The organism is Reyranella sp. GW821-FHT14A01 (assembly GCF_058803965.1).
In genome coordinates, this window is sequence record NZ_JBXAPM010000004.1 from 228,196 (window position 1) to 340,832 (window position 112,637).

Sequence of the window (112,637 nt, forward strand, 5' to 3'; positions counted from 1 at the left end):
CCCGCCGGATCGGAGCCCGCCGAGTAGGCGTTGAACTTCCCCTTGCCGAGCTGTTCGAGGATCGCCTCGGCCATCAGCGAGCGGGCGGAATTGTGCGTGCACAGAAACAGGACGTTGAAGGCGGGAGTCATGTGAACCTCGGGTTGATCCTCGGGGAGGAGTCGCGCCAGGTCGCCACAGAGGTCCGGTCGTCCGCCACAGCACGTCTCCGTCAGGTAGCTGAAGAGCGCGCGCAAACCGGCAAAGCGCACCGCATAGATGATGTGGCGGCCCTGCCGGGTGGACTGGACGAGACCGGCTTGCTCCAGGGCAGCCAGATGGAAAGACAGCGTCGATGGGACTTGCCCCAGCGCGCTGGCGAGTTCGCCGGCCGCCATGCCGGACGCCCCCTTGCTTGCCAGAAGCCGCATCAAATTGAGGCGGGTCTCTTGCGAAAGGGCAGCAAATCCGGCAGCTACGTCCGATGATTCCATAGTTCTCGAATAGTCCAATTATATGACGTGCGTATTACCCGTCCGGCCGGCAGGTGTCGACGGGCAAATCAGCGGATCGGGGAGCGGGAGACGGCAAAATGTCCCTTTTTGAGCGTTACCTGACTCTCTGGGTCGCGGCCTGCATCGTCGTGGGCATCGCGCTAGGGCACTTCTTCCCCGCCGTCTTTCACGCGGTGGGCGCGGCCGAAGTCGCCCACGTGAACCTGCCGGTGGCGGCCCTGATCTGGCTGATGATCATTCCGATGCTCATCAAGGTCGACTTCGCCGCCATCGTCGAGGTGCGCCGGCACTGGCGCGGGATCGGGGTGACGCTGTTCATCAACTGGGTGGTGAAACCCTTTTCGATGGCAGCACTCGGCTGGCTGTTCATCGGTTACCTGTTCAGGCCGTGGCTGCCGGCCGACCAGATCGACAGCTACATCGCCGGCCTGATCCTGCTGGCGGCAGCGCCTTGCACCGCGATGGTGTTCGTGTGGAGCAATCTCTCCGATGGCGAGCCCGACTTCACGCTGACGCAGGTGGCGTTGAACGACGCGATCATGCTCTTCGCCTTCGCGCCGATCGTCGGGTTGCTGCTCGGCCTGTCGGCCATCGTGGTGCCCTGGCAGACGCTGCTGCTGTCGGTCGCCCTCTACATCCTCGTGCCGGTGGTATTGGCGCAATTCATACGCCGCGCGGCGCTCGCGCAGGGCGGCCGGGAAGGCCTCGCGCGTCTTCTGGCGCGCCTGCAGCCGGCCTCGCTCGTCGCCTTGTTGGCGACACTTGTACTGCTGTTCGGCTTCCAGGGTGAGCAGATCATCGCGGAGCCGCTGATCATCGCACTGTTGGCTGTGCCGATCCTGATACAGGTCTACTTCAATTCCGGCCTAGCCTATCTCCTGAACCGAGCCGCCGGCGAGCAGCATTGCGTCGCTGCGCCTTCCGCGCTGATCGGTGCCAGCAACTTCTTCGAACTCGCGGTGGCGGCGGCGATCAGCATCTTTGGATTCTCTTCCGGTGCAGCGCTGGCCACCGTCGTCGGCGTCCTCATCGAGGTGCCGGTCATGCTGTCGGTCGTGAAGATCGTTAACGTAAGCAAGGGTTGGTACGAGAAAGGTGCGTCGATCTCTCGTCGTCCCTAGAGATCGTCTCGCAGCACAACCGAAACAAACGAAATATACGAAACAAACGAAACGGACAGGCCCTCCCCCGCCTGGGAGCGATTCTCAGGGGTTGCGGAGGCCTGGCGCTCGAACCCGTCGCTCTCAGCCGCGCCCCATCGCATAGAACTCGGCGTTCGGGCGCATGCTGGTGACGTTGGCCATGCGGTTCGACAGGCCGAAGAAGGACGCGATGGCGGCGATGTCCCAGGCATCCTCCTCGTCGAAGCCGTGTGCCTTCAGCGTCTCGATGTCGGCGTCGCCGACGAGATGCGCGGACTGGCTCACCAGTACGGCGAAGTCGAGCATCGCCTTCTGGCGCGGCGAGATGTCGGCCTTGCGGTAGTTGATCGCGACCTGGTCGGCGATCAGCGGGTCCTTGGCGCGGATGCGCAGGATCGCACCATGGGCGATCACGCAATACTGGCACTGGTTGAGGTTCGAGGTCGCCACCACGATCATCTCGCGCTCGGCCTTGCTGAGGTTGCCCGGCTTGTCCATCAGCGCGTCGTGATAGGCGAAGAAGGCGCGGAACTCGTCGGGCCGATGCGCCAGCACGAGGAAGACGTTGGGAATGAAGCCCGACTTCTCTTGCACCTTCTCGATACGCTCGCGGATGTCGGCCGGCATGTCGGCGAGGGCAGGGACCGGGAAGCGGCTGACCGGAAGTTCTTTGGCGGATGTGTCGGCAGACATTGGCGGCGTGCTCCCGGAAACGTTCGAGTTGGTTGACGCCAACCTACAGCGTCTCAGGTCTCGTCGTCTTCCTCGCCGCTGTCGTGCCAATCGACGATGCGGACCATGCGTCCGTCCTTGTCGAACGCGATCCTGAGGCTGTCATAGTCGGTGCCGTCCGGCGTGTCCTTGAGGTACTGCCAGTGAGCGACCGTGGTGCCGTTGCCATGGCCCCTTACGCGAACGGCCTTGCCGAACTGGCGCACGACGTCGGTGTAGGTCGTCTTGCCGGGTGTGAGCTTTTCGACCGATTCGGCGGTGATGGGCTGGCCGATCGAGCGGGCGCAGGCGCCGAGCGCCAGCGCGCAGACAATCGCCGTGAGGCCCCAACGGGCCGGCTTGAGCCGTTCCAGTACCAGCCGCATGCTACACCTCACCACGCTACGCCATGCATACCGACTGAAGACAACATGGATGTGGCGATTTCTGGGCATGGGGACGTCGGGGAGAAAGGTCAGATCGTGGGGAGGCTGGTTGGGATGCTTATGGTCCTTCTGGTGGGACTTGTCGGATTGGGCCTGTACACGGCACCGGGATGGATGGCGGCCCAGATCGCCGCCGTGTTCGGGATGCCCTCGGCGGACGACCGGGCTTTCGTGCCCCGGCTGAAGACGGTCGTGATGGATGCCCTGGTCAAATCCGGCGCTCGCTGCAACGGCATCCACAGGATGGAGACGGTGCGGCAGGACGGGTATGACGCCCTGCTGACGGCCGTCTGCATGAACGACGCTTCCTACGAGGTTCGTTTCAGGCCGACGGGCGAGATCACCTTCCGGCCGCTCCGGTAGCGGCACGCCTGCCCAACGAGGGTGACTTCGGATAGAACCGACGCATGGCGCTTTCCGACGATGGCTTTCCTCGCCCTGCGCGGTGGGGACTGGCCGCGAAGCTGTTCGCGATCCTCATCCTCCTGGGGGCGGTCGCCGTCCTGGTGACCGGTGTGCTGGGCTACATGCATGCGCGCGACGCCTTGCAGGAGTCGATCTACAACCAGCTCACGGCGATCCGGAAGGCCAAGGCCCGCCAGGTCGAGGTCTATTTCCGTACGATCCGCAACGAACTGGGCCAGCTCGCGGCCTCGAAGATGGTCATCGAGGCGACGCGCGATTTCCGTGCGGCCATGGACGAACTCGATCGGTCTCCCGACATGCCCGCCGACCTCCGCCAGAAGGTCGGGGAATGGTACCGGGTACAGTTCCTGCCGGAAATGCAGCGCGTGCTCGGTCGCGAGCCCAGCATCAATGCTTATCTGCCGGTCGGCTTCGCATCCTACTATCTCCAGGATCACTATATCGTCGATAATCCCAATGCCGCGGCGCGCCGCAAACTGCTCGACGATGCCGGCGACGGCAGCACCTACAGCCGGCGGCACGCGCTGTATCATCCCCTGCTGCGCAGCTCGGCCCAGGCATTCGGTTTCTTCGACCTGATGCTGGCCGATCCGAAGTCCGGCCGCCTGATCTACACGGTCGAGAAGGAAGTGGATTTTGCCGCGTCGCTCCGCAGCGGCTCGTACCGGAACTCCAATGTCGCCGCCGCCGTCGCGCACTGCGCCGCCGCGACCGACCGCTCCACCGTCTGCTTCGAGGATTTCGCCGCCTATGCTCCTTCGGGTGGCGCGCCCATCGCCTTCATGGCCGCCCCCGTCCTCGACAAGGGCGAGGTGATCGGCGTTCTGGTCGCCCAGCTGTCGATCGAGGAGATCGACAACGCCGTGACCAGCGACCGGCGCTGGCGGCAGGATGGGCTGGGGGCAACCGGCGAGGCCTATCTGGTGGGGCCCGACCAGTTCCTGCGGTCGGGTGCGCGCGGCTTCTACGAGGATCGAGATCGATACTATGCCGACCTGAAGCTGGGCGGCGAAACCGACGAGAACATCGCCGCCATCCGCCGCTATGGCACGCCGGTGCTGCACCAGCATGTCGCGACCGGTGCGGCACGGCGCGCGCTGGACGGCACGGAGGGGGTCGGCGAGATCGTCGGCTATCGCGGCGTTCCGACGCTCGCCTCCTGGGGACCGGTCGCCATCCCCGGCGTCAAATGGGCGCTGGTCGCCAAGGTCGACGCCGACGAGGCCTTCGCGCCGATCTACAAGCTGCAACGTAACCTGATGATCGTCGGCGCCCTGACGCTGCTGGCGGTGATGCTGACCGGCGCCTGGCTGGCGCGCTCGCTGCTCGGCCCGCTGCACGAGCTGACCGCCGGGGTGACGCGCTTCGCCGCCGGCGACTATGGCGCCCGGGTCGCCGTGCGCACGCGCGACGAGATCGGCAGGCTGTGCGCGGCCTTCAACCTCATGGTCGACGAATTGCGCGGCAAGAACGCCATCATCGAGACCAAGAACCGCGAGAACGAGGAACTTCTGCTCAACGTGCTGCCGGCGCCGATCGCCAACCGGCTGCGCGGCGGCGAGCAGCGTATCGCCGATGGCTTCGCCGAGGTCACGGTGGCCTTCGCCGACATCGTGGGCTTCACGGCGCTCTCGTCGGCGATGCCGCCGGCCGAGGTCGTCACGCTCCTGAACGGCCTCTTCACGCGCTTCGACGAGGCAGCACACGAACTCGGCATCGAGAAGATCAAGACCGTGGGCGACGCCTACATGGCGGTATGCGGCCTGCCGGTCCAGGTGCCCGACCATGCCGAGCGGATGGTGCGCATGGCGATCCGCATGGTCCACATCGCGCGCGAGCATGCGATGGAGCACCATGTGTCGATGAAGCTGCGCGTCGGCGTCAACAGCGGGCCGGTGGTCGCGGGCGTCATCGGCAAGAGCAAGTACATCTACGACCTGTGGGGCGACACCGTGAACCTGGCGAGCCGCATGGAGTCCGGCGGCGTCCCCGACGGCGTCCAGGTGACGCGCGCCGTCTACGAAAAACTGAAGGACGAGTTCGCCTTCGAACCGCGCGGCACGATCGAGGTCAAGGGGAAGGGGAACGTCGAAGCCTGGCTGCTGAGACTGTAGCAGGACGGGAATGCGGATGAGCGAGACCGACCGTTACATCAAGGCCTGGGGCGATCGCCGGGCGCGCCTCTTCCTGCTGTCGGTGATGATCGTCGGCTTCTGCCTGTGCGTGCGGTCGAGCCCGTGGATCGCGGGCTTCTGCTTCGTCGGCGCCATGATCGGTGCCTACGGCTACTACGAATTCCGCTGCCCGCGCTGCCACGAACGCTTCCTGCCGTTTCCGCGGGATCAGATCTGGTTCGACCGGGGCCGGTGCCAGAATTGCGACCTCGAGAAGAACGCTCTTCCGCTGGACGTCGAAGGAGGTCCGGGATGAGCGGATTACCGGCCGTCTCGCTGGCGGTGACGCTCTTCCTGTCACTGGCATTGCCCGGCCCGTTCCAGGGTCTGCGCGCCCAGGACGCGCCGGATGATTCCTACAATGTCGTCACGCGCCCTGGATCGGCCCTGCTGGAGTTGCGCAATGGGTCTATGGACCCCGTATGGTGTGACGCCGAGACCGTCGCGATGGTGCGGTGGAGCGACGACGGCAAGCGATGGATCGAATACCACACGCTGGGCTCGGCGACGGTCAGGACGGAAAAGCTCGAAGACGGAGGACTCGTTGCCTGCAGCCGCGGAGGCGCCGAGTGGGTCGAGGCCCGGGGCGGGACCGATACAGGCACCGGCCAGTTCTTCCTGGTCAGGGCCTCGGATCGCCACGAGGTCGAGCTGGCTGCCTGGGGTCGCCTCATATCTGCCGACCATTCGCTGCGGAATTTTGTTTTCGAGAGCGACGTCCAGATAGGAAGTGCGCCGACCTTTGAGCTCGTGACCGTCGAGAATGGCGGGCAAGGCGATTCCTGGCGGGCCCGGAGGGCGACGATCCCGGTTTCGCAATATGCCGCCGTTCAGACCGTTGCGATTTCAGGTGACGGCAGGAATTTGGCCTATGTGACGCGTCAGAGGTATCACTCGGGCGTCCGGCGCGAGGGCGTCCTCCTCGAACTCGTGTTGTCGCGGACGGGCCAGTCGCAGACGCGTCGCCTCCGGATGGAGGATCTCATCGACGAGGAAACGCAACTGGAGAGCCTGTTCTTCGCGGGCGATCAGCTGGTGATCGCCGGGACGTCGACCGCGGGCAAATTGATCGTCGCGGTCTGCCCGGCCGACGCCGCTCAATCCACGGCATGCCAGGAACAATCGACAGGACTCGATGGAACCGCTTTCGAAATCGCCAGCCTCGGCCCGAACGGCCTGCCAATCGTTGCCAGCCGTTTCGGCAGGATCGAACCGGCCGGCCGCGCCTGTTTGTTCGAGCTTTCGGGAGCCAACAAGGACGTCGCGCCGTCCGCCTGCCGGCTGGCCGTGCCGCCGGAGCCGACTTACGGGCCGGGCCCGGAACCGTTTTATTCGATTGCCCCGGATCGCCGGCATGTCGCTGTCCTTAAGCGATATCGCTGGCCCCGGGACACCTGGGTGGTCGTGCCTCTGTCCGAATTCCAGAACAAGTGAGGCATTCTCGCCGTCTTCGTATCAACGCACCGAATAGACGAAGTTGGCGCCGCCGGTAGATCTCCCGCTGCCCGCACCGCCGGCCGGCATGGTCATGGCCTCGTAGACGAACAGCACGAAATCGCTGAACGCCTTGCGACCGTCATAAGGGTCCTGATTCGCGACGCGTTTACAGTTACCGTTCTTTGAGGCGCAGACATAGAACGACGTGAAACTGTGCTCACCGACCTTGACCATATCGGCCGTCCGGTCCTTCTCGCCGAAGACGAACCGATACTTCAGGTTGGGATTGATGTGGAGGCGAGGATGCTTCGACTTCAGATCGTCCACGCAGATCACGCAGTTGGGGCCTTGCGTGAAGGTCGCGTCGGCATACAGCAGGCGGGAGCGCGGGGCGGAACCGTTGTCGGGGCAGCCCTCCAGCCGATAGGCGATGTTGTCGCCGGGCGGTGAGGACGGCACCGCCAGGGCCTGCAGGGGATATTCGCAGAGGAAAAGCTTTTCTGCCTCTTCCTCGGTGAGTTCCCGGGACGGATCCTGATGCGGCAGGGTGCCGGTCGCATATTGATAGAGGGCTCGCATGCGCCGGAGCTGATTGGATCCATTGGCAGGGACCATGGTCCAGCTCTGGTTCCACGAATCGACGAGCCCGACACCGATTCCGGGGGCCGCCGACGTGAGCGTTCCCGTGAGCTGAGTGGACGGGTTCCTGACCGCATCGGTGACTCGCGAGGCCTGGGCAAAACTCGCGCCCAGGGGAATGTTGATGCTCGGATTGATCGCGTTGGCGGTCTGGGCGGTGCCGATCGAGATCGTCACCTGCGAGGGGACAAACTCAGGATCGTCGAGGGCCTGGGCCAGATTGTAAAAAATCTGTCGCTTTTGCAGCTCCCCCAGGGAGGAGGCGAGATCCGCCGTATTATAGTTCAGTTGGGCGCTCGCACACCCCGTCAGGGCAAGTCCCAAACCCACACAAGCCAATAGCCAACGCATACTTCCCCCAAGGTCGCGATAACAACCTAGGCGATGTTCGCGTCGGGATTCAATGCATTTGCCAGCGCAGCCCGGGTGTATCGGGCGATCATGCCTTCCTCGTCGGTCGGCACGACCCAGGCGGAGACGGTCGATCCGTCCGTGCTGATCCTGCCTTCACCGGAGCGGTTGCGAGCGGGGTCAAGAGTCAGGCCGAGCCAGCGGCAGCCGTCCACGACCTCGGCCCGGGTTGCCGCATCGTGCTCGCCGATACCGGCCGTGAACACGATTCCATCGACGCCGCCCAAAGCGGCGGCCAGCGATCCGATCTCACGGACGATGCGGTAGACGAACAGATCGATGGCTTCGCGCGCCTCGGGAGCCTTCGAAGCCCGTAGCGTCCGCATGTCGGAAGAGATGCCCGAGACGCCCAGCAGGCCAGACTTCCTGTAGAGAAGATCCTCGATCTCCTTTGTGGTCAGCCCGCGTTCCTGCGCGAGGTAGAGCAGGACGCCAGGATCGAGCGAACCGGCCCGCGTGCCCATCATGAGCCCGTCGAGCGCCGTGAAGCCCATCGTGCTCGCGACACTCCTTCCGTCATGGATCGCACACAGGCTGGCGCCGTTGCCGAGATGGGCGATGATCAGCCGGGCGTGCACCAAGTCGGGCTGCGTGGCGCGCAGCCGCGTCACGACATAGTCGTAGGACAGGCCATGGAAGCCGTAGCGCCGCACGCCGGCGTCGGTGAGGTCGCGCGGCAGGGCGAATTCCTGGGCCAGCGCCGGTTGGCTGCGATGGAATGCCGTGTCGAAGCAGGCGACCTGCGGCAGGTGCGGCATCGCCTCCATGATGGCCGCGATCGGCGCCAGATTGTGGGGCTGGTGCAGCGGCGCCAGCGGCACGAATGTCGAGAGCTCCGAAAGGATGGCCTTGTCGACGCGCACCGGCGCCGCGAACTTCGTGCCGCCATGGACGACGCGATGCCCGAAGGCGAGGACGGGGCGGCCGGCGAGAAGCGCGCGGTCCAGCGCCATGATCTCGGCGGTGGCGGCGCGATGATCGAGTGAGCCGTTTGGCCACCTCTTCTCGGCCACGACCTTGCCCTCTGCGTCTCGTGCCTCGAGATGGGGCCCGGTGCCGATCCCCTCGACCTGTCCGTGGAACAGCAGGGCGCCTTCGCCTTCGGACTCATAGAGGGCGAACTTGATGCTGGAGGATCCGGCGTTGAGCACCGCGATGCAGCCGGCAGCGGTCATGCCGCGAGCCTCAGGCGACAATGCTGGCGCCGCCGTCGACATAGACGGTGCCGCCGGTGACGCGTCGTGCAAAGGGCGTGGCAAGGTAGGCGCAGGTGTAGCCGACATCCATGATGTCCACGAGCTCGCCCAGCGGCGCCTTCTCGGCGGCCTCGGTCAGCAGCAATTCGAAATCCTTGAGGCCCGACGCGGCGCGGGTCTTGAGCGGGCCCGGCGAGATCGCGTGCACGCGGATGTGCCGCGGCCCGAGCTCATAGGCGAGATAGCGGCAGGACGCTTCGAGGGCGGCCTTCACCGGCCCCATGACGTTGTAGTTCGGTACCACGCGATTGGCGCCGTAGTAGCTCATGGCGAACATCGTGCCGCCGTCCTTCATCAGCGGCGCCGCCAGCCGCGCCATCCGGATGAAGGAGTGGCAGGAAATGTCCATGGCCTTGGCGAAGCCCTCGGCCGAACAGTCGAGCAGCCCGCCGCGCAGATCGTCCATCGGTGCGAAGGCGATCGAATGGACCAGCATGTCGAGCCGGCCCCAGCGTTCGGTGATCTGCTCGAACACCGCTTCGAGCTGGCCCGGCATGGCGACGTCGAGCGCCCCGGTGATCTGCGCGTCCAATTCCTGCGCCAGCGGCTCGACATAGGTTCGTGCCTTGTCGTTCAGCCAGGTCACGGCCAGGTCGGCACCGGCCTCGCGAAAGGCCCGGGCGCAGCCATAGGCGATGGACTGGTCGTTCGCGACCCCGACGATCAGGGCTTTCTTGCCGGCGAGCACCGGTCGGTCCGAATCGGTCATGGAGTCCTCAGGCGATGATCTTTGCGGCAGCGGCGGCGCGGCGGGCGGCCGACATCAGGACCGCGACGGCGCAGGAGGCGAGCCGCGTCGTCAGCGAATCGGCGCGGCTGGTCAGGATGATCGGCACGCGCGCGCCGAGCACGATCCCCGCCGCCTCGGCACCGGCCAGGAAGGTAAGGCTCTTGGCGAGCATGTTGCCGGACTCGAGGTTGGGGACGATCAGCACGTCGGCGCGCCCGGCAACGGGCGAGTCGATATTCTTGATGGTGGCGGCCTGGAGGCTGATCGCATTGTCGAGGGCGAGGGGACCGTCGAGGATCCCGCCCTTGATCTGGCCGCGATCGGCCATCTTGCACAGGGCGGCGGCCTCGATCGTCGAGGAGACCTTCGGGTTCACGGTCTCCATGGCACTCAGGATCGCAACGCGCGGCTGGGCGATTCCCAGCGCCTGCGCGAGGTCGATGGCGTTCTGCACGATGTCGACCTTGTCCTCCAGCGTCGGCGCGATGTTCACGGCCGCGTCGGAGATGATCAGGGCCTGCTCGTGGTTCGGGACGTCCATGACGAAGCAGTGGCTGATGCGTCGCGCCGTGCGGATGCCCGTCGCGCCCGAAACCACGGCGCCCATCAGCTCGTCGGTATGGAGGCTGCCCTTCATGAGCGCCTCGGCGCGTCCGTTGCGGACAAGCTCGACGGCCTTGGCGGCGGAGTCGTGACTGTGCGCCGACTCCACGATCTCGAATGCGCCGATGTCGAGCGATGCCTTGTCGGCGACCGCCCGGAGGCGGGCGGGAGGGCCGACCAGGATGGGCGCGACGAGGCGGGAACGCGCCGCCTCGAGGGCGCTTTCCAGCGAAACCGCGTCGCAAGGATGCACGACGGCAGTCGCCAGCGGCGGATGCTTCCCCGCGACGGCGATGAGCCGTTGGTACTTTTCGCGTGGGCCGGGTGCCGGTTCGGTTGCGTCAGGCATTCTGTCCGCTGTGAGGTAAGGGGTGTGCCGCGACGAACATCCGCTCCAGCCGTTCGAGGGGCAAGCGTTCTTCCGGCGTTATGCTGCCGGAAGCGGCCAGCACATCCTGGATGACCTGCCATCCGCGCAGTCTCTGCTCCTCGTCGTCGGGAAGCAGCTTCGGGATGGCCTGGACGGCGCGTTCCTCGTCGAGCCGCAGCAGCAGGTACTGGTCGCGGAACAGGATCTTGAGTTCGTCGAAGCCGAGGCGCCGGTTCGCCGGCTGGATCTGGCGCACCGCCTCCAGCACGGCGAAGCCGCGCTCGTCGACGGTCCGCCGCGGCAGGCGGACATACATGATGGCGCGGATCACCGCCTCGGGCAGGCCACCCGCCTCGAAGCGCGTTTCCAGGTCGGCGCGCCAGCGCGCGGCGATGGCATCCCGTGCGAGATCGCGTCCGGCCTGCCGCCGCGCCGGCGCGGCTTCCGCTTTGAGGCCCACCGCCGCCTGCAAGGCCGGCGATCCGTAGGTGCCGAGGAACATGGCCTCGGTCATCGCGTCTCGGGTGAGCCGGTAGCCATCCAGCCACGTCGAGATCCAGGTCGACGTCATCTTCTCCAAAGTGAGGAGCGGATTGTTCGGCGACGCCGGCTTGCGGTCGGCGCGGACGGAATCGGCCAGCGACTTGACCGGCGCCATGGCGGGGTTGCGGTCGGAGAAGGTCGCGAAGCGCAGGCGGTTGGCATTGGTCGCGCGAAGAAGTTCGGCCGACGGCTGGCTGGCCATCGCCTGCACGACCGGCTGCGCGAAGGTGCGGTAGAGGCCATGGTTGATTTCGGAGACACGCGCGGCGGTGGCGAAGCGCTGCTCGTCCTCGTCGCTGTTGGCGCCGAGCGCGCGGATGGCGTCGAGCGTCCGCGCCTCCAGCCGGAACAGGTACTTGCCGTGGATCAGGTCGGGATTGGCCGTTGTGCTGTCGACCTCCGAGATCACGGCTTCGTAGAGACCCGGCGGCAGCAAATCGATCATCTGCATGCACGAGGCGAACTCGGCATGTTCGCGGGTCGCGACCTTGCCCGAGACGAAGATGCCAAGATGCCCGATCGTCTGATGCAGCGTGTAGACGATGGTCTGCCCGTTGGCGACGATCTCGTCCTCGTGGCGATAGAGGTCGGTGATCCAGCCGAGTGCCTGCTGCGGCGGCGTGATGTTGTCGCCCCACGAACACAGCACGATGATCGGCGAGCGGATGTTGCGCAGGTCGACGCGGGTGCCGTCGGAGGTGCTGATCTCGCCCGAGGTGAGCTTGTTGCCGACGAAGAGATTGTCGGCGATCCATTGCATCTCGCCGGCGTTGAGCAGGACGGGGCTGCCCCACCAGGTCTCGAAGTCGAGGAAGCGCGCCGTCTCGGTGTCGACCTTCGAGTAGAGGTTATAGGGCTTGTCCCAATAGGTGTTCGCCGGGTTCAGCGATTCGAAATTGCCGACCAGGTGTGCGCCGTCGAAGATGCCGTTGCCGAGATCGCCCGACAGCGCCGTCATCCAGGTTCCGCCGAGCGTGCCGCCGAGGTAGCGCATCGGATTGCGGCCGCGGACGCCCGCCCAGTAGGAGAGCGGAGAGCCCGCCAGCAGGATGGGGCCGAACAGATCGGGCCGGATGGCCGCCGTCATCATGATCTGCCAGCCGGCCTGGCAGTTGCCGATCACGACGGGCTTGCCTTCGGCCTCGGGATGGCGCGCGGCGACGGCCTCCAGGAACGCACCCTCGGCCCTGCAGACATCCTCGATCGTCTGTTCCGGCATGGGCTCGGGCCGGAAGCCCACGAAGTAGGTGGCATGGCCGGCGGCAAGCGCGACGCCGATCTCGCTTTCCTGCTTCATGCCGCCGATGCCGGGCCCGTGCCCGGCGCGGGGATCCACAACCACGAAGGGCGGCTTGGCCGGGTCCGTGACCGTCCCTTCGGGCGGGACGATCCTCACCAGGAAGTAGTTGACCGGCCGCGCCAGGGTGCGGCCGTCAAGGACGGGCTCGAACGCGAAGCCCAGCACGTGCGGGACGTCCTCGGTCCTGCGCTCGACATACGTGTTCCCGCGTTCGCGCAGCGCATCCATCGTCAGGATGGATCGCTGCCAGGCATCGATCCAGTATTCCTGGAAGAAATTGTTGAATGGGAGCTCGGTCGACATCGGGCCCTCCTTTCGAAACCACGTCGCAGGCTAGGGGCGAGCGACCATGGTGGCCTTGATCTTCGTCAAACTCCATTTCGGCGTGATGACGCAGGTCGGCCGCCTGGAGGGCGACGTCAGGCCGGCAGCAGGTCGCCGATCGCGGCCTTCTGCGCCTCGGTCAGGGCCGCGGTCTTGCGTGTCGCGGCGTCGACATAGACGTGGACGAAGTGGCCGACGGCGGCGGGCGCCTCACCGTCCTTCGTGAAGATTGCCAGCTCGTAGCGCAACGAACTGTTGCCGATGCGGCCGAGACGGATGCCGACATCGACCGTCTGGGGAAAGTCGACCGGCGCCAGGAACTCGCAGCCGCTGGCGATGCACAGGCCGATCGAAGTCTGTCCCGGCGCCCGCAGGATGCCGCGCTCGATGGCGAGCGTGGTGAGTGCCGTGTCGAACCAGTTATAGTAGACGGCATTGTTGACATGGCCGTAGGCGTCGCAGTCCGACCAGCGGCTGGCGATCGGCAGCCACCATCCATAGTGCTCCCGCCGCTCGTCCTTCGCCGCCTTTGCACCCGACACGCCGCCCGTCATCAAGATCTCCTTGCCTTGCTGCGGGCCCTTCTACAGCGTTTTGCCGTTTCGAACGACTTCCGCTACTTATTCAGCGCATGCTGCTCAACCATATCGGTCTCGCGAGACCCTACCGGTTCGACCGCCTTATCGTCGCATTGCTTGCCGGCCTGTTGGTCGCGACCATCATCGCAGCGGCGATAACGTTGCATGCGCTGGGCCAGTACACGGCCGGTTCTCCCCGCGAGCACTATTTCCTGTATTTGACGGCCTTGGCCTTGCTGGCCGTCGGTCTGGCGCGGTGGCCGCGATGGGCCGCTCTTCCGCTCTCGCTGGCGTTCGTCGATCTCGGACTGGGCATCGGCTCGTTTGCGCTGGAAAGGCCCGGAAGTCGCAAAATCTCGTTGCTGCCGTCGCAGTACTACGACCCGCCGCGGTTCGCCTGGCATCCGCTGCTGCAGGCAATTCCGATGCCCTCCATAGAACGGCGGGTGGTCAGCCTGATGGTAAGCCACAGTTCCCAGCGCACGCGCGGACGCAGCCATTCCCGCGCGGAACTCGCGCGCAAGAGGGTGGTTGCCGTTTTCGGTGGATCGACGACCTACGATGTCAGTGTCAGCGATCACGAAACATGGGCGCACCGCCTCGAGGAGCTGCTCGGTCCAGGCCGGTTCGCCGTGATCAATCACGGCGTGCTGGGCTACACGACCGCCGAACATCTGATCCAGACCGCCTTCTACCAGGACAAGTTCGACACGCCGCCGCATTGTGCGATCTACTATGTCGGCTGGAATGACCTCCGGAACGCGTTCGTGCCGAACCTCGATCCGGGTTACGCCGACTTCCATCTTCGCTCGCAGATCGACGGGCTGCAGGTGCGCCGTATCGGTGCCGGCTTCACCACCGTGTCTCCGCTGGCGACCCTGTTGATCCGCACGATCGCATCCTATGTCGATACGGCAAGGCCGGCGCCGATAATGGTTGCGGAACCGCATCCGAAGGACGATCCGGCACTGGAAGCGATCTTCCTGCGCAATGTCCGCTCGATCTCGGCGATCAACCGGTCGCGCGGTATCCGGACGGTTTGGGTGGGCCAGGTCCTGAATGCCGCCGCCTTCGGCAATGACGATGTCGATGGCTGGCTGCCGATGCTGCGCAATCGCGAAGTCCTGCCGCTGTTGAACCGATTCAAGGAGCTGCTGCGCCGCGAGGCATCGGCTTTGCACGATGTCTATATCGAAGTCCCCGACGATACGTTCCAGCCCGCCGACTTCCGGGACAACGGCCACTTCCTCGCCGGCGGATCGCTGAAGTTCGCCCGGCAGCTGGCGCCGGGCGTCAAGAAGGCATGCGACGGGACAGAGCCGCCTGCATAAAATGGAGTTTGGCTCGAGCCGATCCGCGTGAGCAGCGACCCGGCGTGACGATGTCGCAAATCGTCCATTGATGCGCGCCGCGCCCTTGTCATTGCCGGACCGGACTATCAATCTCGACGTCCCTGTTCCCGTAAGCGTTGCGGACTTTTCGGCATGCCTTTGCATTGGACCATCGATTCGCGGCTGCAGTCCTTCGTGGTCGTTTGCGATGGCGATGTGGATCTCGCGGAAGTGCATCGGATGCTCGATGCGATGGTGGGCGCGAACGGCCACCGCTATCGCAAGCTGTTCGACGGCACCCATGGCGACACCAGGATGGAGCCGCTCGACATCCTCAGCATCGGCGTGCGCATGCGCGCGCTGCAGGCGTGCCGGCACGACCATGGGCCGCTGGCCGTCGTCGTGCCGGACGACAAGTATGCATTGCTCTCGCGCGTGCTCGGCATCCTCGCCGCCGCCAAACGGCCGATGCGCGTGTTCAACGATATCGACAAAGCCCGCCGGTGGCTGGATTCGCCGGCGATCCGCGGCAGCCTGCCGGCATTCGAGGGCCCTGCGGCGCCCGCCTGAAGCTCTTTACCTGCCTACGCGCGCCCGGGCAGTGCTTGGCCGGGCGGGAATGAAGGGCTGGCGGAACGATCCACCGAAGGTGTAGACCGGAGGGGCATGGGCACCGAGATCGAGCGCAAGTTTCTCGTCACGAGCGAGGAATGGCGCGACAATATTGTCCGCGAGCAGCATCTGGTGGACGGGCTGGTCGCCATGTCCGGGAAGCGCAAGGTGCGTGTCCGCATCTGCGGCGACCAGGCTACCCTCACCGCGACCCTCACCCTCAAGGCGCGCGAGGCGCCAGGCATCGATGCCGAGTTCGAATATCCGATTCCCCTGGAGGATGCCCGGGAGCTGATGGCAAATCACTGCGACGGCAACGTGATCAGCAAGATGCGCTTCTTCGTGCCGTACGAGGGCTTCATCTGGCAGGTGGATGCCTATGAGGGGATCATGGCCGACGTGATCCTCGCAGAGGTCGAGTTGCCGCGGCTCGATTGTGCGGTTTCCCTGCCGCCCTGGATCGGACAGGAGGTCACCGGCGATCCCGCCTATCGCAAGATCAACCTGCTGCGCGCGCGGGCGCCCCGTACCGTCGTGAACTAAACTTCGCAGGACGGTGGCCGGAACCGCTGCAGGTTGGCACATTGTCTCGCAGATGATCTCTCACGATGACCTTCTGGAAGAGATTCGCGCGCAGTTCCCCGAGTGGTTCGTCCGGCGTGCGGAGGGCGGCCTGAAGCTGCGTGGCGGCAGGATGCGGCTCGCATCGCACGCGCTCGTGGCCCGGCTCGTCCGGGCCGGTCGCGACATCGAGCTGCAGGGCGCGCTCCCGACGATCGAGGCGCTTGTCGAAGCCGCTGCCGGACTGGCACCTCTCACGGCGCGCGCCGTGGGGCTCGGCCTGCCGCTGCCGCCCCCGCGCTTCAAGTGCAATCAGAAGGTGGCAGCGCTGGGGATCGACCTCGCCGTTGCCGACGCGGTCGTCGATCTGCTCTGGTCGGCCGGCCTTGAGCACAGGCGCGGTTGCCGCTTTCTCCACCTCAATTGCGGCTTGGGCCATGGCGTTCGCGGATTGCAGCTGGCGCTGCCCGGCAACGAGTGGGTCGGGCTCGACGCGCGGCCGGCGGTGGTCGATTGGGCGAGCCGGCACGTCGAGGGGGCCGAGTTCCATCGCCAGCCGGCGCATCCGCCCGTCGATGCGCCGGACGGGAGCTTCGATGGCGTCATCGCCCTCGATACATTCGCGGCGTCCCTGTCGCAGGACGCAATGCAGGCGTGGCTTGCGGAGACTGGCCGCCTGGTGAAGCCCGGCGGCATCGCGGTGCTGGCCGTAAACGGCTACGCCCGGCTCGTGCGGGAGATGTCGCGCGGGGAGGCGACGATCGCCGAGCTCGCCAACGCTCATCGTAGCCTCGTCGAGACGGGGCGGGCGATGCTGACGGCCAACGGTAGGCCACTCACCCTGCATGGCCCGCGCGGCCTCCCGGCCGAGGGGCTGGGCGCGGACTGGCAGGTCGGGCAACCGACCCTCGGGCAAGGGCCCGGCGGCCGCGATCTCTATCTTGCGCGTCGCGCCGGGCAGGCCGGCGAGGAGGTCGTCTCGATCGAGATCTCGGGTCAGGTCGAGGCCGCAAGACTGGCGCTGACGGGTGCCGGCTACGGCCTGCGGCGCATCGAACGGGTCGCCGAGGCGGGAAGAATTGCCCGCCGCGCACCGGTCTTGGTCGACGACCAGGCCCTCCCGCCCGATCGCCGGTACAACCTTGCAAGATATCACCGGCAGAGGCAGACGGATTTCGCTGCTCTACACCTGATGCGCTTCACCGATGCGCTGATAGCCGGCGAAGGTAGCGTCGTGCTTGCGGACGGTGGGCGGCACTGGCTGTTGGCCGACAGCGCGCGGGAGTTCCTCAATGCCGATGAGCTGCCCAAGGGCATGGGGGCCGGCAGGAACGGCGGCACGTTCGCCCTGGCGGGCCGGGTGCATCGGTCGATCGACGCTTGCTGCCTGCTGTTGCAGCGGCCGTGGTCGGAGAATTTCGGACACTGGCTGGTCGACCAGGCCGCGGCACTGGCCTGGCTCGCGGAGACGGGCGCCTTGCCGACGCGGCACATTGTCGTCACCAAGACGCGCAAGCTCGGCCTGCGCCAGGTGATGCGCCAGACGATCGAGGCCATTCTGCCGGATGCGATCGTGCACGAGCACGATGTCGGCGAGGTCTGGCGCTGCCGGGACCTTGCCTGGTCGATGCCGGTGCATGTGCCGCCCCTGTTCAAGCTGCCGGCGGCGCTCGAGTCGCTGCGCGCGCAGCTCCTCCCACCGCTGGCGCACCGGCCCAGTCCAACGCGCCGGCTGCACGTCCTGCGATCGAGAGCGGCCAGCCGCCGGCTGCTCAACGAGGCCGAGATCGTTCAGATCAGCGCCCGTTACGGTTTCGAGACGGTTGCGCCCGAGGCCTATCCGCTACGCGAGCAGGCGCGACTGTTCGGCGAAGCGGAGGCCGTGATCGGCGTGAAGGGCGCTGCCCTCACCAACATCGTCTTCGCGCCGCCGTCCAGCCGCGTAATCGTCCTGTCGCCGGGCGATTTCTTCGATCCCTTCTATTGGGACATCGCCAGTGCCCGCCGCACGCCGTACGCCGAACTGTTCGGCGATCTCGCGACGCAGGACCGACCGGCCAGCTGGAACGACTTCACCATCGACCCCGCCCGCTTCGAGGCGGCGCTGCGGCGGATGCTGGCTTCCTGATGGGGCCGATTGCATGGGGTGTCAGTCGCATCTTGATGCGTGCTCAGAGACGCGATGGCCTCGTGGTCGATCCCGAACTCGTCGCGGGCCGTCCGCCCGGATGGGCGATCTCGACCGTTTGGCTTTTCGTCCTGCTGATGGCCTGGCCCTTCGTGCTCTGGGCGCTCCTGCGGGTGTTGCCCGAGGCCTGGGCGATAGAGATCGCACGAGCGATCTGGCGGCTGCGCCCGGGTACGTCCAATTTTTCATTCCTGTTTTGCGCCGTCGAGTGCCGCGATCTGGCCTTCGGGATAATCGCTCTTCCGGCAGCCTGGCTCGTCGGGCTGGGAGGCGCAATCTGGTGGTACAGAATCTCCACTTTGCGCCTTCGATACCAGCAACGGCTGATGCGCGAGCAGCCGTCACTCATCGGCAGGGAGACTGGAATCGACAAGATAGCGCTTCGTTTCCAGCGCTGGCCGATCACAGCTGCCCTGGCCGTTTTCTTCGTCGGCTTGTTGACCTGGAGCCTGTCGGAATTCGTCGGTGAAGTTCACCACAGCCTCAACGGCCCGGCCCGGGTCTATACGAATTGGCGGTTTGCCTATCCGTGCGCAGTGCTGAGCCTGGGCGTTGCGGGGATAGGTGGGCTGGCCTTTCTCGTGAGGCGCCTGAGACACCTTTCGCGGGCATGAGCGCACTGGAAACCTGGGATGGTAATTGGACGGTAATAGGTCGGGCGGCTTTGCCGTAACCGGTCCTCGCAACAATGCCGCGCCATGGCCGGGTTTTCCTGCACACATAAATTGGGTAAATTTGCGGACGTAGCTGCAGGGACGACACGATGACGTACCCGTCTTCAGAGCCTCTCGAGCGCGACGCGCGTCTCGTCTCTTCGGATCACAAGGTGGCGCCGAGCGAGATCGCCATCGGCGTGATCATCGGGCGCGCCGCCGAGTATTTCGACTTCTTCGTCTTCGCGATCGCCTCGGTGGTGGTGTTTCCCCGGGTCTTCCTGCCCTTCGCCGATCCCCTGACGGGAACCCTCTACGCCTTCGCGATCTTCGCGCTGGCCTTCGTGGCCCGGCCCATCGGCACGATCCTGTTCACCCGGATCGACCAGCGGCACGGCCGCGGGGTCAAGTTGACGGCCGCGCTGCTGCTGCTCGGCTTCTCGACGATGGCGGTCTCCTTCTTGCCGACCTACGAGTATGTCGGGCACTGGTCGATCTATCTTCTCTGCATCCTGCGGATCGGGCAGGGGCTGGCGCTCGGCGGCGCCTGGGACGGGCTTGCGTCGCTGCTCGCCCTGAACGCGCCGGTCCAGCGCCGCGGCCTCTATGCGGCGATCGCGCAGCTCGGAGCGCCGCTGGGCTTCACCGTCGCGGCCGTCCTCTTCGCCTTCTTCCTGCTCAACCTGTCCGAGGACGATTTCCTGGAGTGGGGCTGGCGCTATCCGTTCTTCTGCGCCTTCGCGGTCAACGTCGTGGCCCTGTTCGCGCGCCTGCGGCTGGTCGTGACCGAGGAATTCTCGCGGCTCCTCGAGATGGGGCGCCTCGCGCCGGCACCGGTCCTGCCGATCGTGCGCAGCCAGGCGCGCGAACTCCTGCTCGGCGCGCTGATCCCGCTCGCGAGCTTTGCGCTGTTCCACCTGGTCACGGTGTTTCCGATCAGCTGGATCAATCTCTTCACGCACCGTTCGGTGGGCGAGTTCCTGATGATCCAGTGCTCGGGTGCCTTCATCTGCGCCGGGGCGATCGTGGCGTCCGGCCTGCTGGCCGACCAGATCGGGCGCCGGCGGCTTCTCATGATCTCCTCGGGTCTGATCGGGCTGTTCGCGATCTGCAGCACGATCGCACCGCTCCTGATCGAGGAGAATGCCATCGGCCAGACGATCTACGTCAACGCCGGTTTTGCGCTGCTGGGCCTTTCCTACGGGCAGTCCTCCGGCGCGGTGACATCCCGGCTCAATCCCCTTTACCGCTACACCGGCGCGGCGCTCACCAGCGATCTCGCCTGGCTGCTGGGTGCCGCCTTCGCGCCGCTGATCGTGCTGGCCCTCTCGGCGGATTACGGGCTCGCCTGCGTGGGCCTCTATCTCCTGTCGGGTGCGGTCACCAGCCTGATCGCGCTCGGCCTGACGCGCTCCGAAGTCCGGCAGGTCTGAAGATGAGTGTATCGAAGTGGATGCCTGTGACGGCGACCTTGCGAGCTCTTGCCCTGGCGGGCCTCTGCGGCGCGATTTCGGGCTGCAAGATGGTGCTGCTCGATCCGTCCGGCGATGTCGCCCTGCAGCAGCGCAACCTCATTCTGGTCGCCACCGCGCTGATGCTGCTGGTGATCGTGCCGGTGATCACGGCCACCTTCATTTTCGCGCGGCGCTACCGGGCTTCCAACAAGGATGCGGCCTACGAGCCCGACTGGGCCCATTCCACGCAGCTCGAGGTCGTGATCTGGACCGTCCCGCTGCTGATCATCATGGCCATCGGGGCGATGACCTGGATCAGCACGCATACGCTCGACCCCTACCGGCCGCTGTCGCGCCTGGGTCCGAACCGGCCGATCCCTCCCGATGTGAAGCCGCTCGAAGTGCAGGCGGTCGCGCTCGACTGGAAGTGGCTGTTCATCTACCCGGAATATGGCGTCGCCAGCGTGAACGAGCTGGCCGCGCCCGTCGACCGGCCGGTCACGTTCCGCATCACCTCGTCCTCGGTCTGGAACACGCTCTCCATTCCGGCGATCGCGGGCATGATCTATGCGATGCCCGGTATGGAGACCCAGCTCAACCTGGTCGCCAACAAGGAAGGCGAGTACAGGGGCCTTTCGGGCCACTACAGCGGCTCCGGCTTCTCGCGCATGAACTTCCAGTTCCTGGCCCTGTCCCAGCAGGGCTTCGACGCATGGGTGGGCAAGGCCAAATCCGTCCAGGACAGGCTCGACCGCAACGCCTACCTCGCACTCGAGCGGCCGAGCGCGGGCAACCCCGTGCGCCTTTTCGGTACGGTCGAGGACCGCCTCTATGACGCCATCCTCGGCCTCTGCGTCGCGCCGGGACAGATGTGCCTCTCCGAGATGCACCATCTCGATCGCAAAGGCGGCGACGCCCGCAACAGCGAGGCGAACCGCCAGAGGCTTCAGTACGACAACCGACGCCTGACGAGCGCCGAGCCGCAGGCAAGCCCGACGGCGCCTGGGTCCGCGCCCGCCAACGCGCCGGCCGGACACCGGCACTGACCGAGACAGGACGCCCATGTTCACCAATATCGACCTCCAGCAGTTCCTGTTAGGCCGCCTTACGCTGGAGGCGATTCCCTACCAGGAACCCATCCTGCTCTGGACCTTCGTGGGGGTCGCCCTGCTCGGCGGCGCCCTGCTCGGGGCCGTCACCTGGTTCGGCCAGTGGGGCTATCTCTGGCGGGAATGGTTCACCACGGTCGATCACAAGAAGATCGGCATCATGTACGTGATCCTGGCCATCGTGATGCTGCTGCGCGGCTTCGCCGATGCGGTGATGATGGTGACCCAGAAGGCGCTCTCGGTCGGCGCCGGCGAAGGCTACCTGCCGCCGCACCACTACGACCAGATCTTCAGCGCCCACGGCTCGATCATGATCTTCTTCATGGCGATGCCGTTCGTCACCGGCGTGATGAACTACGTCATGCCGCTGCAGATCGGTGCGCGCGACGTGGCCTTCCCCTTCCTCAACAACCTCAGCTTCTGGATGACGGTCGGCGGCGCCGTGCTGACCATGACCTCGCTGTTCGTGGGCGAGTACTCGCAGGCGGGATGGCTGGGCTTCCCGCCTCTGTCGGGCGCCGACTATAGCCCCGGCGTGGGGGTGGACTACTATCTCTGGGCGCTGCAGATCGCGGGCGTCGGCACGACGCTGTCGGCGGTCAATCTCATCGCCACGATCATCAAGATGCGGGCGCCCGGCATGACCATGATGAAGATGCCGGTCTTCTGCTGGACCACGCTCTGCAGCAACGCGATCATCCTCACGATCTTCCCGGTGCTCACCGCCACGCTCGCGCTGCTGGCACTCGACCGCTATGTCGGCCTGAAGTTCTTCACCAACGACTTCGGCGGCAACTCGATGCACTACATGAATCTCATCTGGATCTGGGGGCATCCGGAGGTCTATGTGCTGATCCTGCCGGCGTTCGGCATCTACTCGGAAGTCGTCTCGACCTTCTGCGGCAAGCGCCTGTTCGGCTACACGTCGATGGTCTACGCGACGGCGGTCATCGCGCTGCTGTCCTGGCTGGTCTGGCTGCACCATTTCTTCACCATGGGCGCCGGCCCGACCGTCAATTCCTTCTTCGGCATCGCCAGCATGATCATCTCGATCCCGACCGGAGCGAAGGTCTTCAACTGGCTGTTCACGATGTATCGCGGGCGTATCCGCTTCGAGCCGGCGTTCCTGTGGGTGCTGGGCTTCATCCCGACCTTCGTGGTCGGCGGGCTCACCGGCGTGCTGCTGGCCGTGCCGCCGGCCGACTTCATCCTGCACAACACGTTGTTCCTGGTCGCCCATTTCCACAACGTCATCATCGGCGGCGTCGTGTTCGGCCTGATGGCCGGCGTCCAGTACTGGTTCCCCAAGGCCTTCGGCTACAGGCTCGATCCGTTCTGGGGAAAGATGTCGTTCTGGGGCTGGCTGATCGGCTTCTGGACGGTGTTCCTGCCGATCTACGCGGTGGGCCTGATGGGCTACACGCGCCGCACGCAGCACTTCGACGACCCCAGCGTCCAGCCCTACCTGATCGTCGCCGTGATCGGTGTCCTGATCATCGCCTTCGGCATCCTGGCTTTCGTCATCCAGCTCGTCGTGAGCTTCTTCCGGCGCGAGCAGCTGCGCGACGTGACCGGCGATCCGTGGGGCGGCCGCACGCTCGAATGGTCGACGTCCTCGCCGCCGCCGCCCTACAATTTCGCCTTCACCCCGATCGTCCACGATCTCGATGCCTGGTCGGACATGAAGAAGCGCGGCTCCATCCGGCCGGTCAGCGGCTTCAGGCCGATCCACATGCCGAAGAACACCGGCACGGGTGTGGTGATCGCGGGCTTGAGCACCGCGCTGGGCTTCGCCCTGGTCTGGCACATCTGGTGGATGGCCGCGGTCTGCGCCCTGGCCGTCCTGGTGGTCGCGATCTGGCACACCTTCAACTACGACAGGGCTCTTTGGCTTCCGGCCGAGGATGTCGCGCAGCTCGAATCCCTGCGCACGGCCCGGTTGGCCGGAGGAGCCTGAGCCGTGCACGAGAACAGTCCACCGCCCGGAGCCAGCGCGCCGGTCTTTCACGTCCTCGAAGATCATCCGCATGGCAGCGGCCCGACGCTCTTCGGGTTCTGGCTCTATCTGATGAGCGACTGCCTGCTGTTCGCGGCGCTGTTCGCGACCTATGGCGTGCTCGGCGGCAACTTCGCGGCGGGGCCTTCGGGAGCGGATCTCTTCGATCTTCCGCTCGTCGCGCTCAATACCAGCCTGCTGCTCGTTTCCTCGATGACCTTCGGCTTCGCCATGCTCGAGATGGCAAGGAACAGGACCGGCGCGACCCTGGCCTGGCTCGCGGTGACCGGTCTGCTCGGCGCCGCCTTCGTCGGGTTCGAGCTCTTTGAATTCGCTCATCTGTTCCGGGAAGGGGCGCCGCCGCAGCGCAGCGCCTTCCTGTCGTCCTTCTTCGTGCTGGTCGGGACGCACGGCCTGCACGTGACCTTCGGCATCGTCTGGCTGGTCACGCTCATGGCGCAGGTCCGGCGCCTCGGCCTGATCCCGGAGAACCGGCGCCGGCTGATGTGCCTGTCGATGTTCTGGCATTTCCTCGACGTGGTCTGGATCGGCGTGTTCACCTTCGTTTACCTGATGGGATCGATGCGATGAGCGAGACGAACGGATCCGCCTCCCATCCGCTGCCGGACGCGCAAGCCGGCGCCTCGGCCCACGGCGACGCCGACCATCCGATGGGCACGATGCGGGGCTATCTCACCGGCTTCGTGCTATCGGTCCTCCTCACGGCCATCCCGTTCTGGCTGGTGATGGGCAACGTGCTAGGCGACAAGGTGCTGACCAGCGTCGTGATCATGGCCTTCGCGGCGGTGCAGATCATGGTCCACATGGTCTACTTCCTGCACATGAACACCAAGTCGGAAGGCGGCTGGACCGTCATTTCGACGGCGTTCGCGCTCATCCTCGTCGTCGTGACCCTGGTTGGCTCGATATGGGTCATGTACCACCTCGACCAGAACATGATGCCGATGGCCCCGCACGGGACGACGCCGCGGCCGTGACGGGCAGGCGCCTTGCGGCGCTGGTCCTGTTCGACCTTGCCGCTGTTGCCGTGGTCGCCGCACTGGTGGCGTTGTCGGTTTGGCAATTGCAGCGCCGGACCTGGAAGCTCGACCTGATCGAGCGCATCGAGGCGCGCGTGAATGCACCGGCGGTCCCGGCACCGGGATCCGACAGGTGGACGGGCATTTCCGCCGCGACGGACGAATACAGGCGCGTCGAGGCGACGGGGCAGTGGCTCGACGCCCCAGCGGCTCTGGTTCAGGCGGTGACCGAGCATGGCGGCGGCTATTGGGTCCTGGCGCCGTTCCGGCGCGACGACGGAACCACCGTCTACATCAACCGCGGCTTCGTTCCGGCCGACAGGCGCGATCCGGCGACCTGGCGGGCCTTGCCCAAGCAGGCCGAGACCGTCACCGGGCTGCTGCGCGTGACCGAGCCGCGCGGGACCGTTCTCCAGAGCAATGATTCCGCGGCCGACCGCTGGTACTCGCGCGACGTCGAAGCGATCGCAGGGTCCCGGGGCCTCGGCGTCGTCGCGCCCTACTTCATCGATGCGGCGCGAAAGCCGGGTGAGGAGGGCATCCCGATCGCCGGTCTCACGGTGCTGAAGTTCACCAACAACCACCTGGTCTATGCGCTCACCTGGGCGGCCCTGGCGGCGATGGCGGCGGCCGGCGCCATCTTCGTCCATGTCGATGCCCTGAGGCGGCACAAGACTACTGCCTGAAACGGCTACGCTTCGCCGTCGGCGACGAGTTCCCGGTAGGACTGCTCGAACCAGCCGATGCGTTCCTCGAGCGCGGCGAGGTAAGGCGGCCTTTCGATCTGGTGTGCGACCTGCTGGATGCCCTCGCAGATCTGGTTGTCTTCCCGCATGACGCGGCGGGCATAATAGCGGACCAGGGGCCGACGGACCGGTTCGCTGAGATGGCGCCACCAGCGCGACGGCCAGGCACCTTCGATTGGAAAGGGAGCGGGGTAGACCCAGGCACGCAGCAACGACCGGTCGTGCGACACGGGAACGAATTGCTGGATGCAGCACTGGAAGATGTCGCCGTCCGACCGGAACAGCGCCACGAGGAAGTTCGGCAGGATCTGCAGGATGCAGTAGCAGGTCGGCCGGAACGAGCCATCGGCGCAGGCTGCCGATATCTCCTCGAAGATCTTCGGGCGGTTGCTGTTGATCAGCGCGCTGTGGGTCCCGAAGCGGGCATAGCTCAGATTCTCACGGTTGAGATACCCGCTCTTTCCAAAGGTCGTCGGATGGACCGCGACCGTATGATAGTCGTCGAAGGTGATCTGCAGGCCGAGCTTCCAGTTGGCCTTGAGCGAATGCGCGAGAACGAGCGGCTTGTGATCCGTCTGCGACAGAGCCTCCAGGATCGGGAAGCCGGGGCCGAGGAACGCGTCCAGGGACTCCTGCTTCGCCAGAGAGGGGAAGCGCCCGAAGATCAGGGTGCCGCAGATCGCGACCTCGATCGGCAGGAGATGCGCTCCCAGCGCCCGCGACACGGTGCCGAACTGCTGCAGGCACTTCGGAATGCCGATGGCGTTTCCGTCATCATCGTAGCGCCAGTGATGGAAGCCGCAGACGATCGGACCGTTGCCCTTGTCCCGGGTTCGCAGCGGATAGAAACGATGGGCGCAGATGTTTTCGAAGCCCTTCAGCTCCGCGCCGAACCGCTGTACGAAGACCGAGCGGGTCGCCAGCGACGCGCGGAACCAGTCGCCATCGTGCGCGACGTCCCCTGTGAAGCCAAGGAACGTCCACGCATGGCTGAGGCAGCGCTGCTCGTGGGCGAACGCCTGCGGATCGGTCAGGGTTTGTGCCCAGTCTGAAGCGAAGACGGAGTCACCTCGAAGCGCCATTGTGCCGACCTCGTCGGGATGGATCGCGAGCTGATCGTCTTCAGGCTGACATCTCCCAGCCGCCGCGTCCACCCGCCCTTCAGTAAGGGATTCGCCTCATTGGAGCGCGCCACTCCAGTGGCGCTCATGCCTCGCTAATTTACGAAAGCTTGAGCGCCACTGGAGTGGCGCGCTCCAATGGGACCCGCTTCGTCTCGTTCTAGAACTTCACCTGTCCGGATTTGCCGGCGGCGTTCTTCAGGACGAGCGTGACGGCGGCGCCGGCGGGGAGGGCGGTCTTGGCTTCGCCCTTCAGCGCAGTGCCGCCCGAGGCGGCGAGCTGCACGGTTTCGCGGGTATTGCCCGACACGATCAGCACCGAGCCGGAGAAACCCTTGGCCGAGGTAGGCTTGTTGCTCTCGTCGAGGATGTTGACGGTGACGGTGTTGCCCGACACGACCAGCTCGGCGTGGATGCCGGCCACGTCCTGCACGGGCCCGCCGTTCGGTCCCTTGACGTTGCCATGGCTGTGCTGAGCCATCGCGATGCCGGCCCACAGGATCGAAAAAGCGATGATCAGTATCTTCTTCACGGGGTCTCTCCTTGCTGTTGAACGGGAATGCGGTCGCGATGGAACAGCGCGTAGAGCGCCGGCAGCACGACCAGGGTGAGGAGGGTCGACGAGATGATTCCGCCGATCACGACGGTGGCGAGCGGCCGCTGCACCTCGGCGCCGGCGCCGGTCGCGATCGCCATCGGCACGAAGCCCAGCGAGGCGACCAGCGCCGTCATCAGCACCGGCCGCAATCGCTTCATCGCGCCCGTTCGCACGGCCTGGTCCACGCTCATGCCGTCGGCGCGCAGGCGCTGGATGAACGAGATGATCACCAGCCCGTTCAGCACGGCGACGCCGCTGAGCGCGATGAAGCCGACCCCGGCGCTGATCGACAGCGGGATGTCGCGCAGCACGAGGGCCGCGATGCCGCCGGTCAGCGCCAGCGGCACGCCGCTGAAGACCAGGGTCGCGTCGGCCATCGAACCCAGGCTCATGCACAGCAGCACGAAGATCAGCAGCAGCGCCACCGGCACCACGATCGCCAGCCGCTGCGAGGCGGCGACGAGCTGCTCGAACTGGCCACCCCAGCCGATCCAGTAGCCGGCCGGCAGCTTCACCTGCTCCGTCACCTGGCGCTGCACTTCGCTCACGAAGGAGCCGAGGTCGCGGTCGCGCACGTTGGCGCTGACGACCACCCGGCGCTTGCCGTTCTCGCGGCTGATCTGGTTGGGACCGGGCGCCGTCTCGATCTCCGCCACCGCCGACAGCGGCACGTAGGGCGCGGCGGCACCGCTGCCGGTCTGCACGATGGCGCGCCGGCCGGTGTCACCCGCCGTCACCGCCGCCTGAGGCACGGGAATGGGCAGCGACGCCAGCGCATCGAGGTCGACGCGCAGATGCTCGGGCAGGCGCACCACGATGTCGAAGCGCCGGTCGCCCTCGAAGACCAGGCCGGCTTCCTTGCCGCCGACCGCGATCTCGACCACTTCCTGTAGATCGGCGAGGGTGATGCCGTAGCGCGCCAGAGCGGCGCGGTTTGGCTTTACCGTCAGCACCGGCAGGCCGCTCACCTGCTCGGTGCGCACATCGGCAGCACCGGGCACGCGCTGCACCACCGACTGAACCTTGGTCGCAACGGCGAGCAACGTGTCGAGATCGTCGCCGAATATCTTGATGCCGAGATCGCTGCGCACACCGGAGATCAGCTCGTTGAAGCGCATCTGGATCGGCTGAGTGAACTCGTAATTGTTGCCCGGCACCTCCGCGACGCGCTTCTCGATCGCCGCGACCAGGTCGGCCTTGGGCCGGTTGGGATCGGGCCACTGGCTGCGCGGCTTCAGCAGGATGAAGGTGTCGGCGACATTGGGCGGCATCGGATCGGTGGCGACCTCCGCCGTGCCGATCTTGCCCGCCACTTCCTTCACCTCGGGGAATTCGAGTACGGCCTTCTCGACGGCTTCCTGCATCTGCACCGACTGGCTGAGGCTGGTGCCGGGGATGCGCATCGCATGCATGGCGATGTCGCCCTCGTCGAGCGAGGGGATGAACTCGCCGCCCATGCGCGAGGCCGCCACGCCGCTCACCGCAACGAGGAGGAGGGCCAGCCCGATCACGACGAATCGCAAGCGGATCGCCTGGTCGAGCACTGGCGCGTAGAGCCGCAGCGCCCCGCGCATGAACAGGTTCTCCTTCTCCGCTACCTTTCCGGTGACCAGGAGCGCCACCGCCGCCGGCACCAGGGTCATCGAGGCTATGGCCGCGCCGGTGAGCGCCAGCAGGACGGTGAGCGCCATCGGCGTGAACATCTTCCCTTCGACGCCGGTGAGCGTGAGGATCGGCAGGTAGACGACGCCGATGATCAGGGTGCCAAAGAGGCTCGGCTTGATGACCTCGCCGGCGCCCGTGAGGATCGTGGCGAAGCGTTCCTGGCGGGTGAGAACGCGGCCGCGCCGGTGCTGCTCCTCCGCGAGCAGGCGCAGGCAGTTCTCGACCACGATCACCGCGCCGTCGACGATGATGCCGAAGTCGATGGCGCCGAGGCTCATCAGGTTGGCGCTGATATGGTTCTCCACCATGCCGGTGATGGTGAAGAGCATCGACAACGGGATGACGCAGGCTGTGACGAAGGCCGCCCGGAAGTTTCCCAGGATCAGGAACAGCACGACCACGACCAGCAGCGCGCCTTCCAGCAGGTTCTTCTCGACCGTCCAGATCGTGGCCTCGACCAGCTTGGTGCGGTCATAGAAGGCGCGCGCCACGACACCCTCGGGCAGCGAACGCTCGACCTCGGCGAGGCGCGCCGCAACGCGCTGCGCCGCCGTGCGGCTGTTCTCGCCGATCAGCAGCATGGCGGTGCCGATCACGGCTTCCTTGCCGTCGACCGTCGCGGCGCCCGTGCGCAGCTCCGGCCCTTCCTTGACCTCGGCGATGTCGCCGATGCGGATCGGCACGCCGCCGCGCGAGCCCACGACAATGTTGCGGATGCCTTCGATATCGTCGACCTGGCCCGGCGTGCGCACCAGATACTGCTCGCCGTTGCGCTCGATATAGCCCGCGCCGACATTGGCGTTGTGCGTGGCCAGTGCCGCCATCACCTCGCGGAAGGTGAGCTTGTAGGCCATCAGCTTCGCGGGCTCGGGCAGGACGTGGAACTGCCGCTCGAAGCCGCCGATCGTGTTGACCTCGACGATGCCCGGCACGGTGCGCAGCTGCGGCTTGATGATCCAGTCCTGGATGGTGCGCAGCTCGGTTGCCGAATAGGGCGTGCCGTCCGGTTTCTTGGCGCCGGGCCTGGCCTCGACGGAATACATGTAGATCTCGCCGAGGCCGGTCGAGACCGGTCCCATTGAGGTCTCGACACCGGGCGGCAGCTTGTCCTTGGCCTGCTGGATGCGCTCGTTCACGAGCTGGCGGGCGAAGTAGATGTCGGTCCCGTCCTTGAACACGACCGTGACCTGGCTGAGGCCGTAACGCGACAGCGAGCGCGTATAGTCGAGCTTCGGCAGGCCGCCCATCGCCGTTTCCAGCGGGAAGGTGATGCGCTGCTCGACCTCCAGCGGCGAGTAGCCCGGCGCCACACTGTTGACCTGCACCTGCACGTTGGTGATGTCGGGCACCGCATCGATCGGCAGCCGCGTGAAGTTCCAGGCGCCGAGCGCGCCGACGGCGATGGCGGCGAAGATCACCAGCCAGCGGTTCTGGATGGAGAAAGCCAGGATGCGGTCGATCATGGCGCGCATCCCGTGTGGAACTTTAAGGGTCCCTCGCTACGCTCGGGATGACGCGGTGTGTGCACTACGGAAGAGGGTGTCATCCTGAGCGAAGCGAAGGATCCTTCCTCTTCCCTCAAGACGGTGCGGAAGGGCTCAATGCTCATGCGCCGCTCCCGCCTTGCCGAACTCGGCCTTGATGACGAAGCTGTTCTTCGCGGCGTAGGTGTCGCCGGCCAGCACGCCGAAGATCACCTCGACCCAGTCGGCGTCGCGACCGCCCAGCTCGACCTCGCGGGCGGCGAAGGTCTCGCCCTCGCGCACGAAGACCACGGTCTTGCCTTCCATCGTCTGCAGCGCGCTGGTGCGGATCGCGGCATCGACCGGCTTGGCCGACAGCAGCACCCGGCCGTCGACGAACAGGCCCGGCCGCAGCCGGTTGTCGCCATTCTTCACGACGGCTCGCGCGATCGAGGTCTGGGTGTCGGTCGCGCCGAGTGGCGACAGATAGTCGATGCGCGCCTCGATCGGTGGCCCGCCGTCGCCGACATCGATGGTGACGGCATCGCCCGCGCGCACGCGGCCGAAGTCGCGGCGGAACACCGCGAAGTCGATCCACATGGTGGAGAGATCGGCGATGGTGAAGAGGGGCTTCGCCTCCGAGGCGAACTCGCCCAGGGTGCCGTCGCGATCGATGACCGTGCCGTCGATCGGCGCTTTCAGCTCGTAGCTGGTCAGGCTCTGGTTGCTCTCGACCGTCGCCAGCACCTCGTCCTTCTTCACCTTGTCACCCAGCCGCTTGCGCATGCTGCGGATCACGCCAGGGAAGCGCGGCGTCACCTTCACCAGCGTTTCCTGGTTGGGCTGGATGATGCCGTTGAGGCGCAACATGTCGCGCAGCTCGCGCGGTCCGGCCTGCAGCAATTCAATGCCGGCCGCCGCGACCTGCGCGTCGGTGAGCGTCACGCCCTCGTCGTGCGCGTGGCCGCCTTTCTCCTCGCCGTGGCCATGTCCGCCCTTGGCCGGCGCGGCCGTCTTGGCGAAGCGGGGATCGAAAGCGTAGTAGGCGGCTGCCGCGACCGCGCCTGCGCAGACCAGCGCGATGGCGAGATATCTCAGGAACTTCATCATTTCGCCCTCGCCAGCTGAACGGGACTGCCGGTCAGCCCCTCGATGGTGGCGATCGAGGTGTGGAAGCTCGCCAGCGCCTCATGCTCCTGCAACTCGGCGTCGGCCACGGTCCGGTAAGCGTCGAGGATCTCGAGCAGCGTATAGCGGCCCTGGCCGTAGCCTGCTTCGATGGTCGACAGCGACGCGCGCGCCGCCGGCAGCACCGTCCGACGTAGCAGGTCGACCTGGACCAGCGCGCCGGTCGCCGTGTCGTGCGCCTTGCCGACGATGGCGATCAGGGTCAGCCGGTTCACCGCCTTCTCGGCGTCGGTCTTCTGCGCGGCTTCCTGGGCCTCGCGGATGGCGCCGGTGTTTCGGTCGATGACGTTGATCGGCACGGAAACGCCGACCCGCAATGCGTTCTGGCTGGACTCCGCATAATGGCGCCACGCCACGCTGGCGGTGATGTCGGGCAGCGGTTTCAGTCGCGCCGATAGGAGCTCAGCATCGCGCCGGGCGCGGACGGCCGTCCAGCGCATGAGCTGCGGATTGTCCTCGATGGCCTTGATGGCATTGTCGAGCGGCGCCGGCCGCGCGATGCGCCCGAAGTCGCCGGCGACGGCGGCGAAGTTCGGCTTGTCGAGGCCCATCAGCGCCGTGAGTTCGCGCCGCGCGACGTTCAGCGCGATCCGCGCGCGCTCGCGGTCGAGCCGCACCATGCCGGCGGCGGCCTGTGTGCGCGACACTTCGGACGGTGAGGAGGCGCCGGCCTCGACCCGCTTCTGCATCTGCGGCACCAGTCTTTCGAGGGCCACCGCATGGCGCTCCTGCAGCGCGATCTTGCGTTCCAGAGACAGCGCCTCGACGAAGGCGATGGCGGTCTCCGACAGCAGCTCCAGCCGGGTGGCCTCGCGCTCCCAGCGCATCGTGTCGTAGTCACCCAGCGCCGCCTGGACGCGGGCGTTGCGCTTGCCGCCCAGCTCGAAGAGCTGGCTGATCTGCAGCGTGTATTCGGCGCCGCTGGTGATGCCGTTCTGGCCATAGGCGAAGTTGTCGACCTCGACGCCGACGGTCGGATTGGGAAGCGCGCCTGCCTGCTCGCGCCTTCCGTCCGCCATGTTGATGGTGCGGTCGGCAACCGACAGGCGCGGATTGCTTGAAATCACGGTGCGCAGGGCCTGCGGCAGCGACAGCGCGCCCGTGCGCTGCGCCTGTGCCGAGGCTTGGCTCGTTTGAGCCATCGACGGATGCGCCACGACGACGGCAAGCGTCGCGCAGAGCCAGAGACGGGGAGGCATGAGAAGACCCGATCGCAGGAACGAAGACGACCCGAAGCGCTCAGGCTTCAGGCGGACGACGTGAGGCGATCAGGCTCTGGGAGGCGGCGGGGAGAGAGACGTCTGGAAGGAGACGAGGTCACGGACCGGCGCAAACTGCACGGCGACCTTGCCGAGCGGCGCGTCCGCCACGGCCAGCAGCGACGGTAGCGAGACCGTGGCGCAGACATGACATTTTTCGGCCGAGGACAGGCCGGCTTCGTCCTGCGGCCCATCGTTCGCTGCGGCGGCAAAGATCGCCGTCGGCGTTTCTGCGCTTGCAGTGGCGATGCCGCAGACATGGAACGTCGTGACGAAGGCAACCGCCAGCGCGCAGAACAGCCGAAAGAGTCGGGAGGGAAGGCGACGCGTCACGGCGCGGAGTGAACAACACGTGGTCGCTTCGGTCAACGAAGAGTGGATCGGCAAAATGCCGCTGGGGCGATGGCCATTGCATGTTACCTTCCACGCACTCGGGAGATACAAGATGACGTCCTCCGTTCTTTGGCGCGTTGCCCGCACGGCAGGACTCTTGCTGCTCCTCATGCTGGCCGGCATCGTGGCCTATCTCTGCTTCTGGCCGATCCCCGCGGAGCCGGTGGCGTGGCAGGCCCTCGTGCCGCCGGGCTATGTCGGCGCCCACGCATCCAACACGCGCCTCTCCGGGCTGAACACCATTCCGCTCGGCCAGGAATACGGGCCCGAGCATCTCGCCCTGGGGCCGGACGGCAAGCTCTACGCCGCGATGAGCAGCGGCAGCCTGGTGCGCATGAATCCCGACGGCAGCGACCAACAGGTCTTCGCCAACACCGGTGGCCGCGTGCTGGGCTTCGCGTTCGATGCCCAGGGCAACCTGATCGCCGCCGATGCCATCAAGGGGCTGATGCTCGTCAGCCCGGACGGCAAGGTGAGCCTGCTGGTCGACAAGGTGGGACCCGATGATCCCGTCGGTTATGCCGACGCCGTCGTCGTGGCGCCCGACGGCACGATCTATTTCACCGACGCCTCGACGCGCTTCCTGCCTGCCAAGTGGGGCGGCACCTATGAAGCCAGCGTGCTCGACATCCTGGAGCAGGCGGCGAGCGGCCGCGTGCTGGCCTACGATCCCCGGACGAAGAAGGTGCGCATCGTGGCGCGCGGCCTGTCCTTCGCCAACGGCATTGCGCTGGGCAACGACGGGCACACGCTGTTCGTCGCGGAGACGGGCCGTTACCGTATCTGGAAGATCGACGGCCGCGCCAACGATGTGGACGTGTCGAGCGGCTCGCCGCAGGCCCGCATCCTGCTCGATAACCTGCCGGGCTATCCGGACAATCTGATGCGCGGGCGCGACGGCCGCATCTGGGTTGGCCTGTTCAAGCCGCGCAATCCCGCCGCCGACAGCCTCGCGCAGCGGCCGTTTCTGCGCAAGGTGCTGCTGCGCCTGCCACGCTCCTGGCTGCCGCTCGGCAAGTCCTACGGCCATGTCTTCGCCATCGACGAGGACGGCCGCGTCGTCGAGGACCTGCAGGACCCCGCGGCGGCCTATCCCGAGACGACCGGCGTGACCGAGACCGCCGATCGTCGGTACATCCATAGCCTGCATGCACACGCGATCGGCTGGCTGCCGACGCCGCAGAAGGAAGCGACGCTTGAGGATATCTATATCCTGCGCAGCATCCGCGAGCGCCACGAGCCCACCGCGGAGGCTTGCGCCGCGGCGAAGACCGGCTTCGAACCCTTCCCGGCGGATGCCGAGCGCTTTTTCTCCTTCTGGAGCCTTCGTCTGCAGGCCGAGGACGGCAAGGTGGCCGATGCCAAGGCCATGCGCGTCGCCGAGCTGCGCGGTTGCTTCGGCCCAACCGAGGATCGCGCGCGGCAGAACTTCTATGCTGAGGTGAAGCTCGGCACGATGACCTTCCAGGGCAAGGGCGAATGCCTCGCCCTGATGATCGATTTCCCCGAGCCCGGCCTGTTTCCGGTGCGCTGCCACCTCGCGCTGAGCGGCCTGCCGACGCCCTATGTCGGCGGCCTGCTCACGACTAACACCTTGACCAGCAAGGCGGCTTTCGGCGGCGAGACCGATCCGCCCGGCTACACGCAAGCTTCCATCGCCACGATCCGCCTGTGGAAGGCGAAGCAGTAACTATTCAGGGAAGGGACTGACATGAGCAACGACAACAATCCGAGCGATCCTGATCGCCGCGACGCGCTGCGCACCGCGGGCGCCGCGATGCTCGTGGGCGTGGCGGCAACGGGGCTCGCGGCAACGGCGGCGGCGCAGGAGCCGCAGCGCATCCGCGGGCTGGGTGCTCGCCTGCAGGGCGTGCAGCATTTCGGCCTCACGGTCCAGAACATGGAGCGTGCCTACGAGTTCTACACCGAGGTGCTGGGCGGCACCGAGGTGATGCGCGACGGCGACTTCCAGGGCGAGCGCATACACAACACGCTGCTGACCGACCAGGACGTCGAGGCCAAGGTGCGCGGCGTCAATCCCGCGACCATCGGCGTGCCCGACCTGCGCGGCGGCGCGCAACGATTGGATGTGCGCTTCATCCAGTTCGACAATGTCGTGCTTGAGCTGCTGCAGTATCGCGACGCCGCCCAGCCGATGGGCGGCCCTAAAAGCTTCGCCGAGCCGCTCGATCATATGAGCCCGGCCTTTCCGCGCATGATGCACATCTGCTTCCACATCCGCGACGATGTCGACTTCAACACCTTCATCCGCGACCTCGAGGCGGAGTCTGCCAAGCGTGGCATGACACATGTGCGCGCCAACCGCGTGATCACCGTCGGCACCGAGGCCGAGCGCAAGGCCGCGCCCCTCGACGCCAACAGCAACCCGATCACCGAGGGCAAGTCGAACGGCTGGCGCCTGATCTACTGCAAGGGCCCCGAAGGCGAGCAGCTCGAATTCGTGCAGGCGCTGGGTCCGGTGAAGCAGGTTTTCGACGGCGCCCTCGACGCCCGCCGCAAGCTGGTGGCGGCGACGCCGCGGTAGGTTCTAGAATAACCGTGTAGCGGAGCATGGGAGGCGTAGCGTGACCCCGGACGAACAGGATCACTGGCTCGACAAGGTGCTGGGCGACAATCTGATGACCGGCACCTTGCGGATGTTCCTGCTGCTGGCGCTGATCTCTGTCGTGGGCGGCGGCAGCTTCTGGCTGCTGAGCCGCTGAGGCCGGCGTGTGGCTTCGATCGAAGCGGTGGACTAGGCTTCGACCTGCATCGCAGGGGGAGCCGGTTGGAGTTCTTTGCGCATCTACCGTCGCTGACGGCGTTCGCGCTGACGCTGATGCTCACCCTCGTGCTGCCCGGCCTGATGGAGCGCCTGCGGCTGCCGGGTCCGGTCGGATACATCCTGGCCGGCATCATCCTCGGTCCGCAGGTTCTGGCCGTCCTCAATCCCGACGGCAAGATCGTCCAGTTCTTTGCCGATATCGGCAAGCTCCTGCTGATGTTCTTCGCCGGCTTCGAAGTCGACATCGAGCAATTCAACCGGGCGCGCCGCAAGGCGGCGAGGTTCGGCCTCGCGACCTTCAGCCTGCCGTTCCTGCTGGGCGCCGGTGTCGGCTGGGCGATGGGCTATCCAGCCAATGCCTGTGCCGTGATCGGCGCGGTGCTGGCCTCGCATACGCTGCTCGGCCTGCCGCTGGTGAAAGCGGCGAACCTCATGGGGCGCGAGCCGGTCGTGGTGACGGTCGGCGCCACCGTCTTCACGGACCTGCTGTCGATCTTCGTGCTGGCAATCTGCCTGCCCATCCACGTTTCGGGCTTCGATCCCGCGCAGGTACTGATGGAACTCCTGTGGCTTGCCGTCTACGTGCCGGCAGTGCTGATCGGTCTGAGCTGGCTCGCGGCGCTGATGCTGAGGACGATGGGTGGCAGCAAGGTCAATCGAGCGCTGATCATGCTCGTCGTGATGGCGATCGCGGCGCAGGGAGCCGAGCTGATCAATCTCGAAGGCATCATCGGCGCCTTTTTGGCGGGCGTGGCGCTTAAAAAGGCATTCGGCAAGACGCCGGTCGACGATTCGCTCGAGGTGATGAGCCAGACCCTGTTCATCCCGATCTTCTTCGTGGCCGCGGGCTTCCTCGTCGACTTCAAGGTCTTCTTCGGCACCCTGCGCGATCAACCGCTGCTCGTGCTGGGCATCCTCGTCGCCCTGTTCGGCGGGAAGTTCCTGGCGTCGGAGATCGTTGGCCGCCGTCTGGGCTATGCCAGTTGGGATCGTCTGCTCATGTACGGACTCACTATCCCGCAGGTGGCCGCGACGCTTGCCGTGGCGCTGGTTGCCTATTCGACGAAGAATGCCGCGGGTCAGCGACTGATCGACGAGCCGGTGCTCAACGCCACCGTCGTCCTGGTCATCCTGTCGTCGGTGCTCGGCCTCGTCCTCGCGGGGCGGGCGACGGCACGTCTCAAGGCCATGGCTTAGCGCGCGTTGCAGCTAAGCAGTGTTTGGGAATGGACGGCCGGCCGGTTTTCTGTCCAGCATATGACCAATAGCGTTGGCTTCAGATGTAGCGTGCACCACACCGGGAGGACATCATGAGCGACGACAAGCACGACAAATCGAACGGTTCGAATCGGCGCAGCCTGTTGCTGGGCGGCACGGCCCTTTCGGTGCTGGGAACGGTCGGGCTCGGTGGTCCGCAGATTGCGCAAGCGCAACCACAACCGGCGCCGCAACCTCCCGGCGGCCGCAAGCCCAACATCCTGGTGATCTTCGGCGACGATATCGGCGTGCCCCAGATCAGCGCCTACACGATGGGCATGATGGGCTATCGCACGCCCAACATCGATCGCATCGCCGCCGAAGGCGCGATCTTCACCGATTCGTACGGTCAGCAGAGCTGCACCGCCGGCCGCGCCTCGTTCATCCTGGGCGAGGAACCATTCCGCACCGGCCTGCTCACCATCGGCATGCCGGGCGATCCGCACGGCATCCAGGCGTGGATGCCGACCATCGCCGATGTGATGAAAGTGCAGGGCTATGCGACGGGCCAGTTCGGCAAGAACCATCTCGGCGACCGCGACGAGCACCTGCCGACCAATCATGGCTTCGACGAGTTCTTCGGCAACCTCTACCACCTCAACGCCGAGGAGGAGCCGGAAGGCTATTTCTATCCGAAGGATCCGGAGTTCCGGAAGAAGTACGGGCCGCGCGGTGTCCTGAAGACGTCGGCCGACGGCAAGATCCAGGATACGGGACCGCTTAACACCAAGCGCATGGAGACGATCGACGAGGAGTTCCTGGCCGGCGCCAAGGATTTCATCGATCGCCAGGTCAAGGCGGACAAGCCATTCTTCTGCTGGTTCAACTCGACGCGCATGCATGTCTTCACCCATCTCAAGAAGGAATCGCAGGGCAAGACGGGCAAAGGCATCCACGCCGACGGCATGGTCGAGCACGACGCCATGGTAGGCGAGTTGCTGAAGCTGCTCGACGACCTCAAGATCGCCGACAACACCATCGTCCTCTACACGACGGACAACGGTGCCGAGATCGCGCTGTGGCCGGATGGCGCCATGACCATGTTTCACGGCGAGAAGGGCACCACCTGGGAGGGCGGCTTCCGCATCCCGATGATGGTGCGCTGGCCCGGCGTCATCAAGCCGGGCACCCAGGTCAACGATATCATCTCGCTGCTCGACTGGTTCCCGACGCTGTGTGCCGCGGCGGGTGAGCCCGATATCGTGGGGAAGATGAAGGCGGGCTATCAGGCCGGCAGCAAGACCTTCAAGGTCCATCTCGACGGCTACAACTTCATGCCCTTCTTCAAGGGCGAGGTGAAGGAGGGGCCGCGCGACGCGATCTATTACTTCGATCAGGGCGGCAATCTGAATGCCGTGCGCTGGAACGACTGGAAGGTGAGCTTTGCCATCGCATCCGAAGGCAACATCGCGACAGCGCTGCGCGAGACGCCGTCATGGGCATTGATCGCCAACCTGCGCATGGATCCCTATGAGCGTGGCATGAAAGAGGGAGGCGGTGCGATGGATTTCCTGGCTCGCCAGATGTGGCTGCTCGTCCCGATCCAGGGGAAGATCAAGGAACTCTTTGCCGACTTTGAGCAGTATCCTTACCAGCTTGGCAGTACGCTCAATGCCTCCGGTATCAATTACGGCCTGCTGCAGCAACAGCAAGCCCTGAAGAGGCTGAAGGACGTCGAGAATTTGCGCCCGCGGTAGGGCGCCTCGATCTTCCCTTGACCGAGGAGCATGACATGGCAAGCAACAAGACATCCCGGCGCAATATTCTCCTCGGCGGTACGGCCCTGGCCGTCCTGGCCTCCACCGGCCTCAAGCCCGTGCAGGCGCAGCAGGCCCAGGGAGCGCCCGCGGCTGGGCGCAAGCCCAATATCCTCGTCATCTTCGGCGACGACATTGGCTTTTGGAATCTGAGCATCTGGAACCGCGGAATGCAGGGCTTCAAGACGCCCAATATCGACCGCATTGGCAACGAAGGCGCCGTGCTGACGACCTACTACGGCCAGCAGAGCTGCACCGCCGGCCGCGCCGCCTTCATCACCGGCCAGTGCCCGTTCCGCACCGGCCTCACCAAGGTCGGCCTGCCGGGCGCGACGGTCGGCCTGCAGAAGGAAGATCCGACCATCGCCGAGATGTTGAAGCCGCTCGGCTATATGTGCGGCCAGTTCGGCAAGAACCATCTCGGCGATCGCGACGAGTTCCTGCCGACCGCGCACGGCTTCGACGAGTTCTTCGGCAACCTCTATCACCTCAATGCCGAGGAGGAGCCGGAGAATTCCGACTATCCGAAGGATCCCGAGTTCCGCAAGAAGTTCGGTCCGCGCGGCGTCCTGAAGACCTCGGCCGACGGCAAGATCGAGGACACCGGCCCCCTCACCAAGAAGCGCATGGAGACGGTCGACGAGGAGTTCCTGTCCGGCGCCAAGGATTTCATGGAGCGCCAGGTCAAAGCCGACCGGCCGTTCTTCTGCTGGTTCAACTCGACACGGATGCACATCTTCACGCATCTCAAGCCAGCTTCGGATGGCAAAACCGGGCTCGGCCTGCAGGCCGACGGCATGGTCGAACATGACGGCCAGGTTGGCGACCTGCTGAAGTTCCTCGAGGACCAGAAGATCGCCGACAATACGCTTGTGATCTATACGACCGACAACGGGGCCATGAAGAGCATGTGGCCCGACGGCGGCATGTCGCCCTTCCGCTCGGAGAAGGACACCAATTGGGAAGGCGCGGTGCGCGTACCCTGCGTCGTGCGCTGGCCCGGAATCATCAAGCCGGGGACGAACATCAATGGCCTGTTCTCCGCCGAGGACTGGCTGCCGACGATCGTTGCCGCCGCCGGCGGCGATCCCGACGTCAAGACCAAGCTGCTCAATGGCCTGCAGGTCGGACCCAAGACCTTCAAGGTCCATCTCGACGGCTACAATCAGTTGCCGGTGCTGAAGGGCGAGACCGAAGTGTCGCCGCGCAAGGAGTTCGTCTATTTCAGCGACGATGGCGAGCTGATGGCCTATCGCGACGAGCGATTCAAATACAACTTCATCGCGCAGTTCGCCAAGGGCATCGAGGTCTGGAAGATGCCGCCGACCAACATGCGCGTGCCGGTCGTGGTCGACCTGATGTCTGATCCGTTCGAATACGCCTTCGATGGCTCGGCCTACTACGAATCGTGGATGATGCCGCGCGCTTACCTGCTGCTGCCGGCCTCGGCCAAGGTCGCGGCCTATATGGCAAGCTACAAGGACTTCCCACCGCGCCAGCGGCCGGCCTCCTTCTCGATCGATCAGGTAATGGAGAAGGTCAATGCGTCGATGAAGGCCAAATAGCCCGTTTACAGGTCGTCGGTAATGTCCTTGCTCGACATCTTCGCCTGGATCGTTCTCGCCGTCCTGGCGGCGAGCGCGGTCGCGATCGTCTGGATCGCGGGATCGCTGCCGGGACGCATTGCGCGCTCGCGGCACCACCCCTGGGCGGAGGCGGTCGGACTCGCGGGTTGGGTGACACTGTTCCTTGGCTTCGCACTGTGGCCGGTCGTGCTGATTTGGGCCTATGTCGACGTCCCGCGGGACCGGCGCTGAGGAGCGGCGATGATTGTCGCGATCTTCAACGTCTACCTCGTCCTGCTCTTTGCGCTGGTGAAGCTCGGCATCGTCCGCTTCACCCTGTTCTGGAAGGTCTCGCCGGCCATCGTGCTGGGGCTGCTGCTGTTCGGCCTGTTCATTCCGATGGGATGGGGCGCGCCCAGCGGGCCCGCGCTGCTGATCCGGCCGTCGGTCGCGATCGTGCCCGACGTTGCGGGCGAGGTTATCGAGGTCTCAGCGACTCCCAACCGTGCGCTCAAGTCCGGCGACGTGCTTTTCCGCATCGATCCCGTGCCGTTCCAGTCTCAGGTCGACGCGCTCGCTGCCCAGCTCAAGTTCGAGGAACTCCGACTCTCCCAGATGGGTGAGCTGGAGCGGACTCAGGCGGGCCGTCTGTTCGACGTGCAGCAGCGTCAGGCGAGCGTCGACCAGCTCCGGGCGCAGCTCGAAGGCGCCAAGTGGAACCTCGACAAGACGGTGGTGCGGGCGCCGGCCGAGGGCTACGTGACCAATGTCGCGCTGCGCAAGGGCGCGAGGGTGGCCAGCCTGCCGCTGGCGCCGGTCATGGCGTTCATCGACACGACCGATACGTCGATCGGCGTCGAGATCGCCCAGAACGATGCCCGGTTCATTGCGCCCGGTCAGGCGGTCGAGGTCACCTTCAAGCTGCTGCCCGGCGAGATCCATGCCGGCAAGGTGGTGGAGGTGCTGCAGGCGGTGTCGACCGGGCAGGTGCAGGTGTCCGGTCTCGCCATTGCGCCGTCGGCCATCCAGGCGACGCCCTTCGTCGTGAAGATCGCCCTCGACGATGCGGCACTGACGCGGCGACTGCCGGCTGGTTCCACGGGAACGGCCGCTATCTTCACCGACCGCATGACAACGACCCATGTGATCCGCAAGGTCCTGCTGCGCCAGATCGCGATCCTGAACTACGTCCTTCCTTTCTGAGGTCACTCGCCGATGTCCGCACGTGAACAGATCGGGGAAATCCAGCGACGGGTGAATGCCTCCGTTATCGGCCAGGCCCGGGTCGTGGAGCGCCTGGTGATCGCGTTGCTGGCCAACGGCAACGTGCTGGTCGAGAGTCTTCCGGGCCTCGCCAAGACACGCGCCATCAAGAGCCTCTCACGGGCGCTAGAGTCGGATTTCAGCCGCATCCAGTTCACGCCCGACCTGCTGCCCTCGGACGTGACCGGCGGCGAGATCTATCTCAGCCAGGGAGCCGGGGCCGGCACCTTCCAGTTCCGCCAGGGACCGGTGTTCGGCAACCTCGTCCTGGCGGACGAGATCAACCGCGCGCCGGCCAAGGTTCAGTCCGCTCTGCTGGAGGCGATGGAGGAGCGCCAGGTCACGGTCTCCGGCAAGCGTTATAAGTTGCCCGACCTCTTCATGGTGCTGGCGACTCAGAACCCGATCGAGCAGGAGGGCACCTATCCTTTGCCCGAGGCGCAGATGGACAGGTTCCTGATGCACATCCGCATCGACTATCCGAGCGACGCCGACGAAATGAAAGTCCTGCAGCTCGTGCGGGGCGAGGAAACGCAGGGCGCGCATGAAAGGCCGCCGGCGCCCGTCCCGCAGAAGACGATCTTCGACGCGCGCGGCGAGATCGATGCGGTGAAGAGCGTCGCCGCTGTCGAGGCCTATATCGTGGCGCTGGTCGCGGCGACGCGGCGGCCCGCCGAGTTCGGCGACAGGCTCAAGGACTGGATCGCCATCGGCGCCAGCCCGCGCGGCTCGCTGGCGCTCGACAAATGCAGCCGCGTGCATGCCTGGCTGCACGGCCGCGACCATGTCCTGCCGACCGACGTGCAGGCCGTCGCCCATGATTGCCTGCGCCATCGCCTGACGCTCACCTACGAAGCGAGCGCCGAGGGCGTGGGCAAGGACGGCGTGATCGACGAGATCCTGAAGCAGGTGGCCGTGGCGGCCTGAAGGAGGAGTCGGCGGATGAGCCCGGCGCGCGCCCATGTGACCCTCGACGAGCTGTTGCGACTGCGCCATCGCGCGCGCGGCTTCAGCTTCCTGCCGCGCCAGCCTGTCCATTCGCTGCTCACGGGACGGCACGCCTCGCGGCTGCGCGGCCGCGGCCTCGATTTCGAGGAGTTGCGCCATTACTTCGAGGGCGACGACACCCGCACCATCGACTGGGCGGCGACGGCGCGGCGTGGCAGCCCGCAGGTCCGCGTCTACACCGAGGAGCGTGACCGCCCGGTGCTGCTGCTGGTCGACCAGCGGCAGTCGATGTTCTTCGGCAGCCGACGCGCCATGAAGTCCGTCGTTGCGGCGGAGGCAGCCGCGCTCTCGGCGTTCCGCGTCGCCTCGCTGGGCGATCGCGTCGGCACCATCGTCTTTTCCGAAGCAGGCGGCGTGGTGCAGATCCGGCCCGAGGCGCGCGATGCCGGCGTGCGCCGCATCCTGGGCGAGATCGTGCGGCAGAACCGGCTGCTGACAGCCACCGCTGCACGGCCGGACGGAACGAACCTGCTCAACGAGGCGCTCCGCCGCGCCGCGCAACTTGCCCATCATGACTGGCTGGTCTGCCTGATCTCCGACCATGACGGCGCCGATGCCGAAAGCGCCAAATTGGTCACCCGGCTCACAGCGCATAATGACGTGCTCGCTGTCTTCGTCAGCGATCCCCTGGAAGACGAGCTGCCCGACATCGGCCGCGCCGTGATGAGCGACGGCGAGAGGCAGATCGAAGCCGATCTTTCCAGCCGCGACCTGCGGCAGCGGCACGCGCGCGCTTTCGCCGAACGCCGTGATCGGGCGGGACGCTTCTCGCTCGACCACGACATCCCGGTCCTGCCCCTCACGACCGGACGCGACGTTGCCGAACAGCTTCGCGAACTGCTCGGGCGGCGCCTTCAGCGCAAGGCTGCGTGAGCGCGCGATGAGCGATCCCGCCGACCTCTCCAATCTGCGTGACATCGTCCTGCCGCCCGAGGTGGCGTCGTGGCCGCCGGCACCGGGCTGGTGGATCGTGGGCGCGGCGCTCATCGCCGCTGCCGCGATCCTCAGTGCGGCTGCAGTCGCACGTTATCGCGGCAACCTCTACCGGCGCGTCGCACTGGAAGAGCTGGAGCGCGCAGCACCGCAGGACATCTCATCGATCCTGAAACGCGCGGCCTTGGTCGCATGGCCGCGCGGCGAGGTCGCGTCGCTGACGGGCGCCGGCTGGCTGGCCTTCCTCGACCGGACGGGTCGCACCGACGCCTTTTCGCGCGGTGGCGGTCGTGACATCGAGGCATTGGCTTATGGCGGTGCCGGTGATGCGAGTGCTGCCCGAGCGGCGGCGCGCGACTGGCTGCGGCGGCATCGATGCTGACCTTCGCCCATCCCTGGCTGGCGCTGCTGCTGCCGCTTCCGCTCCTGGTCTGGTGGCTGCTGCCAGCGCATCGGGAGAGCCATCGCGGCGTGAAGGTGCCGTTCTTTGCCTCCATCGTCGCGCTGACCGGCGTGCAGCCGCAGGAGGGCGTCGTGGTCGGCCGCCGCGGAGGCTGGCGCACCGCGACCCTCGCCGGCTGTTGGCTGCTCACGCTCACTGCGCTGATGCGGCCGCAATGGCTCGAGCCGCCGGTGCATCACGAGAAGCCCGCGCGGGACCTGCTGCTGCTCGTCGACCTGTCGGGATCGATGGATACCAAGGACTTCACGGATGCCACGGGCGTGACGGTGAATCGGCTGACGGCGGTGAAGCAGGTGCTGGACGAGTTCCTGGCCAAGCGGCAGGGCGATCGGGTCGGAGTCGTCGTGTTCGGCAACGCAGCCTTCACGCTGGTGCCCTTCACGACCGACCTCAAGCTCGCGCGGACGCTGGTGCAGGAGATGCAGGTGGGCATGGCCGGCCCACGCACGGTGCTGGGCGATGCGATCGGGCTCGGCGTCAACCAGTTCGCCCGGTCGACGGCGCCCGCGAAGACGATGATCGCGCTCACCGACGGCAACGACACGGCGAGCAGCGTGCCGCCCGCGGAGGCCGCGCGGGTCGCGCGCGACAGGAAGATCGTGATCCACACGGTGGCCATCGGCGATCCCAAGGCGGCGGGCGAGGAGAAGCTCGATGAGGCAACGCTCCGGGACGTGGCGTCCACCACCGGCGGCGGCTTCTATCGCGCGCTCGACCGGGCGGCCCTGTCCGGCATCTACGCGCGCCTCGACCAGATCGAGACGCGCAAGGTCGATATCGTGACCTACCAGCCGCGCCGGGACCTGTTCTGGCTGCCGCTGCTGTTGGCGGCGGCACTGTCGATGCTAGCACAGGGGCTCGCCCTTGTTCGTTGGCCACGCTGGCGAAACTCCAAGGTCGCGACGTCATGACGACGTTCGTCGAGAACTTCCATTTCCTGCGGCCGTGGGCACTGATGCTCGTGCTGCCGGCCGTCGCCCTGTGGTGGGGACACGGGCAGGCGGCCGACACGACGCGACGCTGGCGCAAGGTCATCGAGCCCGACCTGCTGAAGCACCTCGTCGTTGGCGGCTATACAAGGCGGTTCCTGCGGCCGCACGACCTGATGCTCGCCGGCTGGATCGTCGCGACGCTCGCCATCGCCGGGCCGACCTGGCAACGCGATCCGTCGCCCTTCGCCGAGCAGGCGGCGCCGGTGGTGGTCGTGCTGAAGGTCACGCCGTCGATGATGACGCCCGACCTCTCGCCGACGCGCCTCGACCGCGGCCGGCAGAAGATCGCCGATCTCCTGAAGCTGCGCGACGGCATGCCGGCCGGGCTGGTCGCTTACAGTGGCTCGGCGCATCTCGTGCTGCCGCCGACGCCGGATCGTGACGTCGTGGTCGGCATGACGGGCGCGCTCTCGCTGGCGATCATGCCGCGCGAGGGCGATCAACTCGGCCAGGCGGTGAAACTCGCGGCGCAGGTGCTGCGCGACGGCGGGCAGGGCGGTTCGATCCTTGTCGTCGCCGACACGGTGGCGCCCGATCAGGCTGCATCCTTAAAGCAGGTCACAGCGGGCGTGCCGGTCACCTTCCTGGCCGTTGCACCGCCGGCCGCGGTCGACGCCGATGCCGGACTGGCGGCTGCGGTCTCGGCGCTGGGCGCCCACGAAACCACGGCAACGATCGACAATGGCGACGTGACGGCGATCGCGCGCAGGCTGGCCGCGGCACCCGGTGCACCCGTCGCGGCCGGTGAGACCGTGCGCTGGCAGGAGGAGGGCTATTGGCTGGTGCCGCTGATCGCACTCCTCGTCCTGCTGTGGTTCCGCCGCGGCTGGGTGGTCGCATCATGATGCGGACCTCGCACCTCCTGATCCTGACTGCCGCTCTCACGGCAGTCGCGCTCGCCATTGCCGGCTGGTCGGTCGGCTGGCAGGCGCTCTGGGAGACACCGGACCAGCGCGGCCGGCGGCTGATGGCGCGCGGCGACGATGCCGCTGCCGCCAAGGCGTTCGCCGATCCAATGTGGGTTGGCGTCGCGCACTTCCGTGCCGGCGACTTCAAGGCGGCGGCCCAGACTTTTGGCGGCATGGACACGGCGCCGGCGGCTTTCGACCAGGGCAATGCGCTGCTGATGATGGGCAAGTACGACGAGGCGGTCGCGCGCTACGACCGCGCGCTCACGCTGCGGCCGGGATGGCCCGATGCCGAGGCCAACCGCACGCTCGCGCAGCTACGAGCCGAGCGGATCCGTCAGAAGGGCGGCGACGCCGGCGACCAGCGCGAGGGCGCCGACGAGATCGTCTACGACAAGGACCGCAAGAATACCGGTGGCCAGGAAACCGAGGTGGCGGGTGCGCCGATGAGCGACGAAGCCGTGCGTGCGCTGTGGCTGAAGCGGGTCCAGACGCAGCCGGCGGATTTCCTCAGGGCACGCTTTGCCTACCAGCTGCAGAGCGGTGCACCATGAGGGCGTTGCTGTTCCTCGTTGCGTTGATCCTGGCGTTGCCCGCCGGCGCCCAGACCGAGGGCTTGATCGTGCGGTCGACGCTCAAGCCCGACAGCGGCGTCGTGATCGGCCAGCCCGTGCGTCTGCTGGTCGACGTGCTGTTTCCCGGCGACATGCCGCGCCCGCCGAAGGTCGTGGTGCCGGATATGCCGGGCGCGCAACTCGTGCGCTACGAGACGCAGGCCACGGGCATGAACGAGACGATCGACGGCAAGGCCCATACCGGGCAGCGCTTCGAGTTCGCGCTCTATCCGCGCCGCGGTGGCACGCTCACGGTGCCCGCGCCATCCGTCACTCTCCTGAACACGGCCGAAGACGTCGTTGGTACGGTGCAGGGAACGCCGGCCACGCTACAGGTCGCCGTGCCGCCGGGCGTCGATCCGTCACGGCCCTTGATCGCCACCGACAAGCTGACCCTGGAAGAGCGATGGGCGCCATCGCCGACCAGACCCTTCAAGGCGGGCGATGCCATCGTGCGCACGATCGTGCGGACGGCGGCGAACGTTCCCGGCATGGCCATGCTCGATCTCGTGTTCGAGGCACCCTCCGGGGTGCGTGTCTATGTCGAACCGCCGCTGGTCGAGGATCGCGTGGAGCGCGGTGACCTCACCGGCCGGCGCACCGACCGCGCGACCTATGTGTTCGAGGCGGCGGGTTCGTTCGTGCTGCCCGATCTCGCGCAGCCCTGGTGGGATCTCTCCGCAAGCCGCCTGCGTCGCGCCGAGGCAAGCGGCGCCACGGTCGCCGTCGCTGCGCCCGCGATCGTGCCAAAAAGGGCGGCGACCGTCGAAGGATGGATCTTCCTGGCCGTCACCGCGCTCGGCCTCGCCGCATTCGCCCTGTGGGCCGCGCCGAGGATCGCGGCAAGGTGGAGCCAGCGCCGCGCGGTCTGGCTCCAATCGGAGGCCAAGGCTTTCGCCGATCTGCGCGCGGCCGCCCGTACCGGCGATGCGCACAAAACCTATCTCGCCTTCACCACATGGCGCCATCGCCTCGTACGACCGGCCTATGCTGCCTCCCTTGCCGAGGAAATCGAACTCGCCCTGTTCGCCGGCAAGCCCTGGTCGGTCGCACTGGCGGTCGCCTTCGTCGAACACGCCGCGGCGCTTCGACGACCGCACGCGTCTTCGGCCCATGCCGCACTGCTGCCGCCGCTGAATCCCTAGAGCCTCATGATTTGAAAAGGAATCGAAAGGGATGCCTTTTGATGAATTGATCCGCTTCCGTCTTGGCGGCGCCCCGGCGACATCGTTGGAGCGCAAACGAAACAAACGAAATATACGAATCAAACGAAATGAAATGCCCCGGGGCGCGATTCCCGGGTTTGGGGTGGCTTGGCTATAGCGAGTCACACTGCACCAAGCGCATCGCGATCTTGCCAAGGCCTCACATTCGGGTGTAATCGCCGTGCGAACGATTCGCATTTGAGGGATTGCTTGGCGCCGGCCGATACTTCGCTTGCCATCTATCTGGCGCATCGGGCCGACCTGCTGAAGTACGCCGACAGCATCGTGCGCGACCGCGCCAGCGCTGAGGACCTGGTTCAGGAGGCGTGGCTGCGCTTTTCCTCCGCGACCGCGCACGCGACGCACATCTCCCATCCGACGAGCTATCTCTATTCGATCGTCCGCAACCTCGCGCGCGACTGGCTGCGGCGCTCGTCGACCAACCTGGCCCAGCCCGAAGCGGCGGAGGTGATGGAGGCCGTTCCCAGCGACGCGCCGTCGGCCGAGCAGGTCCTGTATTATCGCGACGAGCTTCGTGCCTTCGACGCCGTCCTGTCGGAATTGCCGGAGCGCACCCAGCGCGCGCTGATCCTGTATCGCTATGAAAAGCGGACCCTGCAGGAGATCGCCGACACGCTGGGCGTCTCGGTGGCGCGGGTTCATACGATGGTGAAGCAGGCCATGCTGTTCTGCGCGCTGCGGATCAAGGGCCCGGAAGCATGACCTCCGCCATTGAAAATCCCGGCGCCGGCACGTCACTGTCCATGCCGCCCGTGCACCTGAAAGAGGAACCGTCATTGACCCTGGACCCGACCGAGGGACAGCCCATCCGAGGCCAGGCCGTCGAGTGGCTGATGCAACTCCAGGAGTCACCCGGTGACATGCGGCTGCGCGCCGGGCTGGACGCGTGGCTGGCCCGGGACGTCCGCCACCAGCAGGCCTACGAAGAGATGGAAGCGCTGTGGGGGCAGGCCGAGCAGGTCGGTGAGCTCAGGGCGAACCGCGGACAGGCCCATGTCAGTCCCATCCGAGGCGCGCGCCGCGCCCGGAGACGCTGGGCGCTGGCCGCTGGCCTTGCGCTCGCAGCTTCGCTGGCCCTGGTCACGGTCCCGAAGGTGCAGCTTTGGCTGGCGGCTGATCACCAGACGGGCGTCGCGGAGTTGCGCGACGTCGTGCTCGACGACGGCAGCCGCGTCGCGCTCGACGCGCAGACGGCGATCTCGGTGGAGTATACGGGCGCGCAACGGACGGTCACGCTGTTGTCGGGGCAGGGATACTTCGACGTGACGCCGTCGCGCGAGCGGCCGTTCGTGGTGAAGGCCGAGAGCGTCTCCGTGAGGGTCACCGGGACCACCTTCAGCGTCGGCCTGTCGGACGCAGGCATAGCCGTTGCCGTCCGGTCGGGATCGGTGAGGGTGAGCGAGCCGGCGAAGGGAACGGTCGCCGATCTCACGCCGGGCCAGCAGGTGAAACTGTCGCGCGCCGGTGCCGTGACGCTGGGCGAAGTCGCGGCCGACGATGTCGCGGCGTGGCGCGAGCGGCGCCTGGTCGTCTACGACGTGCCCATCCGCCAGGTGGTCGAGCAGATCGCGCGTCACACGAAATCGGTCGTCGTCTTCGCCGACAGCTTCATCGCCGAGCAGCCGGTGACGGCGACGGTCGACCTGCAGCGTCCCGACGAGGCGCTGCGAACGGTCGTGGGACTTCGCTACGGCAAGGTGACCGAGATCTCGCCTTACCTCACGGTGATCTCCTCGCGCTGATCGGGCTTTCTCCAGCCCGACTCAATTTTCTTTGCTCCCGCCGTTGAAAATCGGGAGGGGCCTGCGTCCCGTCTTCCGGGCGATCGAGCGCGATGGCCCATGGAGGAACGAACCCGTGATCCCGCCGGCACGGTCTTTGGGGGAAAGAGCGTGGCGACAAGCGTTGCGGTGCGGTCGGGCGGCTGGAAGGCGGCATATCAATTTACGGGCATAACTCTGGGTGTCTGTGGCGCCCTGTTGCTGGCCGGCACCGGATCGGCGCGCGCCCAGAACGCGCAGGAGGCACAGGCCCCGCGCAGCGTTGCCTTCGATATCGCGCCGCAGCCGCTGGCGTCCGCCCTGATGACGTTGGGACGGCAGGCCGGCCTCCAGATCGCCGTCGAACCGTCCGCGGTCGCCGGCCGAACGAGTGCCGCCGTGCGCGGCCCGATGACGGTGGACCAGGCCCTGCAGCAGCTGCTGGCCGGCACCGGCCTCGTGTTCCAGTACACCGGCACCTCGTCCGTCCAGGTCCGCGCCGGTGTGTCCTCGTCCGGCGCGCTCCAGCTCGATCCGGTGCAGGTGCAGGGCAATACCGTGCCGCCGCAGGCCGAGATCGGCACCTTGCCGGCGCCCTTTGCCGGCGGTGACGTCGCGCGCGGCGGGCGGGTCGGCGAACTCGGCAATCGCGACTATATGAACACGCCGTTCAGCACGACGAACTACACCGAGAAGTACATCGAGCGGAACCAGGCCCGCACCCTGATCGATGCCGTCGCCGACGATCCCTCGATCCGGGCCGCGTTCGGGCAAGGCCAGTACAACGACAACCTCCAGATTCGCGGCTTCTTCCTGAACACCGGTATGATGTCCTTCAATGGGCTCTATGGTGTCACGCCGATCTACGCCATGGATCTTGCCGGCATCGAGCGAATCGAGGTTTTCCGCGGGCCGTCGGCAATGCTGAGCGGAATGGCGCCGCAGGGTTCGATTGGTGGAACGATCAACTTCGTGCCGAAGCGCGCGACCGTGGCGCCCATCACCCAATTCACGGCGCGCTATGCCAGCAACGCCCAGTTCGGCGGCAACATCGACTTCGGGCGGCGCTTCGGGCCCGACGACAGCGCCGGCCTGCGCCTCAACGCGGCGTTCATGAGCGGCGATACATCGGTCTCCAACAGCGCCGATACGCTTCTCAACCTGACGGCCGGCTTCGACTTCAAGGGCGAGCGCACGCGCATCGATGCCGACCTGGCCTACAACAATCGCAACATCACCGGCGCCCAGGGCTCCACGGGTCTCGCCGCCGGCCTGCTGCTGCCGGCGGCCCCCAATGCGCAGAACAATTACTACCAGCCGTGGGATTTCTTCGCGACCAACCAGACCTACGGCATGCTGCGCTTCGAGCACGACCTCACGGACGAGATCACGGCCTTCGTGAAAGTCGGTGGCCGCCGGTCGAACGGCGCCTTCCTGAATTACTTCCCCACGATCGTGAACACGTCGGGCGGGACTTCCACGTCCGCGAGCCGCTCGCTCGTGTTCAACGAATCGGTCACCGCCGACATGGGCGTCCGCGCGCGCTTTGCGACTGGCGGACTGAAGCATGAAGCCGTCGTCAACGGATCGCTGCTCACCACATGGTCGGGAACGCGCAGCAACGCGTTTCCGGGCGCGCTGGTCTCCAGCATCTACGCCCCGGTGACCCTGCCGGCGCCGAACCTCTACCCGCTGCCGACCGGCGTGCCGACGACCTCGCAACAGGTCCTGAAGAATGTCGGCATCATCGACGCGATTTCCGCCCTGGACGACAAGATCCAGTTGATCGGCGGCGTGCGTTACCAGGTCGTCCAGGCCTCGAACTGGAACGCGACCACGGGACTGCAGACGGCGGGCTATGACCGGAGCGCGGTGACGCCGTCGGTCAGCGCCATCGTCCGGCCGTGGAAGCAGGTGTCGTTCTACGGCAATTTCATCCAGGCCCTGGAGCAAGGCGTGATCGCGCCGGCCGGACTCGTCAACGCCGGCGAGGTCTTTGCGCCGTTCGTCTCCACGCAGTTCGAAATCGGCGCCAAGCTCGATCTCGGCAACTTCGGCGCCACGCTCGCCGCCTTCCAAGTCACCCGGCCCAGCCCCTACGTGAACGTGGCGACAAACTCGCTCGTGGTCGACGGCCAGCAGCGTAACCAGGGCATCGAATTCACGATGTTCGGCGAGCCCGTGCCCGGGTTCCGGCCGATCGGTGGTTTCTCGATCCTGAACGCGGTCCAGACCAATACGCTGAACGGCACCAACAACGGCAAGTATGCTGTGGGCGTGCCGACCTTCCAGGCCAATCTCGGGCTGGACTGGGAGACGCCCTGGGTGAAGGGCCTCGCCGTCGGCGGGCGCGTTGTCTACACCGGTTCGACCTACTTGGATGCCGCCAACCTGCAGCCGGTGCCTGCTTGGACGCGCGTCGACCTCAGCGCCAGCTACACGTTCGAGCGCCCCGACGGCAAGCCGATCGCGCTGCGCGGCCAGGTGATCAACGTCGGTAACAACAACTACTGGATGGCAGCCTCGGGCCTGACGCAGGGCCAGCCGCGCACGTTCATGCTCTCGCTGACGGCGGACTTCTGAACGACTGCCGGTCGGCGGTGCCTTCGCCCAACTTGCCAAGGTCTCGCTCCCGGGTGTATTCGCCGATGCGAACGATTCGCATTGGTGGGTTCTGGCCTTGGCGCCTTCGGATTCGTCCCTTTCCGTCTATATCGAGCACCGCGCCGAACTGCTGAGCTATGCCAACAGGTTCGTGAAGGATCCTGCGCGGGCGGAGGACGTCGTGCAGGAAGCCTGGCTGCGCTTCTCGGCACGTGACGGGCAGGGCGAGGAGATCGCCCATACGCTGCGCTATCTCTATTCGATCGTTCGCAACCTCGCGATCGACTGGGCGCGGCGCGCCACCCGCGAAGTGGTGGAAGCACCTGACAGCGAGACATGGCGGGGACTCGCGGCTCCGGTACCGTCTGCCGAGGACACGCTGCTGCGGCGCGACGAGCTGCGATCGATCATGGAGGCGATCTCCACACTGCCGGAGCGAACGCAGATGGCCTTTCGCCTGTACAAGCTCGAAGACAAGACTCTGCAGGAGATCGCGAGCACCCTGAACGTATCCGTGTCGCGCGCCCACCAGATGGTGCGAGACGGTATGGTCTGCGCCACGAGGCGCCTGTTCCTCGATGGACACTGAGGCGTGGATTTTTGTGGAACCGCCCTTGAATCGGGGCACCGAGATCGGTCTAGCCAAGGGATGGAAGCTTCGTGACCCTAGCCGCGAACGAACTGGACGAGGCGATCGAGCAGGCGGCGGACTGGGCCCTGCGCCTCGAGGCGGCGCCGTCCGATGCCGCGCTCAAGGCCAGGTTCGAGCAATGGTTCGCGGAGAGGGAAACCCATCGCGTGGCCTACCGGATGGTGCAGTACACGTCGGCCACGCTCGACAAGGCGCCGCGTGCCGCGCCGGTCGAAAGGCCCGTTGCGAGGAAATCCCGTCGCGTCCGGTGGCTCGCTGCCGGCGCGGGACTAGCTGCCGCCATCCTCACCTTCGTGGCCTTCCCGGTTCTGCAGCGGCACATCCTCGCGGATTTCGTGACGGGCACTGCCGAGCTGCGCGAGATCGTGTTGCCTGACGGCAGCGTGGTCCATCTCGACGCGGGCAGTGCCGTTGCCGTTGACTACCAGGCGAGCGCGCGGCGGATCACGCTGCTCTCCGGGCAGGCTTTCTTCGAGGTGGTGCGCGACACCGGGCGGCCCTTCAGGGTTGAGGCCGACAAGGTCGCCGTCACCGTCACGGGCACCGCCTTCGGCGTGAACAGGACGTCGCCCGGCGTCTCCGTTGCCGTTCAGTCGGGAACGGTGGAGGTGGCGCTCGCCGGCAGCGACGCCAAAGCCAGCCTGAGCAGGGGAGAGAGCTGGGCCTACGACGGAGAGACGAAGAGCGTGAGCCGGGGCGAGGTGGCGCCGGCCGCTGTCGCCTCGTGGCGCACGCGCCGCCTGGTCGTCCACGACGCGCCCTTCGGTGAAATCCTCGAGGAGATCGGGCGGCACATGGAGGGCGTGATCGTCGTGCGCGACGGTTCGCTGAACCGGCAGATGGTGTCCGGCGTCTACGACCTTTCCCGCCCGCCCGAAGCCCTCGAGGCACTTGTTGGATCGCAGCGGGGCAAGGTGAGCCAGTTCACGCCTTACCTCACCGTCATTTCAGCCCGCTGATTTTTTTCGCGCGCGCCCTCGAAAACGACACTTCCCCTTCGTCTAGGTCGGGCGCGAACGATCGCCGTCCGCGCGAGCAGCATCCGTGACCCGCCGGCAACGGACTTCCGGGGGAGAGTCATTTGGCGTTCAAGCGATCGGGGACGGGCAGCGTTGCGGTTGCCGTCCTGGCGGCGGGATCATTGCTGGCCGGCGAGGCTGCGGCCCAGGTATCGAGCCAGGCGGCGGATGAGGTGCAGCAGGCGCAGGCCGAGCGCAGCATCCCCTTCAACATTCCCGTGCAATCGCTGGGTCAGGCGCTGACCGCTTTCGGGCAGCAGGCCGGCCTCCAGGTCGGCGTGAGCGCCCCGGCCGTCGCCGGCAAGACCAGCACGGCGGTGAGCGGCACCATGACGGCCGAGCAGGCGCTACGCTTGCTGCTATCGGGCACGGGCGTCGGCTACCGCTTCACATCGCCGACCGTCGTCACGATTTCCGGTGGACCCGATACGAGTGGCGCGCTGCAACTCGATCCCGTGCAGGTGCAGGGCGTCTTCCCGGTGCCGTCGCAGGCGATGATCGACAATATCCCGCCTCCTTACGCGGGTGGGCAGGTGGCTACCGGCGGCCAACTCGGCTTTCTGGGTAACCGCGGTGTGATGGATACGCCGTTCAACCAGACGAACTACACGGCGAAGAAGGCTCAGGACCAGCAGGCCAAGACCGTGCGCGACGTGTTGATCGACGATCCGTCGGTGCGGCCGGGTCGCGCCGACAGCAGTCCGGGAGATGATTTTGTCTATATCCGGGGATTCAGCGTCGACTCCTCGACCTCGACGACCTACGGCGGCCTCTACGGGATGCTGCCGTCCTATTCGATCATGGCCGAGCTGGCCGAGCGGGTCGAAGTGCTGAAGGGGCCCAGTGTCATGCTCAATGGTATGCCACCGGCGACTTCGATCGGCGGCACGATCAATATCGTGCCGAAGCGTGCGCCCGACGAACCGTTGACCCAGCTTACGGCAAACTATGTTTCGGCTGGACAGTTCGGTGGCCATGCGGATATCGCGCGTCGCTTCGGACCGGACAAGCAGTTCGGTGTGCGCTTCAATGGCGTTTTCAGGGCCGGTCAGACCGACGTGAAATGGAACAGCGACCAACGCGCACTTGGCATCCTTGGTCTTGATTTCCGGGGAGAGCGTGTCCGACTCTCGGCGGACCTTGGCTATCAGGATCAGTATATTGGCGGCTTGATTCCTTATTTTGGCCTTGCCAGTGGCGTTCCCCTGCCGTGGGCACCGAACGTTCGCAACAATCCTTCTGGCCAGCCTTGGGGCAATCAGTTTCGAAAGGATCTCTTCGGCATCGTTCGCGGTGAAATCGACCTGACCGAACGCATCACGGCCTATGCCGCCTTTGGCGCCCATGACAATCGACAGGGGGGCCTCTACACGCCCTCCGTTACCATCACGAACTTCAACGGAGCGGCCACCTCCGCCGGTGGGGCCGTTCCAAGCTTCTATCAAAAGATGCTGACCGCCCAGGCGGGGCTGCGAGCCCTGTTTGATACCGGACCTGTCGGCCACGAGCTGGCTTTGAACGCGGCGACCTATACCCAGGAAAACGGCAATGGCGCTGTCACGAGTCCTGGATTCGCCACGAACATCTATAATCCGACGATCATCAATCGGCCCAACGTGCCGACCCCGGCGTCGAATAAGGTCAGCACCAGCAGCCTTTCAAGCTGGGGCCTGGCCGACACCCTGTCGGCCGCCGACAAACGCCTGCAACTCACCGTAGGCGCGCGCCTGCAACAGGTCAGTGCGGTCAATTTCAATGGTACGACGGGCGCGCAGACCTCGAGCTATGATGCGAGCGCGCTCAGCCCGTCGGTGTCGCTGCTCTTCAAGCCCTGGCAGAATATCTCTGTCTACGGCAATTGGATTCAAGGCTTGCAGCAGGGCACCATTGTCGGTCCGCAATTTGCCAATGCCGGCGAAGTCTTTCCGCCTTACAAGTCGACACAGTATGAAGTGGGCATCAAGGCGGATTGGGGTAAGTTCACGACGACCGCCAGCCTCTTCCAGATTTCACAGCCGAGCATTCTAACCAACGTGGCCAGTAACACGCTGGTCCTCGGAGGTGAGCAGCGCAATCAGGGCCTGGAGCTGAATGTCTTCGGCGAACCGATGGAGGGCGTGCGCCTCCTGGGCGGCGCAATGTTTCTCAGCCCCGTCCTGACCAAGACCCAGGGCGGTCTGACGGATGGCTGGATTGCGCCAGGTACGCCTCAGTTCACCTTCAATCTCGCCGGTGAATGGGATCTGCCCTTCATTCCGGGCATGACCCTGAATGGCCGTGTCATCTACACCGGCTCACAATACATCGACACGAGCTGGCCGCGGCGCAGCTTGCCGGAGTGGACGCGGTTCGATCTCGGTGTCCGCTATGCCTTCGAGAATCCAAGTACCAAGGGCAAGCTGCTCGTTGCACGCTTCAATGTCGATAATGTTCTCGATGCCAATTACTGGTCTGGTTCCAGCACCCTCACGCTCTTCCTGGGGGCACCGCGGACATATCGCTTTTCGCTGACTGCGGATTTCTAGAGGAGGCGCGGCGGCTCGTGTCATGAGGCACTCGCCGCCGCCTTGCAAAGCTCGTCGCCGCTCTGTAGAGGAAAATGCGAACTGTTCGCATTTGGGGGCGAAGCCTTTTGGCGCCCGCGGAGTCATCGCTCGCCATCTACATGGCGCACCGTAACGAGCTTCTGAACTACGCCCATCACCTGCTGCGTGACCGGGCAAGTGCGGAGGATCTCGTTCAGGAGGCATGGCTCCGCTTCTCTGCGAGGGTCGGGGAGGCGGGCGATCTCGCGCTCGACTGGCTGCCGCCAATCTCGCGACGGTGACCGCGCAGCGGTCCTGGAGCCTTGATGCGGACAGCCGGATCGTGCCCAATCCCGCTGCTTCTGAGACTCTAGGACAATGAAAGGTCCGGCCATGCGAAAGAACAAGATCAAGGAGATTTGGGCCGCGGGGAAATGCGCGACACTGGGCTGGCTCTCGGTGCCGAACACCTTCACCGCCGAGGTCATGGCACGGCAGGGCTTCGACGCGCTGTGCGTAGACCTGCAGCATGGCCTGTCGGAGATGAAGGACGTGGCGCCGATGCTGCAGGCGATCTCGCAGACCGACACCGTGCCGGTCGTGCGCGTCGCCTGGAACGAACCGGCCGCCATCATGAAGGCGCTGGATCTGGGCGCCTACTGCATCATCGTGCCGCTGGTGAACAATGCCGAGGAAGCCGCCAAGGCGGTCGCCGCCTGCCGCTATCCGCCGGTCGGCATGCGCTCCTCCGGCCCGGTGCGCGCCGTGCACTATGGCGGCGCCGATTACGTCGCCAACGCCAATGACGAGATCGTCGTCATGGCGATGATCGAGACCAAGGAAGGTATCGAGAACCTCGAGGCGATCTGCGCCACGCCGGGCCTCGACGCCGTCTATATCGGTCCCGCCGATCTCTCGTTCGCGCTCGGCCTGACGCCGCGCGGCGACAATCCCGATCCGCTGCACATCGCGACCTGCGACAAGATCCGGGAAACGGCCCACAAGGCCGGCATCAAGTGCGTCATGCACTGCGCCGCGGCGCCGTTCGCAGCCGGTGCGGTGAAGCGCGGCTTCGACATGGTGATGCTGACCGCCGATCTCTCCTGCATGATCGCCGGTGCCCGCCAGCAGCTCGAGGAGCTCAAGGCCAAATCGGCCTGAGGACTGGATGAGGCCAAGATGAGAAAAGCGCGACGGCGGTAACCGGATATCCGCCGCTGTCGCGCTGGCGGGCCATCGGTATCCTGAAACCGCCGCCTCGAAATCAGTCGAGTTCCGCAAGCGCCTGCCGGATCTGCTTCTCGGCCGACGGCCAGCGTCGGATCGCCTGCTCCGGCTTCAGGACCTCGGTCTCCATCCCGGATTTTGCGTAGACGAGTTCGCCGTCTTCATTCACTTGCAGCGTTCCTTCCAGGCCTGAAATCGCGATCGGTTTGGTCACGGGTGCCTCCGGTGTCGTTTGTTCCCGGAAACTACGCAGGCTGGCGCGTTCTGTTGCACCAAGAGAGAGGGAAGAGGTTGCCGGGCAACAATCTTCATAGGCGATGAGTGAAACTCCGAAGGCCGTGAACCATCACCGTGATGGGAACGAAGGATCACGATTCGTTGACTCGCATACCAGCAGTATGAATCGTAACGCTTGGATGCTCACCGTTGTTGGGATACTGGTGGGAACATGACGGATTTGGCAGACGCGACTCGCCTCACTCTTTGCCAGCGTATCCATCGTTTCGTGCTTGTGCTGGAACGCTTCAGGCGCAATCCCAACCGGCGAGAGGCCTATCATGTCCTCTCTGCCATCGAAGCCCTGCGGGAAGGACGATACGAGGCGGGGATGGAGTCCATCCGCGCCGCCGAACATGTCCAACCCATTCCCGACGGCCTCGCCATTCTGCGCGGATTGCATGACGACATGACCGCGACCGAATTGCGCCAGGCCTTGCGCGCCGTCGTACGACCGGCCAACGAGGCAACTCCCGGCGGCGCTCCTGCCGAGGCGGGGCAGGTCACAGGGGCCGGCGAAGCGGGCAAATAACCGCCGGATTCGAAGGGCTAAAATTCTTTGCAACTTTTTGCCACATTTGGCGTTTGTTTTTTGTCGCTCTCCCCGCGATAGCTGCGCGCTCGTAACCCGGCGTGTGGCGCGATTTACTCACCGCCCTTCCCCAAGGGGGCGCCCACACACACCCGTGAGGCAAATCCAGAAAAGGCCCGCTCCCCCGAGCGGGCCTTTTTTGTCGGGTCGCCCCCTGATGATGCAAATTTATCACAACCGGGAAGCAACCGACTTCTGCATGTCCCGTTGCGACGACGGCTCAAGGTTTGCCAGCGTGAGGAGGGCGAGGATGCCGACCGACATCATCCATACAGGCTTGGGATCCGAACTCGCCCTGCTCCGGGCTCTGGCTGACGGCCGGCGGCGACAGTCTTTGGTCGACCGCCTTCTGCGCGAGCGCCGCGAAACTTCTGCGGCTTCCGAGCGCGTCCGTATTCGCCGGCAGGTGGTGAAGAGGCCTCCAGCCAACGCTTCGAGAAGCGAACCTTAACCGCGAGGAGCCGTAGTCGATGGCGCGGATCGCCTGGACCGACCTTGCCCAGTCCCCCAGTACCGCGTTTCTGATCGCGGGCGAACTCACGCCGTGTTTCGCTGGCGGGCGGCGGGAAGACGATCCATTCGATAGCGCACGGCTCAGGTTTGCCGCCAACCTGATGGTGCGCACCTGCAGTCACCTCAAACTCAAGGGCCCCTTTGCCGTTCAGCCTTCGCGCGATGGCAATAGCCTGCTTATCCATTGCGCGGTGGCGGAGCCCGGCGATTTTGAGCGGCTGGCCGAGGTAACGGGCGGCGTCGAGATCGAAGCATCCCTATGGCGCGGTCGCCGCCATTTCCAGCTCGATGAAGCTCGGCACGAAACGCTGCTCGCCGTGGCCGGGCCGCCGGACGGGCGGGGGGCGGGGCGCCGAGCACGTGCCGCCGCTCGCGAGGCGGAGGAACAGTCGCGCTACCGCTGGGGCCAGGACTGAAGGCCTGGCCGTGAAGGACAACACGGCCTTTCTGCTGGAGGCCGACACCACACTGCATCTCTGCGTCGACATGCAGCGTCTCTTTGCCGAAGAGACTGCCTGGCAAGTGCCTTGGCTGCCGCGTGTGCTTCCGGCGGTCGTCGAGATCGCGGAGCGGCATGCCAACCGCACCGTCTTCACCCGCTTCGCGCCACCGGTCACCCCCGGCGCGGCCGGGGGCGCGTGGCGCGCCTACTACCAGCGCTGGCCGCAAATGACACGGGAGGCGCTCGATCCCGGCCTGCTCGAACTGGTCGAGCCGCTGGCTCGCCTGGTCCCGCCGGCCCGCACGATCGACAAGCCGGCCAACTCCGTCTTCAGTCGCACAGGCTTTGCCGCGGCCCTCAAGCGTCGCGGTATTGCGACGCTGGTCGTCACCGGCGGCGAGACGGACGTCTGCGTGCTGGCGACGGTGATGCAGGCGATCGACCTCGGCTTCCGCATCGTGCTGCCGACGGACGCACTGTGCAGCACCAGTGACGGCGCGCACGACGCGCTGGTCAACCTTTTCCAGGCCCGCTTCGCCTCGCAAGTGGAGGCGACGACCACGGAGCAGCTTCTGCGTCGCTGGTGATGCAACCTTCGGTGCAGGGGTGCCGTTCCGGTTGCGCAGCCTGCGACATCATCCCGTCGCTTTCCTACCCCCGAGCTGCTCCCTGTGCCCGTCCCGCTTTGCGTGGACGGGCTTTTCTTTGGGTTCGCCGCCGGACGGCGATCGATGGCCGATCCTGTCATCCTTCTCTTCCCAAGGTCGAAGCATGTGCAGGAGGAAGCCTTGCCAAAAGTTTCATGGGCTGACCTCTCGCAGACTCCGGCGAAGGCACATCTTCTGGTTGTCAACCTCGAAGATTCATTCTTTGGTGGCAAGGTGGCCGACGACCCCTTCGATTCCCACCGTCTTCGCGAGGGCGTCAATCTCATGGCAAGGGTCTGCACCAGGTTGAAGCTGGCCGGGGCGCACGCAGCGACCACTTCCCGCGCGCGGAGCGACAGCCTGGTGCTTTGCCTGTTCGAGAGCCGGATGGATCGCGACGCGGTTGCAGGTCTTGCTGCAGCACGGGCCGCGGTCGAGGATGCCGAAGGATGGGCAAGCCGCCGCGACTTCGCTCTCTGCGCGGCGATCCATGAGCAGCTCGTGGCGATCGGTGGCGAAACGGACAATCGCTATGCCGGCCGCCGTCGGCGCGAACGCGAGCGCGACGCCACGGCGCAGACACTGCGCTGGGGCGACGCCTAGAAGAGGGCCGGATGCAGGCGGGAATGGACCTATACGTGTCGGCAGCCGCCTCGGATCAACCTCGCGCGAAGAATATAGGTCCTCTCCATTGTACGCGCGCAAACCGACCCTTCGGTCGGTTGCGCGTACATCGGGCTTCTCTCCACAAGCGAGGATACGATGCACTCGATGAAGCGTTTTCTGATGGCGCTGGCGACAACTGCCGCCGCCGCATTGCCTTTTGCTTCTGCTGGAGCCGCAACGATCGGCGGCACCTTCCATGCGGTTCAATACGATTACCGGGATTTCTGGACGGCGTCCGACGGCAAGTATTTCCGTGTCGTCCTGGCTGGAAATCCGTTTCCCCCACAGCCGCCCGAACAGGCGGCCGCCGGTCTGCTGCCGGTGATGCAGGCCGCCAAGCCGAGGCCCGCGCTCAGGTTCACGTATGACGCACCGCTCGAGGAGCCGCGTCCCGACTATCGACTGGTCCTGGTGTCCAATGCCGCCAACGATCTGAACGGCGAGAGCGTCTGCAAGGGCACCACACGCTTCCAGCCGGGCCGGGCGGGCGTCGTGAACCTGTTCGCCGTCTATTGTCGCAACGACATGGTGATGTCGATGACGACCGCTTGGACGCCGGCCTCGACGCCAGACGATCCGAATGTGTCGTTGCTTTTCCGCGAGCTGTTCGAGGTCGTCTTCAGCGATTCGCCCGCCCTGCGGCCCAATGTCGGCGGCGGAGGTCGTCGGTAAGAGGACGTTCGCGTTCGACGAGGGGGAGAGACGTTAGGCTGCCTCGCCCTCTTTTTGCGGGCGACGAACAACCGACACGATCTCCCCCGAAGAACGCGCCGGCTCCAGCTGTTCGATCGCGGCGCGTGCATCCAGAAATCCCGACCGCCACCTCCGCTCGGCGGTCGCATGCGAGAAATCGAAGGGCATTTCGGCACCCGCTTCCCCGGCGACCGGCTGGTAGCTGAGGTAGAGGACCGAGGGATGAACTGTCGACAGCCGCTTCCACAGGCGGCGATACAAATCCAGACGGGCGAAAGTCTGGTTGCCGAATACCAGTGCATTCTTCCGGGCCAGAGCCGATTCGAGTCCGGTCGGCCGCTGGCCCTGCCGATCGAACAGATCCAGCACCAGCACCGTCGCCTCCGTGCCCTCGACCTCGTCGAGGATCGGTTCGACCGGCGCGTTGGCGATCAGGCCACCGTCTCCCAGCAATCGGCCTGCGATTTCGACGGGTGCGAATTCGGGCAGGAAGCCGCAGCTTGCCAGCAGGTGCTCGATTCCGATGCGGTCGCCCTTGCCGGTGTCGAAATAGACGGCGTCACCCGTCTCGATGTCGGTCGCGCAAACCGTAAAGCGGAGATCGCCGCCATTCAGCCGACCGAAGTCCACGTGCGCGCGAAGAAACGAGACGGTGGGATCCAGACTGTAGAAGCTGGCAAAGGGTAGGAGAGGCACGCTGGTATGCAAGTGCCGCGGCGATCCGAACAGGGGGGCCTGGAGCACGCTCAGCCAGTTGGCCGAGTGCCGAAGAGCCGTGAAAGGCAGGGGGAAGAGTTGCGGATTCCACGCCGTGCCCTTCAGCCAGTATCCCTCAAGCGTACTCAGCCGACTGTCCGGCGATGATCCGGCGATCAGCGCACCGTTGACGGCTCCGACCGAACTGCCTGCGATCCAGGTGATCCGAAGCGCGGGATCATCCTGCAACGCTTCCCAGGCGCCGGCCTGATACGAGCCGAGGGAAACGCCACCGGACAGGACGAGCGCGACATGTTGATCCATCATGTCACGCCAACGGTGCACTGCAGCATGAGTTGCGGCCACACGGCGTCGCAGAGGACGTCGCGAGCATGACGCTTTCGAGAATATGCCGAAAGCAGGGCAACCGGCCCCATCGAAGGCCGTTGGCAGCGCTCTTCACGCATAACCGAATGGAACCAACCCATGGCCAAGAAGCCCGTACCGCCGCCGATGGCTCCTTCTTCTCCCCGCACGGCAGGGCAGGACACGCCCCTCGACAAGGAAAACGCCGCGCGTCAGGAAACGGCCAAGACGAGCGATCTTCGGCCCGATACGGCGCCGCCGGGCAACGTGCTGACGACCAACCAGGGCGTCGGTGTCAGCGACGATCAGAATTCCCTGAAGGCCGGGGTGCGCGGGCCGACGCTGCTTGAAGACATACTGATGCGCGAGAAGATCACGCATTTCGACCACGAGCGTATCCCCGAGCGCGTGGTGCATGCGCGCGGCGCGGCGGCGCACGGCGTGTTCCAGGTCTATGAAGATCTGTCCGAGCTCTCGTGTGCGCAGGTCTTCCGGGATCCCAAGGTCCAGACGCCGGTCTTCGTGCGCTTTTCGACGGTGGCGGGCTCGCGTGGCTCGGCCGACACGCCGCGTGACGTGCGTGGCTTCGCGGTCAAGTTCTACACACAGGAGGGTGTTTGGGATCTGGTCGGCAACAACATGCCGGTCTTCTTCATCCAGGACGCCAACAAGTTCCCCGACCTGATCCATGCGGTGAAGCCGGAGCCTCACAACGAGATCCCGCAGGCCGCGTCGGCCCACGACACCTTCTGGGATTTCGTGTCGCTGACGCCGGAAAGCGCCCACATGCTGATGTGGGCGATGAGCGACCGGGCGCTGCCACGCACCTTTGCCACCATGGAGGGGTTCGGCGTCCACACCTTCCGCCTGGTCGATGCCGAGGGCGGCTGGCGCTTCGTGAAGTTCCACTGGAAGCCGCTGAAGGGCGTCTGCTCCATGGTGTGGGACGAGTCCCACCTCCTGACGGGGCGCGACCCGGACTTCCAGCGCCGCGACCTCTTCGAATCGATCGAGCGCGGCGACTTCCCGGAATGGGAGCTGGGCCTGCAGATCGTCGAACCGGCGGACGAGCACAAGTTCGACTTCGACTTGCTCGATCCGACCAAGATCATACCCGAGGAACTGGTACCGGTCCGCAAGGTCGGCAAGCTCACGCTCAATCGCAACCCAGACAATTTCTTCGCCGAGACCGAGCAGGTGGCTTTCCACACCGGCCATGTCGTGCCGGGTATCGATTTCACGAACGACCCGCTGCTGCAGGGCCGGCTCTTCTCCTACATCGACACCCAGCTGCGTCGCGTGGGGCCGAACTTTCACGAGTTGCCGATCAACCGCTCGCTGCGGCCGGTCGACAACAACCAGCGCGACGGGTTCGGCCGCCACACCATCAACCCGGGCAAGGTCGCCTATTTCCCCAACAGCCTGGGCGGCGGCTGCCCGATGCATTCGCCGGCCGCCGCGGCGGCCTTCCGCTCGGTCGCGGTCCAGGAGTCGGGCGCCAAGCTCCGCCAGCGCAGCGACAGCTTCAGCGATCATTTCAGCCAGGCGACCCAGTTCTGGAACAGCATGAGCGACTGGGAGAAGGACCATATCGCGGCGGCCTTTTCCTTCGAGTTGAACATGGTCGTCGATCAGGGCGTGCGGAACCGCGTGATGAACGAGTTGCTGTGCAACATCTCTCCGCAGCTCGCCGACATGGTTTCGGGCCAGACCGGCATCGACGTGGCACCGGCCGGGACGCCGCAGGCGCCGACCCCGTCCGCGCCGACGCCCTCCGGGCCGCTCAATCCCAAGGCCGCGGACCTTCGCTCCCCCGCGCTTTCAATGGACAAGGCACCGCCGATGGTGCGGGGCCGCAAGATCGCGGTGCTGGTCGGTGACGGCGTGGATTCCGCCGCGATCAAGTCGATGGCGGGTTCGATCGCGAAGGCGGGGCAACTGGCGGAACTGATCGGTCCGACCGCCGGTGCCGTGATCGATGCCGCCGGCAAGCCGCTGCCGGTGAACCGCGCCGCGCCCAACGCGCCGTCGGTGATCTACGACGCCGTCCTGGTGCCGCCCGGCGTGGCCGAGGGATTGATGGCCATGCCGATCGCTCAGCGCTTCATCGATGAGGCCTTCCGCCACGGCAAGCCGATAGCGGCGGCCGAGGACGCGCGCGCGCTGCTCGATCGGTTGGGCGTCACCGACGCGGAAGGGGTCGTGGTCGGCGACGACAGGCTGGTCGCCCTGCTGCTGGACAATCTCGCTCAGCATCGCTTCCCAAGGCGCGTGTCGAACCTCGCTCCTAATTGATCGCAACGTCCGGGGGATCAACCCGTTTCGCGAACAATCCAATTCCACAGGAGGTTTTATGGCTACGAACGAAAATGCAGTCGCTTTGCTCAAGGCCGACCATCGCAAGGTCGAGGAGCTGTTCGAGTCCTTCGAGAAGGCCCGGTCGGAGGACCGTAAAGTTGCCCTCGTGAAGGAGATCTGCACCGAGCTGATGGTGCATTCGACCATCGAGGAGGAGATCTTCTATCCGGCCTGCAAGGGCAAGATCGAGGACGAGGACCTGCTCGACGAAGCCTATGTCGAGCATGACGGCGCCAAGGTGCTGATCGCGGAGCTGCTGCAGGGCTCGGTGTCGCACGAGTTCTACGACGCCAAGGTCAAGGTCCTGTCCGAACTGATCAAGCATCATGTCAAGGAAGAGGAGATGCGGTCCGAGGGCCTCTTCGCTGAGGCACGCGATGCCGGCGTGGACCTCGACGATCTGGGTGAACGGCTGAAGGTCCGCAAGGCGCAGCTTCTCGCCAAGTTCAAGGAGGCGGGCCTGCCGCCGCCGCAGACCCGCTCCTTCACGGGCCACAAGCTGGCCCAGAGCGAACCGGTACAGTCGGCTTAGGCTGTGGATGGGCGGCTGGCTTCCTTCGGCCCGCCGCCTTTTATCCGACGGCAGGAAATTACGGACCTCTCCTGCAGGTTGTGCTTGAGACGGGGCGCGCCTGCTGCCAGATTCCAGGGATGGGAAAGCGTTCGGTTACCATCGATGGTCACCGCACCAGCATCTCGCTGGAGGACGCCTTCTGGACTGAGCTGACGGCCATTGCGCGAGCCCGCGGCCTGTCGCTCAACGCCCTGGTTACGGAACTCGACCGGGCCCGCGCCGATGAGGGCAACAATCTGTCGAGTGCATTGCGAGTGTTTGTCCTCAAGCACCTCATCGAGCAGAAGAGCGAAACCTCCAGCATCTCCAAGCCTTTCGTCTTCTAGCCGGCATTGCCTGCTTTGGGCATGATGCGAATTGGGCGAAGTCGGGGGCGGGGATTGCAGCTTATCAACACTATTGCAGGAACAGTGCATGGCCGTTTGGCGCGGGGACCCCAGTGGCTCGCCTTCGGCTATGTGTCGGCAGTGTCCTGGGTCAGCCGCACCCTCCTGCCGGTGCCGCTGCAACGCCGGGTCCGCAACGCAGTCTGCAGCTACGGCCATGAATGGCCCGACATGGACTTCGCGCCACGCCGGGTGCGGTTGGGCAAGCGCACCGAGGTCGCGCTGGTCCCGCACTGGAACGAGTTCGACCAGGAGGCTCTGTTCCTGAACGTGCTCGAATACGAGACGCCGGTTTTTCGCTGGCTGGAGGACAATGTCGCGGCGAACTACGACCTGATTCTCGAGATCGGCGCCAATGCCGGTCTCTACACGGTATTCTTCGACGCGCTGCTGAAGAACAGTCCGGCGCCCGCAGGCAGGAAGCGGCGTGTCGTATCGTTCGAGCCGGCCCCGGAGGCCTATCGCCGGCTGGTCGCCAACGTCGCCGCCAACAAGGCGCACCATGTAGTGCCGTACCAAGCGGCGATCGGCGAGACCTCGGGCCTGCAGGCTTTCTATGAGCCGATCGGACATCTCACCAACGGATCGCTTCTGCGCGAGTTCTCGGCGATTTTCACCGACAAGGTCGAGGAGACCGTCGCCGTCGTTCTCGCGGCCCCCGAACTGGCGCGCTGGCTGGCGGCGGCCGACCGGGCGCTGATCAAGATCGACGTCGAGGGATTCGAGCCGGAACTGCTGACGGCGTTGGCTCCCCTCCTGGAGCGCTATTGCCCCGATCTGCTGATCGAAGTCCTGCCGTTCACGCTCGACGCTTTGAATGCCAATCCGGTGCTGGCTATCTATGACAAGCACCTGATGCTGCCGGATGGTCTCGAGAAATCCGATAGCTTCCACGCATCGAAGCAGCACCGCGACTGGCTGCTGCGCCGCGGAGGGTAGGCGGCTCGCGTTCGCTCTCGAACTGCAACCATTACGGCGCGGCCCGTTAAGGCGGCGGCTGAAATGCTCAGCTTCATTCGAGAGGAACGACCATGATGAAGATTCTTGCCGTTGCTGCCGTTGCTGCCGTTGCTGCAATGGTCGCGGGTGCCCCGGCGTTCGCCGCCACCGACGCGGAATGCACGGACATGTGGAAGAAGGCCGACGCCAACGGCGACGGTTCCGTCTCTGGCGGTGAGGCCGTCCGCTACCTGTCGTTCATGCGCATCGGCGGCATGACCGTCGCCACCGAAGGCACCATCACGCAGGCCGAGTTCATGAATGCCTGCCGGTCCGACGCCTACAAGGCCAAGCAGGCCGATGCAGGAGCGCCGCTGAAGGGCTCGAACTCCTTCACCGAAGGCCAGGCCAAGGATCGCATCGTCGCCCAGGGTCTCGACAACGTGACCGGCCTCGCCAAGGACGGCGATGGCATCTGGCGCGGCACCGCGCAGCAGGCCGGCAAGCCGGTTCAGGTTGCCGTCGACTACAAGGGTAACGTCGTTACGGCCAACCAGTAACTCCCGAACAAGAAGGAACAATCCCATGAAGACCGTTAGCCGAGCTTATGACACTTACGCCCAGGCCCGTGCGGCCGTTGACGCCGTGGAGCGGGCGGGCATCCCCAGCAGCGACGTCAGTATCGTTGCCAACAAGTATGTCAGCGCCGAATACGCCGACGTCGACGACGTGAGCAAGACAGCCGTCGGCGCGGGCATGGGCGGCGCGGTGGGTGCCGGTGCAGGCCTTCTCGCCGGCCTCGGCATGCTGGCCATTCCGGGCCTCGGCCCCGTCGTCGCGGCGGGCTGGCTCGCTTCGACTGCGGCGGTGGCTGCGGGCGGTGCGGCCGCCGGCGGCATCGTGGGCGCATTGGCCGATGCCGGCACCGACCGCGACCACGCCGAAGTCTATTCGGAGGCCGTGCGGCGCGGCGGCACCCTCGTCACCGCGCGCGTGCCCGATGCCGATGCCGCTCGCATCGAATCGATCCTCGCCACGTCGAGCCCGATCGACCCGGTCGCCCGCGGCGCCGAATATCGCGCCGCCGGCTGGAAGAGCTTCGATCCCAAGGCGCCGCCGTACCGGCCGAGCCAGGCGGAGATTGATCGCATGCGCGCGAACTGGCCCGGCTAAAGGGCTATCGTTGAAAACGAGAAAGGGCCCGCATCGTCGGGCCCTTTTTCATGCGGGCATCGGGGAGCGCTTATCGGTCGTGGCATTTTTGCCACTCGGCCCTTCCGGTCACGCAACAATCACTAGCATCCGGAGTTGACTCTTCGAATGAATGACAGAGGGCGAAATGGAAACGCAAAGGACGCTTCTCGCGGATCTCGCGCACTACTTCCTTGACCCGGCGGATCCCCAGGAACAGCTCGACGCGCTACGGCGCGACAAGGCCGATGCTCGGGCCAGGATCCGCACCGTGCTCGATCGGCTGGCGGAAAAGTACCAGGTGCCGAGTGCCGAAGTTGACGAGGTGATGGACGGCGTGAGTGTCGCCGTCGGAAACCTGACCTATGAAGTCGAGAACGAGTATCTCGAAGAGCTCGACATTACCGAAGCAGCCTAAGGCTGGCCCAACTCACGGACGTCCACCAAGGCGCCCGTCACCGCTGCGGCGGCGGCCATCGCCGGTGAGACGAGGTGGGTACGGCCTTCCGGTCCCTGGCGGCCTTCGAAATTTCGGTTCGACGTGCTGGCGCAGCGTTGTCCCGGAAGCAGGCGGTCGTCGTTCATGGCGAGGCACATCGAGCAGCCGGGTTCGCGCCATTCGAATCCCGCCTCTATGAGCAGGCGGTCGAGACCTTCCTCTTCCGCCTGTCGTTTCACCAGTCCTGAGCCCGGCACCACTAGGGCACGGACGCCCGGCGCGACCTTGCGGCCGCGTGCCACGGCGGCCGCGGCACGGAGATCTTCCACGCGGCCGTTGGTGCAGGAGCCGATGAACACGACGTCGACCGCGAGGCCGGCGAGCCTCTGTCCCGGCACCAATCCCATGTAATCGAGCATGCGACGGTGCTGCGCGCGGCGTTGGGCGTCCGGCTCGTCTTCGGGATCGGGGACGCAGCCGGTGATCGGCACCACCGCCTCTGGATTGGTGCCCCAGGTCACCATCGGCGCAATCCGCGACGCCTCGATCTTGACAACCCTGTCCCAGGATGCGCCCGGATCGGAGGGCAAGGTACGCCACCGGTCGATGGCGCGGTCGAGCGCTTTGCCCGCAGGTGCGCGCTCGCGGCCGCTCACATAGGCGAAGGTCGTCTCGTCCGGCGCGATCAGCCCGGCGCGGGCGCCCATCTCGACCGCCATGTTGCTCACGGTCATGCGGCCGGCCATGTCGAGCCCGGCGATGGTGTCGCCGCAGAATTCGATCGTATGGCCGTTGCCGCCCGAGGCGCCAACCTCTCCGACGATGGCGAGGGCCAGGTCCTTGGCCGAGATGCCGAAGGGCAGGCCGCCCGTCGCCTCGACCTTCATGTTGCGCGCCTTCTCCTGCACCAGCGTCTGTGTCGCCAGCACCTGTTCGACCTCGGACGCGCCGACACCGAAAGCCAGCGCGCCCAGCGCTCCGTGCGTCGAGGCATGCGAATCGCCGCTGACGATCGTCTGGCCGGGCAGCGAGAAGCCGAGCTCCGGGCCGATCACATGGACGATGCCCTGGCGCGCGTCGAGCAAGGGGATGTAAGGCACGCCGAACGCGGCGACGTTCGCCTCGAGTGCCGCGACCTGCGCCCGCGATCTGGGCTCCGCGATGCCGCTGCGGCGGTCTTCCGTCGGAACGTTGTGATCGACGACCGCGAGGGTCGCAGCGGGCCGCCGCACGGGCCGCCCGGCGCGGCGCAGCCCGTCGAACGCCTGCGGGCTGTGCACCTCGTCGATCAGGTGCCGGTCGACATAGAGCACGCAGGTCCGCCCACCGAGCCGCTCGACGACATGCGCGTCCCAGATCTTGTCGTAGAGAGTGCGTGGATGCAGGACCGTCATGGGCCGGTCCTGCTCATTGAGCCAACTGGAAACGGATCGGAATGATAACCGTGAACGGCGTGGGCTTGCCCCCCTGGACATAGGGCTCGATGCGCGCCTCCTTCATCGCGTCCGTGGCCGCCTTGTCGAGCGCGGGGTAGCCGGAGGATTCTTCCACGGAGATGAACTGCGGCGCGCCATTCGTGTGGAACGTCACCTTGAGCCTCACAGTGCCCTCTTCCCCGGCCATTCGCGATGCGTCGGGGTAGGACGGCTTGGGCGTGACCTGCATGACGAGCGGCGGCCCACCCCTGGTCGCTGCGATCGCGGCTGACGATGTCGGGGGAGCGGTTGATGGTGTGGGCGGCGCTGGCGGAGCGGGAATGCCCGGCAGCTCACGCCCGGCATATTCCTTGACGCAGTTCTTGAGGCGCGCGGTCGCCGTCTCGAAGCCCTCGAGAGGCATCGTGAAGTGGCGCTGGTTCGCGGAGACGTCGATCTGCTGGGCCGACTGCAGGGCCGCAAAGAATTCCGGTGCTGCGTCGATGGTCAGCGTGTCCGCCGATATGGCCATGCCCGAGAAAGTGAACCGCCGGCTGCCGACCGTCAGCGAGGTCGGGTAGGCCTGCCGCGGCTTCAATTCCCAGCGAGGCGCCGAGGCGGCGAGGAACTGCACCCCGCCCGGCGTGAGGCTGACATAGAGGGCGAAGCCGTCACCCTGCAGCCGTCGGATGGTGCACCGGCTGAACGTGCGGGACGCCGCGCTGGCAACGAGCGTCCAGGACCCGACCTGCACCATCGAGCCCGGAAAGTGCTGGATTTGGGCGCGCGCAGGGACCGACAATGTGATTGCGGCACCAAACAGCAGCGCCAGGTGCAGAGACGTTGGGCGATACGTCATCGGTCAATCAGGCGGAATTGCACGGGAAGAACGATCGTGATCGCCGTCGGCTTGCCGTCCTTGAGATACGGTTCGATGCGCATCTCCTTCATCGAATCGATCGCCGCCTGATCGAGCGCCGGATAGCCCGAGGAGCGCTCCAAGGCGATAACATCCGGAGAACCGCCCTCTACGGGAAACCTCACTTTCACATACGCAAGGCCCTCTTCCTGGGCGAGCTTCGACGACGCAGGATAAACGGGCAGCGCGAACTTCCTGACGACGAACCCCTTGTCGCGAAGCGTGGACAAGGCGGAGGCTTCCGCTGCTGCCCGAATTCTGGTTTCCGGGGGAAGTCCGGGTGCCGCTCGCGCGATCGGCACGGTTCGGTTCTTATAGTTTGCGACGCACTCCCTGAGCCCTGCCATGGCGGCCTCGATGCCTTCGATATCCATCGCGAAGTGGCGTTGGTTGGCGGCGATGCTGAGCGTCTGGCCCGATTGCAACGCGGCGAAGAACTCCGGCGCGGCGTCGACGCTCAACGTGTCGTTCGACATCGCCATGCCGGTGAACGTGAACGGCCGGGCTCCGACCTTCAGCGACAGCGGGTAGCTCTGACGTGCCTGCAGGTCCCATTGCGGTGCCGAGGTGCCGAAATATTGGACGCCACCGGCCGAGAGGCCGATGAAGATGGCGAAGCCGTCGCTCTGCACCCGGCGCATCGAGCAACTGTGAAACGCCCGCGAAGACGCGTTCGCAACGAGCGTCCAGGTCCCGACTTGCTTGAGGGAACCCGGAAACGTCTGGGCGCGCGCTTGCCCGGTACCTGAAAGTGTCGCCAAGGCGACGAGCAAAATTACCAGGGAAGGCACGACTTCGGAATCCCGGCTCCGTCAGAAATCAACCCACGCACCACTTCGGTCTCCCAGCACCCGTTCCGGTGATCCTAGAGACGAACCCTTGTCATGCATAGGTTGTATCGATCGCGCGCCGTTTCTCGGAAGGGAAATGCGAGCCCCGCCTCTTTGCCCTTGCAAACCCGGAGGCCGGATCATCAGGAACCGGCATCGTGACCGACGTTCCGAATTCCTCGCCAACACCAAAGCTCGATCCGCTCGGAATCGAAATCGGGACCTACGCGCACGATCCGCTGGGTTTCGTGCTGTTCGCCTTTCCCTGGAGCGAGGCGGGGACGGTATTGGCGAACGATAGAGGCCCCGAGCCGTGGCAGCGCGAGGTGCTGACGGAGATCGGCCGATCGCTCGCGGGCGCTTCCGACGCGGTCCGCATCGCCGTCGCCTCGGGACACGGTGTCGGCAAGTCGGCGCTGGTGGCCTGGATCATCGTCTGGGCGCTCGCCACCTTCCGCGACACGCGTGGGATCGTGACGGCCAATACGGCGACGCAGCTCAAGACCAAGACCTGGCCCGAACTCACCAAGTGGCTGCGGCTGGCCGTCTGCGCCGACTGGTTCGAGATCGCGGCCACGTCGATTGCCAGCGTCGAGGCCGCGCACCAGCGGACCTGGCGTATCGATGCCATCCCGTGGAGCTTGCGGGCCACCGAGGCCTTCGCCGGCCTGCACAACCAGGGTCATCGCATCTTCGTCGCCTTCGACGAGGCCTCGGCGATCCCCGATCCGATCTGGGAGACGATCGAGGGCGCGCTGACCGACCGCGACACCGAGATCCTGTGGCTGGCCACCGGCAATCCGACGCGCAACACCGGCCGCTTCCGTGAATGCTTCGGCCGGTTCCGGCATCGCTGGCAGCACCAACAGGTCGACGGCCGCAAGGTCTCACTGACCGACAAGGAGGAGATCGCGCGCTGGGCGGCCGACTATGGCGATGACAGCGACTTCTTCCGTGTCCGCGTGAAGGGTGAATTTCCAAGAGGGGGCGCCATGCAGTTCATCGACGGCGAGACCGTGGAGGAGGCGGTGGCCCGTCCCGCCGAAAGCCACTTGCGCCAGCCGCTGGTCATCGGCGTCGACTGTGCGCGCGGCGGCGACGACCAGAGCACGATCTGGTTCCGCCGCGGCCGCGATGCGCGCAGTGTTCCCGCCATCAAGTTGCGTCTGCGCGACCTCATGGTCCTGTCGGGAAAAGTGGCGGAGCAGGCGATCCAGCACCGCGCCGCCGCGGTGTTCATCGACGAGGGCGGCATCGGTGCCGGCGTCGTCGACCGGGTGCGCCAGATGCTGGCCGGCAAACTGGTGGTCGGGGTCAATTTCGGCGGCCGCGCCGACCGCTACACGCTGGGCGACGGCATGCCGCTCACCGCCAACAAGGCGGCCGAGATGTGGGCCTCGATGCGCGAATGGCTCAAGACGGGCGCCATCCCCGACGATCCCGAGTTGAAGGCCGAGCTGACGGGCCGCGAATATGGCTTCAACCTTCACAACGCCATCCAGCTCGAGAAGAAGGAGGACATGAAGAAGCGCGGCCTGTCCTCGCCCGACAATGCCGACGGCCTCGCGCTCACCTTCGCCTATCCGGTGGCGGAGCTGCCGGAGGAGACGGGGTTCGGGGGAAGCGGCGAAACGGCCGCGCCCCGTACCAACGCAATCGAATCGGATTACGACCCGCATGCGGAGCTGTAACCGCTGGACTCAGTGCCACTGCATTGTCATGGTCCAGGCAATCGCCCGCAGAGGCGATTGGGAGGCATCCTGGGCGACCGTTCGATCGGCCGGCTCGATGTCTGGAGGCCCGTCGTTCCCTCTCTGGGAGCGGCGGGCCTTTTCATTTGGATGAGCCGCAGGCCTCGACGATGGCGGGTGCGACCATCGTCGCGAAGGCCTGGGCACCCTTGGCCGAGAAGTGCTCGCCGTCGAGGAAGTGGCTGCCGTCGAGCTTGCTTCCATCCACCTCCACGAGGGCGTCACCCAGCGCCAGGGCCTCGCGTTTCAGGACGCCCCGGAGATGCGCCAGCAGCCTGTGCAGGTCTTTCAGGTCGATGTAGGGCGTCCACATCGGGTGAGGGCCGACGTCGGGCGGCGGCGGGGCTTCGTTGAACATCTCGCCGATCCAGATCGTGCGCACGCCACGCTGGCGGTTGATGGCGGAGATGCTGCGGATGTTCCGGGCAAAGATCGCCTCCAGCACCGGGTCGGGATCGGCGCTGAGCGTACCCTTGGGATCAGGTGGTGCGCGCACCGTGTCGAAGGCGAAGGTCGCACCGCGTCGCAGCAGGCGCAGGAGCGGCGAGACGGCGACCGGCGGGCGATCGGAATGGCGGGCCTCCAGCATGTCGACCAGCATCGGCGTGTGATAGTCGGCGTAACCGGGATCGAGGTTGCGGAAGTGCGAGTTGTTGAGATCCTGGCCGCCGACATAGTAGACGGCGCAGCGCGGCTGTACGCCGTAGGCATCCTGGTAGAAGGCGGTGCGGATCAGGTGCTCGACCGTGCTGTTGCCGCTCACCGCGCGGTTCAGCACGGCATAGCGGCCGGCGCCCATGAGCCCTTCGAGTCGGTCGGGCCAGGTCTCGCCATCCGACAGGCTCACATCCTCCGTTGTCGAGCCGCCGAACACCACGACGACGATCCGGTCCTTCAGCTCCTCGGGTGAACGCTCGCGGCCGCGCAGCCCCTGCGAATCGACATGGAAGCGCGTGCGCGCGCCGGCCGGCGTCGGAACGTTGGCGGCCTGCAGCAGCGGATGCCAGACCCGTGTCGCACTGCGCACGCCGCGCTCGGGAAAGATGCCGATCGCGGCGCCCCGTCCGTGCTCGGCCATCACCGCGGAACCGAGTCCGAGGCCCAGCTCGATCGTCGCCAGCGACAGCACCATCATCGCGATACGCGGCCACGGGGCGCAAATGATACCCAGCGCGAGCAGGGCGCTGACATAGGCGAAGAACCATGCGGCGGGTGAGCCGGCGGCGACGTCGCGCGCCAGCCCATAGACGAGGACGACCGTGCCGCCGCCCAGGACCAGCAGCAGTGCGACCGCAACGGCGATCGTCCGCTCGAAGCGATAGGGATGCGACAGGCCGAGATGGCGCACGAGCCAAACTTTCATGGCTCAGCGATATCCGGAAACGGCTGACGCTGCGGCCCGGGTTTTGCACCACGACGCCCAGGAACCAACTTCATGGAGGCCGTCGATGCACGAGCGCATGGAAGAGCTGGAGAAGCGGGTCAAGATCCTCGAAGCCCGATTGGCAGCACTTTCGACCTCTTCGACGTCACCGGACTGCCCGTCGTGTGGCACCGACAAGATGCGACTCTCGGCAGAAAACACATTCGGTCCAGGCGTCATGACCAGGACGCGCCTGCGCGTGCGCCATTTCACATGCAGCCTCGACAATTGTCGTCACGAACTCACCGTCCAAGTGCCCGAGGAGAATGCCGGAGACACGGCGTTACAGGACAGTCCATGCAATCTCGCGGGGTGATCCGTCAGCGACCGCCTCAGATTTGCAAAGCGCACAACGGTTCTATTTTTGCGCATGGCGGCTGTTGAACAGGAAGTAGCCCTCGGACGCAAACAATCTTCCGGCATCGAGCAAGCTCGTGATCTCTGCCCTCCAGGTCGCAAGTTCACCATCGGAAATGGCGCCTGCATTCGCAGCTTTCGCCGCCGCGCCTAGAAAATAGTCGGCGGCAAGTTGCTGCGGGAAGACGACGACGCGGCTTGCGATGGAAATATCCGTGAAGCCGAGGTCGGCCAGCATGGTCGCCAGTCGTCCGGGCAACCAGCTCTGCGCAACGGCCGTCTCCGCTTCGTGAGCCATGACGCGACGAACCAGCGCGCGATCGGAGACGTTGACCGTCGTGGTGCAGAACTCGGGCTCGATGAGCGCCATGGCACCGTTCGGACGCAACACGCGCCGCATGCCGGCCAGGACCGCTTCGATATCGTCGAAGTAGATCAGCAGGCGCTCGGCGCGCACATGGTCGAAGGAATTCTCGGCATAAGGGAGCTGGGCCGCGTCGCCGACCCTGTAATCGATCGAAAGTCCTTGCTCGGTCGCACGACGCCGCGCTTCCGCGATGAACTGCTCGCTCCTGTCGATACCGTGCACCGTTCCGCTGCTTCCGGTGCGGTGCGCCAGCGGTACCGTCTCGAGGCCGAAGCCGCAGCCGACATCCAGGATCGCGCTGCCGGGGCGGACCATCTCCCGCTCCAGTCGCTTCAGCTCCTGCAATTGCTCGATCCGATCGAACGCTTCCAGCGCCGCGATGTAGGTCGCCGTCTGCCCCGTATCGTCGATGGCGGTGAAGGCGTTGAGCGAGAGGCCTTTGTTCACGGCGATGCGCTAGTTGAATCCGCGATAGACCACCGTCGCGAACATGCCGGCGGCCATGTGATAGAGGTTGTGGCAGTGATAGGCCCATAGGCCGGGATTGTCGGCATCGAAGGCGACCTTCACAGTCGCGCGCGGCGGCACCAGGATCACGTCGCGCATCGCGCCCGCGAGGGGCTGCCCGTTGATCTCCGTCACCTGGAAGGAATGGCCGTGCAGGTGCATGGGATGCGACATCATCGTGGTGTTGCGCATCACCAGCTCGACTCGCTCCCCCTTGTCGATGGTCACCGGCGAGCCTTCGAGTCCGTGCACGCTCATGCCCCAGATGTAGGCCGTCATGTCGCCGGTCAGGTCGACCGGCACGGAGCGATCGACGGGGCGGGCAGCGAGCGGCTGTTGCGCTCTGAGCTTCATCTCTTCCATCAGATTGAGCGCCGGAGTGGCCATGGCCGCCATTTCCGGAATTCGAGAAACGACGGCGCCGCGCGGGCGCAGCACGATGCCGGTCTGCGACGTTCGGCCTTCGCAGCGCGCCAGAATCGGCAGGGCCGTGCCGTCGGCCGGCAGGCGCACCACGATGTCGACCCTCTGGGCAATCGCCAGCGGGAATTGGCGCACGACCAGCGGCGCGACCGGATTGCCGTCGACGGTGAGCACGGTGCCTTCGACAGCGCCGAGATCGATCATGAAGTTCGACGAGGCGGCGCCGTTGATGATGCGCAGGCGCACCTCGGCGCCTTTCTCGACGTCGACCATCTGCGGATCGGCGAGCGTGCGGTCGTTGGCTAGAAAGGCGTCGTAGGTAACGTCGTTGAGGTCAGGGGCGGCGCCCGCTATGCTCATGCCTCCGCCGCTGCTGCCCATTGCCATCGCCATCGGCTTGGGGCGGCGCAGGTTCTCGAAGATCGTGCGCGGCGGCGTCCATGAAAAGTCTTCGAGAAAGAGCACGATCTCCTGCAGCCCGCTGCGGATGGCGCTCTGCTCGCGGACAATTAGAGGCGCGGCCAGCAGGTTCTGTTCCTGGAGGCCGAAGTGCGAATGCATCCAGCGTGTGCCCACGGGCAGGGCCGGGAATTTGTAGTCCGCGAACTGGCCGGGTGCGATCGGCGGCGCGGAGATGTAGGGCACGCCATCCTGCCGCCAGGGCGGGTTCAGCCCATGCCAGTGCAGGCCGGACAGCACGTCCAGGCCGTTCTCCAGCCGCACGTCGAACGTGTCTCCCTCGTTCAGCGTGAGGCCGAAAACGCCGGAAGACTGCTCGACGCCATAGCGCCGGGCCGGCTTGCCGTTGACCTCGATCGTACGCGTGACCAGTCGCAATGTGCGGCGGCCCGATCCAGATGGAAGCTGTGCAGAGGCAGTCCCTGCCAGGGCCAGAGCCACCGCACCGCTGCCGCAGACAAGCAAGTCCCTGCGCTTCATCATCGAACGCTCTCCTCGCGCGATATTACCCGCTCCTAGATCTGTCCACTTCATCAACTTTCCGCTTGCATCGCCAAAATCCGGTTCATCAGTAACTCAAGGGCTCGCTCACAGGAGAGACGCCCTTGGGAATTTTTGGTGGCGGCCAGGCCGCTTATCCTCCGATGTCACCGCCGGCCCTGCCGCCGGCACCTGAGCCCTATCCGTCGATGGCCGATCCGTCGGTGCGCGAGGCGCGGGAGGCGCAGAAGAAGCGCGCCGCCGCCATGGCGGGCTACGCCTCCACGATCGCGACCGGTGGGCTTGGGCTCACCGATGCCGCGTCCACCACCGCCTTGCGCGGCAAGACGATGCTGGGGGCCTGAGCGATGGCGCACGATCCTGCCCTTCGCCGCCACCTCGACGCCCGGCTCGGCGTTCTGAAGCGCCAGCGCCAGTCGTGGGAGCCGGGCTGGCGCGAGCTGTCGCGCCTCGTCAATCCGCGGCGCGGCCAGTTCTTCACCTCGCCCAACCAGGGCGGCCGCGGCGCGCAGGCCAACGCCGCCATCCTCGATCCCACGGCGCTGTTCGCGCTGCGCACCCTGGTGGCCGGGCTGATGTCGGGCGTCACCTCGCCGGCCAGGCCGTGGTTCCGACTCTCCATCCCCGACCGTCGCGTGGCGTCGCTCGCACCGGTGAAGGCCTGGCTCGACGAATGTGCCGAGCGCATGCGCATGGTGTTCAACGCTGGCAACCTCTATTCGGCGCTGCCGTCGATCTACGAGGAGCTGGGCCAGTTCGGCACCGGCTGCGCGATCGTCGAGTTCGACCGCGAAGACGTGATCCGTCTCTACACGCTGTCGACCGGCGAATACTGGCTGGGCCTCGACTGGCGCGGCCGCGTCGACACGCTGGCGCGGCGCTTCATGTATTCATATCGCCAGATCGAGGCGCGCTGGCCCGATCACGGCATTGCCGAGATCGCCGAGCGGGCGCGCGGCGGCGATGCCGACAGCGAGATCGCGATCCTGCACATGATCGAGCCCAATACCGGCTTCGAGAAAGGCCGGCTCGACTCCGCCGGCAAGAAGTTCCGCTCGGTCTACTGGCGGGAAGGCGGCGGCCAGGCCGAGGGCGAGTTCATCCATCGCGGCGGCTATTCGGAATTCCCGGCGCTGACGCCGCGCTGGGCGCCGATTGGCAATGACGCCTATTCGAAAGGGCCTGGCCACGACGCGCTGCCCGACGTGAAGTCGCTGCAGATCCTGAAGAAGCGCGAACACAACGCCGTCGACAAGCATGTCAACCCGCCGATGGGCGCGCATGTCAGCCTGCGCGGCTCGGCCTCGTCGGTGCTGCCCGGCGCCATCAACTACTTCACCACCCAGGAGAGAGGAGCGGGGATGTGGCCGCTCTACCAGACGGCTCCCGGCGCCATCGCCGAGGTCGAGCGTCTCGTGTTGCGCACCCAGGCCGTCATCAAGTCGGCCTTCTTCGCGGACCTCTTCCTGATGATTTCCGACATGGAGGGCGTGCAGCCGCGCAACCAGCTCGAGATCAGCGCGCGCCGCGAGGAGAAGATGCAGATGCTCGGGCCAGTGCTCGAGAACCTGCACGACGACCTGCTGCAGCCGCTGGTCCAGCGCACCTTCACCATCATGGCCGAGAACCGCCTCTTCACCGAACCGCCTCCGGAGCTGCACGGCTATCCGCTCGACGTCGAGCTGATCTCGATCCTGGCGCAGGCGCAGAAGGCGGCCGACCTCGGCACGGTCGAGCGGCTGTGGGCCTTCGCCGGCAGCATCGCCGCATCGCGGCCCGAGGTGCTCGACAAGCTGAACGCCGACGAGAGCATCGACGTCTATGCCGACAAGCTCGGTGCGCCGGCCGCCATCACCTTGGCCGACGACGTGGTGGCCCAGCTCCGCGCCGCGCGGGCGCTGCAGGCCCAGGCGGCACAGGCGCTGCAGATGGCCGGCGCCGTTGCCGAGGGCGCCAAGACCCTCAGCGAGACCGAGGTCGGCGGCGGCCGCAATGCCCTTCAATCCGTACTGGGAGTTTAGCGATGCATGATCCCAATGACGCAAGGCAGGTCCGCCAGGCCGAACAGCGCGAGAGGCAGGCGCGGGACCGCGTCGCCGACGACCTCTGCACGGTGATGGCCGGCGAGCCGGGCCGCCGCTTCGTGCACGGGCTGCTCGGCCTCTGCGACATCCGCAGCGACGGCTACGTGCCGGGCGGCCTCGAGGCACAACGCCACCAGGATTACCGGGCGGGCCGTCGCAGTATCGGCATCGAACTGCTGGGCGAGCTCGAACGGCACGCACCGGAGATGACCGAGCTGATGAGTGCGGAAGCCCGCATCAACGAGATGGAAGCCGAACTGGCGGCCTGGACCGCGGAGGAGCAGAACGATGGCTGACGCAATCGATACGACGACCACGCAGCAAGCGGCCGACCCGGACGCGGCGCCCGCGGTCGTGCCCGACAGCGCGACGGTGGCCTCCGAAGCCGTGGCGGAAGGGCCCGCGGAAGCGTCGGCCGACTATTCCGGGCTTCGCCTTCCCGACGGCTACCGTGCCGACGATCCGGTGTTCGGCGAAGCCATGAAGCTGTTCGAGGGCGAGAAGATCGCGCCCGCGGTGGCGCAGAAGCTGATCGACTTCACGGTGGAGCGCGACAAGGAGATCGCGCGCGCCGTGAACGACCACGCCGCGTCGTCGTGGACCAAGCAGGCGACCGAATGGCGCGCGACCTCGCAGAAGGAGTTCTCGCCCGAGGCGCTGGGCAATGCCCGCACCGCGCTCGCCCAGGTCTTCGACCGGCAGACCATCGCCTATCTCGAAGGGTTGGGCTTCACCAACCATCCGGGGCTCATCCGCGGGATGGTGAAGGTTTCGCAGGCGATCAAGGACGACTCGTTCGTGGGCGGCAATGCCGGCCGCGGGAACGGCGCGATGGACCCGAAGGCTCTCTATCCCAACTCCCAGCACAACTAGGAACCAAGCTCCATGGCAACGCTTTCCGTGACCAATCCGACCCTGGCCGACTGGTCCAAGGTCATCGACCCCAACGGCAGCATCGCGCAGGTGATCGGCCTGCTGTCGCAGATGAACGAGATCACCGACGACATGGTGTGGAACGAAGGCAACCTGCCGACCGGCCACCGCACCAGCGTGCAGACGTCGCTGCCAACCGGCACCTGGCGCCGCTTCAACGAGGGCATCGTGGCGACCAAGAGCACGAGCACGCAGATCACCGATTCGTGCGGCATGCTCGAGACCTACTCGGAGATTGACAAGGCGCTCGCGGACCTCAACGGCAACACCGCGACCTATCGCCTGAGCGAGGACCGGGCCTTCCTCGAAGGCCTGACGCAGCAGCTCGCCGGCGTGCTGTTCTACGGCAACACCGCGACCAATCCCGAGCGCTTCATGGGATTCGCGCCGCGGTACAACACGACCTCGACCTCGACATCGCAGACGGCCAACAACTTCATCTCCGGTGGCGGCGCGGGCTCCGATAACACGTCGATCTGGCTGGTCGGCTGGGGCGATCTCACCGTGCACGGCATCTTCCCCAAGGGCAGCAAGGCCGGCCTGTCGATGAAGGACCTGGGCGAGCAGACGCTGCTCGACGCCGCCGGCAACCGCTACCAGGGCTATCGGACGCACTACAAGTGGGATGCAGGCCTGTCGGTGCGCGATTGGCGCTACGTCGTGCGCATCGGCAACATCGACGTGTCGGATCTCGCGGGCGCCACCCCGGCCGACCTGGTCAAGCTGATGATGCGGGCGATGAACAAGATCCCCAACATCAAGATGTGCCGGCCCGCCTGGTACATGAACCGCACCGTGAAGCAGTGGCTGGACATCCAGCGCAACCTCGGCGCCGCGGTCTCGAACACGACCAACAATACGAACATCCGCCGCACGCTCGACGAGAGCGATGGCCGCCCCTTCGACAGCTTCGGCGGCATCCCGATCCGCAAGTGCGACCAGATCACGCTCGCCGAAGCGACCGTGTCGTAGGCGGCAGCGCAGGAAAGGAAGAACCCACACCATGATGTACGACAAGCTCAACACCTTCGGCACCGATCAGGCGGTCACCACGACCGCCGCCTCGACCGACATCATCGATCTCGGCGCGGCCCGCGACATGGGCAACGGCGAGCCGCTGGAACTGGTGATCCTCGTCACCGAGACGGTCACTGCCTCCGGTGCCGCGACGGTCACCTTCACCCTGGAGACCGACGACAATGCCGGCTTCTCCTCGACCTTCGTGCTCGCCAGCTCCGGTGCCATTGGCAAGGCGGCGCTCACCGCCGGCACCGAGGTGTTGCGCGTGAAGGTGCCGCTCGATGCCGAGCGCTACCTGCGCACCAACTACACGGTGGCGACCGGACCGCTGACGGCCGGCAAGTTCACAGCGTTCCTCGCCCACGACCGTCAGGCCAGCAAGGCCTACGCGTCCGGCTTCACCGTCTGAGCGGAGATATCGACATGGCCCAGAAAAGCGACAAGCACGACAAGTCCGTGGAGTACGTCGTCGTCGACAATCCCTTCTACGACGGCGTCCAGCTCCATCCGATCGGGGCGCGGATTCTTTGGTCGGGCCCGCCCGGCCTGTCGCTGGCGCCGGTCGACGCGCCGCGCCGCCGCAGCGCGGGCGAGGCGCCGATCTTCGGCGATCCGCTGGCCGGCCGTGGCGACGGTGCGCCGGTCAAGGCCGCGAAGCCCGGCGACCAGGTCGTCCTCGTCCAGTGAACGTCGTGCGGTGAGTCGAGAGGGGCCGGTCTTCGGGCCGGCCCCGCCACCGCGAGGAGAAGAAGCCATGGCTCAAGACATCGCCTACCAATCCGCCGTTCGGCGCAGCGCCATTCCTGTTTCGGAGACGAATCCGCTGCCGGTGGTACTGACCAGCCTCACAGGGATGGCGCTGATCAAGTCGACCGTCACCATGTCGGGCATCTCGGCGGAGCTGGTCCCGGCCGATGCTACCCGGCGCATCGTCCTCGTGAGCAGCACGAGGGCCAACGCCGATGCGGCGATCGATCCGACCGGCGGCACCTGTGCGCTCGACGCCGGTATTCCGCTGTCAGGCGGTGACACGGTGCAGATCACCGGGAAGGAGGCGCAAAGCGCCATGACCCAGATCGGCACGAACGGGCAGAAGCTCACCGTCTACGTCGGAGCCTGAGCATGCCCATCGCCTTTCTGAACAGGACGCGCGGAGGCGGGTACCGCGCCTTCGATGCCGACGTGCTGGCGTGGCGGGATGCCGTCGTCGCCAACGGCGGCTCGGTGTCGCTGGCGCGCCTGATCGTCGTCGACCAGTTCGTCTTCAGCGAGAAGGCATCGGGCACCTGGTCGCTGACCGACGACTATCTCGGCTTGTGGGCGGAGAATGCAGCCCAGGCGTTGACCTCGCTGAAGCAGCGCCGGCTCGCGACAGTGATCAACTCGCCGACCTTCACACCGGATCGCGACTATGCGTTCGATGGCAGCACCAACTACATAGACACCGGCTTCGTGCCGGGCACTCATGCCATCGCGATGTCCGTTTCGTCGATCCACGCCGAGATCTACGAACGCACGAACTTCAATGGCGCCTCCAACGTTACGGGCTTGGGGGTCAACTCGGGCACCAATCAGACCATTCGCATCATCACCCGCAACAACCCTCAGGCCCTCGGATACGCAGGGGGGCAGTCCGCGACATTCACTCTTCCGTCCATAACCAGTCTCGGCTTGACGCAGATCGGGCGTTTCAGCAGCACGCCAGCCGATGTGTACGGCTGCAAGAACGGCGTAGCGATGACGCGCACCGTCGATCCGGGTGCGGTTGGCGCATCGCTGCCGAGCCACAGCCTCTTTGTCGGCGGACTGAATAGCCTGGGAGCATACGCTTTCGGTCGCACCACTTTGGTCGGATTTGCGGCGTGGGGCGCGGCTCTATCCAGCGGGCAGTGCCTCGCCCGCTACAACGCCGTCCAGGTGTGGGCCACTTCCGTGGGAGCGCAGGTCTGATGACGATGTTCATCCTTCTCACCAGCGATCAGGCCGACCAAGTGCGCGGCCCGTCGATTGTCACCCCGTCCGCGGCGCTCCAGCCGATCGAGCGACGGGGCGATGTGTTCATCCTGGGTGTCGGTGTCCTGACCGACGCCGCGCATGCGGCACATTGGGGATATATCGCGCTGCTGCCTCAGCTCGACGACACCGATCCCGCGTTTCCTGGAGAAGTCGCATGAGCGACACACCGCCCAATGGCAAGGCCGGATTTGGCGTGCAGGCGTATCGCTGCCTTGTCGGCGGCGGCATGGCGCTGCTCGTCCTGCTCTCGCAGCGAACGCTCGCCACGCTGGACGACACGACGGCCGCCGTCCGCAGCCTGCAGGCCCAGGTCGCTGCCATGCAGGGGGCGACCGAGAGCCGGTTCAATGCCCATGCCCAGCGACTCGACACGGCGGATCGGCGCAATGACGCGCAGGACGTGAAGATCGACGGCCTGTGGCAGCGCCTGTGGTCGCCAGTTCCCGCGACGAGGGCGCCATGAGCCACGCCGCCGAACGCACCCTCTTTCTTTTGCAGGAGCCTGCCTGATGCCGTTCCTTCCTCTGCTGCTTGGCCTCGCGCCGACTGTCGCCTCCTGGATCATGGGCGACAAGACCGGTGCCGCCGTCTCGAAGGTGACCGGCATCGCGCAGGAGATCCTGGGCACGTCGGATGCCGCCGGCATCGAACGGGCGATCTCGGCCGATCCCAACCTGGCGCTGCAGTTCAGGATGGCGATGATCCAGGCCGAGGCCGATGCCCGGCGGCAGCAGTTCGACACGCTGCAGGCCGAGCTTGCTGACGTGGCGAGCGCGCGCAACCAGACGGTCGAGCTGGCGAAGGCCGGCTCGGCGATCGCCTGGGGTGCCGTCGTCGTCAGCGTGCTCGTGACGGTCGCCTTCATGGCGGCGCTGTGGTTCGTCGTGCGCCAGGAGATCCCGCTGGCCTCACGAGAGATCGCCTACATCCTGCTGGGCACCCTGGGTGCCAAGTTCGGCGACATCGTCGCCTATTGGGTCGGTTCCAGCTCGGGCTCGGCGCAGAAGTCCGCGGCGCTGGAAAAGGCCGTGGTCGCCGGGGGAGGGCGGTAGATGCCGGCCGACACCGACATCGGCAACATGGCGCTCAGCCGTCTCGGCACGCGCGCCACCATCGCCGACCTGACCGAGAACAGCACCGAAGCGCGCCAGATCAATCTCTGGTACGCGACCGTCCGCGACGAGCTCCAGTCGCTGGTGGACTGGAACTTCAACCGTGTCTCGCAGGCGCTCGTTGCCTCGGGCACCCCGCCGGCACGCTGGGCGTCGAGCTACGCCTATCCGTCGGATTGCCTCAGGATGCGGCGCCTCGACTTCGGCGGCGCGTGCTGGGTCGCCGGCGAGCCGGCGGCCGGCTTCGAGATCGCTTCCAATGGCAGCGACACCTTCCTCTATTGCAACGAGGACCAGGTCTCGGCGATCTACGCCCAGAGGGTGACCGATCCGGCGCGCTTCACGCCGGGCTTCGTCCTGGCCTTCGTCGACTGCCTCGCGGCGGCCGTCGCGCATGCGATCACCCAGAAGGCCGACCTCGCCGAACGCCTGGCCCGCCGGGCACAGGATCGCGTCGAGCGCGCCATGGCCGATAGCGCGAACGAAGGCATGATCCCGGGCGATGCAGACCGGCTGGCGCAAAGCCTCTCGGTGCGCGGCTTCGATGGAAGCACGCCATGACCGTGCCCGTCATCCTGCCGAGTTTCGCGGCCGGCGAGTTGTCGCCAGCGTTGCACGGCCGCGTCGACCTCGCCAAGTACCAGGTCGGCCTCGCGACCTGCCTCAACTGGTTCGTCCATCCGTTCGGCGGCGTCAGCACCCGCGCCGGCACAGGCTTCGTCGGCGAGGTTCATGATCACGGCCAGCGCTCCAGGCTGGTCGGGTTCAGTTTCAGTACGCAGCAGACCTACGTGCTGGAATTCGCCGACCGGAAGATGCGGGTCATCAAGGATGGCGGCTATGTGCTCGAGCCCGCGACCGCCATCACGGGCGTTAGCCGGGCCAATCCGGGTGTCGTGATCACGGCGGCACCACACGGCCTGTCGAGCGGTGACGCGGTGTGGCTGAACGAGGTCGGCGGCATGGACGCCGTCAACCGCCGCCGCTTCACGGTGACGGTGCTGGGGGCCTCTTCCTTCTCGATCGGGATCGACACGGCGGGCTACGGCGCCTGGATCTCGGGCGGCACGGCGGCGCGGCTCTACACGATCGACACGCCCTATGCGGCGGCCGACCTTGCCCTGCTGAAATACGTACAGAGCGCCGACACGATGACGCTCACGCATCCATCCTATGCGCCGCGGAACCTGACCCGCACCGGCCATGCCGCCTGGACGCTGACGGCGATCACCTATGCGCCAACGCAGCAACCGCCGACGGCGCTGGTTTCCAACTCGCCCGGCTCGGGCTTCGACTATGTCGTGACGGCCGTCAGCGAGGAGACCGGCGAGGAAAGCGTCGCTTCGGTGGCGGTTTCGTCCAATATCCAGACCTCGAAGATCACCTGGACGGACGCGGCCGGCGCCAATTCCTACAACGTCTACAAGGGCAAGAACGGCGTCCATGGCTTCATCGGCCGGGCAGGGGACGGCGCGACGGGCTTCACCGACACGACAGTGGCGCCCGACACATCCGACACGCCGCCGGAGGACAAGAACCCGTTCGATGCGGCGGACAAGTATCCCGGCTGCTCGACCTATCACGAGGGCCGGCAATGGTATGCCCGCACCAACCAGAAGCCGCAGACGCTCTACTCGTCGGCGTCGGCGGCCTTCAACAACATGAACACCAGCTCGCCATCGAAGGACAGCGACGCCATCACCCGCACCATCGCCTCGCGCGAGGTGAACGAGATCCGGCACCTGCTCAGCCTCAACGTGCTGCTGGTCTGGACCTCGGGCGCGGTGTGGAAGGCCTGGGCCGGCGCGCAGGCCGATGTCATGACGCCGGCCAATTGCGCGGTGAAGCCGCAGAGCTACGAGGGCGTGTCGCAGGTCCCGCCGATCGCCACCGAGAGCAGCGCGCTCTACGTCACGGCGTCGACCAAGAAGGTGCGCGACGTCGCCTACGATTTCGGTTCGGACAGCTGGGCTGGCCGCAACGTCTCGATCCTCGCCGGCCACCTGTTCGAGGCGCACGGGATCGAGGAATGGGCCTATGCCCGCGATCCGCACGGCATCGTCTGGTGCGTGCGTGCCGATGGCATGTTGCTGGCCTTCACCTACCTGAAGGAGCACGACGTCTATGCCTGGTCGCGGCATGTGACCGACGGCGCGGTCGAGAGCGTGGCGGCGGTGCAGGAGGCCGATGAGACGGTCCTGTATCTCGCGGTGCGCCGCACCGTCTGCGGCCAGACGGTCCGCTATGTCGAGCGCATGGCGAGCCGCTATTTCCCCGACGTCTATTCCTCCTGGTGCGTCGACTGTGGCTATCGCCAGGACGGCTGGAATATCGATCCGGCCCGCAGGCTGGTCCTGTCGGGCGCGACGTGGAATGCCGGCGACGCGGTGGCGCTGACGGCTGTCGGCCACACGCCCTTCACGGCGGCGTCGGTCGGGAAGAAGTACCTGCTGCGGTCGGGGCAGGATCAGGTGATCGTCACCGTCTCGGCCTACACCGACGGCACCCATGTCGACGCCACGCTGGACACGGCGCCGCACGTCGATCTGCAAGGTCCGGCCATTGCCGACTGGGCGTTGGCCTCGCCGACCCTGGACGGGCTCTGGCATCTGGAGGGCCGCGAGCTCGCCGTGCTGGCGGACGGTTCGGTGCAGCCGAACGCGACCGTGAACAACGGCACCATCACGCTGCCGCGCGCCGCCGGCTGCATCCTCGCCGGCCTGCCCTATGCCTGCGACCTCGAGACGCTGAATATCGAGGCCGGGCCGCCGACGCTGCAGGGCCGGCAGAAGGTCGTGAACGAGGTCGTGCTGCGGGTGAAGAACACCCGCGGCCTTGCCGCCGGACCGACTCCGGACCGCCTCGTCGACATCAAGGAGCGCAACGATGAGCAGCCCGGCTTCCCGACGACGCTGACGACCGGCGACGAGCGCGTGCTGGTCGATCCGTCGTGGAATGCGGCCGGCCGCGTGTTCGTACGGCAGGCCAACCCGCTGCCGGCGACCGTGCTCGCCATCATCCCCCGCCTCGAAACCGGAGCCTGATCCATGGCCCTCAGTACGACCGCCAACAAGGTGATCCACAACGGCAACGCCTCGGCGACCGTGTTCCCCTATACCTTCCCGATCCTCGACGCCGCGCACCTCTCGGTCATCTACACCGACGCCGCCGGCGCCGAGACGACGCTGTCGCCCAGCCAGTTCGGCGTGACCGGCATCGGCACGAAGACGGGCGGCAGCGTCACCTACACGCGCTCGGGCGCGCCGATCGCCACGGGCACCAGGCTGACGATCGTCCGCACGGTGCCTTATACGCAGACGACCGTGCTCTCCAACCAGGGCGGCTACTATCCCGAGGTGGTCGAGCGCCGGTTCGACGAGATCTACATGGCGATGCAGCAGCTCGCCGAGATCGTCGGGCGCACCACCGTCTCCAGCATCAGCGATCCGGCGACCGAGCAGAGCAACCATGCGCTGATCCAGGCGCTGCAGGCCGACCTCGGTGACTTCGATAAGCTGACGACGCAGGGCGATCTGCTGACCCGCGACGGCAGTGGCTACAGGCGGCTCGCGCGGGGCACGGCCGGCCAGTTCCTGGGGATCAGCGGCGCCGACGCCGCCTGGCAGTCATTGCCCGCTTATCCGGTATACTCCGGCCGACGCCAGACGGTGAGTGCAGGCCCGGTGACCTCGGCCGGTCTGCCCAACTTCCTGCCGGCGACGAGCGCGGCCCTGTCGATCGCCAGCGCCAACGTTTCATCGACCTACCCGCTTGTGGCTACGGCAGCGGCCGGTTGGTCGGCGTCGAACGGCGCGCCAGTCGACATCATCGGCTACAGTGTCGCGAATCTGACATGGACGGGACTGACGGCCAGTCGCGTCGCCGCGACGCCGAATTTCCTGTACGTCACGATCGCCAATGGCGTGATGACGCCCGGCTCGACGCTCCTTGCCCCGATCTATCAATGGGGCGGCACGCCGGCCGTCACCAGTGGGCAGTTCACCTTCAACATCGCCGAAATGCGCGGCTATCTCGGCAATGGGACGACCGCCCCGCAGGTCAACCTGGTCATGGTCGGCGAAGCGGCGACCAATGCGACGGGTGTCATCAGCACCGCTGCTTATGCCTACAACGGCAAGTTCGCTTCGGCCTTCACGGCGACGCTGCCTGGGACGGCAACCTTTACCTCGTCCAATCATAACATCGGCGTCAGGCCGAGAGTGGCGAAATTTGTCATTGAAAATACGACGACCGAATTCGGTTTCGCGGTAGGCGATCAGATTGTTGAGGGGCATACATCGGTCGTAGGATCATCTTACGTTCCGCTGTCTGTGATCGTCACCGCCAAGACGATGGGCATTCAGACTGGCGTTAGCGTCTCCTTCGCCGCCATCGAGCGAACGACTGGCAACTTGCTGCACCTGACGAATTCTAGTTGGAAGTATGCGTTCATTGCGGAGCGCGGCTGGTGATCACCATGCTCCCCACCACCGAAGACGATGCGCGTGAACTCGCACCCCTGTTGCGCGTCGAGGATCGGGCGGAGATCGCGGCGCTATCTGGCCGCGATCCCGCCGGGTTGCTGGTCGAGAGCGTTGCGGCCTCTTGGGAAGCGACGACCTACCGGGCCGAGGGCGCACTGATTTGCATCGGCGGTGTTGCGCCGCTCAGCCTGATAGGCTCAACGGGTGTGCCGTGGTTGATGGGAACCGACCTTGTGCCAAAGCATCGCCGGGCGTTCATGCAGCACAGCCGCGAGGCCATGCCGCGGTGGTTGGCCCAGTTCCCGATCCTGCGCAACGTCGTGGATGCCCGATATAGCGAGTCCGTGCGCTGGCTGCGCTGGCTGGGCTTCCGCTTTGGGCCGCCCGTGAACATCGGCGTAGCTGGCCTGCCGTTCTTTCCCTTCGAAATTGAGGCATGCAATGTGTGAAGCGATTACTTTGGCGTTGACTGCCCTCAGCACGGTTGCAGGCTTCGCGGGTCAAATCGGTAAGGAGCAGGCTCAACAGCAGGCCGCCTCCGCCAATGCCGCTCAAGCCCGTTATCAGGCGCAGGTCGCTGCCCAGAACCAGGCGCTGATGGAGCGGCAGGCGGCCGATGCGAAACAGCGCGGTCAGGTAGCCGAGCAGAGCCGACGGCGCGTCACCCAGCAGCAGATCAGTCAGCAGAAGGCGACACTTGCCGCGCAGGGAGCCGATCTCGAAGGCAGCCCGATCGACATTCTGGGCGACACGGCTGCGGCTGGCGAGTTCGACGCAAGGACGATTCGAGCTAACGCTTCGCGCGAGGCCTACGGTTACCAGATCCAGGGGCACGGCTACGGCAACCAGGTGATCCTGGAAAACACGCGCGCTGCCAACTCGACCCACACACCTAACTATCTCGGCGCTGGTGCGTCGCTTTTGTCGGACGCCTCCGCGCTCGCTGACAGGTGGCGGCCGTTCCTGAATCCGAGCTAGAGCTTGGCGTGCGGCGCCCGGTGCACCGCCCGTGACGGGGATCTAGCAAGGTACAATTGATAACGATCATCCGCTCGGACGTCCCGCCGACCGTCAGGGCGTGGCCGGCGCCTAACGCGATCACGCCAGCCGTTATTCATATGGGCGAGGACGGAGGCGTTCCCCTGTTCTGCTGACAAGATTTTGTCGCCTATCGATCGGCAGCGCTAGGATGCCTTTCGATCGAACTCCATCAACAGGCGATTGACGTACCGGTCACGAGGCGTGCCTTGAAGCCGGGTCGGTACGAAGCGGATGCCGAGAGGCCCTCTTTCGAGGTCCGCGGAGTTGGTGTTGGGCCCGAGCCCATAGCGCGCCCAGACGACAAGTCTATCGGTGCGTGTCGGAACAATCCCCCGGTGCAAGGCCACCGTATTGACGAGGTGCATTGATCCAGCCGGTCCCGTCAGCTGCACGGCACCGGCCTTGAAGTGCCGTTCGCAGGCGAGGGAGAAGTCCTCGCCCATGTCGTCGACGAAACTGCGCTCGACATCCATCTTCTGGCGCCAGAACGGAATGCCCTTAAGAAGGCTCTTCATCCCCTCGAGTGAGTGCGATCCTGGGATCACTTCATGTGGCCCACCATCATGTCCAACGTCGGTGAGATAGATGAAGAGGGTTACAAAGCGCCAGTCGTCAGTATCCCGATGGAAGAACTGTACGTTCGTCATCTCCGGTTTTGGTGCAACGAACGACCACCACGCATTGACGGAGTATAGCGTCGGGACACACCCTAGGTATCCCTCGATCAATTGCAGAAGGCGTGGATCGTTCATGGCGTCTATCAGCCCAGGCGCTCGAACCACGGTTTCGGCTGAATAGGCCGCTAGTGGAAAGTCGCGACGCGCTGCAGCCAGAGATTTCGGACGGCCATCGAACGACAGCGCATTTGCGCCCTTGTGCACGGGCTGGTCCTCGAAATACCGGTGCAACTCCTCGACGTTGGGCAGGGTGATGGGAATCCGAACGTGCGACCTTTCCTGCAGATGAGGCAACAGGGCGGCGAACTCGTTGGATGGCAGCTCTTCGCGGAGGTGACCCTCTATCGTGCGGCGATCCTGCACAATTTTCTGGGCCAACTCGTGCCATTGGTGTTTCGGCAGGCCGCGCCTGAGTACCGTGAGGGCGCGAGCGTTAAGGTCCGTGTAGACGGTCATTGGCAACGCTCAGCTAAAGAATGTACTGGCGGGATTCCCGCCGAGACTATTTGTGAAGGGGATGGTGCGAACGTTGGCCGGGATCGGCTGGATTTGTTCGGGATCGAAGACGTAATTGTGCCGAACTAGGCGGTCACATCCCGAAATGTGTAGGTAGCAGTTTATGGACCAGAAAACCCGCATCTCGAAGATTGGGTAGTACATCTTGTCAATGGCGTTATCCTCGATTCCTAGTTTTCCGAAGAGATCGCGGCGGACAAAAATCGCGTTCCATGTTGTTGTCGTGGCCAATTCGTATCCGAGTGCAGCGCCAAGTTCGATCAGGGCCCGCAATGACGATCCTTCATTTACCTGGACACTATCCTCCTGAACGAAAAGAACGTCGTTCGGAATCGTCGGATTGAAATCGATCATTACGACGCGCGGACGGTAACCACGAAGGCTTGCCCACAAATTATAATCGTTACCCTCAACGTCGATACACAGGAAGTCCAACTCAGTTGGCGCACCAGCGTTCGCGAGTAGCTTCTGAAGAGATCCATCGCCAGAAGTCTTCACCTCGGCCATGACCGTTCGAACCGCTTGGGAGTTCTTATATAGGCCCCGGAGCTGCTCGAAGGCAGCGAGGTCGCTCTCTATCAGCAGCCCGCCCCAGCCTCGATCGCGAATGAGCGAGAGGGTGTTTGAGAACTTGACGCCATCGTGGGCGCCGACTTCCACACAGTACTTGCTGCCTGGCCCCAGCTTATCAAAGATATGGGCGATGATGCCGTCTTCGCCACACTCCGACGTGATGTTGCTCTGATAGTCGAGCAAGCGATTCGATGGGACCCTAGCTCGGTCGAGGCGGCCGGCATTCTGTTCGAGGAACTCGTTCCTGTATGACAGTCGAGGTCGGAAGACGCGCAGCTCTCGGGGTAGGACCTGTATGTCTGCATCGGCTACATGGATTCGCTTGATCTCTCCGGTGCGGTCGCGCTGATGACGCCAGATGAGTTCGCGATTACCGGCTAGAATCAGGGTACCATCGTAGCTCTGGAAGAGCCGAGTATTCGCAAATGAATGGAACATTCCTTCAGGGGAATTATCCCGAATCTCGAAGGCACCTGAGAGTTCGTTCAGGACGAAAATGGCGTTGCCGCCGATGACCGCGACGAGCTCGTATCCCTTTTCCTTGCCAAGTTCGCATACCGCAGCGAGGGAAGCCGACGAGGGGCCGGGCGCTGCAGGATCCTTCACGTAGAATATCTCAGGCGGGCAGAATTCGCTGAATTCGATCATCACGACCTTGGGACGATACCCTTGCAGCGACTTCCAGATGTGCCAATCGTTGCTGTCGATATCGATAACGAGAAATTCGAAGTCTTTCGGGATTGGCGTCCGCGCGAGCAGCGAATCAAGGGAACTCGGTCCGTCGATCTCAATGAACTCATTCAAGCAGTAAATGTCCGGTAGGGCGGACGAGTTCTCCACCAGCTGCTCAAAGGCCCCTTCGTTGGCTTCGATGTAGACGGCCTTCCAGCCACGATTATGCACGAGGTTCCAAGTATTGGAATGGTACTTGCCGTCCCACGCGCCGAACTCCACACACCAGCCATCATCGATGCCGAGCCGGGACAGGACGGCGGCGATTACACCATCTTCTCCCACTTGAGATGTTACGGACTTTGCGTACTGCCTCAAAGGATTGTTCCGGTCGATCTTCTCCTGGATCAACTTGGCATCCGGACCGACTACTTCGAGCCGTCGCTTTCCAGCGCGAAGTTTCGCGACGTCGGGGCGTAGAAGTTGGTCAGCCTTCTGCAATAGGACATCAAACACGCCTGGGATTCTCCTGATGCTGCCAAGGATTGGCAGATCAAAGTAGCATTTCTGCTGCGATCGGACTGCCAAAAGCTTGGAAACTGGTACACAGCATATCTGTAATCGACGTGACTGTGTGTCGAGACGAGAACAGCCCTCGCCGACAGGTGGCGAAACTTCCAGCAGACTAACAGCTAAGGGGAAAGGCTTTGCGCTAAATGCGTCAAGGCAAGCTGCTTGCTGCAGAACATCATACCGGGACCTGATTTAAATATGCATTTCTTGTGCAATTTGTGTGTAGTGGGAATTGTATGGATGGCATACAACCAAAGATACTGATCGTTGCTACTCTGTCTTGGATTATTTGAGTGAAGACATTAAAATTGTATTGGATGCTTTGGTGAAGAGTGGGCGAGCAACTGGAATGGATGATCGGGAGCGTTATCACTTTGACCTCAATGGCTACCTTCATGTGAAGAGTGTCTTGAGCCCACAAGAGGTTGCGGAGGCGCGTGCAGCAACGGACGCGTTGGAGCAGTACTTCGTCGACACTGTCCATGCCGCCCCAAAGTACCACAGCCTCCACTTCAAAATGGAATACCACTATGATGCAGAACTGGGCACGAGTTCATACGAGGCAAATCATGGTGGCGGCGGCCCCCAATACGTTGTTGACGATTTTCTCAATGCCGATCCTGCCTTCGACCTGTTTGTTGGCCATGCACGGACGCTGGAATACGTTCGTGAACTGATTGAGTCGCCCTTCAAGATTGTCAGCTCCGAATTGCGCTATCGACATCGCGGCAATATCACGGGGAGCCACATGGGAGGGCCGATCGATTGGCGTAACCGGTATACTTTTGTCGGCGATTCGACGCCAGCGGCTGGCAGCAATACCAGCCGGCGTCATATCGATCTTCTCTGCGTGCGCGTGCTCTACGCCTTGCATGATCTGCCAGTGGACAATGGGCCGCTTTGCGTTGTGCCAGGCTCACATAAGGCCAACTATCAGTCGCCTTATGGAGGCGATCCTCTGCACGAGCCCGGTATGGTGCCACTACCCATGGCCTCGGGCGATGCGCTGTTCTTCACCGAGAATTTGCGCCATGGCGGCTATCCAAATTCCATCGATCGCGTTCGCAAGACCGCTCATATCTGCTTCGCTCCAGGTTGGGTCGGTTCCCAGAGCCCCGCCCATTGGAATGGCGATGTGTTCGTCAAGCCCGAGGCTTGGGCGCGTTATAGCGAGGCGCAGCGCTCGCTTCTTCCGGAGCCCATAAGTCACGGAGAACGTCATCCCGAACAGCGGTCAATAAAGCGGCTTATGGCGGAAGTCGAAGCCCTGACCAGGGAAAATTCGGAATTGAGGGCCGATTTGGAGAAGCGCAAGAAGTCGAAGATAAGAACGATCAAACAACGGCTTTTGGGCGGCTAGCCTATTTCCGGTGGATAGGAATGAGAACATCTCTATCAAGCCAGGGCAGAAACGTACGCAGGACCAGACTGCTGCCTCGCTCATTTACGTGGGCCCAAGACCAATATAGCGGACCACGTTCATCGGACTGCTCGCACTCTGTTGGCTCACAAAAGGGTTCGAAAGCGTCGAACAGGAAACTGCTCCGGCTTGTCTTGCTCATTTTTTGAAACAGTTCACGTTGCTGGCGGAGATCGGGTTCAAGCTGGGTGCGCAGCTGTCGGCAGGAATAGATGTTGCTGGGGCGAGTAACGTCGAAACCGAATATGGAAAGTCGGCGGGGGTGGCAACCAGCCGGCGGATTGCCGAACTGGGGCACGGACATCACATAAACGACCTTCTTGCCGAGTTCCAAGACAGCTCGCTGAAAGTCAGTGAGTGCCGTCTCATCGGTGAAGAACGGGTTGCGCGAATAAGTCGGCAAGACGACCACCTCGATGGAAGGCTCACGCTTCAGGATCTCGAATACCGCCGAGATGACACGTTTGCAGACCTCTCCACCGGCCATCCACTTCTCAAGGCTGTTCGAATACACACAGGCCGGAACCGCCCAATTGAAGCTGTGGGCGCCGACAAACGCGGCTTTCTCGTCAAGGAGTTTGGCGCGGATCGCGGAATAGAACGCCATGGAGACACTATCGCCAACCACGAGCGCGCGGGGAGTGGATGAGTTGACGAAACAGACATACGCATCGCCTGTGTCGATGCCGTATTTCGTCAGGCAGCTGCCATCCGAGGTGCGGGTGTCAGTTGGAACCCGCAGATCCTCGGCGAGCGGGCGGTTGATCTCCGCAACGCTGCGATCCGGCAATCCGTGCAGCTTTACGACGGCAACTCCGCTTGCCCCGAGGAACAGCATGGCAGCGCCCAATGTCGCGACGGGGCGCAGGCGAGGGGAACCAAACCTGATCGGCCTTTCGACGTATGCGTAGGTCAGCCAGGCGAACAGCAGGCTTGCGACCAAGAGGGCGCACCGCATCTCCACCGGTGGCTTGGCCCCATAAGCAAGCCAGGCGAAGGCGAAGAGCGGCCAATGCCAGAGGTACAGCGGGTAGGAAATCTTGCCGATCCACACCATGGGTCGCGCAGAAAGCAGGTGCCAGTTTGTAAAAGCCTGCGGGCCGCTGGCAATTACGAGAGCGGCGCCAAGGACGGGCAACAGCGGCCACCAGCCCGGGAACGATTGCGCGTCTGTAATCAAGCTGGCGATGACGATGGCGGCAAGTGCCGTCGCACCAACACTGTTTCTTACAACGGATGGGCCCATCCATCGCGCCAGGACTTCGCGGGGTATGTGGGCGCAGAGGACGCCTATGGCCAACTCCCAAACCCGCGTCAGCGGCGAATAGAAAGCAACGGATCTCTCGGTGGAAGTGACGTTGAGGGCAAAAGAGATAAGCACGAGGGCGATGGTCGCGGAAACGAACAGCCGACGTCGCTTTCTCATGATCCAAGCGAAGAGCGGCCATATAAGATAGAACTGCTCCTCGATGGCAAGCGACCACAGGTGCAGCAGCGGTTTGGTGTGCGCCTCCATGTCGAAGTAGCCGAATTCGTCGAGAAGCGTAAAGTTGGTCACAAAGAGTGCGGTCGCCGCGATATGTCTGCCGAGCTGTCGGAACTCCTGCGGGAACATGCTGTTCCAGCCGATCAACAAGACAAATACGACAACTAATACGAGCGCCGGGAAGATGCGCCTCACCCGCCGCGCGTAGAACGACGCGAAGCTGAAAGTGCCGGCGTCGAGTTCGTGAGTTATGAGCCCGCCGATCAGAAATCCGGAGATGACAAAAAAGACATCGACGCCGATGAAGCCGCCCCGGAAGTCGTCAGGGAAGGCATGGAACAGCATCACCGCAATTATAGAAATTGCCCTTAAACCATCGATATCGGGTCGGTAGTTCGCAGATGCCCAAGGGGGGGAGTATGTCATGGACATGAGTTAGTACATGTCCTCGGGGGGAAATGAAATGTCAACGTGTTACCGCGACCAAGGGCGATGGCTTCCATTGACGCCCGCACCATCGAGGCGGCGCTGTCCGCAAAGCCCGTGATTTTCTTTCGATGCTTTGGTGTCGTCAGTTACGCTACTCGATCTAACTGATGCCAGAGACCAAAGGCCGGCGCTGCTCTCGAGCCCCGCAGTTCGGGCACCCACAACGCCATCGGAATCCTACTCGCGCTCGTCGCGCCGGCGATCGCGATGGGCGCGCACCGCTTCGGCAGCCTCCCTCCACAGAGCGTGAGCCGCCTTCCGGACATCGTCGGGATAGCCGGCCAGCCGCTCGTGCCGCTCCCGCGCCTTCCGTTCGGCGTCCAACAATTGCGCCAACTGGGAATCGGGTTGCTTGACCGGCGTGACCATGGTGAGCGAACGACATTTCCGCCGGCTTTGTTGCCGCGGGAAGTCATTTGTCCTTATCGGGGCGACTCGCGTCGGACGTGCGCCGTGGGGGCCGTTGCGTCGGGTTGTGGATTCCGGCATCAGACCTTTCTCCCGCCGCGTCGTCAAAAAGAACCCAGAGTGACCCCGGAACCTGAATATCGGCCCGACATCGACGGCTTGAGGGCGGTCGCGGTCCTGTCGGTCGTGGCGTTCCATGTCTCCCCGGACCTGTTGCCGGGAGGGTTCGCGGGCGTCGACGTCTTCTTCGTCATCTCCGGCTTCCTGATCACCGCAATCATCCTCAAGGGGCTCGACCGGGGCACCTTCAGCCTCCTCGATTTCTACGCGCGGCGCATACGGCGCATCCTGCCGGCGCTCCTGCTGGTGCTGGCGACCGTCCTCGCCGTCGGCTGGTTCCTGTTGTTCAGCGGCGAATACCGCGTGCTGGGCAAGCACGTGGCGGGCGCCACCGCCTTCCTCTCCAACTTCATCTACTGGGGCGAAAGCGGGTATTTCGACCAGGATGCCAAGACCAAGGTCCTGCTGCATCTGTGGAGCCTCGGCATCGAGGAACAGTTCTACGTCGTCTGGCCGGCGCTTCTCATCCTCGTCTCGCATCTCCGGCACGGCATTGCCGGCGCCATCGTCGCGACGATCGTCGTTTCGTTCGCCGCCAACATCTACCTGACGGGCCGGGCGCCCGCGGAAGCCTTCTATTCCCCGGTGTCGCGCGCCTGGGAGCTGATGGTGGGCGGCGCCCTGGCCTGGCTGGCCGCGCGCGGCTGGAAATGGGGAGCGGCGCGGGCGGAGGTCGCTTCCGGGGCGGGCTTCGCGCTCCTCGCCGCCGGCTTCCTGCTGCTGGATCAGGCAAGCGCCTTTCCCGGCTGGTGGGCCCTGCTGCCCACACTCGGTGCCTTTCTCGTCATCTCCGCGGGACCGCGGGCGCCGCTCAATCGCCTGATCCTGGCCAACCGTGCCATGGTGGCCGTGGGCCTGATCAGCTATCCGCTCTATCTCTGGCACTGGCCAATGCTGGCCTTTGTGCGGATCTTCGAAGCGGGGCCGCCGGCGGTCGGAATGCAATCGGCGGCCGTCGCCCTCGCGTTCGTTGCGGCGACGGCGACCTACCTTCTCGTCGAACGACCGATCCGAAACGCGAAGCCGGGCGGGACCAGGGCCTTCGGGCTCCTCGGCGGCGCCGCGCTGATGGGGGGCATCGGCTTCCTCTGCTACTCGACCAACGGCTTCCCCGGCCTGCGCGCCCTGGATCCGCAGCGGGAAGCCTTTGTCCGTCATTTCGACAACAGCGGCCCGGACAGGTATTTCCAGCGGACGACGGGCCTGCTCGAGAAATACCGAAACGACTGCAACTTCTACGACGTGCAGTCCTTCTTCGCCGGTCGCCCTACGCAAACTCCGAGGAAGGCGATCGACAGGAGCTGCACGGAACGCGATCCCGCCAAGCGCTACTCGGTGATGCTCTGGGGCGATTCGCACGCCCAGCATCTTTACTGGGGATTGGCCCGGAATCTTCCCGCCGACTGGCAGATCCTGCAGGTCACCAGCTCAGGCTGCATGCCCGACATCGAGGGCGCCGAGCCCTCGACGACCAACTTTTGCCATCACTCGAACTGGACGGCCCTCCAGACGATCGCGAAGGAAAAGCCCGACGTCGTGATCGTGGCGCATAGCGCGGTCCACCTGGCCGGCCGCACCAAGGCGATCGATGCGATCGACGCGGAGCTGAAGAGGCTGGGCGTGAAGCACGTGCTGGTCGTGGGCCCGACGCCGCACTGGCTGTCGGATCTTCCCAACATCGTCGCGCGGAAGCTGTGGCCCGACACGCCGCGCCGCACGTTAACCGGTGTGAACGTCGACCTGCAGGCCCGCAACGAAGGGCTCAAACGCCGCTATGCCGGCTCCCGCGCGACAGTGTACGTGGATGTCCAGGGTGCGTTCTGCAACGACGAGGGCTGCCTGGTCTATCTGGAAGACGATCGCACCGCCGGGCTGACGAGCCACGACTATGGCCATCTGCTACCGGCGGCGTCCGACTATCTCGCCACGCAGCTTCTCGTCCGGCTGGTCGTCGACGGCGCGGGCGACTGAAGGGAATCAGACCTTCACGCCGTTACAATCAGGCCGCCGCGATTGACCCGGATGCACTTGCCCTGACTGATCAGTTTTCGGGTATGCCGTCGGATCGTCTCAGGTATGACTCGCGATGGGCCGCCGGCGCCTTGTTCGTGATGTGCGTGACGTTGGCTGCCCGGATCGCCGTGAACACCAGCCCGCCCATGAGGCCGCCACCGGAAGCACGACGCAGGACCTTCAGCGTGGCAAGCAGCAGGCGGATTACGACCACGGCGATGATGGTGAACTCCTTGTTCGCATGCCGCAGAGCCTAAGAGGGCGATCTTGGTGGCTTGTAGCTCACGATCCTGATTCGGCTGAGGGCACCAAGCATGCGTACGGTCTCCAGGTAAGGCTTGCGCAATAATGCATTCATGGGAGCGCTTCGCCGGACCGGTAAGGTCAGGCTCACCCCGTCCATTTCGGCGAGGCAGGCGCCCTTTCGAACGAGCTTGCGGGCGTGTCGTCGTACCGTCTCAAAGGAAAATTGAGGCGGCGCGACAGCTCCCGGATGCCCATCGGGCTGCTTTTCCCCGTTGTGACGAGCGTTTCGCACCACAGGGTCATGACGATCATGCCGTTCAGGATGTCGTCGTCCACCTGACCGACGACTAAGCCGCGCAGGAAAAACTCGGTCGAGACCCGGCCGACAGGGGGGCGTTCGGATGGAGCGCCGGTTTAGCCATTGCAAATAGTCTGTTGATGGACGAGGCGCTGGGCAAACAAGGCCGACACAGAAATGGGCGAGCTGCCTGTCACATGCTGACCCATTTTGGTGAGCTGCCGCATTGCGGGGGGCAATCTCGCGCTTGTAGCGTTCCTCCGGGGAGAATTTGAGACGCTCATTCCGATTGGGGGCTCCATGGACAACGGCATCAACATCACTGGTTCAGACTTCCTTTCATGGACCGGTTATCGGATCACGGAGGCGTCGAGCGTTGCCGAAGCTTACGGTTTCTCCGATGGCGTGAACTCGGACTACTGCAGCTACAACGTGGCGATCATTCTCGACCGGGTCGAAGATCCCACCAGTATGCTGTCCGGCAACTGGGCGAGCCGGCAGCAGTCACTGGCGGCACCCGATCTCTGGACGAGCTACGGCGCCAATCCTACAACTTACCAGACCGTATTGACCCAGCTCGCTGCGGTGGGGCTGACGGTGATCGACGCCAACACACCAGGCAACGACGGCTACTACACGTCGACAGTCGAGAACCGCACGATCTGGGTCCAGCTCTCGACACCCGCTGAATTCAACACGCTGTTCGGCACTCCAACCACTCCGCAGGCGCTGCAATATTCGTCATCTGCCGACCTACATTTCTGGAACGGCGAGCTTGCCCTGCCGCCAGAATGGGGAGTCGTCGGCCTCTGGTTCGACGCCAATCATCGTCCGCCTCCCCAGGACCTCACGACCAACCCGGGCGTGACCCTTGGGAACGGGGCGCAGAGTCCGGGCAATAGCGGTGTCAATCAGGACCTGGCCCCTCAGGACGTCGCGGTGCTCTACAATTTTCCGCTCAACGGTCAGAGCGTGCAGACGGGTGTCATTGGCCTGATCGAGCCCGGCACCGGCACCTACATGTCGTCGACCGATCCGACGGGAACCGGGTTCGAGGCGGCGCTCGATGCCTATCTCTCGGGGATCGGCGTTACCGGCACCGGCCAGGTCTCGGCGCAGGGCGTGATGGGCCAGTCGGCTCCAACCTCGGGGGAGCGGGCGCTCGATGTCGGCATCGTGGCCGCCATCAACCCGAACTCGAACCTTCAGCTCTTCAACGGCTCCGGCCTCAGCTCCAGCTCGGGTTTCCCGAATGCCGAAGCGTCGGTCTTCACCGCAGTTCAGTCGTCGATCTGGAATCCAACGGGTGTTCTGCCCGCGGTGACGTCGAACTCGTACAACGACGCGCCCAGCCCGGCGCCTGGCTCGCCGTACTGGACGGCCTATCAGCAGCTCTACATCGACGCGGCGCTCATGAACCAGACGAGCGTGATCGCGGCGGGTGACGGCGGCTCGAGTGCAGAGATCGCCAACGGCTTGACCAATGTCCACACCACATTGACCCAGCCGTACAATATCATGGTGAGCGGCACATCGCTCTCCAGCCAGAGCGTAGCGGCGACGGATACTTCGCTGTCCGCCGCGGCTGCCCTTGCGACGACGGGCAACCAGGCCCTCCTGTGGGAACTCGTCAGAACGGGCCTCAAGACCATGCCGACGGGCACCAGCGACATCGGCCAGTTCATCGAGACCGTATGGAATCAGTACAAGGTCGACAACACCGACGGGACCATAACCGGCTACTCGGGCAACGATGCGGGCGCGGGGGGCGTCGACGTCACGCAGCTTGCACCGCCCTGGTACCAGGCACAGTACGGCCTGAATCCGGTCACTAGCGATTCGCTACACCAGCCCGGCCGCGGCGTGCCCGACGTCTCGGCCAATGCTGGCGGCAACTTGTTCTACACCGTGCCCGAGGACGACATGATCGGCACGCATGGTGACGCCGGCACCAGCGCTGCGGCGCCGCTCTGGGCGTCGCTGATCACGCAGTTCAACTATATCTTCAACGACCAGGGCCTGAACAACCTCGGCTTCATGAACGACCTGCTCTACATCGCCTCGGCGATCGCACCAGGCTCGTTCAACGACATCACTGTTGGCAACAACAATTCGGCCTTCTACTACGATCCGTCAGGCGCCTATTCGATTGACGGCACCCAAGGCTCGGCGACCAATATCGGCTACTCGGCCGGTGACGGCTACGATTACGCGTCGGGCCTCGGCACGCCCAACGGCCTGCTGCTGGGACGCGCGCTCACCGCGATCGCCCATGCCCAGACTTCGTTCGGAGGCGCGCTCCCCGTGCTCGATTCGGACGGGACGGGCGGTTGGATCAGCGGCGCCAACCAGGCATTGCTGTTCCAGACCGTCGCGGCGGGCCACGTCTCCATCGGCATTGATATCGAGGGCAATGACCTCGGCTTCTCCAGCGGTACCACACAGTCCTACGCCTGGACGGCGCAGTTGGCGCAGCAGGTGCTGCAATCCGATTTCGATCCGAATCTCGTCCGCCTGTTCGACAAGGCAGGGCAGGGCGCGATCACCGACTCGCTCGTCGACGGAGGCGACAGCTTCGCGGTGTCGTTGAACGGCAATACAGGCGACAGTCCCCAGGCGGACCTCACAAGCGACTACGGCTTCGTCGACTTTGAGCGGGATGGCAGCAGTGTTCGGGTGGCGCGTCCTATCGCTATGGCGGAGACGGCGGGCGGTGCCGACAACCAGCTGGCGGTGGTGCGCGTGCGCCAGAACGGCCAGGACACAGTTGCGGTGACCTTCTACCAGGTCGACGATCTCACCGGCAGGGTCGGAAACTTTCAGCCCGGGCAGGTGGGCTACGCCGCCGCGGCGCAAGCCGCCGCCTATCAGTTCGTCACGGGCGGCACGGTGATGAACGGCCCGGGCTACGGCAATTACGGGCAGAACCTGCTGATGGGTGTCGACGCCGGCGACTACATCGCCATGTCGCTCATCAACAGCAGCAGCGGCCAGGCCTACTGGGCCTTCTCGCAGGCCAATCCCGACGGCGGGGGCCACCTCTGGAGCTACGGTCTCAACACCTGGGGGTGGGAGGACACGTGGGGCGGCGGCGACCGCGATTTCAACGACATGATCGTGCAGCTCGACTTCACAAGCGCCACGGGCAGCAACTTGTTGGTCTGACGCCGCGGGCAACGGCTGGCTGATCTGACCGGCTCAGCCAGCCGTGCCGGGGACCGTCAGGCCGCGACGAGATTGACCGGCTTCAGGAAGTCCATCTTGCCGACGTCGACGCCGTTATGGCGCAGGATCGCGTAGGCCGTCGTGAGGTGGAAGTAGAAGTTGGGCACGACCATCTGCAGCAGATAGTCCTGGCCGCCGATGACCTTGCCCGGCGCCCAGGAGAAGCTGACCTTGCGCCCGGCGGCGCCTTCGTACTGCGCCGGCGTCACGCTCTCGGCGAAGGCCACGGCCTTGGCGATGCGGGCTCGCAGCTCGCCGATCGTCTTCTCGTTGTCCTCGTGCTTGGGCGGCGTCTGGCCCGAGAGCCAGGCGGCCCCGTTCTTCACGTAGTCGCAGGCGCTCTGGACCTGGTAGATGAAGTTGCGCATGTCGGGGGCGAGGCGGCTGTTCAGCAGCACGTCGATGTCGAACTTCCTGGCAGCGGCATGCTGCTCGGCCTTGTCTAGATAGCCGGCAAGACCCTTCAGGGACTGCGTGCACTGCGAGATCACTTCTGAATACATGGGATTTCCGTGGGCTGGATTGGGGAATTACCCTCAGCCTACCATGCCCTGACAAAAGTGACGCCTTGGCCGCGTTCTTGCACAACGCTAGCCTTCGCACGTCGACTGAAGGAGATATCATGGACGGACTGCACGCGAACTCGCCGCACGCGCGGGACCAGCGCTACCTGGTGCACCAGCAGACGGAGTTGAAGACCTATCGCGAGCAGGGCGGGACGCTCATGGCGCGCGGCAACGGCATCCATGTGATCGACGAATCGGGCAAGGAGTATATCGAGGCGATGGCCGGCCTGTGGTGCGCCTCGCTGGGCTTCTCGGAGAAGCGGCTCGCCGAGGCGGGCTACAGGCAGCTCCTCGACCTGCCCTACTATCATACGTTCTTCGACAAGGGGCACCTGGCCAGCGTCGACCTGGCCGAGAAGCTGCTGTCGATCGCGCCCAGGCCGATGAGCCGCGTGCTCTTCCAGTGCTCGGGCTCGGAGGCCAACGACGCCGCCATCAAGCTGGTCTGGTACTATCACAACGCTATCGGCAAGCCGGAGAAGAAGAAGATCATCGGCCGCGAGCGCGGCTATCACGGCAACACGGTGGCCTCGGTCAGCGTCTCGGGCCAGCCGCACATGCGGGCGGGCTTCGACATCCCGCTGCCGATGTTCAAACACACCGACAATCCGCACTACTATCGCTTCCACACCGAGGGCGAGACCGAGGAGCAGTTCGCCGACCGCATGGCCGCCAACCTCGAGGCGCTGATCCTGGCCGAGGGGCCGGACACGGTGGCGGCCTTCTTCGGCGAGCCGGTGCAGGGCGGCGGCGGCGCCATCACCCCGCCGCGCACCTACTGGGAGAAGATCCAGAAGGTGCTGAAGAAGTACGACGTGCTGCTGATCGCCGACGAGGTGATCGCGGGCTTCGGCCGCACCGGCAACATGTGGGGCTGCGAGACCTACGGCATCCAGCCCGACATGGTGTCCTGCGCCAAGGCGCTGTCGGCGGCCTACCAGCCGATCTCGGCGCTGATGATCTCGGACAAGGTCTACGATGCGGTCGAGAGCCTGAGCGCCACCAACGGCACGTTCGGCCACGGCTTCACCTACGGCGCCCATCCGGTGGCCTGCGCGGTGGCGCTGGAGACGCTGAAGATCTACGAGGAGCGCGACATCGTGGGGCAGGTGCGCCGGGTCGGGCCGGTGATGCAGGCGGGCCTTGAGAAGTTCCGCGATCATCCGCTGGTCGGCGACGTGCGCGGCGTCGGCCTGTTCACGGGCGTCGAGCTGATGAAAGATGCGAAGACCCGCACGCCGTGGGCGCCGGAGCAGAAGGTGGGCACGATGGTGATGGACCATGCGCTGCGCCACGGGCTGATCGTGCGGGCGATCGGCGACCGCATCGCCTTCACGCCGCCGCTCATCATCACCGAGGAGCAGATCGGCGAGATGTGCACGCGCTTCAGGCTCGCGCTCGACGACGCCAAGAAGGATCTCGGCGTCTAGGCCGTTCCACCTGCTGGGCCCGTCGACGGTCCTGTACTGTTTCTCCGTCGCTCCGAGCGTGCATAGTGCGCCGCTCATATCGGAGGAGACGACGCATGGTGAAGCCGGTACGCCGGATCGTGACGGGCCACGACAGCGAGGGACGCTCGGTGTTCCTCGAGGACGGGCCGGCGCCCAACGGCTTCTCGCCGTCGCATTCGCCCAATGTCGGCCTGACCAACCTCTGGCTGATCGATACTTTCCCAGGAGCGAACGGAGAGGGCCAGGGCGACCCGACGGCGCGGCCTTTCAAGCTGGAGCCGCCGGCCGCCGGCAATGTCGTTCGCGTCGTCGAGTTCCCGCCCGACAGGGAGCGCAACTACGGCAACCAGGCCGAGGTGTTCCGCCAGTACGGCGCATCCGGCGCGCACGACGCGGCGGCGCGCCATCCCGGCTTCCACAAGACCCACAGCATCGACTACGCCATCGTCATCGAAGGCGAGATCTGGGCACTGATGGATATCGGCGAGACCCTGATGCAGGTCGGCGACGTGCTGATCCAGCGCGGCACCAACCATGCCTGGGCCAACCGTACCGACCGCATCGCCCGAGTCCTCTTCGTCCTGAACGGCGCCGCGCCGGTGTAATTCCCCGCGAAAGCACCACCCGTCCGACATGGATCGGCCACGAATCTGCGTGCATGATGCAGGTCTGGCGTCGTTGGGCGCCATTGAGACGGGGACATCCCAATGCTTTTGGTTCGATCCTTTGCCGCGCTTCTCGGTGCGGCCGCGCTCGCCTGCGTCACGCTCGCCGGCGCAGGCCACCAACGAGCCGATCCCGGGCATCGATGTCGTCGTGAAGAAGAAGCCCGGAGGGTCGATCGTCACGCGCGGGCAGACCGATGCAAAGGGCGAGACCGTCCTGAAGGACCTGCCGGCTGGAACCTATGCCGTCGTCCTCACCGGCAAGCCGTTCGATGAGGCCGCGAAGATAAGCCGCGAAGATAAAGGGCACGACGGCGATCGTCGGCATCTGGTTGCTAGGCGTCGGGAAGCCGGCCAGCAATCCGACCAAGCGCGTCGGCGGGGCGATGGAAGGCGACCTCAAGGTCTCCGCATCTCGGCCGACGTCTCGACCTTGCGTTGATCAGGCGGCCTTCCGCCCTCGCGTCGGCGGCTTCTTCTTGTTGGCGCGAGCGGCGGCGGCGTAGCGTTCGGCGCGTTTGCGCTCGGGGCCGCTGCCCTGGAGGCTCTTCTTCAGCGCGGCCATCAGGTCGACGACACCGGAGTCCTTCTCCTCGCGCGCCGGCTTCGCTTTCACCGGCTTGCCCTTCTTCTTCTCCTCGATCAGGGCGCGCAGCGCCTCCTCGTAGCGGTCGGTGAACTCCGCCGGATCGAAGTCGCCCGACTGCTGCGCCACGATCTTCTCGGCGATGTCGAGCATCTGCGGATCAGGCTTGGGCAGGTCGGGATGGCCGATCTCGTCGAGCTGGCGCACCTCCTCGGCGGTGCGCAGGGTCGTCAGCACCAGACCCTCTTCCTCGATCTCGATGGCGCAGACCCGCTCGCGCGTGCTCATGACGAGGCGGCCGATCGCTACCATGCCCCGGCGCTTCATCGCCTCGCGAATCACAGCGAAGGCCTCGATGCCGGTCTTGCCCGAGGGCACGAGATGATAGGGCGTGTCCCAGTAGAGACGGTCGATCGTCTCGCGGGCCACGAATTTTTCGATGTCGATGATGCGCGTCGATTCGAGCTTCACGCTCTCGAAGTCTTCCTTGTCGAGCAGGACATACTCGTCCTTGGCGATCGCGAAACCCTTGACCAGGTCGGCCCGCGACAGTTCCTCGCCAGTACCGGCGTCGACCGTCTTCATCTTGATGCGGTTGTTGGTCTTCGGGTTGATCAGGTTGAAACGGACCGTCTCCGCCTCGGTCGTCGCCGACCACAAGGACACGGGACAGGTCACGAGTGAAAGGCGGAGATGCCCTTCCCAGGATGGACGCGCAGCCATGGTGATTCCCCTCACGTACGGGCATTCAACTGGCGAAAGGCCTGCTTGTTGCGGCGGCCCGGAGCGTTCCGAACAATTTCAATTAGCGGCGTCCGTTCCGATTTTGGTCTCACCAGACGTTGGGGTATCGCGAAGAGGGGCCGGCAAGGATTTCTCCCGACCGACCGTTTCCTGCCGCACCCGTTCCACGGCGGACCCGAACTTTGAAAATCCCGATCATTGTCTGATGGCGTGATGTGTCGCATCTCTGAAGGGTCGAAAGACCGCGGGATTTGAGGAGCAGCTTGCGCCGCGTCACCAAGCGCTAAAGCGTCACGACGCGATCGTGGGCTCCGCTACGACGTATGAGAGAGCGATGACCCGGCCCCTTCTTTCGACCCTCCGCAGGCGCTGTCGACGCGGCAAGTACCGCCCGGGCTGTCGGTTCTCCTAGAGCCGAAGTCCACCCGGCAGTTTCTTGAGATCAGACCGGCCGCCTCCCAAAGGAGCGCAAGGCCGGAGGAGCGGAGCCATGTCCGAACCCTTCAGTATCGCAGTCCATTCGCCTGGCGCGGCGGTCCTCCGATGAGCATCGCGACCCTCACCGAGTGGGCGAAGCACCTCGTCGGCGGGCCGAGCCCGCATAGCCAGCTTCAGGAGCTGCGTCGCGCGGAGCTGCGGGCCAAGACCGAAATCCGGGCCGCGCTGAACCGGCTGGCCGCGGAATTCGACGTGCTCGTGCACGAAGTCGACGAGGCCATGGTCCAGATCGACGACGTGCTCGGCGACATCACCGGCGAGGTCGAACGCGACCTCACCTACGAGATCGAACAGCAGGACCAGTATTAGGTGATTGGACATCATGCCGACTGTTGCTGAACATGTCGTCGATCTGCGGCGACGTTTTGACGGGGCAGGGCCCTCCCGCATCCTGCGGGCCGTGCTGGGCGAAGTCTTTACCGGCCGCATCGCCGTCGTCTCGTCCTTCGGCGCCGACGCCGCGGTGCTGCTGCACCAGGTGGCCGAGGTCGATCCGTCGACGCCGGTGCTGTTCGTCGATACCGGCCGGCACTTTCCCGAGACGCTTGAGCATCGCGACCGGCTGGTCCGCCATCTCGGCCTGAGCGATGTGCGCACGGTCGGGCCGTCGCCGCAGGAGGCGGCTCGCCTCGATGCCGATCTCAGCCGGGCGACCTGGGATCCCGACGGCTGCTGCGCCTTCCGCAAGGTGGCCCCGCTGCAGCGCGCGATGACGGGCTTCGATGCCTGGATCACCGGCCGCAAGCGGTTCCAGGCGTCGACGCGCCGCGAGCTGCCGGTGTTCGAGATCGACGGTGCCCAAACCAAGATCAATCCGCTGGCGAACTGGAGCCAGGCCGAGATCGACGCCCATGCCCGGCGCCACGGCCTGCCGGCGCACCCGCTTGCGGGGCACGGCTATCCCTCGATCGGTTGCGCCCCCTGCACCTCACCCGTGTTGCCGGACGAGGATTCGCGCGCCGGCCGCTGGCGCGGCCTCGCCAAGACGGAATGCGGCATCCATCGCACCATGGCGGCGCTGGCGGTCCTTCCCCCTGTGTCCTGAGTTGGCGTGCTGTCCCGTCTTCGTTGCCGGCGTCAGGCTGCGCTCGGAAAGGGCCGGCTGACGTCGAGGGCCAGCTTCAGCCCGGGCACCTCCACCGGTCGCCATAGGGCGCCGGCTTCGCGGGCGACGCGGACGAAGTTGCGGAGCAGGCTGGCGTTGTTGCCGATGCGCCACATCACGCCCATCGGCAGAGGGGCGGGCTTGTCGGCGAGCTGAAGATAGCGCAGGCCCGGCATGTTGAAACTGGTCACCGTCGAAGGCGCCAGGGCCACGCCGATCCCGGCGCCGACGAAGCTCGCGACGGTGTGGATCTGGTCGGCGTACTGGACGATGCGCGGCACGAAGTCGGCGCGCTTGCACATCTCCATGACGCGAGAGTGGATAAGCGGCGAGCCGGTCCGCGAGTACAACACGAACGGTTCGGTTACGAACTGACGAATCTGGATCGTCCGCCGCTGCGCCAGACGGTGTCCGGCCGGGACCAATGCGAGGAACGGCTCGCGGATCAGCGTCACGACCTGAAGCGCGCTGCTGCTGACCGGGGGGCGCAGAAGGCCGACATCGATGCTTCCGGTTTCCAGGCCCGACACCAGATTGGCGTGCCACATCTCGCGCAGATCGAGCTCGACGTCCGGGTATGCGGCGCGGAAGCGCGCGACGACCCCCGGCAAAATGGTGAAGGCATTGGAATGCACGAAGCCGATGGTGAGTCGCCCGGTCTCGCCCGTGCCGGCGCGCCGCACGTCGGCTTCGGCCTGGTCGGCGCTGTCGAGCAGGCGCCGCGCGCGCTCGTAGAGGATGTTTCCCGCCTGGGTGACCTCGAACTTCTTCTGCGTGCGACGCAGCAGGGCCACGCCGAGTTCGCGTTCGAGCTTCTGAATCTGCCGGGTCAGAGGCGGCTGGGCAATGCCGAGCGACAGCGCGGCGCGCCCGAAGTGCCCCTCTCGCACGACGGCACAGAAACAACGAAGTGTTCTCAGGTCCATGTTCGATACCCAGATGGTATTAGAAAAACATCTAACGATATTGGACGCATTGTTTGCAAGCGGGCAACGTCGGGTTGCACGGCGGATGATCTGCCAAGCGCGGGAGTCTACATGCCGCTGCAGGTAAGACGGCTGGCCCACGGATTGGGCGCTGAAGTGACGGGACTGGACCTCAACGACGATGTTCCGGCATCGATCATTGCCGAGGTGCGCGCCGCATGGCTGAAGCATCAGGTCCTTGTATTCCCGCAGCAGAACATCTCTGCGGAAAGACATATTGCGTTCAGTCGGCAATTAGGTGACATCGATCCGGTGTCGTTTGGCCCCTTGTTTCGGCATCCAGACCATCCTGAGATCATGCTGATCTCGAACAAGCCGCATAAGGGAAAGCCGTCGGAGACCCGCAATCAGGGCCGGCAGTGGCATTCCGATACCTCGTTCTCGCTCAATCCGGCCACCGGGTCGCTTCTCCACTGCCTGGAGATGCCCGATGTCGGCGGTGATACCCAATTCACCAACATGTACATGGCCTATGATGCACTGTCGGAGGTCATGAAGAAGATGCTGGAGGATCTCTACGCGGTCCATGACAGCACGAACACGAAAGAGGCTCGCAAGCGCGATCCCGAAGTGCTGGCCGAATTGCGACGCATTAACCCGCTGGTCGCCCAGCCGGTCGTGCGCGTCCATCCCGAGACGGGCCGCAAGGCGCTCTACGTCAGCGAAGGACAGACGACGCATATCGTCGGCATGACCGATGAGGAAAGCAGCGCAATCTTACAGTTTTTATTTACGCACTCGGTACAACCGGAATTCATGTACAGGCATTACTGGCGACAGCACGACATTTTGATGTGGGACAACAGATGCACGATGCATCTTGCCGTTCGCTACGATATGACCCAGCCGCGGCATATGCACCGTACGACCCTGAAGGGTGAGCCTTCCGGGTATCTCTACCAGCCGCAATAGGTGGAACGGGCCGCACGACCGGCGGGGAGCACACAATGTCATCGAAGCCTGGAGTAGGACGACGCGTGCTTGGTGTTGGTTTCGTCGCAGCGACCCTGTCGGCCGCGGCTGGAGCGGGAGTCCGCGCCCAGACCCAGCCGCGGGCGCCGGCTTGGCCGACGAAGCCCATCCGCATCATCGTGCCGTTCCCGCCGGGGGGCGGCACCGACGTGTTGGCCCGCATCCTGGCCGAGCAGCTCACGCAGATGTTCGGCCAGCAGGTGATCGTCGAGAACAAGGCGGGTGCCAACGGCAACCTTGCCGCCGCCTTCGTCGCGACGTCCGATCCGGACGGCTACACGCTGCTGTTTCCCAACACCAGCATCATGACCATTGCGCCCAGCATCTACAGCAACCTCACCTTTGTGCCGCTGCGCGACTTCCTGCCGATCGTGCGCGTGGCCGAAGTGCCCAACCTGCTGCTGGTCAACGCCGGCGTGCCGGCGAAGTCGGTGGCGGAGCTGATCGTGCTGGCCAAGCCCGGCACCATGGTGCTGGCCTCGGGCGGCAGCGGCTCGGTCTCGCATCTCACCGGCGAGATGTTCAAGCTGGCGGCCGGCGTGCAGATGCTGCACGTGCCCTACAAGGGCAACGCGCCACAGATCGCCGATCTCGTGTCGGGCCAGGTGCCCGCCGGCATCGCCGACCTCTCGGGCGCGCTGCCGCAGATCCGGGCGGGCAAGCTCAGGGCGCTGGCGATCACGACCAAGAGCCGGTCGCGCTTCCTGCCCGACGTGCCGACGCTCGAGGAGAGCGGCCTGCTTACCTTCGAATCCTCGGTGTGGGTCGGGATGGTCGCGCCCGCCGGTACCCCGGCACAGGTCATCGAGACGCTCGCGAAAGCGATCAATGAGATTCTGACCCGGAAGGACATTGCCGAGCGTATCAGCGAACTCGGTTTCATCATGGTCGGCGGCACGCCGGCCGAGTTCACGGCGCGTATCGCAGAAGAAGCGAAGCACTGGAAGGAGGTCGTGGCCAAGTCCGGCGCGACCGTCGAATAGAGGAAGAGAAGAAAGAAATGGCCAAGTCACATCCCGTCGACGCGCATGTCGGCGTTCGTATGCGCCAGCGGCGCACCCTGCTCGGCATGAGCCAGACCAAGCTGGGCGATGCCGTCGGCCTCACTTTCCAGCAGGTCCAGAAATATGAGCGCGGCTCGAACCGTGTCGGCTCGAGCCGGCTCTACGAATTCTCCAAGGCGCTCGACGTGCCGGTCTCCTACTTCTTCGACGAGATGCCGGGGAATGTGCTGTCCGGGCGGCCAATGGCTGCCAAGGTGAAGAAGGGCAGCGGCTTCGGCGAGGCCGGCACACCCTTCGCGGAGGAAAAGGACCCGCTGATCAAGCGCGAGACGCTGCAACTCGTCCGCGCCTACTACAAGATCCGCGAGACCCCTGTGCGCAAGCGCATCTACGAACTGGTCAAGACCATGGGCGCGGCGAGCGGCACGGAGCGCGCGACGAAGAAGAAGTAAAGTGTCGTCCCGCGTGTAGCGCGGGACGACACGGAACACGCCGCGGTGCCGCTCACGCCGCCAGCAGGTGCTCCGCGATCTGCACGGCGTTCAGCGCGGCGCCTTTCAGGAGCTGGTCGCCCGCGACGAACAGCGAGATCGAGTGGCCGGTCGGATCGCCGAGGTCCTGGCGGATGCGGCCGACCAGGATGTCGTCCTGCTGGCTGGCGTCGCGCGGCATCGGGAAGAGATTGCGCTCGCGGTCGTCGACCAGGCGCACGCCCGGCGCGTTGGCCAGCAGCGCGCGCACGCGGTCCTCGCCGATCGGGCGCTCGCACTCGAAGGTGACGGCGGCGGCGTGGGCGCGCAGCACCGGCACGCGCACGCAGGTGGCCGACAGGCGCAGCTCCTGGTCGCCGTAGATCTTGCGGGTCTCGCGCATGACCTTGGTCTCTTCGTCGTTGTAGCCGGTCTCGGGATCGATCGCGGTATTGTGGCTGAACAGATTGAAGGCGTAGGGATGCGGCAGCACCTTGGGCTGGAAGCTGCGGCCGTCGAGATAGGCGCGCGTCGAGCAGGCCAGCTCGTCCATCGCCGCCGCACCGGCGCCCGAGGCCGCCTGGTAGGTCGCGATGGTCATGCGCCGGATGCGGTTGTGCTGGTGGATCGGCCAGAGCGGGGTGATGGCGATGATCGCCGCGCAATTGGGATTGGCGACAATACCCTTGTGGCCCGCGATGGCGCCGGCGTTGATCTCGGGGATTACCAGCGGGACCTCGGGATCCATGCGGAAGGCCGAGGAATTGTCGACCACGATGGCGCCGGCCGCGACCGCGATGGGGGCATAGCGCCTGGAGATGCCGCCGCCCGCCGAGAACAGGGCGATGTCGACGCCCTCGAAGCTCCTGTCGGTCAGCTCCTGCACCACCAGCGCCCGCCCGTCGAACGACAGTTCTCGGCCGACCGAGCGGGCG

The 112,637-nt window shown here is 65.3% G+C and carries 114 protein-coding genes (2 of these 114 only partly in view); 81 read left to right on the top strand and 33 right to left on the bottom strand.

What is annotated here, in order from left to right:
• On the bottom strand, positions 1-473 hold the 5' portion of the coding sequence (locus AC1ROX_RS09965) for a metalloregulator ArsR/SmtB family transcription factor (protein WP_493124933.1). 376 nt of this gene lie to the left of the window's left edge; only the first 473 of its 849 coding nucleotides appear in the window; it begins with the start codon at positions 471-473; its stop codon lies off the left edge, out of view.
• A 98-nt stretch (positions 474-571) separates the two neighbouring features.
• On the opposite strand from AC1ROX_RS09965, the gene arsB reads away from it, so the two are divergent.
• Complete coding sequence (gene arsB / locus AC1ROX_RS09970; protein ID WP_493124935.1) at positions 572-1,615, top strand: ACR3 family arsenite efflux transporter; 1,044 nt, start codon at positions 572-574, stop codon at positions 1,613-1,615.
• A gap of 123 nt (positions 1,616-1,738) precedes the next feature.
• Here the strand turns inward: arsB and AC1ROX_RS09975 are convergent, their stop codons facing one another.
• Both AC1ROX_RS09975 and AC1ROX_RS09980 read right to left on the bottom strand, forming a co-directional pair.
• Entirely contained in the window at positions 1,739-2,329 is a 591-nt protein-coding gene (locus tag AC1ROX_RS09975) for a peroxidase-related enzyme (RefSeq protein WP_493124937.1), read from the bottom strand.
• A gap of 53 nt (positions 2,330-2,382) precedes the next feature.
• A complete protein-coding gene (locus tag AC1ROX_RS09980) occupies positions 2,383-2,733 on the bottom strand; it encodes a hypothetical protein (protein ID WP_493124939.1) in 351 nt (116 codons plus the stop codon).
• Between the two features lie 114 nt (positions 2,734-2,847).
• On the opposite strand from AC1ROX_RS09980, the gene AC1ROX_RS09985 reads away from it, so the two are divergent.
• The 4 genes from AC1ROX_RS09985 to AC1ROX_RS10000 are packed head-to-tail and all read left to right on the top strand — an operon-like array spanning position 2,848 to position 6,827.
• On the top strand, positions 2,848-3,156 hold the full coding sequence (locus tag AC1ROX_RS09985; RefSeq protein ID WP_493124941.1) for a hypothetical protein: 309 nt from the start codon (positions 2,848-2,850) through the stop codon (positions 3,154-3,156).
• Between the two features lie 44 nt (positions 3,157-3,200).
• Positions 3,201-5,333, top strand: coding sequence for an adenylate/guanylate cyclase domain-containing protein (locus AC1ROX_RS09990; RefSeq protein ID WP_493124943.1), 2,133 nt, complete (start codon positions 3,201-3,203; stop codon positions 5,331-5,333).
• Between the two features lie 16 nt (positions 5,334-5,349).
• A complete protein-coding gene (locus AC1ROX_RS09995; RefSeq protein ID WP_493124944.1) occupies positions 5,350-5,649 on the top strand; it encodes a hypothetical protein in 300 nt (99 codons plus the stop codon).
• Positions 5,646-6,827, top strand: coding sequence for a hypothetical protein (locus tag AC1ROX_RS10000; protein WP_493124946.1), 1,182 nt, complete (start codon positions 5,646-5,648; stop codon positions 6,825-6,827). Before AC1ROX_RS09995 ends, AC1ROX_RS10000 begins: the two co-directional genes overlap by 4 nt.
• 21 nt (positions 6,828-6,848) lie before the next feature.
• Here AC1ROX_RS10000 and AC1ROX_RS10005 read toward each other — a convergent pair whose 3' ends face one another.
• The 6 genes from AC1ROX_RS10005 to AC1ROX_RS10030 form a co-directional block, all read right to left on the bottom strand.
• The gene (locus tag AC1ROX_RS10005) at positions 6,849-7,820 is read right to left on the bottom strand and encodes a hypothetical protein (protein WP_493124948.1); all 972 of its coding nucleotides are present in this window, start codon (positions 7,818-7,820) and stop codon (positions 6,849-6,851) included.
• Between the two features lie 26 nt (positions 7,821-7,846).
• Positions 7,847-9,055, bottom strand: coding sequence for an acetate/propionate family kinase (locus tag AC1ROX_RS10010; protein WP_493124950.1), 1,209 nt, complete (start codon positions 9,053-9,055; stop codon positions 7,847-7,849).
• 10 nt (positions 9,056-9,065) lie between these two features.
• Complete coding sequence (fabI, locus tag AC1ROX_RS10015; RefSeq protein WP_493124952.1) at positions 9,066-9,845, bottom strand: enoyl-ACP reductase FabI; 780 nt, start codon at positions 9,843-9,845, stop codon at positions 9,066-9,068.
• Between the two features lie 7 nt (positions 9,846-9,852).
• The gene (locus AC1ROX_RS10020; RefSeq protein WP_493124954.1) at positions 9,853-10,818 is read right to left on the bottom strand and encodes a phosphate acetyltransferase; all 966 of its coding nucleotides are present in this window, start codon (positions 10,816-10,818) and stop codon (positions 9,853-9,855) included.
• Positions 10,811-12,985 (bottom strand): DUF3141 domain-containing protein, encoded by a 2,175-nt coding sequence (locus AC1ROX_RS10025; protein ID WP_493124956.1) that lies wholly within the window; start codon positions 12,983-12,985, stop codon positions 10,811-10,813. Before AC1ROX_RS10025 ends, AC1ROX_RS10020 begins: the two co-directional genes overlap by 8 nt.
• 116 nt (positions 12,986-13,101) lie before the next feature.
• The gene (locus AC1ROX_RS10030; RefSeq protein WP_493124958.1) at positions 13,102-13,560 is read right to left on the bottom strand and encodes an acyl-CoA thioesterase; all 459 of its coding nucleotides are present in this window, start codon (positions 13,558-13,560) and stop codon (positions 13,102-13,104) included.
• Here AC1ROX_RS10030 and AC1ROX_RS10035 point away from each other — a divergent pair.
• From AC1ROX_RS10035 to AC1ROX_RS10085, 11 genes are all read left to right on the top strand, one after another.
• Entirely contained in the window at positions 13,536-14,915 is a 1,380-nt protein-coding gene (locus AC1ROX_RS10035) for an SGNH/GDSL hydrolase family protein (RefSeq protein ID WP_493124960.1), read from the top strand. The genes AC1ROX_RS10030 and AC1ROX_RS10035 overlap by 25 nt on opposite strands.
• Positions 14,916-15,068: 153 nt before the next feature.
• Entirely contained in the window at positions 15,069-15,485 is a 417-nt protein-coding gene (locus AC1ROX_RS10040; RefSeq protein WP_493124962.1) for a hypothetical protein, read from the top strand.
• A gap of 96 nt (positions 15,486-15,581) precedes the next feature.
• Positions 15,582-16,070, top strand: a complete 489-nt coding sequence (locus tag AC1ROX_RS10045) for a CYTH domain-containing protein (RefSeq protein WP_493124964.1) — start codon at positions 15,582-15,584, stop codon at positions 16,068-16,070.
• A 52-nt stretch (positions 16,071-16,122) separates the two neighbouring features.
• Positions 16,123-18,216 carry a glycosyltransferase 61 family protein gene (locus tag AC1ROX_RS10050; protein ID WP_493124966.1) on the top strand — a complete coding sequence of 698 codons (2,094 nt, stop codon included), beginning with the start codon at positions 16,123-16,125 and terminating at the stop codon, positions 18,214-18,216.
• Positions 18,217-18,278: 62 nt separating this feature from the next.
• On the top strand, positions 18,279-18,890 hold the full coding sequence (locus AC1ROX_RS10055; RefSeq protein WP_493124968.1) for a hypothetical protein: 612 nt from the start codon (positions 18,279-18,281) through the stop codon (positions 18,888-18,890).
• 149 nt (positions 18,891-19,039) lie between these two features.
• Positions 19,040-20,362: an MFS transporter gene (locus AC1ROX_RS10060; protein ID WP_493124970.1), complete on the top strand. Its 1,323-nt coding sequence runs from the start codon at positions 19,040-19,042 to the stop codon at positions 20,360-20,362.
• Positions 20,363-20,382: 20 nt separating this feature from the next.
• Entirely contained in the window at positions 20,383-21,429 is a 1,047-nt protein-coding gene (cyoA, locus tag AC1ROX_RS10065; protein ID WP_493125335.1) for a ubiquinol oxidase subunit II, read from the top strand.
• Between the two features lie 16 nt (positions 21,430-21,445).
• Positions 21,446-23,449, top strand: coding sequence for a cytochrome o ubiquinol oxidase subunit I (gene cyoB / locus AC1ROX_RS10070; protein WP_493124972.1), 2,004 nt, complete (start codon positions 21,446-21,448; stop codon positions 23,447-23,449).
• Positions 23,450-23,452: 3 nt separating this feature from the next.
• Positions 23,453-24,079, top strand: a complete 627-nt coding sequence (gene cyoC / locus AC1ROX_RS10075) for a cytochrome o ubiquinol oxidase subunit III (protein ID WP_493124974.1) — start codon at positions 23,453-23,455, stop codon at positions 24,077-24,079.
• A complete protein-coding gene (cyoD, locus tag AC1ROX_RS10080) occupies positions 24,076-24,486 on the top strand; it encodes a cytochrome o ubiquinol oxidase subunit IV (RefSeq protein ID WP_493124976.1) in 411 nt (136 codons plus the stop codon). Before cyoC ends, cyoD begins: the two co-directional genes overlap by 4 nt.
• On the top strand, positions 24,483-25,214 hold the full coding sequence (locus AC1ROX_RS10085; RefSeq protein ID WP_493124978.1) for an SURF1 family protein: 732 nt from the start codon (positions 24,483-24,485) through the stop codon (positions 25,212-25,214). Before cyoD ends, AC1ROX_RS10085 begins: the two co-directional genes overlap by 4 nt.
• Positions 25,215-25,219: 5 nt before the next feature.
• Here AC1ROX_RS10085 and AC1ROX_RS10090 read toward each other — a convergent pair whose 3' ends face one another.
• The 6 genes from AC1ROX_RS10090 to AC1ROX_RS10115 form a co-directional block, all read right to left on the bottom strand.
• On the bottom strand, positions 25,220-26,356 hold the full coding sequence (locus AC1ROX_RS10090; protein WP_493124979.1) for an aromatic ring-hydroxylating oxygenase subunit alpha: 1,137 nt from the start codon (positions 26,354-26,356) through the stop codon (positions 25,220-25,222).
• 199 nt (positions 26,357-26,555) lie between these two features.
• Complete coding sequence (locus tag AC1ROX_RS10095) at positions 26,556-26,927, bottom strand: hypothetical protein (protein ID WP_493124981.1); 372 nt, start codon at positions 26,925-26,927, stop codon at positions 26,556-26,558.
• The gene (locus AC1ROX_RS10100; RefSeq protein ID WP_493124983.1) at positions 26,924-30,121 is read right to left on the bottom strand and encodes an efflux RND transporter permease subunit; all 3,198 of its coding nucleotides are present in this window, start codon (positions 30,119-30,121) and stop codon (positions 26,924-26,926) included. Before AC1ROX_RS10100 ends, AC1ROX_RS10095 begins: the two co-directional genes overlap by 4 nt.
• 135 nt (positions 30,122-30,256) lie before the next feature.
• Entirely contained in the window at positions 30,257-31,231 is a 975-nt protein-coding gene (ihpB, locus tag AC1ROX_RS10105) for a divalent metal ion exporter adaptor subunit IhpB (protein ID WP_493124985.1), read from the bottom strand.
• Entirely contained in the window at positions 31,228-32,508 is a 1,281-nt protein-coding gene (locus AC1ROX_RS10110; RefSeq protein ID WP_493124987.1) for a TolC family protein, read from the bottom strand. The genes ihpB and AC1ROX_RS10110 overlap by 4 nt, the downstream gene beginning before the upstream one ends.
• A gap of 69 nt (positions 32,509-32,577) precedes the next feature.
• Complete coding sequence (locus AC1ROX_RS10115; RefSeq protein ID WP_493124989.1) at positions 32,578-32,937, bottom strand: hypothetical protein; 360 nt, start codon at positions 32,935-32,937, stop codon at positions 32,578-32,580.
• 76 nt (positions 32,938-33,013) lie between these two features.
• On the opposite strand from AC1ROX_RS10115, the gene AC1ROX_RS10120 reads away from it, so the two are divergent.
• The 23 genes from AC1ROX_RS10120 (at position 33,014) to AC1ROX_RS10230 (ending at position 57,453) form a co-directional block, all read left to right on the top strand.
• Positions 33,014-34,651: an SMP-30/gluconolactonase/LRE family protein gene (locus AC1ROX_RS10120; protein ID WP_493124990.1), complete on the top strand. Its 1,638-nt coding sequence runs from the start codon at positions 33,014-33,016 to the stop codon at positions 34,649-34,651.
• Positions 34,652-34,672: 21 nt separating this feature from the next.
• Positions 34,673-35,506 (top strand): VOC family protein, encoded by an 834-nt coding sequence (locus AC1ROX_RS10125; protein WP_493124991.1) that lies wholly within the window; start codon positions 34,673-34,675, stop codon positions 35,504-35,506.
• Between the two features lie 40 nt (positions 35,507-35,546).
• A complete protein-coding gene (locus AC1ROX_RS10130; protein WP_493124992.1) occupies positions 35,547-35,684 on the top strand; it encodes a hypothetical protein in 138 nt (45 codons plus the stop codon).
• Between the two features lie 65 nt (positions 35,685-35,749).
• The gene (locus AC1ROX_RS10135; protein ID WP_493124993.1) at positions 35,750-36,943 is read left to right on the top strand and encodes a cation:proton antiporter; all 1,194 of its coding nucleotides are present in this window, start codon (positions 35,750-35,752) and stop codon (positions 36,941-36,943) included.
• A gap of 113 nt (positions 36,944-37,056) precedes the next feature.
• Positions 37,057-38,700, top strand: coding sequence for an arylsulfatase (locus tag AC1ROX_RS10140; RefSeq protein WP_493124994.1), 1,644 nt, complete (start codon positions 37,057-37,059; stop codon positions 38,698-38,700).
• 35 nt (positions 38,701-38,735) lie between these two features.
• Positions 38,736-40,325 (top strand): arylsulfatase, encoded by a 1,590-nt coding sequence (locus tag AC1ROX_RS10145; protein WP_493124995.1) that lies wholly within the window; start codon positions 38,736-38,738, stop codon positions 40,323-40,325.
• A 21-nt stretch (positions 40,326-40,346) separates the two neighbouring features.
• Complete coding sequence (locus tag AC1ROX_RS10150) at positions 40,347-40,577, top strand: DUF3302 domain-containing protein (RefSeq protein ID WP_493124997.1); 231 nt, start codon at positions 40,347-40,349, stop codon at positions 40,575-40,577.
• 9 nt (positions 40,578-40,586) lie between these two features.
• A complete protein-coding gene (locus AC1ROX_RS10155; RefSeq protein ID WP_493124999.1) occupies positions 40,587-41,528 on the top strand; it encodes an HlyD family secretion protein in 942 nt (313 codons plus the stop codon).
• A gap of 12 nt (positions 41,529-41,540) precedes the next feature.
• Positions 41,541-42,515 carry an AAA family ATPase gene (locus AC1ROX_RS10160; protein WP_493125001.1) on the top strand — a complete coding sequence of 325 codons (975 nt, stop codon included), beginning with the start codon at positions 41,541-41,543 and terminating at the stop codon, positions 42,513-42,515.
• Positions 42,516-42,530: 15 nt separating this feature from the next.
• Positions 42,531-43,469, top strand: coding sequence for a DUF58 domain-containing protein (locus AC1ROX_RS10165; protein ID WP_493125003.1), 939 nt, complete (start codon positions 42,531-42,533; stop codon positions 43,467-43,469).
• Between the two features lie 7 nt (positions 43,470-43,476).
• Positions 43,477-43,911: a DUF4381 domain-containing protein gene (locus AC1ROX_RS10170; protein ID WP_493125005.1), complete on the top strand. Its 435-nt coding sequence runs from the start codon at positions 43,477-43,479 to the stop codon at positions 43,909-43,911.
• Complete coding sequence (locus AC1ROX_RS10175) at positions 43,905-44,903, top strand: VWA domain-containing protein (protein WP_493125007.1); 999 nt, start codon at positions 43,905-43,907, stop codon at positions 44,901-44,903. Before AC1ROX_RS10170 ends, AC1ROX_RS10175 begins: the two co-directional genes overlap by 7 nt.
• On the top strand, positions 44,900-45,829 hold the full coding sequence (locus AC1ROX_RS10180) for a VWA domain-containing protein (RefSeq protein ID WP_493125009.1): 930 nt from the start codon (positions 44,900-44,902) through the stop codon (positions 45,827-45,829). Before AC1ROX_RS10175 ends, AC1ROX_RS10180 begins: the two co-directional genes overlap by 4 nt.
• Positions 45,826-46,446: a tetratricopeptide repeat protein gene (locus AC1ROX_RS10185; RefSeq protein WP_493125011.1), complete on the top strand. Its 621-nt coding sequence runs from the start codon at positions 45,826-45,828 to the stop codon at positions 46,444-46,446. The genes AC1ROX_RS10180 and AC1ROX_RS10185 overlap by 4 nt, the downstream gene beginning before the upstream one ends.
• Positions 46,443-47,651: a hypothetical protein gene (locus AC1ROX_RS10190; RefSeq protein ID WP_493125012.1), complete on the top strand. Its 1,209-nt coding sequence runs from the start codon at positions 46,443-46,445 to the stop codon at positions 47,649-47,651. Before AC1ROX_RS10185 ends, AC1ROX_RS10190 begins: the two co-directional genes overlap by 4 nt.
• 270 nt (positions 47,652-47,921) lie before the next feature.
• Complete coding sequence (locus tag AC1ROX_RS10195) at positions 47,922-48,434, top strand: RNA polymerase sigma factor (RefSeq protein WP_493125014.1); 513 nt, start codon at positions 47,922-47,924, stop codon at positions 48,432-48,434.
• Positions 48,431-49,474 (top strand): FecR family protein, encoded by a 1,044-nt coding sequence (locus AC1ROX_RS10200; RefSeq protein WP_493125016.1) that lies wholly within the window; start codon positions 48,431-48,433, stop codon positions 49,472-49,474. The genes AC1ROX_RS10195 and AC1ROX_RS10200 overlap by 4 nt, the downstream gene beginning before the upstream one ends.
• A gap of 150 nt (positions 49,475-49,624) precedes the next feature.
• On the top strand, positions 49,625-52,075 hold the full coding sequence (locus AC1ROX_RS10205) for a TonB-dependent siderophore receptor (protein ID WP_493125018.1): 2,451 nt from the start codon (positions 49,625-49,627) through the stop codon (positions 52,073-52,075).
• 97 nt (positions 52,076-52,172) lie between these two features.
• Positions 52,173-52,685 carry a sigma-70 family RNA polymerase sigma factor gene (locus tag AC1ROX_RS10210; protein ID WP_493125020.1) on the top strand — a complete coding sequence of 171 codons (513 nt, stop codon included), beginning with the start codon at positions 52,173-52,175 and terminating at the stop codon, positions 52,683-52,685.
• 71 nt (positions 52,686-52,756) lie between these two features.
• Positions 52,757-53,707 (top strand): FecR family protein, encoded by a 951-nt coding sequence (locus AC1ROX_RS10215; RefSeq protein WP_493125022.1) that lies wholly within the window; start codon positions 52,757-52,759, stop codon positions 53,705-53,707.
• Positions 53,708-53,829: 122 nt separating this feature from the next.
• Entirely contained in the window at positions 53,830-56,292 is a 2,463-nt protein-coding gene (locus tag AC1ROX_RS10220) for a TonB-dependent siderophore receptor (RefSeq protein WP_493125024.1), read from the top strand.
• A gap of 140 nt (positions 56,293-56,432) precedes the next feature.
• Complete coding sequence (locus AC1ROX_RS10225) at positions 56,433-56,594, top strand: sigma factor (RefSeq protein WP_493125026.1); 162 nt, start codon at positions 56,433-56,435, stop codon at positions 56,592-56,594.
• Positions 56,595-56,685: 91 nt separating this feature from the next.
• Entirely contained in the window at positions 56,686-57,453 is a 768-nt protein-coding gene (locus AC1ROX_RS10230) for an HpcH/HpaI aldolase family protein (RefSeq protein ID WP_493125028.1), read from the top strand.
• A gap of 103 nt (positions 57,454-57,556) precedes the next feature.
• Here AC1ROX_RS10230 and AC1ROX_RS10235 read toward each other — a convergent pair whose 3' ends face one another.
• A complete protein-coding gene (locus AC1ROX_RS10235) occupies positions 57,557-57,733 on the bottom strand; it encodes a hypothetical protein (RefSeq protein ID WP_493125030.1) in 177 nt (58 codons plus the stop codon).
• A gap of 234 nt (positions 57,734-57,967) precedes the next feature.
• On the opposite strand from AC1ROX_RS10235, the gene AC1ROX_RS10240 reads away from it, so the two are divergent.
• The 5 genes from AC1ROX_RS10240 (at position 57,968) to AC1ROX_RS10260 (ending at position 61,327) form a co-directional block, all read left to right on the top strand.
• Positions 57,968-58,327 (top strand): hypothetical protein, encoded by a 360-nt coding sequence (locus AC1ROX_RS10240; RefSeq protein ID WP_493125032.1) that lies wholly within the window; start codon positions 57,968-57,970, stop codon positions 58,325-58,327.
• A gap of 530 nt (positions 58,328-58,857) precedes the next feature.
• Positions 58,858-59,316 (top strand): hypothetical protein, encoded by a 459-nt coding sequence (locus AC1ROX_RS10245; RefSeq protein ID WP_493125034.1) that lies wholly within the window; start codon positions 58,858-58,860, stop codon positions 59,314-59,316.
• Positions 59,317-59,326: 10 nt separating this feature from the next.
• Positions 59,327-59,929, top strand: a complete 603-nt coding sequence (locus AC1ROX_RS10250; protein WP_493125036.1) for a cysteine hydrolase family protein — start codon at positions 59,327-59,329, stop codon at positions 59,927-59,929.
• Positions 59,930-60,073: 144 nt separating this feature from the next.
• A complete protein-coding gene (locus AC1ROX_RS10255) occupies positions 60,074-60,592 on the top strand; it encodes a hypothetical protein (protein ID WP_493125037.1) in 519 nt (172 codons plus the stop codon).
• Between the two features lie 168 nt (positions 60,593-60,760).
• On the top strand, positions 60,761-61,327 hold the full coding sequence (locus tag AC1ROX_RS10260) for a hypothetical protein (protein WP_493125039.1): 567 nt from the start codon (positions 60,761-60,763) through the stop codon (positions 61,325-61,327).
• A 33-nt stretch (positions 61,328-61,360) separates the two neighbouring features.
• Here the strand turns inward: AC1ROX_RS10260 and AC1ROX_RS10265 are convergent, their stop codons facing one another.
• Complete coding sequence (locus AC1ROX_RS10265; protein WP_493125041.1) at positions 61,361-62,371, bottom strand: patatin-like phospholipase family protein; 1,011 nt, start codon at positions 62,369-62,371, stop codon at positions 61,361-61,363.
• Positions 62,372-62,530: 159 nt separating this feature from the next.
• Between AC1ROX_RS10265 and AC1ROX_RS10270 the strand changes: the two genes are divergently transcribed.
• The 7 genes from AC1ROX_RS10270 to AC1ROX_RS10300 all read left to right on the top strand — a co-directional run bounded on the left by AC1ROX_RS10270 (position 62,531) and on the right by AC1ROX_RS10300 (position 68,276).
• Positions 62,531-64,705 carry a catalase gene (locus AC1ROX_RS10270; RefSeq protein WP_493125043.1) on the top strand — a complete coding sequence of 725 codons (2,175 nt, stop codon included), beginning with the start codon at positions 62,531-62,533 and terminating at the stop codon, positions 64,703-64,705.
• Between the two features lie 58 nt (positions 64,706-64,763).
• The gene (locus tag AC1ROX_RS10275) at positions 64,764-65,300 is read left to right on the top strand and encodes a hemerythrin domain-containing protein (protein WP_493125044.1); all 537 of its coding nucleotides are present in this window, start codon (positions 64,764-64,766) and stop codon (positions 65,298-65,300) included.
• A gap of 119 nt (positions 65,301-65,419) precedes the next feature.
• The gene (locus tag AC1ROX_RS10280; protein ID WP_493125046.1) at positions 65,420-65,668 is read left to right on the top strand and encodes a ribbon-helix-helix domain-containing protein; all 249 of its coding nucleotides are present in this window, start codon (positions 65,420-65,422) and stop codon (positions 65,666-65,668) included.
• A 96-nt stretch (positions 65,669-65,764) separates the two neighbouring features.
• On the top strand, positions 65,765-66,667 hold the full coding sequence (locus tag AC1ROX_RS10285) for an FkbM family methyltransferase (protein WP_493125048.1): 903 nt from the start codon (positions 65,765-65,767) through the stop codon (positions 66,665-66,667).
• 92 nt (positions 66,668-66,759) lie between these two features.
• Positions 66,760-67,227, top strand: coding sequence for a hypothetical protein (locus AC1ROX_RS10290; RefSeq protein WP_493125049.1), 468 nt, complete (start codon positions 66,760-66,762; stop codon positions 67,225-67,227).
• 25 nt (positions 67,228-67,252) lie between these two features.
• Positions 67,253-67,840 (top strand): hypothetical protein, encoded by a 588-nt coding sequence (locus tag AC1ROX_RS10295; protein ID WP_493125051.1) that lies wholly within the window; start codon positions 67,253-67,255, stop codon positions 67,838-67,840.
• 166 nt (positions 67,841-68,006) lie between these two features.
• On the top strand, positions 68,007-68,276 hold the full coding sequence (locus AC1ROX_RS10300) for a hypothetical protein (protein WP_493125053.1): 270 nt from the start codon (positions 68,007-68,009) through the stop codon (positions 68,274-68,276).
• Here AC1ROX_RS10300 and leuC read toward each other — a convergent pair.
• The 3 genes from leuC to AC1ROX_RS10315 are packed head-to-tail and all read right to left on the bottom strand — an operon-like array spanning position 68,273 to position 71,422.
• Positions 68,273-69,691 (bottom strand): 3-isopropylmalate dehydratase large subunit, encoded by a 1,419-nt coding sequence (gene leuC, locus AC1ROX_RS10305; RefSeq protein ID WP_493125055.1) that lies wholly within the window; start codon positions 69,689-69,691, stop codon positions 68,273-68,275. The two genes, AC1ROX_RS10300 and leuC, sit on opposite strands and share 4 nt — an antisense overlap.
• Before the next feature lie 13 nt (positions 69,692-69,704).
• Positions 69,705-70,571, bottom strand: a complete 867-nt coding sequence (locus tag AC1ROX_RS10310; protein ID WP_493125057.1) for an energy transducer TonB — start codon at positions 70,569-70,571, stop codon at positions 69,705-69,707.
• A complete protein-coding gene (locus tag AC1ROX_RS10315) occupies positions 70,568-71,422 on the bottom strand; it encodes an energy transducer TonB (RefSeq protein ID WP_493125059.1) in 855 nt (284 codons plus the stop codon). Before AC1ROX_RS10315 ends, AC1ROX_RS10310 begins: the two co-directional genes overlap by 4 nt.
• Positions 71,423-71,619: 197 nt before the next feature.
• On the opposite strand from AC1ROX_RS10315, the gene AC1ROX_RS10320 reads away from it, so the two are divergent.
• Positions 71,620-73,152 carry a terminase gene (locus AC1ROX_RS10320; protein ID WP_493125061.1) on the top strand — a complete coding sequence of 511 codons (1,533 nt, stop codon included), beginning with the start codon at positions 71,620-71,622 and terminating at the stop codon, positions 73,150-73,152.
• A gap of 142 nt (positions 73,153-73,294) precedes the next feature.
• Here the strand turns inward: AC1ROX_RS10320 and AC1ROX_RS10325 are convergent, their stop codons facing one another.
• Positions 73,295-74,575, bottom strand: coding sequence for an SGNH/GDSL hydrolase family protein (locus AC1ROX_RS10325; RefSeq protein ID WP_493125063.1), 1,281 nt, complete (start codon positions 74,573-74,575; stop codon positions 73,295-73,297).
• Positions 74,576-74,660: 85 nt separating this feature from the next.
• Here AC1ROX_RS10325 and AC1ROX_RS10330 point away from each other — a divergent pair, with 85 nt between their 5' ends.
• Entirely contained in the window at positions 74,661-74,951 is a 291-nt protein-coding gene (locus tag AC1ROX_RS10330) for a hypothetical protein (protein WP_493125065.1), read from the top strand.
• A 42-nt stretch (positions 74,952-74,993) separates the two neighbouring features.
• On the opposite strand, the gene AC1ROX_RS10335 is transcribed toward AC1ROX_RS10330, so the two are convergent.
• Together AC1ROX_RS10335 and AC1ROX_RS10340 are read right to left on the bottom strand one after the other, a co-directional pair.
• Positions 74,994-75,806, bottom strand: a complete 813-nt coding sequence (locus tag AC1ROX_RS10335) for a methyltransferase domain-containing protein (RefSeq protein WP_493125068.1) — start codon at positions 75,804-75,806, stop codon at positions 74,994-74,996.
• Positions 75,807-75,815: 9 nt separating this feature from the next.
• Complete coding sequence (locus AC1ROX_RS10340; protein WP_493125070.1) at positions 75,816-77,231, bottom strand: multicopper oxidase family protein; 1,416 nt, start codon at positions 77,229-77,231, stop codon at positions 75,816-75,818.
• A 122-nt stretch (positions 77,232-77,353) separates the two neighbouring features.
• Here AC1ROX_RS10340 and AC1ROX_RS10345 point away from each other — a divergent pair, with 122 nt between their 5' ends.
• The 17 genes from AC1ROX_RS10345 (at position 77,354) to AC1ROX_RS10425 (ending at position 89,876) form a co-directional block, all read left to right on the top strand.
• Positions 77,354-77,593, top strand: a complete 240-nt coding sequence (locus AC1ROX_RS10345; RefSeq protein WP_493125072.1) for a hypothetical protein — start codon at positions 77,354-77,356, stop codon at positions 77,591-77,593.
• 3 nt (positions 77,594-77,596) lie between these two features.
• Entirely contained in the window at positions 77,597-79,270 is a 1,674-nt protein-coding gene (locus tag AC1ROX_RS10350; RefSeq protein WP_493125074.1) for a portal protein, read from the top strand.
• Positions 79,271-79,272: 2 nt separating this feature from the next.
• On the top strand, positions 79,273-79,629 hold the full coding sequence (locus tag AC1ROX_RS10355) for a hypothetical protein (RefSeq protein ID WP_493125076.1): 357 nt from the start codon (positions 79,273-79,275) through the stop codon (positions 79,627-79,629).
• On the top strand, positions 79,622-80,206 hold the full coding sequence (locus AC1ROX_RS10360) for a hypothetical protein (RefSeq protein WP_493125078.1): 585 nt from the start codon (positions 79,622-79,624) through the stop codon (positions 80,204-80,206). Before AC1ROX_RS10355 ends, AC1ROX_RS10360 begins: the two co-directional genes overlap by 8 nt.
• A 12-nt stretch (positions 80,207-80,218) precedes the next feature.
• On the top strand, positions 80,219-81,238 hold the full coding sequence (locus AC1ROX_RS10365; protein ID WP_493125080.1) for a major capsid protein: 1,020 nt from the start codon (positions 80,219-80,221) through the stop codon (positions 81,236-81,238).
• A 31-nt stretch (positions 81,239-81,269) separates the two neighbouring features.
• Positions 81,270-81,695, top strand: coding sequence for a Bbp16 family capsid cement protein (locus AC1ROX_RS10370; protein ID WP_493125082.1), 426 nt, complete (start codon positions 81,270-81,272; stop codon positions 81,693-81,695).
• Positions 81,696-81,709: 14 nt separating this feature from the next.
• On the top strand, positions 81,710-81,973 hold the full coding sequence (locus tag AC1ROX_RS10375; protein WP_493125084.1) for a hypothetical protein: 264 nt from the start codon (positions 81,710-81,712) through the stop codon (positions 81,971-81,973).
• 67 nt (positions 81,974-82,040) lie between these two features.
• Complete coding sequence (locus AC1ROX_RS10380; protein WP_493125086.1) at positions 82,041-82,406, top strand: hypothetical protein; 366 nt, start codon at positions 82,041-82,043, stop codon at positions 82,404-82,406.
• A gap of 2 nt (positions 82,407-82,408) precedes the next feature.
• Positions 82,409-83,236 carry a hypothetical protein gene (locus AC1ROX_RS10385; RefSeq protein ID WP_493125088.1) on the top strand — a complete coding sequence of 276 codons (828 nt, stop codon included), beginning with the start codon at positions 82,409-82,411 and terminating at the stop codon, positions 83,234-83,236.
• Positions 83,236-83,460 carry a hypothetical protein gene (locus tag AC1ROX_RS10390; protein ID WP_493125090.1) on the top strand — a complete coding sequence of 75 codons (225 nt, stop codon included), beginning with the start codon at positions 83,236-83,238 and terminating at the stop codon, positions 83,458-83,460. Before AC1ROX_RS10385 ends, AC1ROX_RS10390 begins: the two co-directional genes overlap by 1 nt.
• Positions 83,457-83,765 (top strand): hypothetical protein, encoded by a 309-nt coding sequence (locus AC1ROX_RS10395; protein ID WP_493125092.1) that lies wholly within the window; start codon positions 83,457-83,459, stop codon positions 83,763-83,765. The genes AC1ROX_RS10390 and AC1ROX_RS10395 overlap by 4 nt, the downstream gene beginning before the upstream one ends.
• 46 nt (positions 83,766-83,811) lie before the next feature.
• A complete protein-coding gene (locus AC1ROX_RS10400; RefSeq protein ID WP_493125094.1) occupies positions 83,812-84,354 on the top strand; it encodes a hypothetical protein in 543 nt (180 codons plus the stop codon).
• Positions 84,355-84,975, top strand: coding sequence for a phage connector family protein (locus tag AC1ROX_RS10405; RefSeq protein WP_493125096.1), 621 nt, complete (start codon positions 84,355-84,357; stop codon positions 84,973-84,975).
• Complete coding sequence (locus AC1ROX_RS10410; protein WP_493125098.1) at positions 84,972-87,458, top strand: ubiquitin-activating E1 FCCH domain-containing protein; 2,487 nt, start codon at positions 84,972-84,974, stop codon at positions 87,456-87,458. Before AC1ROX_RS10405 ends, AC1ROX_RS10410 begins: the two co-directional genes overlap by 4 nt.
• Before the next feature lie 3 nt (positions 87,459-87,461).
• On the top strand, positions 87,462-88,886 hold the full coding sequence (locus tag AC1ROX_RS10415; protein ID WP_493125100.1) for a hypothetical protein: 1,425 nt from the start codon (positions 87,462-87,464) through the stop codon (positions 88,884-88,886).
• Entirely contained in the window at positions 88,883-89,347 is a 465-nt protein-coding gene (locus AC1ROX_RS10420; protein WP_493125102.1) for a hypothetical protein, read from the top strand. The genes AC1ROX_RS10415 and AC1ROX_RS10420 overlap by 4 nt, the downstream gene beginning before the upstream one ends.
• The gene (locus AC1ROX_RS10425; RefSeq protein ID WP_493125104.1) at positions 89,340-89,876 is read left to right on the top strand and encodes a virion core protein, T7 gp14 family; all 537 of its coding nucleotides are present in this window, start codon (positions 89,340-89,342) and stop codon (positions 89,874-89,876) included. The genes AC1ROX_RS10420 and AC1ROX_RS10425 overlap by 8 nt, the downstream gene beginning before the upstream one ends.
• A gap of 206 nt (positions 89,877-90,082) precedes the next feature.
• On the opposite strand, the gene AC1ROX_RS10430 is transcribed toward AC1ROX_RS10425, so the two are convergent.
• Together AC1ROX_RS10430 and AC1ROX_RS10435 are read right to left on the bottom strand one after the other, a co-directional pair.
• Positions 90,083-91,072: a phytanoyl-CoA dioxygenase family protein gene (locus tag AC1ROX_RS10430; protein ID WP_493125106.1), complete on the bottom strand. Its 990-nt coding sequence runs from the start codon at positions 91,070-91,072 to the stop codon at positions 90,083-90,085.
• A gap of 9 nt (positions 91,073-91,081) precedes the next feature.
• A complete protein-coding gene (locus AC1ROX_RS10435; protein WP_493125108.1) occupies positions 91,082-92,893 on the bottom strand; it encodes a hypothetical protein in 1,812 nt (603 codons plus the stop codon).
• A gap of 406 nt (positions 92,894-93,299) precedes the next feature.
• On the opposite strand from AC1ROX_RS10435, the gene AC1ROX_RS10440 reads away from it, so the two are divergent.
• A complete protein-coding gene (locus tag AC1ROX_RS10440) occupies positions 93,300-94,310 on the top strand; it encodes a phytanoyl-CoA dioxygenase family protein (RefSeq protein WP_493125110.1) in 1,011 nt (336 codons plus the stop codon).
• A gap of 1 nt (position 94,311) precedes the next feature.
• Here AC1ROX_RS10440 and AC1ROX_RS10445 read toward each other — a convergent pair whose 3' ends face one another.
• Positions 94,312-96,288: an acyltransferase family protein gene (locus AC1ROX_RS10445; protein ID WP_493125112.1), complete on the bottom strand. Its 1,977-nt coding sequence runs from the start codon at positions 96,286-96,288 to the stop codon at positions 94,312-94,314.
• Positions 96,289-96,522: 234 nt separating this feature from the next.
• Positions 96,523-96,669, bottom strand: a complete 147-nt coding sequence (locus tag AC1ROX_RS10450) for a hypothetical protein (protein WP_493125114.1) — start codon at positions 96,667-96,669, stop codon at positions 96,523-96,525.
• Between the two features lie 204 nt (positions 96,670-96,873).
• Here AC1ROX_RS10450 and AC1ROX_RS10455 point away from each other — a divergent pair, with 204 nt between their 5' ends.
• Positions 96,874-98,844 carry an acyltransferase family protein gene (locus AC1ROX_RS10455; RefSeq protein ID WP_493125116.1) on the top strand — a complete coding sequence of 657 codons (1,971 nt, stop codon included), beginning with the start codon at positions 96,874-96,876 and terminating at the stop codon, positions 98,842-98,844.
• A 70-nt stretch (positions 98,845-98,914) separates the two neighbouring features.
• Here the strand turns inward: AC1ROX_RS10455 and AC1ROX_RS10460 are convergent, their stop codons facing one another.
• Positions 98,915-99,100 carry a hypothetical protein gene (locus tag AC1ROX_RS10460; RefSeq protein WP_493125118.1) on the bottom strand — a complete coding sequence of 62 codons (186 nt, stop codon included), beginning with the start codon at positions 99,098-99,100 and terminating at the stop codon, positions 98,915-98,917.
• A gap of 176 nt (positions 99,101-99,276) precedes the next feature.
• Positions 99,277-99,468, bottom strand: a complete 192-nt coding sequence (locus AC1ROX_RS10465) for a hypothetical protein (protein WP_493125120.1) — start codon at positions 99,466-99,468, stop codon at positions 99,277-99,279.
• 262 nt (positions 99,469-99,730) lie between these two features.
• Between AC1ROX_RS10465 and AC1ROX_RS10470 the strand changes: the two genes are divergently transcribed.
• Positions 99,731-102,595 (top strand): DUF4114 domain-containing protein, encoded by a 2,865-nt coding sequence (locus AC1ROX_RS10470; protein WP_493125122.1) that lies wholly within the window; start codon positions 99,731-99,733, stop codon positions 102,593-102,595.
• 56 nt (positions 102,596-102,651) lie between these two features.
• On the opposite strand, the gene AC1ROX_RS10475 is transcribed toward AC1ROX_RS10470, so the two are convergent.
• Positions 102,652-103,158 (bottom strand): DUF1993 domain-containing protein, encoded by a 507-nt coding sequence (locus AC1ROX_RS10475; protein ID WP_493125124.1) that lies wholly within the window; start codon positions 103,156-103,158, stop codon positions 102,652-102,654.
• A 119-nt stretch (positions 103,159-103,277) separates the two neighbouring features.
• On the opposite strand from AC1ROX_RS10475, the gene AC1ROX_RS10480 reads away from it, so the two are divergent.
• The 3 genes from AC1ROX_RS10480 (at position 103,278) to AC1ROX_RS10490 (ending at position 105,779) form a co-directional block, all read left to right on the top strand.
• Positions 103,278-104,651 (top strand): aminotransferase, encoded by a 1,374-nt coding sequence (locus AC1ROX_RS10480; protein ID WP_493125126.1) that lies wholly within the window; start codon positions 103,278-103,280, stop codon positions 104,649-104,651.
• Positions 104,652-104,746: 95 nt separating this feature from the next.
• Complete coding sequence (locus tag AC1ROX_RS10485) at positions 104,747-105,277, top strand: cupin domain-containing protein (RefSeq protein ID WP_493125127.1); 531 nt, start codon at positions 104,747-104,749, stop codon at positions 105,275-105,277.
• Positions 105,278-105,398: 121 nt separating this feature from the next.
• Entirely contained in the window at positions 105,399-105,779 is a 381-nt protein-coding gene (locus tag AC1ROX_RS10490; RefSeq protein ID WP_493125129.1) for a hypothetical protein, read from the top strand.
• Here AC1ROX_RS10490 and ku read toward each other — a convergent pair whose 3' ends face one another.
• The gene (gene ku, locus AC1ROX_RS10495) at positions 105,780-106,646 is read right to left on the bottom strand and encodes a non-homologous end joining protein Ku (protein WP_493125131.1); all 867 of its coding nucleotides are present in this window, start codon (positions 106,644-106,646) and stop codon (positions 105,780-105,782) included. It lies immediately after the preceding gene.
• Between the two features lie 564 nt (positions 106,647-107,210).
• Between ku and AC1ROX_RS10500 the strand changes: the two genes are divergently transcribed.
• Both AC1ROX_RS10500 and AC1ROX_RS10505 read left to right on the top strand, forming a co-directional pair.
• The gene (locus tag AC1ROX_RS10500; protein ID WP_493125133.1) at positions 107,211-107,474 is read left to right on the top strand and encodes a hypothetical protein; all 264 of its coding nucleotides are present in this window, start codon (positions 107,211-107,213) and stop codon (positions 107,472-107,474) included.
• Positions 107,475-107,487: 13 nt separating this feature from the next.
• On the top strand, positions 107,488-108,210 hold the full coding sequence (locus AC1ROX_RS10505; protein WP_493125135.1) for a phosphoadenylyl-sulfate reductase: 723 nt from the start codon (positions 107,488-107,490) through the stop codon (positions 108,208-108,210).
• Between the two features lie 32 nt (positions 108,211-108,242).
• Here the strand turns inward: AC1ROX_RS10505 and AC1ROX_RS10510 are convergent, their stop codons facing one another.
• Positions 108,243-109,196, bottom strand: coding sequence for a LysR family transcriptional regulator (locus AC1ROX_RS10510; protein WP_493125137.1), 954 nt, complete (start codon positions 109,194-109,196; stop codon positions 108,243-108,245).
• Positions 109,197-109,307: 111 nt separating this feature from the next.
• On the opposite strand from AC1ROX_RS10510, the gene AC1ROX_RS10515 reads away from it, so the two are divergent.
• The 3 genes from AC1ROX_RS10515 to AC1ROX_RS10525 all read left to right on the top strand — a co-directional run bounded on the left by AC1ROX_RS10515 (position 109,308) and on the right by AC1ROX_RS10525 (position 111,684).
• Positions 109,308-110,168, top strand: a complete 861-nt coding sequence (locus tag AC1ROX_RS10515; RefSeq protein ID WP_493125139.1) for a TauD/TfdA dioxygenase family protein — start codon at positions 109,308-109,310, stop codon at positions 110,166-110,168.
• A 65-nt stretch (positions 110,169-110,233) separates the two neighbouring features.
• A complete protein-coding gene (locus tag AC1ROX_RS10520) occupies positions 110,234-111,211 on the top strand; it encodes a Bug family tripartite tricarboxylate transporter substrate binding protein (RefSeq protein WP_493125141.1) in 978 nt (325 codons plus the stop codon).
• A complete protein-coding gene (locus tag AC1ROX_RS10525) occupies positions 111,208-111,684 on the top strand; it encodes a helix-turn-helix domain-containing protein (RefSeq protein ID WP_493125337.1) in 477 nt (158 codons plus the stop codon). Before AC1ROX_RS10520 ends, AC1ROX_RS10525 begins: the two co-directional genes overlap by 4 nt.
• Before the next feature lie 52 nt (positions 111,685-111,736).
• Here the strand turns inward: AC1ROX_RS10525 and AC1ROX_RS10530 are convergent, their stop codons facing one another.
• Positions 111,737-112,637: the 3' portion of an aspartate-semialdehyde dehydrogenase gene (locus AC1ROX_RS10530; protein ID WP_493125143.1), read on the bottom strand. Its footprint extends 119 nt past the window's final position; the window shows 901 of its 1,020 coding nt (coding positions 120-1,020); its start codon lies beyond the right edge, outside the window; it ends in the stop codon at positions 111,737-111,739.

Bases quoted from the DNA above. Each gene is read 5' to 3' on its own strand.
- arsB (WP_493124935.1), top strand. From the start codon at position 572: ATGTCCCTTTTTGAGCGTTACCTGACTCTCTGGGTCGCGGCCTGCATC.
- AC1ROX_RS09975 (WP_493124937.1), bottom strand. From the start codon at position 2,329: ATGTCTGCCGACACATCCGCCAAAGAACTTCCGGTCAGCCGCTTCCCG.
- AC1ROX_RS09980 (WP_493124939.1), bottom strand. From the start codon at position 2,733: ATGCGGCTGGTACTGGAACGGCTCAAGCCGGCCCGTTGGGGCCTCACG.
- AC1ROX_RS09985 (WP_493124941.1), top strand. From the start codon at position 2,848: ATGCTTATGGTCCTTCTGGTGGGACTTGTCGGATTGGGCCTGTACACG.
- AC1ROX_RS09990 (WP_493124943.1), top strand. From the start codon at position 3,201: ATGGCGCTTTCCGACGATGGCTTTCCTCGCCCTGCGCGGTGGGGACTG.
- AC1ROX_RS09995 (WP_493124944.1), top strand. From the start codon at position 5,350: ATGAGCGAGACCGACCGTTACATCAAGGCCTGGGGCGATCGCCGGGCG.
- AC1ROX_RS10000 (WP_493124946.1), top strand. From the start codon at position 5,646: ATGAGCGGATTACCGGCCGTCTCGCTGGCGGTGACGCTCTTCCTGTCA.
- AC1ROX_RS10005 (WP_493124948.1), bottom strand. From the start codon at position 7,820: ATGCGTTGGCTATTGGCTTGTGTGGGTTTGGGACTTGCCCTGACGGGG.
- AC1ROX_RS10010 (WP_493124950.1), bottom strand. From the start codon at position 9,055: ATGACCGCTGCCGGCTGCATCGCGGTGCTCAACGCCGGATCCTCCAGC.
- fabI (WP_493124952.1), bottom strand. From the start codon at position 9,845: ATGACCGATTCGGACCGACCGGTGCTCGCCGGCAAGAAAGCCCTGATC.
- AC1ROX_RS10020 (WP_493124954.1), bottom strand. From the start codon at position 10,818: ATGCCTGACGCAACCGAACCGGCACCCGGCCCACGCGAAAAGTACCAA.
- AC1ROX_RS10025 (WP_493124956.1), bottom strand. From the start codon at position 12,985: ATGTCGACCGAGCTCCCATTCAACAATTTCTTCCAGGAATACTGGATC.
- AC1ROX_RS10030 (WP_493124958.1), bottom strand. From the start codon at position 13,560: ATGACGGGCGGCGTGTCGGGTGCAAAGGCGGCGAAGGACGAGCGGCGG.
- AC1ROX_RS10040 (WP_493124962.1), top strand. From the start codon at position 15,069: ATGCCTTTGCATTGGACCATCGATTCGCGGCTGCAGTCCTTCGTGGTC.
- AC1ROX_RS10045 (WP_493124964.1), top strand. From the start codon at position 15,582: ATGGGCACCGAGATCGAGCGCAAGTTTCTCGTCACGAGCGAGGAATGG.
- AC1ROX_RS10050 (WP_493124966.1), top strand. From the start codon at position 16,123: ATGATCTCTCACGATGACCTTCTGGAAGAGATTCGCGCGCAGTTCCCC.
- AC1ROX_RS10060 (WP_493124970.1), top strand. From the start codon at position 19,040: ATGACGTACCCGTCTTCAGAGCCTCTCGAGCGCGACGCGCGTCTCGTC.
- cyoA (WP_493125335.1), top strand. From the start codon at position 20,383: ATGCCTGTGACGGCGACCTTGCGAGCTCTTGCCCTGGCGGGCCTCTGC.
- cyoB (WP_493124972.1), top strand. From the start codon at position 21,446: ATGTTCACCAATATCGACCTCCAGCAGTTCCTGTTAGGCCGCCTTACG.
- cyoD (WP_493124976.1), top strand. From the start codon at position 24,076: ATGAGCGAGACGAACGGATCCGCCTCCCATCCGCTGCCGGACGCGCAA.
- AC1ROX_RS10090 (WP_493124979.1), bottom strand. From the start codon at position 26,356: ATGGCGCTTCGAGGTGACTCCGTCTTCGCTTCAGACTGGGCACAAACC.
- AC1ROX_RS10100 (WP_493124983.1), bottom strand. From the start codon at position 30,121: ATGATCGACCGCATCCTGGCTTTCTCCATCCAGAACCGCTGGCTGGTG.
- ihpB (WP_493124985.1), bottom strand. From the start codon at position 31,231: ATGATGAAGTTCCTGAGATATCTCGCCATCGCGCTGGTCTGCGCAGGC.
- AC1ROX_RS10110 (WP_493124987.1), bottom strand. From the start codon at position 32,508: ATGCCTCCCCGTCTCTGGCTCTGCGCGACGCTTGCCGTCGTCGTGGCG.
- AC1ROX_RS10120 (WP_493124990.1), top strand. From the start codon at position 33,014: ATGACGTCCTCCGTTCTTTGGCGCGTTGCCCGCACGGCAGGACTCTTG.
- AC1ROX_RS10125 (WP_493124991.1), top strand. From the start codon at position 34,673: ATGAGCAACGACAACAATCCGAGCGATCCTGATCGCCGCGACGCGCTG.
- AC1ROX_RS10140 (WP_493124994.1), top strand. From the start codon at position 37,057: ATGAGCGACGACAAGCACGACAAATCGAACGGTTCGAATCGGCGCAGC.
- AC1ROX_RS10145 (WP_493124995.1), top strand. From the start codon at position 38,736: ATGGCAAGCAACAAGACATCCCGGCGCAATATTCTCCTCGGCGGTACG.
- AC1ROX_RS10150 (WP_493124997.1), top strand. From the start codon at position 40,347: ATGTCCTTGCTCGACATCTTCGCCTGGATCGTTCTCGCCGTCCTGGCG.
- AC1ROX_RS10155 (WP_493124999.1), top strand. From the start codon at position 40,587: ATGATTGTCGCGATCTTCAACGTCTACCTCGTCCTGCTCTTTGCGCTG.
- AC1ROX_RS10160 (WP_493125001.1), top strand. From the start codon at position 41,541: ATGTCCGCACGTGAACAGATCGGGGAAATCCAGCGACGGGTGAATGCC.
- AC1ROX_RS10165 (WP_493125003.1), top strand. From the start codon at position 42,531: ATGAGCCCGGCGCGCGCCCATGTGACCCTCGACGAGCTGTTGCGACTG.
- AC1ROX_RS10170 (WP_493125005.1), top strand. From the start codon at position 43,477: ATGAGCGATCCCGCCGACCTCTCCAATCTGCGTGACATCGTCCTGCCG.
- AC1ROX_RS10175 (WP_493125007.1), top strand. From the start codon at position 43,905: ATGCTGACCTTCGCCCATCCCTGGCTGGCGCTGCTGCTGCCGCTTCCG.
- AC1ROX_RS10180 (WP_493125009.1), top strand. From the start codon at position 44,900: ATGACGACGTTCGTCGAGAACTTCCATTTCCTGCGGCCGTGGGCACTG.
- AC1ROX_RS10185 (WP_493125011.1), top strand. From the start codon at position 45,826: ATGATGCGGACCTCGCACCTCCTGATCCTGACTGCCGCTCTCACGGCA.
- AC1ROX_RS10190 (WP_493125012.1), top strand. From the start codon at position 46,443: ATGAGGGCGTTGCTGTTCCTCGTTGCGTTGATCCTGGCGTTGCCCGCC.
- AC1ROX_RS10200 (WP_493125016.1), top strand. From the start codon at position 48,431: ATGACCTCCGCCATTGAAAATCCCGGCGCCGGCACGTCACTGTCCATG.
- AC1ROX_RS10225 (WP_493125026.1), top strand. From the start codon at position 56,433: ATGGCGCACCGTAACGAGCTTCTGAACTACGCCCATCACCTGCTGCGT.
- AC1ROX_RS10230 (WP_493125028.1), top strand. From the start codon at position 56,686: ATGCGAAAGAACAAGATCAAGGAGATTTGGGCCGCGGGGAAATGCGCG.
- AC1ROX_RS10240 (WP_493125032.1), top strand. From the start codon at position 57,968: ATGACGGATTTGGCAGACGCGACTCGCCTCACTCTTTGCCAGCGTATC.
- AC1ROX_RS10245 (WP_493125034.1), top strand. From the start codon at position 58,858: ATGGCGCGGATCGCCTGGACCGACCTTGCCCAGTCCCCCAGTACCGCG.
- AC1ROX_RS10255 (WP_493125037.1), top strand. From the start codon at position 60,074: ATGGCCGATCCTGTCATCCTTCTCTTCCCAAGGTCGAAGCATGTGCAG.
- AC1ROX_RS10260 (WP_493125039.1), top strand. From the start codon at position 60,761: ATGAAGCGTTTTCTGATGGCGCTGGCGACAACTGCCGCCGCCGCATTG.
- AC1ROX_RS10265 (WP_493125041.1), bottom strand. From the start codon at position 62,371: ATGATGGATCAACATGTCGCGCTCGTCCTGTCCGGTGGCGTTTCCCTC.
- AC1ROX_RS10270 (WP_493125043.1), top strand. From the start codon at position 62,531: ATGGCCAAGAAGCCCGTACCGCCGCCGATGGCTCCTTCTTCTCCCCGC.
- AC1ROX_RS10275 (WP_493125044.1), top strand. From the start codon at position 64,764: ATGGCTACGAACGAAAATGCAGTCGCTTTGCTCAAGGCCGACCATCGC.
- AC1ROX_RS10280 (WP_493125046.1), top strand. From the start codon at position 65,420: ATGGGAAAGCGTTCGGTTACCATCGATGGTCACCGCACCAGCATCTCG.
- AC1ROX_RS10290 (WP_493125049.1), top strand. From the start codon at position 66,760: ATGATGAAGATTCTTGCCGTTGCTGCCGTTGCTGCCGTTGCTGCAATG.
- AC1ROX_RS10295 (WP_493125051.1), top strand. From the start codon at position 67,253: ATGAAGACCGTTAGCCGAGCTTATGACACTTACGCCCAGGCCCGTGCG.
- AC1ROX_RS10300 (WP_493125053.1), top strand. From the start codon at position 68,007: ATGGAAACGCAAAGGACGCTTCTCGCGGATCTCGCGCACTACTTCCTT.
- leuC (WP_493125055.1), bottom strand. From the start codon at position 69,691: ATGACGGTCCTGCATCCACGCACTCTCTACGACAAGATCTGGGACGCG.
- AC1ROX_RS10310 (WP_493125057.1), bottom strand. From the start codon at position 70,571: ATGACGTATCGCCCAACGTCTCTGCACCTGGCGCTGCTGTTTGGTGCC.
- AC1ROX_RS10325 (WP_493125063.1), bottom strand. From the start codon at position 74,575: ATGAAAGTTTGGCTCGTGCGCCATCTCGGCCTGTCGCATCCCTATCGC.
- AC1ROX_RS10330 (WP_493125065.1), top strand. From the start codon at position 74,661: ATGCACGAGCGCATGGAAGAGCTGGAGAAGCGGGTCAAGATCCTCGAA.
- AC1ROX_RS10340 (WP_493125070.1), bottom strand. From the start codon at position 77,231: ATGATGAAGCGCAGGGACTTGCTTGTCTGCGGCAGCGGTGCGGTGGCT.
- AC1ROX_RS10350 (WP_493125074.1), top strand. From the start codon at position 77,597: ATGGCGCACGATCCTGCCCTTCGCCGCCACCTCGACGCCCGGCTCGGC.
- AC1ROX_RS10355 (WP_493125076.1), top strand. From the start codon at position 79,273: ATGCATGATCCCAATGACGCAAGGCAGGTCCGCCAGGCCGAACAGCGC.
- AC1ROX_RS10360 (WP_493125078.1), top strand. From the start codon at position 79,622: ATGGCTGACGCAATCGATACGACGACCACGCAGCAAGCGGCCGACCCG.
- AC1ROX_RS10365 (WP_493125080.1), top strand. From the start codon at position 80,219: ATGGCAACGCTTTCCGTGACCAATCCGACCCTGGCCGACTGGTCCAAG.
- AC1ROX_RS10370 (WP_493125082.1), top strand. From the start codon at position 81,270: ATGATGTACGACAAGCTCAACACCTTCGGCACCGATCAGGCGGTCACC.
- AC1ROX_RS10375 (WP_493125084.1), top strand. From the start codon at position 81,710: ATGGCCCAGAAAAGCGACAAGCACGACAAGTCCGTGGAGTACGTCGTC.
- AC1ROX_RS10380 (WP_493125086.1), top strand. From the start codon at position 82,041: ATGGCTCAAGACATCGCCTACCAATCCGCCGTTCGGCGCAGCGCCATT.
- AC1ROX_RS10385 (WP_493125088.1), top strand. From the start codon at position 82,409: ATGCCCATCGCCTTTCTGAACAGGACGCGCGGAGGCGGGTACCGCGCC.
- AC1ROX_RS10390 (WP_493125090.1), top strand. From the start codon at position 83,236: ATGACGATGTTCATCCTTCTCACCAGCGATCAGGCCGACCAAGTGCGC.
- AC1ROX_RS10395 (WP_493125092.1), top strand. From the start codon at position 83,457: ATGAGCGACACACCGCCCAATGGCAAGGCCGGATTTGGCGTGCAGGCG.
- AC1ROX_RS10400 (WP_493125094.1), top strand. From the start codon at position 83,812: ATGCCGTTCCTTCCTCTGCTGCTTGGCCTCGCGCCGACTGTCGCCTCC.
- AC1ROX_RS10405 (WP_493125096.1), top strand. From the start codon at position 84,355: ATGCCGGCCGACACCGACATCGGCAACATGGCGCTCAGCCGTCTCGGC.
- AC1ROX_RS10410 (WP_493125098.1), top strand. From the start codon at position 84,972: ATGACCGTGCCCGTCATCCTGCCGAGTTTCGCGGCCGGCGAGTTGTCG.
- AC1ROX_RS10415 (WP_493125100.1), top strand. From the start codon at position 87,462: ATGGCCCTCAGTACGACCGCCAACAAGGTGATCCACAACGGCAACGCC.
- AC1ROX_RS10425 (WP_493125104.1), top strand. From the start codon at position 89,340: ATGTGTGAAGCGATTACTTTGGCGTTGACTGCCCTCAGCACGGTTGCA.
- AC1ROX_RS10430 (WP_493125106.1), bottom strand. From the start codon at position 91,072: ATGACCGTCTACACGGACCTTAACGCTCGCGCCCTCACGGTACTCAGG.
- AC1ROX_RS10440 (WP_493125110.1), top strand. From the start codon at position 93,300: ATGGATGATCGGGAGCGTTATCACTTTGACCTCAATGGCTACCTTCAT.
- AC1ROX_RS10445 (WP_493125112.1), bottom strand. From the start codon at position 96,288: ATGTCCATGACATACTCCCCCCCTTGGGCATCTGCGAACTACCGACCC.
- AC1ROX_RS10470 (WP_493125122.1), top strand. From the start codon at position 99,731: ATGGACAACGGCATCAACATCACTGGTTCAGACTTCCTTTCATGGACC.
- AC1ROX_RS10475 (WP_493125124.1), bottom strand. From the start codon at position 103,158: ATGTATTCAGAAGTGATCTCGCAGTGCACGCAGTCCCTGAAGGGTCTT.
- AC1ROX_RS10480 (WP_493125126.1), top strand. From the start codon at position 103,278: ATGGACGGACTGCACGCGAACTCGCCGCACGCGCGGGACCAGCGCTAC.
- AC1ROX_RS10485 (WP_493125127.1), top strand. From the start codon at position 104,747: ATGGTGAAGCCGGTACGCCGGATCGTGACGGGCCACGACAGCGAGGGA.
- ku (WP_493125131.1), bottom strand. From the start codon at position 106,646: ATGGCTGCGCGTCCATCCTGGGAAGGGCATCTCCGCCTTTCACTCGTG.
- AC1ROX_RS10500 (WP_493125133.1), top strand. From the start codon at position 107,211: ATGAGCATCGCGACCCTCACCGAGTGGGCGAAGCACCTCGTCGGCGGG.
- AC1ROX_RS10505 (WP_493125135.1), top strand. From the start codon at position 107,488: ATGCCGACTGTTGCTGAACATGTCGTCGATCTGCGGCGACGTTTTGAC.
- AC1ROX_RS10510 (WP_493125137.1), bottom strand. From the start codon at position 109,196: ATGGACCTGAGAACACTTCGTTGTTTCTGTGCCGTCGTGCGAGAGGGG.
- AC1ROX_RS10515 (WP_493125139.1), top strand. From the start codon at position 109,308: ATGCCGCTGCAGGTAAGACGGCTGGCCCACGGATTGGGCGCTGAAGTG.